The 111964-nt window shown below is 62.6% G+C and carries 115 protein-coding genes, 3 tRNA genes, 1 other RNA gene and 1 riboswitch (2 of these 120 running past the window's edge); of the genes, 65 read left to right on the forward strand and 54 right to left on the reverse strand.

What is annotated here, in order from left to right; all coding sequences use genetic code 11:
* Positions 1 to 297, reverse strand: partial view of an NADH-ubiquinone oxidoreductase-F iron-sulfur binding region domain-containing protein gene (locus LUA85_RS12930; RefSeq protein WP_231470552.1) — the beginning only. The gene continues 1260 nt to the left of window position 1, outside the view; the window shows 297 of its 1557 coding nt (coding positions 1-297); its start codon is at positions 295 to 297; its stop codon lies off the left edge, out of view.
* Positions 294 to 707 carry an NAD(P)H-dependent oxidoreductase subunit E gene (locus LUA85_RS12935; protein WP_231470554.1) on the reverse strand — a complete coding sequence of 138 codons (414 nt, stop codon included), beginning with the start codon at positions 705 to 707 and terminating at the stop codon, positions 294 to 296. The genes LUA85_RS12930 and LUA85_RS12935 overlap by 4 nt, the downstream gene beginning before the upstream one ends.
* Before the next feature lie 260 nt (positions 708 to 967).
* Here LUA85_RS12935 and bioB point away from each other — a divergent pair, with 260 nt between their 5' ends.
* The 3 genes from bioB to bioD are packed head-to-tail and all read left to right on the forward strand — an operon-like array spanning position 968 to position 3833.
* Positions 968 to 2068 carry a biotin synthase BioB gene (bioB, locus tag LUA85_RS12940; protein ID WP_231470556.1) on the forward strand — a complete coding sequence of 367 codons (1101 nt, stop codon included), beginning with the start codon at positions 968 to 970 and terminating at the stop codon, positions 2066 to 2068.
* Positions 2068 to 3216 carry an 8-amino-7-oxononanoate synthase gene (locus LUA85_RS12945; RefSeq protein ID WP_231470558.1) on the forward strand — a complete coding sequence of 383 codons (1149 nt, stop codon included), beginning with the start codon at positions 2068 to 2070 and terminating at the stop codon, positions 3214 to 3216. Before bioB ends, LUA85_RS12945 begins: the two co-directional genes overlap by 1 nt.
* The gene (bioD, locus tag LUA85_RS12950) at positions 3213 to 3833 is read left to right on the forward strand and encodes a dethiobiotin synthase (protein WP_231470560.1); all 621 of its coding nucleotides are present in this window, start codon (positions 3213 to 3215) and stop codon (positions 3831 to 3833) included. Before LUA85_RS12945 ends, bioD begins: the two co-directional genes overlap by 4 nt.
* A gap of 48 nt (positions 3834 to 3881) precedes the next feature.
* On the opposite strand, the gene LUA85_RS12955 is transcribed toward bioD, so the two are convergent.
* The gene (locus tag LUA85_RS12955) at positions 3882 to 4343 is read right to left on the reverse strand and encodes an Lrp/AsnC family transcriptional regulator (RefSeq protein WP_231470562.1); all 462 of its coding nucleotides are present in this window, start codon (positions 4341 to 4343) and stop codon (positions 3882 to 3884) included.
* Between the two features lie 103 nt (positions 4344 to 4446).
* Between LUA85_RS12955 and putA the strand changes: the two genes are divergently transcribed.
* The 3 genes from putA to LUA85_RS12970 all read left to right on the forward strand — a co-directional run bounded on the left by putA (position 4447) and on the right by LUA85_RS12970 (position 9869).
* Positions 4447 to 7890: a bifunctional proline dehydrogenase/L-glutamate gamma-semialdehyde dehydrogenase PutA gene (gene putA, locus LUA85_RS12960; RefSeq protein WP_231470564.1), complete on the forward strand. Its 3444-nt coding sequence runs from the start codon at positions 4447 to 4449 to the stop codon at positions 7888 to 7890.
* Positions 7891 to 7962: 72 nt separating this feature from the next.
* Positions 7963 to 8880: an SDR family oxidoreductase gene (locus LUA85_RS12965; protein WP_231470566.1), complete on the forward strand. Its 918-nt coding sequence runs from the start codon at positions 7963 to 7965 to the stop codon at positions 8878 to 8880.
* A 296-nt stretch (positions 8881 to 9176) separates the two neighbouring features.
* Entirely contained in the window at positions 9177 to 9869 is a 693-nt protein-coding gene (locus LUA85_RS12970) for a hypothetical protein (protein ID WP_231470568.1), read from the forward strand.
* Between the two features lie 33 nt (positions 9870 to 9902).
* Here LUA85_RS12970 and LUA85_RS12975 read toward each other — a convergent pair whose 3' ends face one another.
* The 5 genes from LUA85_RS12975 to LUA85_RS12995 all read right to left on the reverse strand — a co-directional run bounded on the left by LUA85_RS12975 (position 9903) and on the right by LUA85_RS12995 (position 14464).
* Positions 9903 to 10175 carry a PqqD family protein gene (locus tag LUA85_RS12975; protein ID WP_231470570.1) on the reverse strand — a complete coding sequence of 91 codons (273 nt, stop codon included), beginning with the start codon at positions 10173 to 10175 and terminating at the stop codon, positions 9903 to 9905.
* Position 10176: 1 nt separating this feature from the next.
* A complete protein-coding gene (locus tag LUA85_RS12980; protein ID WP_231470571.1) occupies positions 10177 to 11055 on the reverse strand; it encodes a hypothetical protein in 879 nt (292 codons plus the stop codon).
* The gene (locus tag LUA85_RS12985; protein ID WP_371823684.1) at positions 11052 to 12176 is read right to left on the reverse strand and encodes a 50S ribosomal protein L11 methyltransferase; all 1125 of its coding nucleotides are present in this window, start codon (positions 12174 to 12176) and stop codon (positions 11052 to 11054) included. The genes LUA85_RS12980 and LUA85_RS12985 overlap by 4 nt, the downstream gene beginning before the upstream one ends.
* 33 nt (positions 12177 to 12209) lie before the next feature.
* Positions 12210 to 12365, reverse strand: a complete 156-nt coding sequence (locus LUA85_RS12990) for a hypothetical protein (protein WP_231470573.1) — start codon at positions 12363 to 12365, stop codon at positions 12210 to 12212.
* Positions 12366 to 12571: 206 nt separating this feature from the next.
* Positions 12572 to 14464, reverse strand: a complete 1893-nt coding sequence (locus LUA85_RS12995) for an asparagine synthetase B (protein WP_231470575.1) — start codon at positions 14462 to 14464, stop codon at positions 12572 to 12574.
* Between the two features lie 91 nt (positions 14465 to 14555).
* Between LUA85_RS12995 and LUA85_RS21720 the strand changes: the two genes are divergently transcribed.
* The 4 genes from LUA85_RS21720 to LUA85_RS13010 all read left to right on the forward strand — a co-directional run bounded on the left by LUA85_RS21720 (position 14556) and on the right by LUA85_RS13010 (position 18101).
* The gene (locus tag LUA85_RS21720) at positions 14556 to 14984 is read left to right on the forward strand and encodes a hypothetical protein (RefSeq protein WP_371823685.1); all 429 of its coding nucleotides are present in this window, start codon (positions 14556 to 14558) and stop codon (positions 14982 to 14984) included.
* Positions 14971 to 15096 (forward strand): hypothetical protein, encoded by a 126-nt coding sequence (locus LUA85_RS21725; protein ID WP_371823686.1) that lies wholly within the window; start codon positions 14971 to 14973, stop codon positions 15094 to 15096. The genes LUA85_RS21720 and LUA85_RS21725 overlap by 14 nt, the downstream gene beginning before the upstream one ends.
* Positions 15097 to 15140: 44 nt before the next feature.
* Positions 15141 to 16805, forward strand: a complete 1665-nt coding sequence (locus tag LUA85_RS13005) for an ABC transporter ATP-binding protein (protein ID WP_231470576.1) — start codon at positions 15141 to 15143, stop codon at positions 16803 to 16805.
* 93 nt (positions 16806 to 16898) lie between these two features.
* Positions 16899 to 18101 (forward strand): nucleotidyltransferase family protein, encoded by a 1203-nt coding sequence (locus tag LUA85_RS13010; RefSeq protein ID WP_231470578.1) that lies wholly within the window; start codon positions 16899 to 16901, stop codon positions 18099 to 18101.
* A gap of 80 nt (positions 18102 to 18181) precedes the next feature.
* Here the strand turns inward: LUA85_RS13010 and LUA85_RS13015 are convergent.
* Both LUA85_RS13015 and LUA85_RS13020 read right to left on the reverse strand, forming a co-directional pair.
* A tRNA-Leu gene (locus LUA85_RS13015) sits at positions 18182 to 18268 on the reverse strand.
* 130 nt (positions 18269 to 18398) lie between these two features.
* Positions 18399 to 19193 (reverse strand): MJ0042-type zinc finger domain-containing protein, encoded by a 795-nt coding sequence (locus LUA85_RS13020; protein ID WP_231470581.1) that lies wholly within the window; start codon positions 19191 to 19193, stop codon positions 18399 to 18401.
* 148 nt (positions 19194 to 19341) lie between these two features.
* Between LUA85_RS13020 and ftsE the strand changes: the two genes are divergently transcribed.
* The 5 genes from ftsE to LUA85_RS13045 are packed head-to-tail and all read left to right on the forward strand — an operon-like array spanning position 19342 to position 23537.
* Complete coding sequence (ftsE, locus tag LUA85_RS13025) at positions 19342 to 20091, forward strand: cell division ATP-binding protein FtsE (protein ID WP_231470582.1); 750 nt, start codon at positions 19342 to 19344, stop codon at positions 20089 to 20091.
* Complete coding sequence (locus LUA85_RS13030) at positions 20088 to 21023, forward strand: ABC transporter permease (RefSeq protein ID WP_231470584.1); 936 nt, start codon at positions 20088 to 20090, stop codon at positions 21021 to 21023. Before ftsE ends, LUA85_RS13030 begins: the two co-directional genes overlap by 4 nt.
* Positions 21020 to 21568 (forward strand): YdcF family protein, encoded by a 549-nt coding sequence (locus LUA85_RS13035; protein ID WP_231470586.1) that lies wholly within the window; start codon positions 21020 to 21022, stop codon positions 21566 to 21568. Before LUA85_RS13030 ends, LUA85_RS13035 begins: the two co-directional genes overlap by 4 nt.
* Positions 21550 to 22263, forward strand: coding sequence for a 1-acyl-sn-glycerol-3-phosphate acyltransferase (locus LUA85_RS13040; protein WP_231470588.1), 714 nt, complete (start codon positions 21550 to 21552; stop codon positions 22261 to 22263). The genes LUA85_RS13035 and LUA85_RS13040 overlap by 19 nt, the downstream gene beginning before the upstream one ends.
* Before the next feature lie 2 nt (positions 22264 to 22265).
* Positions 22266 to 23537 (forward strand): NRAMP family divalent metal transporter, encoded by a 1272-nt coding sequence (locus LUA85_RS13045; RefSeq protein ID WP_231470590.1) that lies wholly within the window; start codon positions 22266 to 22268, stop codon positions 23535 to 23537.
* 3 nt (positions 23538 to 23540) lie between these two features.
* Here the strand turns inward: LUA85_RS13045 and LUA85_RS13050 are convergent, their stop codons facing one another.
* From LUA85_RS13050 to metA, 15 genes are all read right to left on the reverse strand, one after another.
* A complete protein-coding gene (locus LUA85_RS13050) occupies positions 23541 to 24467 on the reverse strand; it encodes a prephenate/arogenate dehydrogenase family protein (RefSeq protein ID WP_231470592.1) in 927 nt (308 codons plus the stop codon).
* Positions 24464 to 25564 (reverse strand): histidinol-phosphate transaminase, encoded by a 1101-nt coding sequence (locus LUA85_RS13055; RefSeq protein ID WP_231470594.1) that lies wholly within the window; start codon positions 25562 to 25564, stop codon positions 24464 to 24466. The genes LUA85_RS13050 and LUA85_RS13055 overlap by 4 nt, the downstream gene beginning before the upstream one ends.
* A 211-nt stretch (positions 25565 to 25775) precedes the next feature.
* On the reverse strand, positions 25776 to 27194 hold the full coding sequence (locus tag LUA85_RS13060; RefSeq protein WP_231470596.1) for an ammonium transporter: 1419 nt from the start codon (positions 27192 to 27194) through the stop codon (positions 25776 to 25778).
* A 35-nt stretch (positions 27195 to 27229) separates the two neighbouring features.
* Positions 27230 to 27568 (reverse strand): P-II family nitrogen regulator, encoded by a 339-nt coding sequence (locus LUA85_RS13065; protein ID WP_054107869.1) that lies wholly within the window; start codon positions 27566 to 27568, stop codon positions 27230 to 27232.
* 197 nt (positions 27569 to 27765) lie between these two features.
* Positions 27766 to 28479: an endonuclease/exonuclease/phosphatase family protein gene (locus LUA85_RS13070; protein WP_231470605.1), complete on the reverse strand. Its 714-nt coding sequence runs from the start codon at positions 28477 to 28479 to the stop codon at positions 27766 to 27768.
* An 8-nt stretch (positions 28480 to 28487) separates the two neighbouring features.
* Positions 28488 to 29045, reverse strand: coding sequence for a pyridoxamine 5'-phosphate oxidase family protein (locus LUA85_RS13075; RefSeq protein WP_231470607.1), 558 nt, complete (start codon positions 29043 to 29045; stop codon positions 28488 to 28490).
* A complete protein-coding gene (locus LUA85_RS13080; protein ID WP_231470609.1) occupies positions 29045 to 29917 on the reverse strand; it encodes an alpha/beta fold hydrolase in 873 nt (290 codons plus the stop codon). The genes LUA85_RS13075 and LUA85_RS13080 overlap by 1 nt, the downstream gene beginning before the upstream one ends.
* Before the next feature lie 47 nt (positions 29918 to 29964).
* Positions 29965 to 31485, reverse strand: coding sequence for a peptide chain release factor 3 (locus LUA85_RS13085; protein ID WP_231470611.1), 1521 nt, complete (start codon positions 31483 to 31485; stop codon positions 29965 to 29967).
* Between the two features lie 10 nt (positions 31486 to 31495).
* A complete protein-coding gene (locus LUA85_RS13090; protein ID WP_231470619.1) occupies positions 31496 to 32377 on the reverse strand; it encodes an aldose 1-epimerase family protein in 882 nt (293 codons plus the stop codon).
* Complete coding sequence (gene pheT / locus LUA85_RS13095) at positions 32374 to 34776, reverse strand: phenylalanine--tRNA ligase subunit beta (RefSeq protein WP_231470621.1); 2403 nt, start codon at positions 34774 to 34776, stop codon at positions 32374 to 32376. Before pheT ends, LUA85_RS13090 begins: the two co-directional genes overlap by 4 nt.
* Positions 34773 to 35873: a phenylalanine--tRNA ligase subunit alpha gene (gene pheS / locus LUA85_RS13100; protein WP_231470629.1), complete on the reverse strand. Its 1101-nt coding sequence runs from the start codon at positions 35871 to 35873 to the stop codon at positions 34773 to 34775. Before pheS ends, pheT begins: the two co-directional genes overlap by 4 nt.
* A 46-nt stretch (positions 35874 to 35919) precedes the next feature.
* A complete protein-coding gene (locus LUA85_RS13105; RefSeq protein ID WP_231470631.1) occupies positions 35920 to 36759 on the reverse strand; it encodes an AraC family transcriptional regulator in 840 nt (279 codons plus the stop codon).
* 208 nt (positions 36760 to 36967) lie between these two features.
* A complete protein-coding gene (gene rplT / locus LUA85_RS13110) occupies positions 36968 to 37330 on the reverse strand; it encodes a 50S ribosomal protein L20 (RefSeq protein ID WP_231470633.1) in 363 nt (120 codons plus the stop codon).
* 13 nt (positions 37331 to 37343) lie between these two features.
* Positions 37344 to 37547 (reverse strand): 50S ribosomal protein L35, encoded by a 204-nt coding sequence (gene rpmI / locus LUA85_RS13115; protein WP_054107898.1) that lies wholly within the window; start codon positions 37545 to 37547, stop codon positions 37344 to 37346.
* Between the two features lie 126 nt (positions 37548 to 37673).
* Complete coding sequence (gene metA, locus LUA85_RS13120; RefSeq protein ID WP_231470636.1) at positions 37674 to 38579, reverse strand: homoserine O-succinyltransferase; 906 nt, start codon at positions 38577 to 38579, stop codon at positions 37674 to 37676.
* A gap of 59 nt (positions 38580 to 38638) precedes the next feature.
* A riboswitch (SAM-I-IV-variant riboswitch) is annotated at positions 38639 to 38757 on the reverse strand.
* A gap of 130 nt (positions 38758 to 38887) precedes the next feature.
* On the opposite strand from metA, the gene LUA85_RS13125 reads away from it, so the two are divergent.
* Both LUA85_RS13125 and bfr read left to right on the forward strand, forming a co-directional pair.
* Positions 38888 to 39079 (forward strand): bacterioferritin-associated ferredoxin, encoded by a 192-nt coding sequence (locus LUA85_RS13125; protein ID WP_371823687.1) that lies wholly within the window; start codon positions 38888 to 38890, stop codon positions 39077 to 39079.
* A 129-nt stretch (positions 39080 to 39208) separates the two neighbouring features.
* Complete coding sequence (gene bfr / locus LUA85_RS13130; protein ID WP_231470644.1) at positions 39209 to 39688, forward strand: bacterioferritin; 480 nt, start codon at positions 39209 to 39211, stop codon at positions 39686 to 39688.
* A gap of 138 nt (positions 39689 to 39826) precedes the next feature.
* On the opposite strand, the gene LUA85_RS13135 is transcribed toward bfr, so the two are convergent.
* Entirely contained in the window at positions 39827 to 40387 is a 561-nt protein-coding gene (locus tag LUA85_RS13135; protein ID WP_231470646.1) for a YqgE/AlgH family protein, read from the reverse strand.
* 130 nt (positions 40388 to 40517) lie between these two features.
* On the opposite strand from LUA85_RS13135, the gene LUA85_RS13140 reads away from it, so the two are divergent.
* Both LUA85_RS13140 and LUA85_RS13145 read left to right on the forward strand, forming a co-directional pair.
* Positions 40518 to 40706 carry a hypothetical protein gene (locus LUA85_RS13140; protein ID WP_231470648.1) on the forward strand — a complete coding sequence of 63 codons (189 nt, stop codon included), beginning with the start codon at positions 40518 to 40520 and terminating at the stop codon, positions 40704 to 40706.
* Positions 40703 to 41074, forward strand: coding sequence for a carboxymuconolactone decarboxylase family protein (locus tag LUA85_RS13145; protein ID WP_371823688.1), 372 nt, complete (start codon positions 40703 to 40705; stop codon positions 41072 to 41074). Before LUA85_RS13140 ends, LUA85_RS13145 begins: the two co-directional genes overlap by 4 nt.
* A 4-nt stretch (positions 41075 to 41078) precedes the next feature.
* Here LUA85_RS13145 and LUA85_RS13150 read toward each other — a convergent pair whose 3' ends face one another.
* Positions 41079 to 43823, reverse strand: a complete 2745-nt coding sequence (locus LUA85_RS13150; protein WP_231470658.1) for a [protein-PII] uridylyltransferase — start codon at positions 43821 to 43823, stop codon at positions 41079 to 41081.
* Between the two features lie 47 nt (positions 43824 to 43870).
* Positions 43871 to 45583: a class I adenylate-forming enzyme family protein gene (locus LUA85_RS13155; RefSeq protein WP_231470660.1), complete on the reverse strand. Its 1713-nt coding sequence runs from the start codon at positions 45581 to 45583 to the stop codon at positions 43871 to 43873.
* A 159-nt stretch (positions 45584 to 45742) separates the two neighbouring features.
* Here LUA85_RS13155 and lgt point away from each other — a divergent pair, with 159 nt between their 5' ends.
* From lgt to LUA85_RS13180, 5 genes are all read left to right on the forward strand, one after another.
* Complete coding sequence (lgt, locus tag LUA85_RS13160; protein ID WP_371823728.1) at positions 45743 to 46654, forward strand: prolipoprotein diacylglyceryl transferase; 912 nt, start codon at positions 45743 to 45745, stop codon at positions 46652 to 46654.
* Positions 46651 to 47694 carry a class I SAM-dependent methyltransferase gene (locus LUA85_RS13165; protein WP_231470678.1) on the forward strand — a complete coding sequence of 348 codons (1044 nt, stop codon included), beginning with the start codon at positions 46651 to 46653 and terminating at the stop codon, positions 47692 to 47694. Before lgt ends, LUA85_RS13165 begins: the two co-directional genes overlap by 4 nt.
* Positions 47695 to 47976: 282 nt before the next feature.
* Positions 47977 to 48540, forward strand: a complete 564-nt coding sequence (petA, locus tag LUA85_RS13170) for a ubiquinol-cytochrome c reductase iron-sulfur subunit (protein WP_231470680.1) — start codon at positions 47977 to 47979, stop codon at positions 48538 to 48540.
* Between the two features lie 11 nt (positions 48541 to 48551).
* Positions 48552 to 49841, forward strand: coding sequence for a cytochrome b N-terminal domain-containing protein (locus LUA85_RS13175; protein WP_231470682.1), 1290 nt, complete (start codon positions 48552 to 48554; stop codon positions 49839 to 49841).
* A 32-nt stretch (positions 49842 to 49873) separates the two neighbouring features.
* Positions 49874 to 50689 carry a cytochrome c1 gene (locus LUA85_RS13180; RefSeq protein ID WP_231470684.1) on the forward strand — a complete coding sequence of 272 codons (816 nt, stop codon included), beginning with the start codon at positions 49874 to 49876 and terminating at the stop codon, positions 50687 to 50689.
* Positions 50690 to 50976: 287 nt separating this feature from the next.
* Here LUA85_RS13180 and LUA85_RS13185 read toward each other — a convergent pair whose 3' ends face one another.
* On the reverse strand, positions 50977 to 53097 hold the full coding sequence (locus LUA85_RS13185) for an acetate--CoA ligase family protein (RefSeq protein ID WP_231470686.1): 2121 nt from the start codon (positions 53095 to 53097) through the stop codon (positions 50977 to 50979).
* A 122-nt stretch (positions 53098 to 53219) separates the two neighbouring features.
* Entirely contained in the window at positions 53220 to 53510 is a 291-nt protein-coding gene (locus LUA85_RS13190; protein WP_231470688.1) for a DUF2218 domain-containing protein, read from the reverse strand.
* Between the two features lie 141 nt (positions 53511 to 53651).
* Here LUA85_RS13190 and LUA85_RS13195 point away from each other — a divergent pair.
* A tRNA-Gly gene (locus LUA85_RS13195) sits at positions 53652 to 53725 on the forward strand.
* Here LUA85_RS13195 and LUA85_RS13200 read toward each other — a convergent pair.
* Positions 53694 to 54092, reverse strand: coding sequence for a hypothetical protein (locus tag LUA85_RS13200; RefSeq protein WP_231471873.1), 399 nt, complete (start codon positions 54090 to 54092; stop codon positions 53694 to 53696). The two genes, LUA85_RS13195 and LUA85_RS13200, sit on opposite strands and share 32 nt — an antisense overlap.
* Before the next feature lie 250 nt (positions 54093 to 54342).
* On the opposite strand from LUA85_RS13200, the gene LUA85_RS13205 reads away from it, so the two are divergent.
* Positions 54343 to 58209 carry an SIR2 family protein gene (locus LUA85_RS13205; RefSeq protein ID WP_231470690.1) on the forward strand — a complete coding sequence of 1289 codons (3867 nt, stop codon included), beginning with the start codon at positions 54343 to 54345 and terminating at the stop codon, positions 58207 to 58209.
* Between the two features lie 7 nt (positions 58210 to 58216).
* Here LUA85_RS13205 and LUA85_RS13210 read toward each other — a convergent pair whose 3' ends face one another.
* Positions 58217 to 58366: a hypothetical protein gene (locus LUA85_RS13210; protein ID WP_231470692.1), complete on the reverse strand. Its 150-nt coding sequence runs from the start codon at positions 58364 to 58366 to the stop codon at positions 58217 to 58219.
* Between the two features lie 278 nt (positions 58367 to 58644).
* A complete protein-coding gene (locus tag LUA85_RS13215; protein ID WP_231470694.1) occupies positions 58645 to 59283 on the reverse strand; it encodes a TetR/AcrR family transcriptional regulator in 639 nt (212 codons plus the stop codon).
* Positions 59284 to 59424: 141 nt separating this feature from the next.
* On the opposite strand from LUA85_RS13215, the gene LUA85_RS13220 reads away from it, so the two are divergent.
* The 12 genes from LUA85_RS13220 to LUA85_RS13275 all read left to right on the forward strand — a co-directional run bounded on the left by LUA85_RS13220 (position 59425) and on the right by LUA85_RS13275 (position 67909).
* Complete coding sequence (locus LUA85_RS13220) at positions 59425 to 59865, forward strand: nuclear transport factor 2 family protein (protein WP_231470696.1); 441 nt, start codon at positions 59425 to 59427, stop codon at positions 59863 to 59865.
* Between the two features lie 35 nt (positions 59866 to 59900).
* The gene (locus tag LUA85_RS13225) at positions 59901 to 60269 is read left to right on the forward strand and encodes a hypothetical protein (protein ID WP_231470698.1); all 369 of its coding nucleotides are present in this window, start codon (positions 59901 to 59903) and stop codon (positions 60267 to 60269) included.
* Between the two features lie 208 nt (positions 60270 to 60477).
* Positions 60478 to 61224, forward strand: a complete 747-nt coding sequence (locus LUA85_RS13230; RefSeq protein WP_231470700.1) for a glutathione S-transferase N-terminal domain-containing protein — start codon at positions 60478 to 60480, stop codon at positions 61222 to 61224.
* Positions 61225 to 61326: 102 nt separating this feature from the next.
* On the forward strand, positions 61327 to 62562 hold the full coding sequence (locus tag LUA85_RS13235; protein ID WP_231470709.1) for a cytochrome P450: 1236 nt from the start codon (positions 61327 to 61329) through the stop codon (positions 62560 to 62562).
* Positions 62563 to 62581: 19 nt separating this feature from the next.
* The gene (locus LUA85_RS13240) at positions 62582 to 62998 is read left to right on the forward strand and encodes a nuclear transport factor 2 family protein (protein WP_231470711.1); all 417 of its coding nucleotides are present in this window, start codon (positions 62582 to 62584) and stop codon (positions 62996 to 62998) included.
* 35 nt (positions 62999 to 63033) lie between these two features.
* On the forward strand, positions 63034 to 63438 hold the full coding sequence (locus LUA85_RS13245; protein WP_231470713.1) for a nuclear transport factor 2 family protein: 405 nt from the start codon (positions 63034 to 63036) through the stop codon (positions 63436 to 63438).
* Between the two features lie 159 nt (positions 63439 to 63597).
* On the forward strand, positions 63598 to 64041 hold the full coding sequence (locus LUA85_RS13250; RefSeq protein WP_371823729.1) for a Mov34/MPN/PAD-1 family protein: 444 nt from the start codon (positions 63598 to 63600) through the stop codon (positions 64039 to 64041).
* A 156-nt stretch (positions 64042 to 64197) separates the two neighbouring features.
* Positions 64198 to 64839 (forward strand): histidine phosphotransferase family protein, encoded by a 642-nt coding sequence (locus tag LUA85_RS13255; RefSeq protein ID WP_231470715.1) that lies wholly within the window; start codon positions 64198 to 64200, stop codon positions 64837 to 64839.
* Positions 64840 to 64857: 18 nt separating this feature from the next.
* Entirely contained in the window at positions 64858 to 65562 is a 705-nt protein-coding gene (locus LUA85_RS13260) for an N-acetylmuramoyl-L-alanine amidase (RefSeq protein WP_231470717.1), read from the forward strand.
* An 8-nt stretch (positions 65563 to 65570) separates the two neighbouring features.
* Positions 65571 to 65991: RNase P RNA component class A (gene rnpB / locus LUA85_RS13265), an RNA gene on the forward strand.
* A gap of 44 nt (positions 65992 to 66035) precedes the next feature.
* The gene (locus LUA85_RS13270; protein ID WP_231470719.1) at positions 66036 to 66986 is read left to right on the forward strand and encodes a cation diffusion facilitator family transporter; all 951 of its coding nucleotides are present in this window, start codon (positions 66036 to 66038) and stop codon (positions 66984 to 66986) included.
* Positions 66987 to 67333: 347 nt separating this feature from the next.
* Complete coding sequence (locus LUA85_RS13275) at positions 67334 to 67909, forward strand: fasciclin domain-containing protein (RefSeq protein ID WP_371823689.1); 576 nt, start codon at positions 67334 to 67336, stop codon at positions 67907 to 67909.
* A 100-nt stretch (positions 67910 to 68009) separates the two neighbouring features.
* Here LUA85_RS13275 and clpX read toward each other — a convergent pair whose 3' ends face one another.
* Together clpX and clpP are read right to left on the reverse strand one after the other, a co-directional pair.
* Complete coding sequence (gene clpX, locus LUA85_RS13280; RefSeq protein ID WP_231470721.1) at positions 68010 to 69266, reverse strand: ATP-dependent Clp protease ATP-binding subunit ClpX; 1257 nt, start codon at positions 69264 to 69266, stop codon at positions 68010 to 68012.
* A 153-nt stretch (positions 69267 to 69419) separates the two neighbouring features.
* On the reverse strand, positions 69420 to 70127 hold the full coding sequence (clpP, locus tag LUA85_RS13285) for an ATP-dependent Clp endopeptidase proteolytic subunit ClpP (protein WP_305799995.1): 708 nt from the start codon (positions 70125 to 70127) through the stop codon (positions 69420 to 69422).
* A 194-nt stretch (positions 70128 to 70321) separates the two neighbouring features.
* Here clpP and LUA85_RS13290 point away from each other — a divergent pair, with 194 nt between their 5' ends.
* Positions 70322 to 71785 carry an amidase gene (locus tag LUA85_RS13290; RefSeq protein ID WP_231470729.1) on the forward strand — a complete coding sequence of 488 codons (1464 nt, stop codon included), beginning with the start codon at positions 70322 to 70324 and terminating at the stop codon, positions 71783 to 71785.
* A gap of 6 nt (positions 71786 to 71791) precedes the next feature.
* Here the strand turns inward: LUA85_RS13290 and LUA85_RS13295 are convergent, their stop codons facing one another.
* The 3 genes from LUA85_RS13295 to LUA85_RS13305 all read right to left on the reverse strand — a co-directional run bounded on the left by LUA85_RS13295 (position 71792) and on the right by LUA85_RS13305 (position 74448).
* The gene (locus LUA85_RS13295; protein ID WP_231470731.1) at positions 71792 to 72478 is read right to left on the reverse strand and encodes a hypothetical protein; all 687 of its coding nucleotides are present in this window, start codon (positions 72476 to 72478) and stop codon (positions 71792 to 71794) included.
* 234 nt (positions 72479 to 72712) lie between these two features.
* Positions 72713 to 74281 carry a trigger factor gene (gene tig, locus LUA85_RS13300; RefSeq protein WP_231470741.1) on the reverse strand — a complete coding sequence of 523 codons (1569 nt, stop codon included), beginning with the start codon at positions 74279 to 74281 and terminating at the stop codon, positions 72713 to 72715.
* An 82-nt stretch (positions 74282 to 74363) separates the two neighbouring features.
* Positions 74364 to 74448 (reverse strand) — tRNA-Leu (locus LUA85_RS13305).
* A gap of 131 nt (positions 74449 to 74579) precedes the next feature.
* Between LUA85_RS13305 and LUA85_RS13310 the strand changes: the two genes are divergently transcribed.
* Together LUA85_RS13310 and LUA85_RS13315 are read left to right on the forward strand one after the other, a co-directional pair.
* On the forward strand, positions 74580 to 74765 hold the full coding sequence (locus LUA85_RS13310; protein ID WP_231470743.1) for a hypothetical protein: 186 nt from the start codon (positions 74580 to 74582) through the stop codon (positions 74763 to 74765).
* A gap of 181 nt (positions 74766 to 74946) precedes the next feature.
* Positions 74947 to 75543, forward strand: coding sequence for a twin-arginine translocation pathway signal protein (locus LUA85_RS13315; RefSeq protein ID WP_231470745.1), 597 nt, complete (start codon positions 74947 to 74949; stop codon positions 75541 to 75543).
* A gap of 505 nt (positions 75544 to 76048) precedes the next feature.
* On the opposite strand, the gene LUA85_RS13320 is transcribed toward LUA85_RS13315, so the two are convergent.
* Positions 76049 to 76216: a hypothetical protein gene (locus tag LUA85_RS13320; RefSeq protein ID WP_231466483.1), complete on the reverse strand. Its 168-nt coding sequence runs from the start codon at positions 76214 to 76216 to the stop codon at positions 76049 to 76051.
* A gap of 55 nt (positions 76217 to 76271) precedes the next feature.
* Here LUA85_RS13320 and LUA85_RS13325 point away from each other — a divergent pair.
* A protein-coding gene (locus LUA85_RS13325) for an IS5 family transposase (protein WP_231466484.1) occupies positions 76272 to 77038 on the forward strand; the annotation gives its coding sequence in 2 pieces (ribosomal slippage) (positions 76272 to 76584 and positions 76584 to 77038; 768 coding nt in all).
* On the opposite strand, the gene LUA85_RS13330 is transcribed toward LUA85_RS13325, so the two are convergent.
* Complete coding sequence (locus LUA85_RS13330) at positions 76997 to 77248, reverse strand: hypothetical protein (protein ID WP_231470747.1); 252 nt, start codon at positions 77246 to 77248, stop codon at positions 76997 to 76999. The two genes, LUA85_RS13325 and LUA85_RS13330, sit on opposite strands and share 42 nt — an antisense overlap.
* Before the next feature lie 190 nt (positions 77249 to 77438).
* The gene (sppA, locus tag LUA85_RS13335) at positions 77439 to 79313 is read right to left on the reverse strand and encodes a signal peptide peptidase SppA (RefSeq protein WP_231470749.1); all 1875 of its coding nucleotides are present in this window, start codon (positions 79311 to 79313) and stop codon (positions 77439 to 77441) included.
* A gap of 87 nt (positions 79314 to 79400) precedes the next feature.
* Here sppA and LUA85_RS13340 point away from each other — a divergent pair, with 87 nt between their 5' ends.
* Together LUA85_RS13340 and LUA85_RS13345 are read left to right on the forward strand one after the other, a co-directional pair.
* Entirely contained in the window at positions 79401 to 80426 is a 1026-nt protein-coding gene (locus tag LUA85_RS13340) for an aspartate carbamoyltransferase catalytic subunit (RefSeq protein ID WP_231470758.1), read from the forward strand.
* Complete coding sequence (locus LUA85_RS13345) at positions 80423 to 81652, forward strand: dihydroorotase family protein (RefSeq protein WP_231470760.1); 1230 nt, start codon at positions 80423 to 80425, stop codon at positions 81650 to 81652. Before LUA85_RS13340 ends, LUA85_RS13345 begins: the two co-directional genes overlap by 4 nt.
* 66 nt (positions 81653 to 81718) lie before the next feature.
* On the opposite strand, the gene LUA85_RS13350 is transcribed toward LUA85_RS13345, so the two are convergent.
* Genes LUA85_RS13350 through LUA85_RS13360 form a run of 3 tightly spaced genes read right to left on the reverse strand, consistent with a single transcriptional unit; the run spans position 81719 to position 84248 of the window.
* Entirely contained in the window at positions 81719 to 82981 is a 1263-nt protein-coding gene (locus LUA85_RS13350) for an SPOR domain-containing protein (protein ID WP_231470769.1), read from the reverse strand.
* Between the two features lie 21 nt (positions 82982 to 83002).
* Complete coding sequence (locus tag LUA85_RS13355; RefSeq protein WP_231470771.1) at positions 83003 to 83506, reverse strand: hypothetical protein; 504 nt, start codon at positions 83504 to 83506, stop codon at positions 83003 to 83005.
* A gap of 13 nt (positions 83507 to 83519) precedes the next feature.
* Complete coding sequence (locus tag LUA85_RS13360; RefSeq protein ID WP_231471877.1) at positions 83520 to 84248, reverse strand: ParA family protein; 729 nt, start codon at positions 84246 to 84248, stop codon at positions 83520 to 83522.
* 324 nt (positions 84249 to 84572) lie between these two features.
* Here LUA85_RS13360 and LUA85_RS13365 point away from each other — a divergent pair, with 324 nt between their 5' ends.
* Positions 84573 to 85682: an SPOR domain-containing protein gene (locus LUA85_RS13365; protein ID WP_231470776.1), complete on the forward strand. Its 1110-nt coding sequence runs from the start codon at positions 84573 to 84575 to the stop codon at positions 85680 to 85682.
* 4 nt (positions 85683 to 85686) lie between these two features.
* Entirely contained in the window at positions 85687 to 86901 is a 1215-nt protein-coding gene (locus LUA85_RS13370; RefSeq protein ID WP_231470777.1) for a DUF418 domain-containing protein, read from the forward strand.
* Here LUA85_RS13370 and LUA85_RS13375 read toward each other — a convergent pair.
* Positions 86833 to 88053 carry a phosphatidylserine/phosphatidylglycerophosphate/cardiolipin synthase family protein gene (locus LUA85_RS13375; protein ID WP_231470778.1) on the reverse strand — a complete coding sequence of 407 codons (1221 nt, stop codon included), beginning with the start codon at positions 88051 to 88053 and terminating at the stop codon, positions 86833 to 86835. The genes LUA85_RS13370 and LUA85_RS13375 overlap by 69 nt on opposite strands.
* Positions 88054 to 88245: 192 nt before the next feature.
* Between LUA85_RS13375 and LUA85_RS13380 the strand changes: the two genes are divergently transcribed.
* Positions 88246 to 88932: a L,D-transpeptidase family protein gene (locus LUA85_RS13380; RefSeq protein WP_231470779.1), complete on the forward strand. Its 687-nt coding sequence runs from the start codon at positions 88246 to 88248 to the stop codon at positions 88930 to 88932.
* A gap of 139 nt (positions 88933 to 89071) precedes the next feature.
* Here the strand turns inward: LUA85_RS13380 and LUA85_RS13385 are convergent, their stop codons facing one another.
* The 8 genes from LUA85_RS13385 to LUA85_RS13420 all read right to left on the reverse strand — a co-directional run bounded on the left by LUA85_RS13385 (position 89072) and on the right by LUA85_RS13420 (position 95336).
* Complete coding sequence (locus tag LUA85_RS13385; protein ID WP_231470780.1) at positions 89072 to 89806, reverse strand: sigma-70 family RNA polymerase sigma factor; 735 nt, start codon at positions 89804 to 89806, stop codon at positions 89072 to 89074.
* Positions 89803 to 91908 carry a flagellar biosynthesis protein FlhA gene (locus LUA85_RS13390; protein ID WP_231470781.1) on the reverse strand — a complete coding sequence of 702 codons (2106 nt, stop codon included), beginning with the start codon at positions 91906 to 91908 and terminating at the stop codon, positions 89803 to 89805. Before LUA85_RS13390 ends, LUA85_RS13385 begins: the two co-directional genes overlap by 4 nt.
* A gap of 3 nt (positions 91909 to 91911) precedes the next feature.
* Positions 91912 to 92817 carry a lytic transglycosylase domain-containing protein gene (locus LUA85_RS13395; protein ID WP_231470782.1) on the reverse strand — a complete coding sequence of 302 codons (906 nt, stop codon included), beginning with the start codon at positions 92815 to 92817 and terminating at the stop codon, positions 91912 to 91914.
* Positions 92818 to 92886: 69 nt separating this feature from the next.
* Positions 92887 to 93246 carry a flagellar protein FlgN gene (locus tag LUA85_RS13400; RefSeq protein ID WP_231470783.1) on the reverse strand — a complete coding sequence of 120 codons (360 nt, stop codon included), beginning with the start codon at positions 93244 to 93246 and terminating at the stop codon, positions 92887 to 92889.
* Positions 93246 to 93545, reverse strand: a complete 300-nt coding sequence (gene flgM / locus LUA85_RS13405) for a flagellar biosynthesis anti-sigma factor FlgM (RefSeq protein WP_231470784.1) — start codon at positions 93543 to 93545, stop codon at positions 93246 to 93248. The genes LUA85_RS13400 and flgM overlap by 1 nt, the downstream gene beginning before the upstream one ends.
* Before the next feature lie 108 nt (positions 93546 to 93653).
* Positions 93654 to 94166 (reverse strand): flagella basal body P-ring formation protein FlgA, encoded by a 513-nt coding sequence (locus tag LUA85_RS13410; RefSeq protein ID WP_231470785.1) that lies wholly within the window; start codon positions 94164 to 94166, stop codon positions 93654 to 93656.
* Between the two features lie 46 nt (positions 94167 to 94212).
* Positions 94213 to 94662: a hypothetical protein gene (locus tag LUA85_RS13415; RefSeq protein WP_231470786.1), complete on the reverse strand. Its 450-nt coding sequence runs from the start codon at positions 94660 to 94662 to the stop codon at positions 94213 to 94215.
* Complete coding sequence (locus LUA85_RS13420) at positions 94659 to 95336, reverse strand: MotA/TolQ/ExbB proton channel family protein (RefSeq protein ID WP_231470787.1); 678 nt, start codon at positions 95334 to 95336, stop codon at positions 94659 to 94661. Before LUA85_RS13420 ends, LUA85_RS13415 begins: the two co-directional genes overlap by 4 nt.
* A 191-nt stretch (positions 95337 to 95527) precedes the next feature.
* On the opposite strand from LUA85_RS13420, the gene flgB reads away from it, so the two are divergent.
* From flgB to LUA85_RS13490, 14 genes are all read left to right on the forward strand, one after another.
* A complete protein-coding gene (flgB, locus tag LUA85_RS13425) occupies positions 95528 to 95875 on the forward strand; it encodes a flagellar basal body rod protein FlgB (RefSeq protein ID WP_231470788.1) in 348 nt (115 codons plus the stop codon).
* A 3-nt stretch (positions 95876 to 95878) separates the two neighbouring features.
* Positions 95879 to 96289 carry a flagellar basal body rod protein FlgC gene (gene flgC, locus LUA85_RS13430; RefSeq protein ID WP_231470789.1) on the forward strand — a complete coding sequence of 137 codons (411 nt, stop codon included), beginning with the start codon at positions 95879 to 95881 and terminating at the stop codon, positions 96287 to 96289.
* Positions 96289 to 96624: a flagellar hook assembly protein FlgD gene (locus LUA85_RS13435; protein ID WP_231470790.1), complete on the forward strand. Its 336-nt coding sequence runs from the start codon at positions 96289 to 96291 to the stop codon at positions 96622 to 96624. Before flgC ends, LUA85_RS13435 begins: the two co-directional genes overlap by 1 nt.
* Before the next feature lie 36 nt (positions 96625 to 96660).
* Positions 96661 to 97488: a flagellar hook-basal body complex protein gene (locus LUA85_RS13440; protein ID WP_231470791.1), complete on the forward strand. Its 828-nt coding sequence runs from the start codon at positions 96661 to 96663 to the stop codon at positions 97486 to 97488.
* A 23-nt stretch (positions 97489 to 97511) separates the two neighbouring features.
* Complete coding sequence (locus LUA85_RS13445; protein ID WP_231470792.1) at positions 97512 to 98252, forward strand: flagellar basal body rod protein FlgF; 741 nt, start codon at positions 97512 to 97514, stop codon at positions 98250 to 98252.
* Positions 98253 to 98270: 18 nt separating this feature from the next.
* Positions 98271 to 99059, forward strand: coding sequence for a flagellar basal-body rod protein FlgG (gene flgG, locus LUA85_RS13450; RefSeq protein WP_231470793.1), 789 nt, complete (start codon positions 98271 to 98273; stop codon positions 99057 to 99059).
* A gap of 5 nt (positions 99060 to 99064) precedes the next feature.
* Positions 99065 to 99802, forward strand: coding sequence for a flagellar basal body L-ring protein FlgH (locus tag LUA85_RS13455; RefSeq protein WP_231470794.1), 738 nt, complete (start codon positions 99065 to 99067; stop codon positions 99800 to 99802).
* 10 nt (positions 99803 to 99812) lie between these two features.
* Complete coding sequence (locus LUA85_RS13460) at positions 99813 to 100913, forward strand: flagellar basal body P-ring protein FlgI (RefSeq protein WP_231470795.1); 1101 nt, start codon at positions 99813 to 99815, stop codon at positions 100911 to 100913.
* On the forward strand, positions 100913 to 101230 hold the full coding sequence (locus tag LUA85_RS13465) for a rod-binding protein (RefSeq protein WP_231470796.1): 318 nt from the start codon (positions 100913 to 100915) through the stop codon (positions 101228 to 101230). The genes LUA85_RS13460 and LUA85_RS13465 overlap by 1 nt, the downstream gene beginning before the upstream one ends.
* Before the next feature lie 3 nt (positions 101231 to 101233).
* On the forward strand, positions 101234 to 102571 hold the full coding sequence (gene flgK, locus LUA85_RS13470) for a flagellar hook-associated protein FlgK (RefSeq protein WP_231470797.1): 1338 nt from the start codon (positions 101234 to 101236) through the stop codon (positions 102569 to 102571).
* A 6-nt stretch (positions 102572 to 102577) separates the two neighbouring features.
* Positions 102578 to 103495, forward strand: a complete 918-nt coding sequence (locus LUA85_RS13475; RefSeq protein WP_231470798.1) for a flagellar biosynthesis protein FlgL — start codon at positions 102578 to 102580, stop codon at positions 103493 to 103495.
* Positions 103496 to 103526: 31 nt separating this feature from the next.
* Positions 103527 to 104390 (forward strand): flagellar motor stator protein MotA, encoded by an 864-nt coding sequence (gene motA, locus LUA85_RS13480; protein WP_231470799.1) that lies wholly within the window; start codon positions 103527 to 103529, stop codon positions 104388 to 104390.
* A gap of 4 nt (positions 104391 to 104394) precedes the next feature.
* Positions 104395 to 105234 (forward strand): flagellar motor protein MotB, encoded by an 840-nt coding sequence (locus tag LUA85_RS13485; protein ID WP_231470800.1) that lies wholly within the window; start codon positions 104395 to 104397, stop codon positions 105232 to 105234.
* Positions 105235 to 105363: 129 nt separating this feature from the next.
* Entirely contained in the window at positions 105364 to 106764 is a 1401-nt protein-coding gene (locus LUA85_RS13490) for a diguanylate cyclase domain-containing protein (protein WP_231470801.1), read from the forward strand.
* Positions 106765 to 106853: 89 nt separating this feature from the next.
* Here LUA85_RS13490 and LUA85_RS13495 read toward each other — a convergent pair whose 3' ends face one another.
* A complete protein-coding gene (locus tag LUA85_RS13495; protein ID WP_231470802.1) occupies positions 106854 to 107735 on the reverse strand; it encodes a flagellin in 882 nt (293 codons plus the stop codon).
* A 240-nt stretch (positions 107736 to 107975) separates the two neighbouring features.
* Here LUA85_RS13495 and LUA85_RS13500 point away from each other — a divergent pair, with 240 nt between their 5' ends.
* The 4 genes in view from LUA85_RS13500 to fliG are tightly spaced (at most 3 nt apart) and all read left to right on the forward strand, a layout consistent with a single transcriptional unit that may run on beyond the window.
* Positions 107976 to 109247 carry a sigma-54-dependent Fis family transcriptional regulator gene (locus tag LUA85_RS13500; protein ID WP_231470803.1) on the forward strand — a complete coding sequence of 424 codons (1272 nt, stop codon included), beginning with the start codon at positions 107976 to 107978 and terminating at the stop codon, positions 109245 to 109247.
* Complete coding sequence (gene fliE, locus LUA85_RS13505; RefSeq protein ID WP_231470804.1) at positions 109244 to 109612, forward strand: flagellar hook-basal body complex protein FliE; 369 nt, start codon at positions 109244 to 109246, stop codon at positions 109610 to 109612. The genes LUA85_RS13500 and fliE overlap by 4 nt, the downstream gene beginning before the upstream one ends.
* Before the next feature lie 3 nt (positions 109613 to 109615).
* A complete protein-coding gene (gene fliF, locus LUA85_RS13510; protein ID WP_231470805.1) occupies positions 109616 to 111325 on the forward strand; it encodes a flagellar basal-body MS-ring/collar protein FliF in 1710 nt (569 codons plus the stop codon).
* Positions 111322 to 111964, forward strand: partial view of a flagellar motor switch protein FliG gene (gene fliG, locus LUA85_RS13515; protein ID WP_231470806.1) — the 5' portion only. 392 nt of this gene lie beyond the right edge of the window; the window shows 643 of its 1035 coding nt (coding positions 1-643); it begins with the start codon at positions 111322 to 111324; its stop codon lies beyond the right edge, outside the window. The genes fliF and fliG overlap by 4 nt, the downstream gene beginning before the upstream one ends.

Raw genomic sequence — 111964 nt, forward strand, 5'->3', positions numbered from 1 at the left:
GCCCGCCCGCGCAAACGTGAAGCGCTGCTGCCTGGCGATGAACGGGTGATCCTCGATCCGGCCTATGGCCTTGACCGAAGTGCCGCCGAGCACATCGGCGACGTCCGCCGGTTCAAGTGGGCCGAATCCCTGCCCGCCAATCTCCACCAACGGCTCCAGCCAATGCATCCCCCACGATGACACGCGCTCGACCTCGTAGCCAGCCGCCGTGAAAGCATCGGCCACTTCATCGGCACCGCAGGCCAGCGCCAGCGCGTCGTCGCTGATCCGCACCACTTTTGCTGTTTCGGCGGTCATGCCAACTGCTCCACCAGTGCGCCCAGCTTTGCCGCATCGAGCCGAGCATGGACCTTTCCGCCTATCATCGCGTTCGGCCCCACGCTGCACAGGCCAAGGCAATAGACCGCCTCGATCCTCACACGCGGATTATCCGGCAACGCAGCGGCAAGCGCTTCAACGCCACGCGCCTGGCAGGCCTCGGCCCGACACAGCTTGAGCACGGCGTGCGGTTCGGGCACTTCGTGGAAATCATGATAGAAGCTGACCACGCCGTGCACATCGGCGCGGCTCAGGTTCAGGGCGCCCGCAATCGTGCGAATCGCCGGTTCCGATATGTGGCCATATTCCGCCTGCACATCGTGCAGGATGGGCAGCAATGGCCCTTCCCGTCCGGCGTGGGACGCAATGATCTGCTTCAACCTCTCCATGACGCCCAGAATACTCCGATGCTATTTTGTAAGCAACACATACAATCAAGCCCGTCCATCTGTCGATAGCGTCCTGATCCAAAGGGCAGGACAAGACCAGCCCGCAAGCAGCAATATAGCATTTCGCGGGGGCAATGCCGCAGCCATTGCATCGCGTGAAATGCAAAGTGCGAATTTGCAATTTTACGAATTCACTACAGCATGACGGCGAAATTTCGGTTATGGGCCTCGCAAAGACCTGAATCCGAAGGACGCCAGCCGTGCAAGAGACCATGCTCCAGCCGCGAGAATCGACCGTCACCACCGACGCGTTCACCACTGGAGCGTCCGCCCTGCCTGCCTGCCGGAATGACTGGACGCGCGAAGAAATCGCCGCGCTGTTCGATCTGCCGTTCACCGAACTGGTGTTTCGTGCCGCGCAAGTGCACCGCGCGCACCATCGCGCTGGCGAAGTGCAGCTTTGCACCCTGCTCTCGATCAAGACCGGCGGCTGCCCCGAAGATTGCGGCTACTGTTCGCAATCGGTGAAGGCCGACAGCGGCATCGAAGCCACCAAGCTGATGGAAGTGCAGAAAGTTCTGCAATCTGCCGCACAGGCCAAGGACAACGGATCGAAGCGTTTCTGCATGGGTGCAGCATGGCGCAATCCGAAGGACCGCGACATGCCCGCGATCATCGCCATGGTGAAGGGCGTGCGTGAAATGGGCATGGAAACCTGCATGACGCTGGGCATGCTCACCCCGTCGCAGGCCAACCAACTCGCCGAAGCGGGCCTCGATTACTACAACCACAACATCGACACCTCGCCCGAACGCTATGGCGAAGTAATCACCACGCGCACTTTCGCTGACAGGTTGCAAACGCTCGATACGGTGCGCAACGCCGGGATCAACGTATGTTCGGGCGGCATCGTCGGCATGGGCGAAACACGCGCCGATCGCGTCGGCTTCGTCCATGCGCTGGCCACGCTGGAACAGCACCCCGAAAGCGTACCGGTCAACGCGCTGGTCCCGGTCAAGGGCACCGTTCTGGGCAACATGCTGGCCGATACACCGCTCGCCAAGATCGACGATATCGAATTCGTCCGCACCGTGGCCGTGGCGCGCATCACCATGCCGCTGTCTATGGTGCGCCTTTCGGCGGGACGCGAATCCATGAGCGAGGCAACGCAAAGCCTGTGCTTCATGGCAGGCGCGAACTCGATCTTCACCGGCGACAAGCTGCTCACCGCCGCTAATGCCGGAGACGATGCCGACGCGGCAATGTTCGCCCGCCTTGGTCTGAAGCCGATGGAAGGCGATGAACCGCTGCGCGCAATGAAGGCAGCAGTCGGAGGCTGTTCGGGGGGCTGCGCGGCCTGATGGCAGACACTTCAACCCGGACGGGCAATATCTGGAGTACCCACACCGCCGATCTCGCCGCCTTGGGCGAAAAGGCGCGGCTGCGCTCGCTGTCCCCGCGCAGGGGCGTTGACTTTGCTTCGAACGATTACCTTGCGATGTCCACCTCGCCGCGCCTTGCCCGCGCGGTGCGGGATGCCATCGCGCGCGGCGTACCGCTGGGTTCGGGCGGATCGCGGCTGCTGCGCGGCAACGATCCCGAACACGAACTTCTGGAAGAAGAGGCCGCGCGTTTCTTTGGCAGTGAGGCTGCGCTGTTCTTCTCTTCAGGCTACGCCGCCAATGTCGCGCTGCTCTCCACCCTGCCCCAGCGCGGTGACCTTATCGTCTATGACGAACTCGTCCATGCCTCCATGCATGAAGGCCTGCGCCTGACCCGCGCCACCGCCGTCAGCGCCGCGCACAACGATCCGCAAGGCTTCGACGATGCCGCGCGAACGTGGCGCGCCAATGGCAACACAGGCCGCATCTGGCTGGCGTTCGAAACGCTCTATTCGATGGATGGCGATATCGCGCCCGTGGCCGAAATGGCCCGTGTTGCCGAACGCCACGATGCCATCATGCTGATCGACGAAGCCCACGCTACCGGCGTGTTCGGACACGATGGACGCGGCCTTGCCTGCGATCTTGACGGTCGGCCCGATACCGTGGTCCTGCGCACCTGCGGCAAGGCGCTGGGCTGCGAAGGGGCGCTTGTGCTCGGTCCCCGGATTGTCAGGGATTTCCTGGTAAATCGGGGCCGTCCGTTCATCTTCTCAACCGCGCCATCGCCGCTCATCGCCGCCGCCGTGCGCGAAGCCATCTGCATGCTGGCGGATGAACCTGAACGCCGAGAATCGCTCAAGGATCTTGTGATCCATGCCGAAGCCGTGCTAGGTCGCCACGGAGCCATCGCCACCGGATCGCAGATCCTGCCGCTGATCCTGCACGATGATGCCCGCACCATGGCCGTTGCGGCCGCACTTCAGGCCAGGGGCTTCGATGTGCGCGGCATTCGCCCGCCCACCGTCCCTCAGGGCACCAGCCGGTTGCGCATCTCGCTGACGCTCAACACCAGCCGGAGCGATGTCGATGCATTGGGCGCAGCACTGGCGGACGCGCTGGGATGAGCGCCTTCATCGTCACCGGGACGGATACGGGCATCGGCAAGACGATCTTCGCCGCCGCACTTACCGGTGCCTTGACGGCGCACTACTGGAAGCCGGTTCAGGCGGGGCTGGATGATGGCGCAGATCGCGATCATGTCGCGCTGCTTTCCGGCGTTCCGGCCTCGCACATCCTGCCCGAAGCCTATCGCCTCGCCACCCCTTGTTCGCCCCACCGCGCGGCGGAAATCGATGGCGTGGTGATCGATCCTGCGCGCCTTGTCCTGCCCGATGTGCGTCCTCTGGTGGTCGAAGGCGCAGGCGGCGCACTTGTTCCGGTCACGCGCAACACAACCTACGCCGATGTCTTTGCATGGTGGAACCTGCCGGTCATCATTGTGGCGCGAACCGCACTCGGCACGATCAATCATTCGCTTCTCACCATCGAAGCGCTGCGTCATCGCGGCGTATCCGTTCACGGCGTGGCGTTCGTGGGCGATGCCAATGAAGACAGCGAAGCCACGATCTGCACGATGGGAGAGGCACGGCGGCTGGGCCGTCTGCCAATACTGAAAACGCTGGATGCGCGGACACTTGCCGACGCATTCGCCCGGAATTTCCATCTCGAAGATTTCACCTGATCTTTGGCCCGCGCCATTGAGGTACAGGGCACCAAGCCACAGTAGCCCTCACGCCCGATCCTTGATCGGCTCCATCACCACGAAAGTCGACGTGTTCGAAACATGCGGCAGGGTCGAGATCTTTTCGCCCAGCACCATGCGGAAACGGCGGATGTCTGCGGTTCGCACCTTCATCAGATAATCGAAATTGCCAGCGATCATGTGGCATTCCTCGATTTCGGGAATGGCCATGACTCCGCGATTGAATTCGGCGAGCGCCTGTTCGCGCGTGTCGGAAAGTTTCACTTCGGTGAACGCAATGTGGTCCAGCCCCAGACGCGCCATGTCCAGCACGGCGCGAAATCCCTTGATCACGCCATCGTCGATCAGGCGCTTCAAGCGCACCTGACACGGCGTTTTGGACAAGCCGACCTGTTCGGCCAGTTCGGTGACCGGCATCCGCCCGTCTCGCGACAGGAGATCGATAATCTTGCGATCGAACTGGTCAAGTTGCCTGCCTGTTGCATCCATCGACGAATAATAGACTGCATATTTGATAAATTAAAGGCATGTTATCTACCTGTGGCCAACCATAGGTCGGATTGCCGGAATATTTGGTGGTATGTGCTGCCAGATGACCAAGCCCACCCCCTTCGAACACTTCGCGCCAGCGCTTGCCACGCCCACGGCCTTGCGCCGCGCCATTACCGACGCCACGCGCCGTGCCGAACGTGATTGCGTGAAAGCGCTGCTGCCGGAGGCAACGCTGCCGGCAGCGGTCGCTGCTTCGGCGCAGGCGCTCGCCCGCAAACTGGTTGAAACGCTGCGCGAAAAGCCGCGCGGCAATGGCGTGGAACAACTGGTGCAGGAATACGCGCTGTCCACGCAGGAAGGCGTTGCCCTGATGTGCCTTGCCGAAGCGCTGCTGCGCATACCTGACAACGCCACGCGCGACGACCTTATCCGCGACAAGATTGCCGGGGGAAACTGGTTGGCACACCTTGGCGGTGATCGCTCGCTGTTCGTCAACGCCGCCACCTGGGGCTTGGTCGTCACGGGCAAGCTGACCGCAAGTGTGGATGACAGCGGTCTGGGCAATGCGCTCACGCGCCTGCTGGCACGGGCAGGCGAACCCGTAATCCGGCGCGGCGTCGATCTTGCCATGCGGATGATGGGCGAACAGTTCGTCACCGGCGAAACGATTGCCGAAGCGCTGAAGCGGGCGCGCCCGCTGGAAAGGCGCGGCTTCCGCTACAGCTACGACATGCTCGGCGAAGCAGCGATGACCGCACGGGACGCCGACCGTTACTACGCCGATTACGAAACCGCGATCCACGCCATCGGCATGGCGTCGGCAGGGCGCGGCGTCTATGATGGCCCCGGCATCTCGATCAAGCTGTCAGCGCTGCATCCGCGCTACGCCCGCGCGCAGCAGGCGCGCGTGATGGCCGAACTGCTGCCACGCGTGAAGGCGCTGGCGAAACTGGCAATGCGTCATGACATCGGTCTCAATATCGACGCCGAAGAAGCGGATCGCCTGGAACTGTCACTTGACCTTCTCGAAGCCCTTGCGATGGACCCTGAACTGGCAGGCTGGAACGGCCTCGGCTTCGTCGTCCAGGCTTATGGCAAGCGCTGCCCGGCGGTGATCGACTGGATCGTCGATCTCGCCCGCCGCGCTGGCCGCCGGATCATGGTCCGGCTGGTCAAGGGTGCCTACTGGGATGCAGAGATCAAGCGCGCGCAAGTGGACGGCCAGGCCGACTTTCCCGTCTATACCCGCAAGGCGCATACCGATGTCGCCTATATCGCCTGCGCCCGCCGCCTGCTTGCCGCGCGCGATGTTGTGTTTCCCCAGTTCGCCACGCACAATGCGCAAACACTGGCCACGATCTACCGCATGGCCGGACCGGATTTCACCATCGGCAGTTACGAATTCCAGTGCCTCCATGGCATGGGCGAACCGCTCTATGACGAGGTTGTCGGGCCGGACAAGCTGGACCGTCCCTGCCGCATCTATGCCCCGGTGGGCACGCACGAAACGCTGCTCGCCTATCTCGTTCGTCGCCTGCTGGAAAACGGCGCGAACTCATCGTTCGTGAACCGGATCGCCAATCCACAAGTGCCGGTCGAAGATATCATCGCCGACCCGGTGGCGCAGGTCACCGCCGCTGCTGATCCCGGCGCACCCCATCCGCTGATTGCCCTGCCCCGCGCGATCTTCCCCGATCGCCGCAACAGCGCCGGGCCAGACCTTGCCGACGAGGCAACGCTGGGCAGGCTGAGCCAGCGCTTCACCGCCGTTTCAAGGCTGGTCCGCCATGCCGCGCCCACGGCCGAATTGCCCGCTGGCCCTGCGCGTGCCGTCCGCAATCCCGCCAATCATGCCGATATCGTCGGCATGGTCCGCGAGGTGTTGCCAGAAGCTGCGGCCCAGGCCCCGCACATCTCGGCTACCTCGCGCTGGAGCCAGACGCCCGTCGCCACGCGCGCGATCATCCTCGAACGCGCGTCCGATGCGATGCAGGCCGCCTTGCCCGAACTCATCGCGCTGATCGTGCGCGAGGCGGGCAAATCGGTGCCCAACGCCGTGGCCGAAGTGCGTGAAGCCATCGATTTCCTGCGCTATTATGCGTCGCAAGCCCCATTGCTGGCGGGGTCGCTTCCGCTCGGAACCGCGCTATGCATCAGCCCGTGGAACTTCCCGCTGGCGATCTTTACCGGACAGATTGCCGCCGCGCTGATGGCGGGCAATCCCGTGCTGGCAAAACCGGCAGAGGAAACGCCGCTGATCGCATCGGAAGCCGTGCGTATCCTGCACGAAGCGGGCGTACCCGATGACGCCCTCATCCTGCTGCCGGGCGATGGCACGATAGGCGCCAGCCTTGTCGCTGCGCCGGAAGTGTCGGCCGTGCTGTTCACCGGATCGACCGAAGTCGGCCGCCTGATCCAGCGCCAATTGGCAACGCGCCTGTCTGCCCCAGGCCGGCCCGTCCCGCTGATCGCGGAAACCGGCGGGCAGAACGCGATGATCGTCGACAGTTCGGCCCTTGCCGAACAGGTCGTCGCCGACGTGATCGCCTCGGCCTTCGACAGCGCGGGCCAGCGCTGTTCGGCCCTGCGCGTATTGTGCTTGCAGGAAGACGTGGCAGACCACGTGCTCGCAATGCTCAAGGGTGCATTGGCCGAACTCCACATAGGCACTACCGATCGCCTCAGCGCGGACATCGGCCCGGTCATCACTGCCCAGGCGCGGGACGGGATCGAGGCCCACATCGCCGCTCTGGCAGCCAAGGGCTGCCCGGTCCACCGTTTGGCGCTCGGCCCGGAAACCGCTGGCGGCACGTTCGTCGCCCCCACGATCATCGAATTGCCGGACCCCGCGCTGCTCACCCGCGAAGTGTTCGGCCCTGTCCTCCACGTCATCCGTTTTCCGCGGTCAGGCATGGGCGCGATGGTCGATCGGATCAATGCCTGGGGCTATGGCCTGACCTTCGGCCTGCACACCCGGCTGGATGAGACCATCACCCGGATCACTGCGAGGGCCAACGCGGGCAACATCTATGTCAACCGCAACGTGATCGGCGCGGTGGTCGGGGTTCAACCATTCGGCGGCCACGGCCTGTCGGGGACCGGACCCAAGGCGGGCGGCCCGCTCTATCTGCGTCGTCTGGTGGCCAGCGCGCCTTCCGCTCCGGCCCTCGCGCTGGGAGAGCGCGAACTGATCGGGCCGGTGGGTGAGCGCAACATTCATGCACTGCGTCCCGTGGGACGTGTGCTCATCGCCGCGCAGCATCATGAACGCCTCGCTGCGCTGGAATCGCGCGTCAAAAGCCTTGGCGGAATCCCGGTCGTCGCCGATCCCGGCTGGCAAGCCCTTGGGCCGTTTGCGCGCGCCCTCGTCGATGGCGACACCGCCTTCACGCTGGCCATCGCGCAGGCGGTGGCCGCGCTTGATGGCGCAATAGTCCCGGTACTTTGCCCGGCCGACGATGACGCCATGCTGATCGGCGAAGTTTCGCTGTCGATCAACACGACGGCGGCCGGCGGCAACGCCAGCCTGATGGCAATGGCATAACGCCGCTTCTCTTCCTCCAGTTGCCGACACCCTTTGAGATTGTTAGGCTGCCAAACGGAAGAGGAGCCGCACATGACGGACGACAAACGCAATTTCGCTGGAAAGACCGCCTTCATCACCGGGGGAGTCAATGGCATCGGCTTCGGCATTGCCCGCGCCCTTGCCATGGGAGGCATGGATCTCATCCTGACGTACCGCAAGGGACAGGATCGCGATGAAGCGGCGGGGTGGCTGGCCGATCAAGGCCTGCCGCCCGCCCGCTTCGTCCATCTGGACGTAACCGACCGGGATCGTTTCGCGCAGGTGGCGGCCGAAGTCGGCAAGGTTCATGTGCTGGTCAACAACGCCGGCGTCAGCGTGTTCGGGCCGACGGACGAGGCGAGCTATGCCGATTACGACTGGATCATGGGGGTCAACTTCGGCGGCGTGGTCAACGGCCTCGTCTCGTTCCTGCCAGGCATGAAAGCCCACGGGGAGGGAGGCCATGTCGTCAACGTGGCCTCAATGGCGGCATACCTGTCAGGACCGCAGGCGGGCATCTATACCGCCAGCAAGTTCGCGGTGCGCGGGTTGACGGAAAGCCTTCGCTACAATCTGGCGCCCCACGGCATCGGCGTTTCGCTGATGTGCCCCGGCCTTACGCGCACGAACGCCTGGACGAGCGCGCTCAAGCGGCCTGATGGCTTCGGCGATTCCGGTTTCGCTCCGGTCGATGCAGGAGAACTCGAACAATTCGGCACCGCATTTGATTTTGGCATGGACCCGCTGGAAGTGGGCCGGAAAACGCTTGCCGGGATGATAGCCAACAAGGGCCTGATCCTTACGCACGGGGAATTTGCCGAAGATTTCGCCGAAATCTACCAGACTTCGCTCAATGCCCTGCCCCAAGAGGAAATTCCCGAAGGCCGCCTCCACATCGAACGCCTGCGCCGCGCCGGAAACAAAGCGGCATCTCAAGGCAATCTGGTGGGTTTGAACGATCTGACGTGACGCCCTATGAAAACGGGAGCATTGGCTGCTGCTGCCAATGCTCCCGCAATCGGATCATGCGCTTCATCCTGCCCCATTTAACGATACAACGTCGACAAGGTTTCCGGATGAAACGAATATTCGGCCAGAGCGATCGCTGCATATTTGGCGGTGACCATTCCGCTGCGCGATGATAGGCAAAAGTCCGGTTCTGACGGGGTGGGCAATTGTCACAGACACTGGAATGGTACGATTCGATCTGGCTGCGTCGCTATTTTGCGGCGCGGGAGATAATCGCAAAAGCTGCACCATCGCGATTGCCTGAGTTCGAAAATGCCATGGCGGTCTTCCGTACGGATCCGTCCTACGAAGTGCAGCACATCAGAGGCTTTCTCGATGAGCGGGAACTCAAGAACCTGCGCGAGGAAGTCGCTGCGATCCCACGCGAAGCGCTAGAGTTGCACGAGGTCAAGAAATTCGGCCGCCTCATCGTACATGACTGGCCACCGTTCGTCGCGATGCAGGCAAAGCTTGTGGACTTCGTTTCCGAACTGGCCGGGGAACGCGTCGAACCCTGTTACAACTTCCTGTCGCTCTATTCGCGACGCGGCGTCTGCGAACCACACCTCGATACGCCATCAGCCAAGTGGACTTTCGACCTGTGTATTGACCAGAGCGAACCCTGGCCGATCAGTTTCAGTTCCATCATTCCCTGGCCGGAAGATCGCGACGCACTGGTCGAAGACTGGCGCGCGGTGAAGGAAGCCCGCTCCCATTATAAAATCCGCAGCCTATCGCTTGAACCGGGGGAAGCGCTGCTCTTCTCAGGGGCCAGCCAATGGCATTTCCGCGATCCGATTCCAGCCGATGGACGGCGCGCGTTCTGCGACCTGCTGTTCTTCCATTATATCCCTGAAGGCACATCTGAATTGGTACAGCCGCGGAACTGGGCGCGGCTGTTCGATGTTCCAGAACTCGACACGATTCCCGGTATCGAGCTACATGCGTAAACCGATCCGCGCATAGGCGCGGGTGACCTGAATTCAACCGGCCGTAATCAGGCCCTGCTGCGCAAATTGAGCCAGCAATTCCGAAAGGTCGGCGTCCAGCAGTTCGGGTTCTACATCGAACGCCTCAAGCAACTGGTCGCGCGCCTGCATGGGCGAAAGACCGTCTTCGAGCATTTTCCAGAATTGTCCGCCTACGGGATTCAGCCCGAAATAAGTGCCGCTGGCAAGATCGAGCAGCATGGTCTCATCGCCAACTTCACGGGCAACCACGTCTTCCGACAGCGTGAAAGTATCGGTCAGTTTCAAGTCAGGCACCTTTCCTCGTGGCATGCGGAATTGACCTCGCATGCTCTGCAATCGCCTCTATCGTGTTATCCAGCCGAGCGAAATCCCTGGGATAGTCCAAGGCATACATGGGACAGCTTTCCGCAAGCGTGGCCATCAGCCCGAAATGCTTGCGGACCCGGCCCTTGTCCTTGGAATCCAGCAGGAATGAATGTTGCAGCAAGGCATCGATCGCCGCTGCATGGCCCAGCGGCCTGAACACCGGCTCATCGGAAGCCGGCTCTTCCAGCACGTATATCCCGCGCAAGGGCGCGCAATCATCGGCATGCGGCAGAACAGCGCTTGACGGTACGCGGACCTTGGAAACGAGGCCAAGCTCATCGCGATCAGGCATCTCGATACCGAGCACGGCGCATTCGCTGTCAGGCAGAAGGCGGATCGAAGCGAGATAGGGCCTTACCAGAAATTCGCCACCATCGCGTTCCAGCAACAACCCGTCATCGGTCAGAAAGGCATATCCGGCATGGGCCATGGCCGCAGCCATCGTGGATTTGCCGCGTCCGCTCTGGCCGAGGAAGCCATAAGCCCCGCCATCGATGACCACGCAACTGGCGTGAAGCACCGGAACGCCATCATATGTCCACAACAACGGAAGTATCTGGTTTGAAAAAATATTATCGCAATAATCGTCAGGTACATCGGGCGCCGGGATGCAGGTTACCTGCCTTGCGGGAAGATCGATGATGTAATCGCCGCAATCGACGAACCGCACGTAGAACCCATCGGCGGCGCGATGGAACATCGTCGAAACGTCACCATCGTACGAACGCCAGACATCGAACGGCTCGTCAGCAAGAGGCTCCTGCTCCTGCGCCGGACGCCACACGAGCGTATAGGTCATGACGAAACCCTGGCCAGCTCATCCCTTACGAACCGCGAGATTTCCTGCGGACTCGGAAACAGGTCCGGGTGATCGCGCAGCACGGCCTGTTCGATCTCCTCGCCGGTCATCGCCTCATCGATATAACCGAGCACGATCCGCAAGGCATGGCCGCGCTCATTCAACTTGCGCGACGATACGCTGGGCTTCATGCGTTCGCTGATCGACATGGGCATGCTGGCCCAGTTCGAATACTTCTGCAGCTTGCCGGTTGCCGGATCACGCACCGACCAGGCCATGATCGAATTCTGGTGGCCGACGCGGACAGACACTTCAACCCTGTCGCCCGCCGAAACGGCAAGTGGCTGGTCGAAGCCGAGAAACACCTGGTATCGCCGGATCTTGTCGCGCGCGAGTGGCGAATTCGTCATGGTGATGCCGCCGCCAAGATCGCAATCGAACCAGCCACCGATGCCATCGAGAACACCGGAATCCTCGGCAGTAAGGCTTGCGCTGAACGCCAGCGTTTCGGCCACGTCCTCGCCCAGTTCGACGCCGCCCGCAAGAACGGGTTCGGTGACGATTTCGGTGGGTGCATATTCCACGGGGTGCTTGGTGCTGACCGCGTAGCTGCGCAGCCAACGATATTCGTCAGGAACCTCAGGCGTTCCCCAGGCATCAAGCAGGCTGCGACTGGAGGGCGAACGTACGCCTGCGAGATAAAGGCGGAGGCGTTCCGGGATCATGCGGCCACCCGGCTTCAGCAACCGGCGGCGGGCATCTGCCATGAGATTGAGAATACCGTAATCTATGCCGAAATATCCGACATGATCGCAGATTAGAACGTCGACCTTTTCCGGCAGTTCTGCCCGGAAGGTCTGTTCATTGATGCATGTATAGCGATCGCCAAATCCGGCGCGCCGGGCCGATTCGGCCGCAATGTCCACTGCATCGGTGCCATCGATGCCCCAGGCCTTACCGGCCCCGGCCTTCAGACACATCATGCCCAAGATGCCAAAACCGCATCCCAGGTCAGCAACGACATCACCGGGAGAAACAACTTGGTCGATGGCGCGGGCGTATCTGGACAGCCTGCGCACATCGACCAAGTAACCCCGGTGTTCAGAAAGTGTATCTGACACCTGTCAACCCAACAGCAATCGGGTTTCTGGCGATTATACGCCCATCATGTTCAGGAGGCCCATGGCGTCCGAACCAGCCGACGACATGCCGCCGGTGAGTTCACGAACCGAACCGTACACCATCAGGGTCGGACGAGCGTAAGCAGCGCGAGCAGTGGTCTTGCGAGCGTTCTTGTTGAGTTCGGTCATGTCCAGTCTCCAGTTCACAATAGATCGAAAGCAAGCTCGGATGATCTGAATCGGTTTTGGTTCATTTCAGAATCGCGCCTTCTTAACCTTGACACTAAGTGATTTGCAGGTTCGCAGCAAGTCACATTTTGCATTGCACAATATTTTGGCCGTGCACTTTCCATTCGCAACAGGTGTTTTTCATAACTTTAGTTATATATCCAGATTTAAGCGATTTCTTCCATATTTTTAAGAACATACCATCCATAGATGCGCCACAGTTCCCAGATGCCTTCGCCCGTCTCTTCGTAATTTTTATATAACTTTAGTAAACCATCTTTGCATACTTCTGGTCTATTCTCATCGGGTATTGTTTGGAGGAATAGCGAAGCGAGCGGTTGCAGCTGGCGATCAAACGTAAAGCTGAACTCCGCTTTACTGCGTCGATTCAAGACGGATTCGGGCAAATCGTGCCGCAAAGCCCCTAAATGTATGCGTTTGCCGTAGCCATCGAAGAAGCGCATTTGTTCGGGCAGGCCGAAGATGAACTCGATATAGCGCCGACTGTACATCGGAGTGCGAAGTTCGATGCCGAGCCGCGCCACCAGTCTGGCGGAAAGATCGCGCAGGAATTCGAAGAACGGGTTTTGCAGTTCCCGCCACAGCCTCCGTCGTACCGGATGGCGGATTTTCCAGTTCTGGTCCTGCTGGTGCGCAACTTCGCGTTTTTCAGCCAGCCGTTCGAGAATCGCCCGCGAGGCCCAGTGCGGTCCATTGCCGAGGTGTTCGCCCCAAGGCTGGCGATGCCTGCGCAAATGGCGCATCGCCCCGTCGAAAGCCATCGGCGCCATGGGCCGGAATCCATAGCGGAACAGGCGCTCTCCTGCATACTTCCATCCGTTGCGCCGCTTCATGTGCCGCAATTCGCGCACCACCCCGCCAAGATTGCCCTCAAGCAGCATTTCATTGAGCACGAACGCCGACCCACCCACGAATTCGTCACCACCCTCGCCATCGAGCAGCACCCTGCAGCCATGCTGGCGCACCATCTCCACTTCGGCAAACATCGACTGGCTGTTGGGGAAGTACGGCATGTCGCACTCCACTTCGATCTGCCGGGCGAACCACGAAAGATCAGGCACGGTGCGCGGCGTTTCGTGGATCGGTACGCCAAGAAAACGGCCGACGTCGCGGGCATATTCGATTTCGTCCGACTTGTCCCCCGGCACCCCTGAAAGGGTGAAGCCCAGCGCATCAGGTGCGGGCAGGCGGTCACCCTCCTTCAACCGCCGGGCGAGCGCGAAAATAGCGGACGAATCGTGCCCCCCGCTCACTTCACAGGCCACCGGAACCTGACTGCGGGACGCCCGTCGCACACTGTCGAGCAGTACCTCGCGATAATGCTCGTAATACTCTTCTTCGCGCTTGTAGCGGATCGAGGTTTCCAGCGGTGGCGTCCAGTACCGCCGAACCTTGGGTCCATTGCCGTCAACACGCAGGATGGACGCCAGCGGCAGGCGCATCACTCCGGTCCAGACCGTTTCGTCGAGCGAATAGAACTCGCTCGCCAACTGCTCGGCCATCTGGTCGGGATTGAGTTTCCTTGCAAAATCCCCCGCCGCCAGCACGGCCGCAATGTCAGACGCCACTACCAGACGCCGACCGTCCCAGTGATAGTGGAACGGCCGCATGCTGACGTGGTCCTTGGCGCAGAACACCGTGTTGGTCCGGCCATCGCGAATCACGAAGGCAAACTCGCCCTCGATGCGGATCGCACAATCTTCACCCCACGTTTCATAGGCATGGAGGATCAGTTCGGCGTCGGACCGATTGCGCAACCGGGCCTTGCGCTCAAGCAACTGTTCGCGCAACTCGTCGGGATTGGCCAGCCAGCCGTCCATCGCGATAACCAGTCCGCCATCGCTGCTGACCAGCGGCTGACTGGCTTCCAGCGATTCCGCCGTGGTGTGGAACATGCAGTGCCCCAGGGCGAAGGTCTTGCCGATCTCGTGACGGATCCCGTCGTGAGCGCGGAAGTCCATCGCTGCGGTCATCCGGTGGATCGCCGCTTCATCTACAGGCTGATTGTCGAAACGTACGATCGCTGCAAACCCGCTCAAATCCGTGCTCCGTATGGCGTTGCAATGGTTACGGGGATTGATTCGTCCCGCCTGTGCTACTAGCAATGGCGCTGCACCCAAGCGAACGGCAATGACCCCTCCTCCGCCAATACAGAATGCAGCGCCCGATGTCGCGCAGGAGATACCGTTCCATCGGCCGGTCCAGGCAAAGGTGCCGATGCTGCGCGCGCTTCGTGAATTTCCCCGCCTGATCCGCCTTGGTCCGCGCGGGTTGAGCGACATGGTCATTGCGGCCTGGGAACTGGCCGTGGCCCATCGCACACTGCGCAGGCATCCGGTCAGTACGCTTGGCCTGCTGCAAAGCAACCGGGCAGAAAGCGCCGGAGACGACCTCACCGCGCAGCAACGCCAGCGCATCGCCCGCATCACTTATGCCTTCGATGTGGTTCCGCCGCGCGTTCCCTTCCGCTCCGATTGCCTGGTGCAATGTCTTGCCGGCCGACGCTGGCTGGCGCCATGGCATTGCCACACGCATCGCCATCGGCGTGAAGCGCGATGAACACGGCGCCCTGCTCGCTCATGCCTGGCTCTGCGCCAACGAGATCGTGGTCACCGGCGGCGATGTTTCCGATTTCGAGGAATTCCGCACACCGCGAAGGAATTTGCCCTGAACCGTGCCATCGGAATCATTGCCAGCCATTTCGACCGGCGACAGGTGGCGGCACTTGTCGCACTCTCGCTCGGCTCTGCGGCAACCGAAGGCATCGGGCTGATCCTGCTGGTGCCGATCCTGGCGGTGCTGAGCAACAATGCCGTGTTGCCGGGAGCGCTTGGCAGGTTTGCCACCATGCTGGGCGGACAGCACTCGCTGGGCCTTCTGTTGCTGGCCTTCGTCGCGCTCGTATTCCTGCGCGCCCTGCTCAACTTCTATCGCGCATTGCTGGCGCTCACCGTGCAGCGCAAGCTTATCGACGGGTTGCGCCTGCGCGCATGGCATGCCCTGCTGCATTGCGATTGGCGGGTCCTTTCGGGCATGCGGCAGAGCGACAACGCCAGCCTGCTGATCACCACGATCGATCGCGTCGGCGTCGGGGTTGACCGTGCCTTGTCAGGTGGCGTCGTGATCATCACGCTGATCGGCATCGGCGGCGCGGCGCTGGCCATATCGCCAGGGATGACCATCGGCGCGCTGATCGGCGGGGGCCTCGTCCTGTTTGCCTTCCGCCGCCTGCGCCAGCGCGCCCGCGCGCTCGGCGGCGAACTCGACGGTGTCTACGAACGGCTCTATGCCGAACTGGGCGAAGGGCTGGGCGCGCTGCGGGTGATCAAGAGCTTCGGGGCCGAAGCTGCCACTGAACAGCGCTTGCGCAACGAACTGGCATCGCTGCACACGGCAGAGCGGACCTATGTGCGCGACAATGGGCTTGGCCAGCTTGCGTTGCAGGCCGGCAGCGCTGCATTGCTGGCGCTGGTGGTGTGGGTAGCGCTACAGTTCTGGCAGGCCGATCTGGTCGTGCTCCTGCCAATGATCGCGCTGTTCGCGCGCGGCTTCCCGTTGCTGATGGCCCTTCAGGGCTGCATGCAGGACCTCGCCTATGCCCGCCCGGCCGTAGAGACAGCCGTATCGCTGATCGAACGCGCCGAGTCCGAGCGCGAGCCGGACCTGCCGCTCGATGCGGAAGTCCCGACGCCGGTGCGCTCGATCGGCCTGCGCGGCGTATCGATCACTTACGCAGGCCGCACCACGCCGGCGCTGGATAACGTCACCCTTGACCTGCCGGTGCGCCGCATCACCGCGCTGCTCGGACCGTCAGGCGCCGGCAAGAGCACCCTGGCAGACGTGATCGGCGGGTTGCTGATGCCGGATTCGGGCGAATTGCTGATCGATGGCCAACCGCTCGATTTCGGGCTGCGCCGCGCGTGGCGCACCCGCGTCACCTATGTCCAGCAGGTGCCGATCCTGTTCACCGGCACGGTGCGCGACAATCTGCTGTGGGCGCAGCCCCATGCCGACGATGCCGCGCTCTATGCAGCGCTGGCCGATGCGTCAGCCGATTTTGTCGAGCGCCTGCCCGAACGACTGGACACGCTCGTCGGCGAAAACGGCCACCAGTTTTCGGGCGGAGAACGCCAGCGCCTCATCCTCGCCCGCGCGATGATGCGCGTCCCGCAATTGCTGATCCTCGATGAAGCCGCCAATGCGCTGGACCCTGCCAACGACCGGGCCATCGCCGAGGCGGTGATGCGGTTGCGGGACCGTTGCGCCGTCCTGGTCATCGCGCACGGCGGGGCGCTCGAAAACATTGCCGATCATACCGTGCGAATAGTGCAGGGCCGCATAGTACCGTACCGAATTGACAGTCCCGAACGCCACACCTAGTGCAGTAACGAAAGATATTTCGCCGTCTCGGCAAATATCCCGGCCGCCCCATGCCGATCCGGCAGACCGTGCGTCAGGAGCTGACAAAGCCGAATGCGACCAGAGACCGTACTCCTGCGCATAAGTGCTTGTCCCGATGGCAATTTCAAGGCTGACCTCGATAGCCTTGATACACCCGGTTGGGAAACCCTGCTCGACATGTCGTCAAGGATGCGCACCTTGCCACTGGTCGAACAGGCGATCATTCGCGCAGGCCTGCAAGGCCGGATACCCGCATCTTGCGCCCAAAGCATGGAAGAACAGCAGCGCTGGCAAACCATGTCCGCTTTCGGCAATCAGGTTGCCTTGACGCAGGTCTTCGATTTCCTGTCCCGTCATGGCATTCACCCTGTAGCCCTCAAGGGTGTGCGGCTGGCCCACCTCGATTACCCGGATTCGCGGCTGCGGCCGATGCGCGACATCGATCTGCTGGTGCCGCCCCAAGACGCTGAAAGGGCGCAGCAACTGCTGATCGATTCTGGCGACTATGAAGTCGCCGAATGGACAGACCTGTACGGCATCGACTACGGCCACCAACTGCCCGATCTGCTCGATACGCGGCGCGGCGTCTCACTGGAAATCCACCATCGCCTGAATGCACGGGGCTGGGCGCAGGAGCCGATGCTGGTCCGCATGGTCCACGCCGAAGCACAGGACATGGTGCTGTCGGGCAAGACCATCCGGGTTCCCTCGATCCACGCCAACTTTCTCCATCTGATCGAACATGCAACACTGCACCATGCGTTCGAGAACGGTCCCCTGACCCTGGCTGACCTGCATTACACCGCGGTGTCCAGCCAGATCGACTGGCCGCTGCTGGTAACGCAGGCAGAGGAAATGGGTGTGCTGCGATCACTGCAACTGGTCGCCGCACTGGCCCGCCGCCACGGTGCCACATGGGTGCCAGAAATCATCGACACGTCGGGCGCCGAACTCGCGCACCATGTGGACGTGGCTGAAGAAGCCATCCTGCGCGATGAGGATTCAGCAGAACACCACGCCTTCCTGCGCAACCTCAGCATGCGCAAGGGCCAGCAGCCCGGCTGGCTCGCCGCCGCGCGCGCCGCGCTCACCCCCAATCCCGTAAGTCTTGGCAGCATGCTGCGGCTGAGCGAGAACAATCCCCTGCGGTGGGTGGCCTATCCCGCCTGGCTGGCAACGCGCGCCACGAAATATCTGGCCGCGCGGCGAGTAAACGCGATTGCCGGCAACACGGCAAAAGAAGTCGCCATGTTGAAATGGTTGCACAAAAGCTGATTTGATTGCGGCTACCGGGATGTTTCGTCCCGCCTCTCAGACCAATCAGGCAGGGCCTTCTGCCGATCGGGTACAGGAGATGGTGCGGTCGAGAAGACTCGAACTTCCACGGGCTTTCGCCCACAACGACCTCAACGTTGCGCGTCTACCAATTCCGCCACGACCGCATAATCATACAGGGTGCCGAACCGAAGATTGGCTCCCTGTGGGGGGTAGGAGCGCGCCACTAGCAAACAGGTTTGCACCGCGCAACAACCATCGGAACTTTTTTATGCGCGCATCGGGATAAGTCGAGGATCAGTCAGGTTTCCAGCCGATCTCGGCAACCTTCGCGCTCTTGGGCACATCGGTGACTGCTGCGTTTACCGTAACGCTCTCGCCCGGCGCAAGTTCGTCCTGCGGGGGCGGCACTTCCCAGGTCTTCACCACCTTGTCGCGCGAATCGCGCAAAACGATGAGGATTTCCGGGATCGCGCGCACATCCTTGCCAACGTTCGTCACCGTACCGCTTGCGCCGAAATATTCAGTGCCGTTGGGTAACTGCCTGCGATCCTGCTTTTCGGGCGGGAAGGACAGTTCGAGATCCGGCCGGTCAGCACCGAATGTCTGCGTGGCGCCGGGCAACCACTGCGGAATCCCGAAATACCAGGCTGCGGCACCCAATCCGGCAATCGATATCGCAAAGGCCACCGCCGCAAGCGTCCACATTTTTGCAGGATTGCGGCGTGGACGGAACGGAGGCTCGTGATCGAAAGGCGAATGGCCATCGTCGGCGGCGATTTCCACAGCCCTGGGCAATGGACGTGGCACGGGTGGAGGCGTCGGCGGCTCATCAGCGGCCGGCCGGAACGGCAAATCCGGCTCCGCTGCATGGACCGGTGCAGTCGGCGCCGGAGTGGGTGCCGGTGCGGCCGAAGGCACCTCGGCCACAGGCTCGGCAGGTGCGACAGGCATCGGTCGCTCGGCCATTTCCGGGCCATTCTGGAACCAGGAATGACGGCACTTGGCGCAACGCACGGTACGGCCGTCCACGCCGATTGCGGTGTCGGGAACGACATAGCGCGTCGAACAGGCGGGGCACGCAATGATCATCACGAGGGTAAAGCATGGCCTTGCGCCAAGAAACAATAGCAACAGCCACCAAGAAACGCTCTGATGGCCTTTTTTCCACATGGATTGCCGCGTATAGCCGTTTCAGCGTAACCGAATGCGCGCAACAACCGGAAATAGTCTCCACCTCATGAACCAGCCAGATGACGCGGAGATTGTCCATTTCGACAATGTCGGCCTGCGCTATGGCACGGGCAAGGAAGTGCTGACTGACGTCAGTTTCACATTGTATTCCGGGCGATTCTACTTCCTCACCGGGGCATCGGGCGCGGGCAAGACCAGCCTGCTCAAGCTGCTCTACCTTTCGCAGCGCCCATCGCGCGGGCTGATCCGCATGTTCGGCACCGACGCCATAACCCTGCCGCGCGAACGCCTGCCCGGCTTTCGCCGCCGCCTCGGCGTCGTGTTCCAGGATTTCCGTCTCGTCCAGCACCTCTCTGCGTTCGACAACGTGGCCCTGCCCCTGCGCGTTGCCGGTGTGCCCGAACGCGACATTTTCCGCCCGGTGACCGATATGCTCGAATGGGTCGGCCTGGGTGATCGCAGCCATGCCCGGCCCGCAACGCTTTCTGGCGGAGAGCAGCAGCGCGTCGCCATTGCGCGCGCCGTGATCGGTCGCCCCGACATGCTGATCGCCGACGAGCCGACGGGTAACGTCGACCCTGACATGGCGGTAAAGCTGCTGCGCCTGTTCGAGGCGCTCAACCGTCTTGGCACAACCGTCGTCGTCGCCACGCACGATATTCACCTGATCCAGAAGATGCCCGAATCGCTTATCATGCGGCTCGACCGGGGCCGCTTGTCCGATCCCACCGGCGCGCTGCGCTATCCTCCGCGCCGCGCCCCGTCGCCGCCGCGCCCCGAAGCGCTCGGCGCATGAACGTGCTGCCCGCCGTGGTCCAGGCATTTCGCGGCGAATGGCGTGAACGCGCCAGCGCGGAAAGCCGCCTTCTGCCGCAGGGCAAGTTGTCCGGCCCGATGCCTTGGGTCATTGCGATCATGATCGGCCTGACCGTCGTCGCCACCGCCAGCGGGCTTGCCCTGCGCAACACCGCCAGCGTCGCCAGCGCCGATGTGGCGGGCGGTGTTACCGTGCAGATCGTGCACGGCGCCCCGCGTGAGCGGGACCGCCAGGCACGGGCCGCACTCGATGCGATCAAGAGCGCGCCCGGCGTCGCTTCTGCCCGACTGGTCCCCCAGGCCGAACTCGATGCGCTGGTCGAACCATGGCTCGGCACCAGCGCGGGCGACGATATCAACGCCCTGCCCGTGCCCGCGCTGATCGACGTACGCCTTTCGGGCAGCGCCAGCGAAGCGCACCTCGCCGCCTTGCGTGACCGCCTCAAAGCGCCTGCCCCCGCCGCGCGGATCGATGCGCAGGCAAGCTGGCTGGCCCCGGTGTTCGAGGCCATCGGCGGCCTGCAATGGCTGGCGGGCGGGTTGATCGCCCTGCTGGCCTTCGCCACGGTCGCCACGGTGCTGCTCGCATCGCGCAATGCGCTGATCAATCACCGCACCACGATAGAGATCGTCCACATGCTCGGCGGCACGGACACGCAGATCGCGCGGATATTCCAGCGGTCGATGGCGGTCGATGCGGCGGCAGGCGGCATCGGCGGGCTGATGCTCGGCCTTGTCGCAACGCTGCTGCTTGGGCGGCAATTCGCCGCACTGGGATCAGGGATGATGACATCTGTCGGGCTGGAGTGGATCGATTGGCTGGCGATCTGCTGCATTCCGCTGGCAGGCGTACTGCTGGCGGTACTGACCGCGCGGTTCACCGTCCTCAGCGCACTCAGGCGGATGCTGTGACAAGTCGCGGCATCTTCCGACGGCTGTTCTCGCTGCTCCTGCTCGCCTGGGCGCTTGGCTTCATCTGGTTCGCCACGTTCCTGCCGCGGCCCGCCAACGAACCGATCAAGACCGATGGCATTGTCGCGCTGACCGGCGGCGGCGGGCGCATACCCCACGCCTTGCGCCTGCTTGAGCGGGGCGCGGCAAAACGGCTGCTCGTATCTGGAGTCGACCGCGAAGTGCGTCCGCGCGAATTCGCCGTGGAATACCAGGTTCCGGCAGAGCTGATGGCATGCTGCATCGTGCTCGGCTATGACGCCGTCGATACCCGCACCAACGCCATCGAGGCGGTCCGCTGGATGAAGGAGAACCGCATCACCTCGGTCCGCGTGGTCACCACGGACTGGCACATGCGCCGCGCCATCTTCGATCTTGCCGATGAAGCGCCCCAAGGCATCGTCATTATCGAGGACGCCGTCGTTTCACGCCCCAGCTTCCGCATCCTGTTCCTTGAATACAACAAGCTGGTCGCACGGCTGCTGGCATGGACGATAGGCTGGTAATGATCCGCAATCTGACTTCCGTTGTGCGCAGCATCGTGTTCTACGGCGTGTTCTACACCGGCTCGGTGCCCTATGTTCTCGCCGCGCTGGCGCTCAGGAACCTGTCGGTGCCGAAATTCCGCTGGGTCGTACGCCAATGGAGCCACTGGCATCGCCTGTGCTGCCGATGGATTCTCGGCATCAAGGTGGAACTTGAGCGCCCCGTGTTCCGCTCAGGGGTGCTTTACGCGGTCAAGCACGAAGCGTTTTTCGAAGCCATTGACATGCCGTGGCTGTTCCTCAACCCGGTGGTCTTCGCCAAGGCCGAACTGCTGCGCATTCCCGGCTGGGGACCGGCGGGGGCGCGCTTCGGGCTGATCGGGGTGGATCGCGATGGCGGGGCGCGGGCCTTGCGCGCAATGCTGACAGAGGCCCGGCAGCGCATCGCCGAAGGCCGGCCGCTGGTGATATTCCCCGAAGGCACCCGCATTCCCCACGGTGAGCGCCGCGAACTGCAATCGGGCTTTGCGGGGATCTACAAGCTGCTCGGCCTGCCGGTCATCCCGGTCGCGGTCAATACAGGCCCGCTCTATCACCGCCGCTGGAAGCAGCCGGGCACCGTGCGCTATCGCTTTGGCGAAGAGATTCCGCCCGGCCTCCCGCGCGAGGACATCGAAGCCCGCGTCGAAGCTGCCATCAACGCGCTGAACGACTGAAAATGGCCACGGAACCGGAAATCGGAACGAGCGAACCCCGCTCGCTCCTCACCGTGCTCGGCCCCGGCCTTGTCACCGGCGCGGCGGATGACGATCCATCGGGCATCGGCACCTACAGCCAGGTCGGCGCGCAGTTCGGCTATGGCATGGCGTGGACGATGCTGTTCGGGTTTCCGCTGCTCGCCTCGATCCAGGCGATCTGCGCCCGCATCGGCGCCACCACCGGGCGCGGCATCGCGCACAACCTGCGCCGCCACTATCACCCGGCCCTGTTGCGCACGATGGTCATGCTGCTGCTGATCGCCAACGTCATCAACCTGGGGGCCGATCTTGGCGCGATGGGCGCGGCATTGGCGCTGCTGGTGCCCGGCCCGGCGCTGGCCTTCACCGTGATGTTCGGCATCGTCAGCGTCACTGCCGAAGTGTTCATCGCCTACACTCGCTATGCCCGCATCCTCAAATGGACCACGCTGTCGCTGTTCTCCTATGTCGCCGTGGTGTTCGTTGCCGGGGTTGACTGGGGCGCGGCCCTGCGCGGCATCGTCATCCCGTCCTTCGCGTTCGACAAGGACCACACGATGGCGCTGGTCGCCGTGTTCGGCACCACCATCAGCCCCTACCTGTTCTTCTGGCAGGCCGGGCAGGAGGTGGAGGAACAGCACCGCCGCCACACCAAGCCGCTGTGCATCGCGCCGCGCACCGCAGGGCCGGAACTCAGGCGGATCCGCACCGATACGCTGGTCGGCATGGGCTTTTCGCACCTCACCGCCCTGTTCATCATCATCGCCACCGCCGCCACGCTCCATGCCCATGGCGTTAATGACGTGACCTCGGCAGCGCAGGCGGCAGAGGCGCTCCGCCCCATCGCGGGCAATCTCGCCTTTGCGCTGTTCGCGGTCGGCATCATCGGCACCGGCCTGCTCGCCGTGCCGGTTCTGGCAGGCTCGGCGGCCTATGCCGTCAGCGAAACCTTCCGCTGGACCGAGGGCCTTGATCGCAAACCGCGCGAGGCCAAGGCCTTCTACGGCGTGATTGCCGTGGCAACGCTCGGCGGCGTCGCGCTCAACTTCACCGGGATCGATCCGATGCGCGCGCTCTATTGGGCCGCCGTCGTCAACGGACTTCTCGCCCCGCCACTGATGGTCGTCACAATGATGATCGCGCGCAACCCGCGCATCATGGGCCGCCTCACCATCCCGCCCCGCCTCGCCTTCGGCGGCTGGCTCTCCACCGCCGTCATGTGGGCGATTGCGCTGCTGTTCCTGTTCGGCTGACGCTCAGCCCTTGCCGCTGTGATCGGCCCGGCCAAAGTCCGGCCGCGCATCGTCCTGGCCCATTTCGATGATGCCGCGGCGGATCGCGCGGGTGCGGGTGAACTGGTCGAACAGCGTATCGCCATCGCCCTTGCGGATGGCCTTCTGCAATTCCGTCAGATCTTCGGTAAAGCGCTGGAGCATTTCCAGCACCGCCTCACGGTTCGAAAGGAATACGTCGCGCCACATCGTCGGGTCGGACGCGGCGATGCGGGTGAAATCGCGGAAGCCGCCTGCGGAATACTTGATCACCTCGCTCTGGGTGACCTGTTCGAGGTCCGAAGCGGTGCCGACGATGGTATAGGCGATCAGGTGCGGCAGGTGGCTGGTCACGGCCAGAACCTTGTCGTGGTGATCGGCGTCCATCGTCTCGACCCGCGCGCCCAGCGCTTCCCAGAACGCCACCAGTTGCGCCACCTTGGCCGGGGCCGCATTCTCAGGCGGGGTGACAATGCACCAGCGATTGACGAACAGCGTGGCGAAACCTGCGTCTGGCCCGCTCCGTTCGGTCCCCGCCACCGGGTGCGCCGGGATTACGTGATGGCCGGGCAGCGCCTCGGCCAATGCGCGGGCGACCGAACCCTTGGACGATCCGACATCGCTGATCACCGCATCGGCGGAAATGCCGGGAGCCAGCGCCACCGCCGCCGCGCCCATCGCGCCCACCGGAACGCACAGCACCACCAGATCGGACCCCAGCGCCGCGCTTGCCGCATCATCGGCAATCCCATGCGCAAGGCCCAGCGCGCGCGCCTTTGCGCGAACATCGGGGTCGGCGTCATACCCCACCACGCGAACGCCCGGCATGTATGCCTGCACCGCATGGCCGATCGAGCCGCCCAACAGGCCCAGCCCGACAATCGTCACTTGAGCGAAAGGTGCGCCGCTCACTTGGCCGCCTCGCACATGGAGCGGATCGCGACAGCAATCTCGTCCATCTGTTCGGGTGTGCCGATGGTGATGCGCAGTCCCTGTGGCAAGCCCTGCCCCGGCAGCCAGCGCGTGATATAGCCGTGGTCCATCAGGCCAAGGTAAACCGCTTCGGCGGTCAGCTTGCCCTCGAACAGGATCAGCACGAAATTGGCCTGGCTCGGCAACGGCCTCACGCCGTGGTTGCCCAGCGCCTCCAGTTTCTCGACGAACCGCGCCCGCTCCTGCGCATTGTGGCGGCGCGATGCTTCGACGAACGCCTGATCGCGCACCGCCGCAAGGCCGGTCGCCTGCCCGCTCAACGAGATGTTGAACGGCCCGCGAATGCGGTTGATCATGTCCACCACATCGGCATGGCCCGTGCCCCAGCCGATCCGCTCACCCGCAAGGCCATAGATCTTCGAGAACGTGCGCGTGACCAGCACGTTGGCCGCACTTGCCGCCAGTTCCAACGCGCCATCGTCATGCTCAGGATCGAGATACTCGGCATAGGCGCCATCGAGCACCAGCAGAATGTCAGGCCGCAGCCCTGCATGCAGCCGTGCTATTTCCGCACGAGGCAACCAGCTTCCGGTCGGATTGTTCGGATTGGCAAGGAACACCACCCGCGTCCGGTCGGTCACGCAGGCCAGCAGCGCGTCCACATCGGTGCCGTAATCGGCATCGGGCGCAATCACCGGCACCGCGCCGCAGCGCCGCGCGGCAATATCGTAGACCGAAAAACCATAGCGCACGTAAAGCACTTCATCGCCCGGCCCGGCATAGGCCTGCGCGGCAAGGTTCAGCAGTTCGTCGGACCCTGTGCCCATCACGATCCGCGCAGGTTCGATCCCGTGAACCTGCCCAATCGCACGGCGCAGTTCGACGCTGTCAGGATCGGGATAGCGCGCCGGATCGCCAAGATGCTGCCGCGCGTCCAGTGCCGCAGCGCTGCTGCCCAGGGGATTTTCGTTGGCGGAAAGCTTGGTCAGCACCTTGCCGTCGGTCCCGGTCGATTTGCCGGGAACGTAGGCATGAATGCCAAGGATCCAGTCCTTTGGTTGCGGTGAATCTGCCATGGGCCGCGCCTTAGGCTTTGCGCGCCTTTGCGGCAAGCCGACCGCCCGTCATGCACAAAAAAAGGGCCGGAAGCGGGCTAGCGCTTCCGGCCTTAGTCTGTTCGCAGGAGGAACATGGTTTGGCGGAGAGGGAGATGAGAGGGAGAGGATCTGTTTTCCCCCACTCCGCCAATTCGGTTGAACTTAGTAGTTGCCCGTCGGCATCAGCCGATCAGTAGTTGTAAGCGCGTTCGCCGTGCTCGGAGATGTCGAGGCCTTCGCGTTCCGATTCTTCCGACGGACGCAGACCCAGGGTCTTGTCGACAATGAAGAAGAGGATCGCGGAACCAACGCCGGAGAATACCACGGTGAACAGGACCGCCTTGATCTGCGTCATCACCTGGGTGCCGATGCTGTAGCTGTCAGCGTCGAACCCGGCAGGGAACACCGTGTAGTCGAACACGCCCTGGCCGCCGAGTGACGGAGCCGCGACGATGCCGGTGGCAATGGCGCCGACGATACCGCCGATGCCGTGTACGCCGAACACGTCGAGCGTATCGTCATACTTCAGCTTGTTCTTCACGGTGCTGACGAAGAGGTAGCAGATCGGCGAAACGACGAGGCCGAGAACGATCGAGGTCATCGGAGCGCCAAGGCCCGAAGCCGGAGTGATCGCGACGAGACCGGCGACGGCACCGGTTGCAGCGCCCAGCATCGAAGGCTTGCCGTGGTGAAGCTGTTCGACGATCGCCCATGAGACGGCCGCGGCAGCAGTGGCAACGAAGGTATTGATGAAGGCAACTGCGGTCACGCCGTTGGCTTCAAGGTTGGAACCGGCGTTGAAGCCGAACCAGCCCACCCACAGCAGCGAGGCGCCGATCATGGTCATGGTCAGCGAGTGCGGCGGCGTGGCTTCCTTGCCAAAGCCGATGCGCTTGCCGATCATCACGCAGCCAACGAGGCCTGCGATACCGGCGTTGATGTGCACCACGGTGCCGCCAGCGAAATCGAGTGCGCCCATGGCCCACAGGTAACCTGCGTCGGTCGGAGCGTCGGGCAGGAAGTCCGGGCCAGCCCAGTACCATACCATGTGCGCCATCGGGAAGTAGATGCAGGTCAGCCACAGGACGGTAAACACCATGAGCGAGCTGAACTTCACGCGTTCCGCAAAGGCACCCACGATCAACGCCGGAGTGATGCAGGCGAAGGTCATCTGGAAGATGACGAACGCATATTCGGGAATGTAGACGTTGTTCGAGAAGGTCGCCGCATAGGTCGTGGCATCCACGCCCATCAGGAAGATCTTCGAGAAGCCGCCGACAAACGGACCGCCGCTGGTGAAGGCCATCGAATAGCCCCAGCTAACCCAGACGAGTGCCGCGACCGAAACGATCATGAACACCTGCATCAGCACGCTGAGCATGTTCTTGGTGCGGACAAGACCGCCATAGAAAAGTGCGAGAGCAGGAATACTCATCATCAGGACAAGGACCGAGCTGACCAGCATCCAAGTCGTGTCAGCCTTGTCGACCATGCCGGCCATCTGTTCAACGGTTGGCGCCTTGATCGGCCCATCCTGCGCAAAAGCGGCCGAAGCGGCGAAGAGCGAAGCGCCCGTTCCCGCCAAGCCACCGATCATCTTACGGATCATGTTGGTTCCCCTAAGGTCGGAAATGGAAAGCCCGCTCAAAGCGCGGTGTCCCCGGTTTCGCCGGTACGGATGCGGGTCGCCGACGCGAGGTCGAGAACGAACACCTTGCCGTCGCCAATCGCTTCAGTGCTGGCTGCCTGCTGGATCGTTTCCACGATCTGCGGCGCAAGATCATCGCTGGCAGCGATTTCGATCTTCACCTTTGGAAGCATATTGGTGGAGTATTCAGCGCCGCGGTAAATTTCAGTCTGGCCTTTCTGCCGACCAAAACCCTTCACCTCCGACACCGTCATCCCAGCAACGCCCAGCGCCGACAGTGCTTCACGCACTTCGTCGAGCTTGAACGGCTTGATGATGGCGATGATGAACTTCATTCATGCCCCCTTTCATGACCCTTCGCACCGGGCGACCTGCCGGCGGAATGAGTTAAGCAAGAGGCATGCCAAACACGCACTTTTACGGATTCAGTCGTTTACGGGAACAAAACTGCCCGGCTGGCGGTTATTCGCGCTCGAATCTTGTGCAAAATATCACATGTGCCCAATTTTTAGGCAGTTTTGCATGCCTCAATTCAGGGCAGACGCAATTCGGCCCATACCGGCAAGTGATCGGATCCCACTGCTGCCAGCGCGCTGTGATGAACCCCTGAACCTTCCACTTCCAGCCCTTCGCTCACCACGATCCGGTCCAGTTGCGCCAGCGGCCTGCGCGAAGGAAAGCTGCGTCCGGGGGCAAGCACCCGCAAGGGCGTACGAAAGGCGGCCAATGCTCCGCCTTTGGCCGACCATTCATTCAGGTCGCCCATCATCACGGCATGTCCCTGCTCACCATGCCCCGCGATATGTGCGCAAACTGTCTCAACCTGCGCCCGCCGCCGCAGGCCCGACAGATCAAGGTGCATCCCGATCACCCGCAGCACCTGCCCGCCCACGCGCAGGCTGACACAGACCGCCCCGCGCGGCTCGATCGTCGGCAAGGGCACGGCGCAGGCCTCGATCACTTCGATATCGCGGCGTACCAGCAGAGCGTTGCCGTGCCAGCCCATGCTCGCCGCCGTTCGTGCCGCATCGTAATGGCCCGGCTCGATCACCCGCCACGGGCTGTGATCGTCAAGCGCAGCGCGCGGAATCACCGCCTCGCGCAGGCCGTAGCGACGGTCAGCCTCCTGCAAGGCTATCACATCGGCATCAATCTCGCGCAGCACCGTGAGAATGCGTTCGGGATCGCAGCGGCGGTCAAGCCCCACGCCCTTGTGAATGTTGTAACTGGCGACCTTGAGCTTCACGACGGCAATCAGGTACCACCGAAGTAGCGGTCCGTCGGGCGCACCGGCAATCCATCGATGCTCTGCGTACGCCCCGCGACCTTGGCCTGCCACGCTGCCGGGTCGGCCTGGGCATGGGCTTTCAGCAAGGTCTGGCGTTCTTGCTCGACCGTCATCACCGGCACACCCCAGCCGCAACTGGTCTGCACCGTTTCCACGGCAATATCGAATATCTGCCGTGTTCCGGGCAGGATGGTGAAATGGGCGGCCAGTTCCTCCCACGCATCGTCCGCCGGAAGAACCGGCTTTCCAGTCCCGTACAAGCGCAGGATCAGCGCAGGCTGCTGGAAATTGCACATCATCACCGTGATGCGCCCATCGGCCAGCAAATGCGCGTGCGTTTCATTGCCGGACCCGGCAAGGTCGAGATAGGCAACCCGGTTCGGCCCCAGGATACGGAAGCTGTCATAACCCTTGGGCGAAAGATTGATCCGGCCCGCCTCTGCCGCCGTCGCCACGAAATAGACCGATTGGCGTCCGATCATGGCCTGATGTGCGGGCGTTATATGATCGGAAAAGTCAGCCATCAGAGGAATTCCTTCAACGTCTTCACGAACCTGTCGAACTGGTCATGATGCAACCAGTGCCCCGCATCCTTGAACTCGATCACTTCGGCGCTGTTGAAATACTTGATTCGCCCGTCCGTTTCCGGGTTTTCAACCCACGAATCCGCGCCATTCAACAGCAGTGTGGGGCACGTGATCGCGCCCCACAACTGCTGAACGTATTCCGGCGATATGTCATAAGGCGCCGCATCGACGTTCAGGTGCGGATCGAATTTCCAGCTGAACGTGCCGTCCTCGTTGCGGTTGATGCCGTGCAGCGTCAAATGGCGCGCCTGATCGTCGGTAAGGTAGGGATTCTCGCCTTTCATGCGGGCATAGGCATCGGCCAGCGAGGGATAGCGGCGTGGCAAGCGCCCCGCGGCCTTGCGCTTTTCGCCGATGAAATCCCGCACCCGGCGGGCAAACGGCACGTCCTTGATCAGAGCTTCATGCGCCGTTGTGGGAAAAATGCCCTCAATCGCCACCAGCTTGCGCACGTTTTCGGGAAACAGCCCCGCATAGCGCAGGCTGACATTGGCTCCCCAGGAATGCGAAACAATCGTGACGGGGGCCAGATCAAGCTGATGAATCAGTTGCGCCACGTCATAAACAAGGTCCATCGTCCGGTAATTGCCATCCTCGGTCCACTGGCTGTCGCCATGGCCGCGGTGATCCATGGCGATGATGTGCCAGTCCTCGCGCAGGGCTTCGGCGGTCCAGTCCCATGATCGACAGTGGTCGCGCCCGCCATGGATCAACAGCAGCGGCGGCTTGTCGGCGTTGCCCCAGTCCACATAGTGGAGGCGCAGGCGCTGCGAGATGAACGTGTTCGATGTGGGACCGAGAAGTTGCATGGCACGCTACCTGCGCCGGATGCCCCCCGGTTTCAACCCCCTCGAACTTACCTTTCCTTGGTTGCAGAGAAAACCAGTTCGGGATTGCGTTCCTGCTGGTAGTTCACGTCCCACGATGATCGCGCCATGAATACCGGGTCGCCATCGCGGTCCTTGGCCAGGTTCGACATGTTGAAATCGGCAAACGATTTCAATGCTGTGTCGCTCCCCTTCAGCCAGCGCGCGGTATCGAACGGCGATGCTTCAAGCCCCGCCTCGACCTTGTATTCCGCCTCCAGCCGCGAAATCAGCACGTCCAACTGCAACTGCCCGACCACGCCAACGATCCACTGTGAACCAATCTCCGGGTAGAACACCTGGATCACGCCTTCTTCGGAAAGGTCATCCAATGCCTTGCGCAATTGCTTGGTCTTGGTCGGATCTTTCAACTGAACGCGCCGCAGGATTTCCGGCGCAAAGTTGGGAAGGCCGGTAAAGCGGACGTCGTTGCGTTCCGAAAGCGTATCGCCCACGCGCAAGGTGCCGTGGTTGGGAATGCCGATGATGTCGCCCGCCTCGGCGGTGTCGGCAATCTCGCGGTCCTGCGCAAAGAACAGGATCGGCGAATGCACCGCAATCGGCTTGCCCAGCCCGGAAGGCGTCAGCTTCATCCCGCGCCGGAACGTGCCCGAAACCATCCGCATGAACGCAATCCGGTCGCGGTGCTGCGGGTCCATGTTGGCCTGCACCTTGAAGATGAACCCGGTCACGTCCGGGCGTTCGGGATCGATCACGCCCTGATTCGACGATTGCGGACGCGGCGGCGGCGCGAACTTCGCAATCGCCTCGATCAGATCGATCACGCCGAAATTCTTCAGCGCCGATCCGAAATAGACCGGCGTCAGGTCGCCATTGCGATAGGCGTCCATGTCAAATTCGGGATAGCCCGCGCGGGCCAGTTCGATTTCCTCGGCAATGTCTGCGGGAATATCGACAGCAGGCTCTACTTTGCCCAGAAACTCGCGGCTATCGCCTTCTGGCCGCGCAATCGTTTCGTCGGCAAAGCTCATCACGCCCTGGAACACACCGCCCATTCCGATGGGCCACGACATCGGCACCACATCCAGCGCCAGCGCGTCGGCCACTTCGTCGAGCGTCTCGAACACGCTGCGGCCCTCACGGTCCACCTTGTTCACGAATGTGATGATCGGCACCGAACGCAAGCGGCACACCTCGAACAGTTTGCGCGTCTGCGGTTCGATGCCCTTGGCGGCGTCAATCACCATGATCGCCGAATCGACCGCGGTGAGCGTGCGATAGGTATCTTCGGAAAAGTCTTCGTGGCCCGGTGTATCGAGAAGGTTGAAGACGATGCCATCCTTCTGGAACGTCATCACCGATGACGTGACCGAAATCCCGCGCTGCTGCTCGATCTTCATCCAATCAGACCGCGCCCGTCGCGCAGCCCCGCGCGCCTTGACCTCACCCGCAAGATGGATCGCGCCGCCCTGAAGCAGCAGCTTCTCGGTCAGCGTGGTCTTACCGGCGTCGGGGTGGGAAATGATGGCGAAGGTGCGGCGATTGGACATGGATGCGCCCCTAGCGGGGGCGAACCGCCACGTCCATGCGGAAGCTGCGGGTTGCGCCGGGTTCGAGCAGGACCACGCCCGGCTTTTCGCGAAAATCGCCATCAAAGCCTTCGGGGTCGGCATGGCCAGCCCAAGGCTCGATGCAGATGTAGCGCGCGCCCGGCACCTGCCACAGGCCCAGCGAGGGTGTGTCTGGAAAGGCAATGTCGAGCCACGCCCCGCCGTCCGCTCCGTAGGACAGCTCGCGGCTCGCCAGATCGTCCCAGATCACTGCATCAGCCCTGAACAGATCTTCGTTGAGCGGCAGAACTTTGCTACGGACCGGGGTCTGCTCGCTTGCCGGGAGCAACAAGCCCGCCCCGGCGCTGACGCGGCGGATGTCCTGCGGTTCGGGATGCTCGAACACCAGCTTGTGCGCTGCCTTATCCGCCCCGCCCGGCAAAGGCCACACGAAGGCCGGATGATAGCCAAAGCTGAACGGCAGAGTTTCACCGTTGGGATTGGAGACGGTCGCCTCCATCGCCAGCGTCATCCCGTCCAACCGAAACGCCATCTCCAGCACAAAGCCGAACGGATAGACGGCGCGCGTATCGGGCGAATCCGTCAGCCGGAACCGCGCCGACGTTGCATCCACCTGCACGGGCGCAAACATGCTGCGCCGGGCAAAGCCATGGCGCGGCAAGGTATATTCGCGCCCATCCAGCCGCAACACGTCACCATTCAGCGAGCCGACAATCGGGAACAGCAGCGGTGCATGCCCGCCCCAGAACGCCGGATCGGCATCCGTCATGTATTCGCGATCCTGCGCATCCGTCACAGACCACAGCTCGGCCCCAAGCGGGTTGATCCGCGCGGTCAGTTCGCCGTTGGTGATCTCGATCAGGTTGGTCATCCGCGCAACTGTGCACCCTGCTTGGCCGCCGCTGCAACCACCTTGTCGGCAATCGCCTTCAGCGCGGCCTCGTCATAGGACTTCTCGACCGGTTGCAGCGTTACCTCGATGGCCAGCGACTTCTGCCCCTCAGGCACACCGGCGCCCCGGAAATCGTCGAACACGCGCGCGGCCACGATATTGGCCTTGTCCGCACCTTTGACCGAGCGCAGCAGGTCACCCGCCGCCACATCGGCGGAAACAAGGAAAGCAAAGTCGCGCGTCACAGCCTGCAACGGCGGCGGCGCAAAGTGCGGACGCGCAAAGCTGCCTGCGCCCTTCTTCGCCGGAATCCGGTCAAGGAACAGTTCGGCCACGACAACCGGGCCATCAATGTCGAAAGCCTTGGCGGTTGCCGGATGCAGCACTCCAAAGCGGGCCAGCACCGTCTTTGGCCCCAGCCGCAAAGTGGCAGACTGGCCCGGATGGAACTGCGCTCCCACCTCGCCCATCACTTGCAGGCTATCTACCGGCGCACCAGCTTCGGTCAGCAGCGCCAGCGCCTCGGCCTTCGCGTCGAACGCATTGAAGGCTTGCGCCTTGCCGGTGGCCCAACCGCGCGAGGCCTTGTCGCCTGCCAGCACCACGCCAAGGCTCAGCTTCTCGTCGCTCGCGCCATTGGCCCCGCGCAGATAGCGCCGCCCGATCTCGAACAGCCGCACCGATGATGCGCCGCGATCAAGGTTGCGCTTCACCGCCGCAAGCAATCCTGGCAGCAGCGAAGCCCGCATGACCTTGAGGTCTTCGGAAATCGGATTGGCGAGCGTCCACAGCGCTTCACCCTCGGCGAAGTGCGCGGCTTCCGCCTCAGGCAGGAACGACCACGTTATCGCCTCATGCAAACCCCGCGCAGCCGCTGCACGGCGCACACGGCGCTCCAGCATCTGCGCCGCCGTTGCGGTCGGCTTGGCCACACCATCTGCGCGTGGCAGCGGCGTGGATGGCACCGCGTCCAGCCCGTGCACGCGGATCACTTCCTCGACGATATCGGGCGCGCCATCGACATCGGGCCGCCATGTCGGCACGGTCACATTCCAGCTTTTGGCCAAATCATCCGCAACATCAAAGCCGAGCGCTGCCAGAATGCGCTTCTGCTCCGCATCGGCCACGTCAATCCCGCCCAGCCGCCCGGCCAGCGCCGGATCATAGGCCACGCTTTTGCGCGTTACCGGAGGCTCGCCCGCGCGCACGACTTCCGACGCCTCGCCGCCGCAAATCTCAAGGATCAGGGCCGTCAGCAGATCCATGCCGGTATCGAGGAACGCCGGGTCAACCCCGCGCTCGAACCGTCCGCGCGCATCCGATGCCAGCGCCAGTGCCTGTCCGGTCCGCGCAATCGACGGCGGATCGAAATAGGCCACTTCCAGCAGCACGTCGGTCGTCTCGTCGTCGCAGCCCGAATGCTCGCCGCCCATGATCCCGGCAATGTCGTGTACGCCTGAATCATCGGCGATCACCGTCATGAACGGTTCAAGCGCATATTCCTTGCCGTTGAGCGCCGTGACCTTTTCGCCCGCCGCAGCCTTGCGCGCCACGACCGCGCCGGACAGCTTGGCCAGGTCATAGGCATGCGCCGGGCGGCCATAGCCAAGCATCACGAAGTTCGTGATATCCACCAATGCCGAAATCGGGCGCTGCCCCGCAGACTTCAGGAAATCCTGCATCCACTTCGGGCTAGGCCCGTTCTTCACGCCGCGAATAACGCGGCCATGGAATGCCGGGCAACCATCGGCATCATCCGTGCGCACTTCCACCGGGCATGGGAAGCTGCCGGCCACAGGCGCCGCGTCAACCGGCTTCAACACGCCAAGGCCAGCCGCCGCCAGATCGCGCGCAATGCCGTAAACGCCCATGCAATCGGGCCGGTTCGGCGTGATCGCCACGTCGAACACCGGATCGGACCCGATGTAGTCGGCAAAGCTCTGTCCCACCGGCGCGTCTTCAGGCAGTTCAATGATGCCGTCATTATCTTCGCCCAGGCAAAGCTCACGCGTCGAACACATCATGCCGCTGGATTCGACCCCGCGAATGGCGGAATTGCGCAGCACCATGCCATTGGCCGGAACCACCGCGCCAGCCAAGCCCAGTACACCGACCAGCCCTGCCCGCGCATTGGGCGCGCCGCACACCACCTGCAACGGCGCAGCCTCACCCACATCGACAGACAGCACCTGCAACTTGTCGGCCTGCGGATGCTTGTCCGCGCTCAGCACACGCGCCACACGGAACTGCGTCAGCGCGGCAGAGGCATCCTCGACGCCTTCGATTTCCAGACCCAGCGAGGTCAGCTTTTCAGCGATGGTGCGCGCGTCGGCCTTGGTATCGAGGACCGACTGCAACCACGAGAGCGAAAACTTCACGAACGTACTCCAACACCGCCGGAAAGGGTCGGCACGTCCAGCGCGCCGAAACCATAGTGGCCCAGCCACCGCGCATCGCCATCGAAGAAGGCGCGCAGATCGTCGAGGCCGTATTTCAGCATCGCCAGCCGGTCGACGCCGGTGCCGAAGGCAAAGCCCTGCCATTCATCGGGATCAAGCCCGCCGAACGCGATGACCTTGCGGTTGACCATGCCGGAGCCGAGAACCTCCATCCAGCCGCCGTCAGCCGCATCGCCGCTGCCGCCAACCACGCGCTTGCCGTTTATCAGCGTATAGCCAACGTCCACTTCAACCGACGGTTCGGTGAACGGGAAGTAGCTGGGGCGCAGACGCAGCACGATGTCCTCACGCTCGAAGAACGCTTTGAGGAATGTCTCAAGCGTCCATTTCAGATGGCCAAGGTGAATGCCCTTGTCGATCACCAGACCTTCGATCTGGTGGAACATCGGCGTATGCGTTGCGTCCGAATCCGAACGATAAACCCGGCCCGGCGCGATGATCCGCAAAGGCGCGCCTTCTTTCAGCATCGTGCGGATCTGCACCGGCGAAGTGTGCGTGCGCAGCAACATCGAGCGGCCTTCTGCGTCCTTGTCCGGGAAATAGAACGTATCGTGCATCGCCCGCGCCGGATGGGTTTCGGGCATGTTGAGCGCGGTGAAGTTGTGCCAATCGTCCTCGATCTCCGGCCCGCTGGCCACGGCAAAGCCCATATCGGCAAAGATTTCGGCAAGTTCGTCCATCACCTGGCTAACCGGATGGATCGAACCTTTGGGCATTTCCGGCGCAGGCAGGGACAGATCGACCGTCTCCGCCGCCAGTCGCGCTTCCAAAGCCGCGCCTTCCAGCACCGCCTTGCGTGACGCCAGCGCCGAAGTCACGGCCTCGCGCACGGCCTGGATTTTCGGGCCTTCGCTGGTGCGCTGTTCAGGCGTCATCCCGCCCAGGGACTTGAGGAGCGCGCTCACCCATCCCTGTTTGCCCAGCGCCGCCACGCGGATCGCTTCTACCGCATCGGGCGTGGCTGCATCGGCAATGGCGCCAAGGGTTTCTGCCTGCTTTTGATCGAGCTGTTCCATGCGCGAAGCCGCTAGCGGCAAATGCGACAAAATCAAAGTGGGGAGTTCACCCGGCAGCCGGTGCGTGAAGCGCCTGAACAGCGCTGCCCATGAATTCCTGGCGCGCCCGCATCACCGCTTCCAGCACCGGCTTGGGCCGCGCGGCATATTCGCTTGGGCTGGTGCCCATAAAGCGGTGAAAGTCGCGCACGAACTGCGCCTGATCGTGATAATGGCTGTCGATCGCCCCGATCCAGTGCAGCGACGGATCGAGCATGTATTGCACCAGACTGCGCATGAAGCGCTGGCGGCGCAGCAGCAAGCGTGGCGTGAAGCCGAAATGCTTGCGGCAGATGCGTTCAAGGGTGTGTGCCGGAAGCCGCGACGCTTCGGCCATTTCCGCTACGCTGGAAACGTCAGGCTCGATCAATGCGGCATGGCAGGCCAAAATCCGCGGATCGTCTTCCCGATTATCGCGCGAGAGTGCCCGCACAAAGAATGCCATGATCCGCTCAAGCTCGGCCATCTCATCCGTACCATCGCCGAACACGCAATCGGATAACTCTCTGAACAAGGAGAGGAAGGGGTGGTCATCAACCGAATATATCCGGTCTGCATGAAAGTTGGCAGGGACGTTCACGAACCGCGCCCAGCCGAGCGGCAGGATGCCGATGCCCCATATGCGGGTCGTTCCCACGGTGAAACGCAATGTGGTGCTGGTCGGCCCGGTTACATTGGCGCGAACGCCGCCGGACTGGGGCAGCCCGGCCAATTGCGAATCAGGCAAGTCACCCTGATAAGCCCTGAAATTTGCCCATTCAGGATGCAGATAATCGGTCACGCGGCCTGCCGCGTCCCCGGTCACATCCAGTTCGGTCAGGTAGAATGTTGTAAAATAACGATTCAATGGCTCTGGGGGTCGATGAAATCGAACCCGGACCGTACAGTCCACCGACAAGATTGCGCACCCCTGTTTTATAGCCGGACCTGTTTGGATTTCATTCAGGCCCGGCAGTTGCGCAAAGTGCAGGGCGCAGACGCGGTGCGCAACGAAAAAGAGGGGGCAAGCTCTTGCCGAGCCTGCCCCCTCTTCCTGTGTACTGCGATCGACGGGATCAGGCGGCCGGAAGGGCTGCCTTGGCCTGTGCGATAACCGCGGTGAAGATGGCACCTTCGTTCATGGCGAGGTCGGCCATCGTCTTGCGGTCCAGTTCAAGCCCGGCCAGCTTGGTGCCGTGGATGAACTGCGAATAGGTGAGGCCTTCTTCGCGGACAGCAGCATTAATGCGCTGAATCCACAAGGCGCGGAAGCTGCGCTTCTTTACCTTGCGATCGCGATAGGCATATTGCCCGGCCTTTTCAACGGCCTGGCGGGCGACGCGGATGGTGTTCTTGCGACGGCCACGATAGCCCTTCGCCTGATCCAGAATCCGCTTGTGCTTTGCACGTGTGGTTACACCACGCTTGATACGGCTCATAAGTCAGCGCTCCTCAGTTCAGCCCGTAGGGCGCCCACTTCTTGATCGTCCGCGCATCGGCATCGGAGATCACGTCAGTGCCGCGGTTCTGGCGGATGTACTTGGCGTTATGGCTCATCAGGCGGTGGCGCTTGCCAGCCACACCGTGCTTCACCTTGCCGGTGGCGGTGAGCTTGAAGCGCTTTTTCACGCCGCTCTTCGTCTTCATCTTGGGCATTTTCGTCTCCTGATTACGACGCGTCCGATCCGCCTTGGCAGCCCTTGTGGCCAGGCCGATCATCGAATCCGTGTCGGTTGAACGGGGGCCGTTAGGTGAAGCGCGGCCCAAAGGCAAGCAGAGTCATCATGTTCCGATGTCCGCCAGATCGAATGCGGTGGTCTGATAAGCCTCGTTGATCCAGTTGCCGAACAGCAGATGGCCGTGCCCGCGCCAGGTGTTGGCGGGCTGGGCCTGTGGATCGTCGCCCGGAAAATAGTGGCGCGGCAGATAACCCGCCTCGTCGCGCGCATATTCGCCCGCCAGCGTCAGCGTGTCATATTCCAGGTGATTGAACATGTGCAGCGTACGCTGCGCCGGATCATCGATCAGGCACAGGCCGGTTTCCGGGCTTTCCGCCAGCACACTCAGGCCCCGGCCTTCGGGCAGGTCCTCGCGGCGCACTTCGCTCCAGCGCGAAACGGGTACATCGAACACATCAGGCAATCCGCGCATCCACGGATTGGCGGGTGCCCGGTTCAGGTGCCGGAACACACCCGATGCCTTGGTCGGCAATTCGTGCTTTTCCACGCCATGGAAGTGGTGCAGCGCTGCCATCGCGCCCCAGCACACGGTCAGCGTACGGTGAACGTGCGTCTGCGACCAATCGAGGATACGGCGCAATTCGTCCCAGTAGGTCACGTCCTCGAACGCCATTGTCTCGACAGGCGCGCCGGTGACGATCAGGCCGTCGAACTTCTCGACCTTCACATCTTCCCACGGGCGATAGAACGAGGCGATGTGTCCGGCGGACGTGGTCTTGCTGACGTGATCGGAAATCCGCACCAGTTCGAGATCGACCTGCAACGGTGTTGCCCCCAGCAACCGGGCGATCTGCGTTTCGGTGGTGATCTTGTCTGGCATCAGGTTGAGCAGCGCGATGCGGATCGGCCGGATATCCTGCCGCGCGGCTTCGGTTTCGCTCATCACGATCACGCCCTCGGCTTCCAGCGTACGGCGGGCGGGGAGATTGTCGGCAATCCTGATTGGCACTCTGCGCGTCTTTCTCTTGTGATCTGGCTCTTATGATCTGGCCAGGAAGACGCTCGCGCCTGTGTCCGTTTCGTTGCCCGATCGGCCACATCCTTGTTCCAGTCACCTGGTTCAAGCACCACCTTGCCCGGAACGGCAGGTTGGCGTTGGAGCGTCACCCCAACTCTCGATGTAAGAAGCAATCTAGGGGGGATCGGGCCGCGATGCAACAGGCCGAACGAGGCTGACGCATCACCAGTTATGAAATGCTCCCTTGATATTGCGAACGCATCGCATTAGTAGTGCGAATCACTGGCAACAAGCCTTGGATGGAATCGACGGCAATGTTCATCTGCATCTGCAATGCCATTCGCGAAAAAGACATCCGCGCCACCGCGCGCTGCCATGCGGGCACTGCCGAAGACGTTTATGGTCGGCTGGGTTTCAAGCCGCAGTGCCGCCAGTGCCTCGAAGATGCCGAAGACGTGATTGCCGACGAGCGCGCCTGCTCTTTCGCCTGACCGACCCGCAGACGCCGACCTTTTTCCCGTCACGGAACACCCCTTGGCCGGTGCGAGTCGTTCGCGCTTGGCCCTGCCGTTTCCTGCGCGTAGAATCCTGAAAACCATTTCCGAAAAAGGATCCGCGCCATGAAGGGCGACGCCACGGTCATCGAATTCCTCAACAAGGCCCTGCTCAACGAGCTGACCGCAATCAACCAGTACTGGCTGCACTATCGCATGCTCGCCAACTGGGGCGTGAAAAAACTGGCGGAATACGAACGCCACGAATCGATCGACGAGATGAAGCATGCCGACCTTCTGGCCGATCGCATCCTGTTCCTTGATGGCCTGCCCAACTTCCAGGCGCTTGGCCGCTTGCGCGTCGGCGAAAATGTCGAGGAAATCCTCAAGGCCGACCTTGCGCTCGAAATGGACGCCCTCCCGCTGCTGCGCGATGCCATCGCCCATTGCGAAACCGTGCGCGATTATGTCAGCCGCGACTTGTTCCAGAAAATCCTCGAAAGCGAGGAAGAGCATGTCGACGTGATCGAAAAGCAGTTCGACATGATCAAGCGCATGGGGCTGGAAAACTATATCCAGCTCAACAGCGAAGCAGCAGAGGCCTGAATCGGAATGACTTTCATTTGAATCGTCATTGCGAAGGGCAAAGCCCTGCGGCAATCCAGAGTTCCACGTACCGCCTTGGATTGCCGCGCTTCGCTCGCAATGACGAAATGCGTTGGGCCAATGTCGTCAGCTGATGCTTCACGCGCTGCCGGTCTGACCAACAAGGTGCGAGGGGTCGATCCCCTCGCGCTTCCAGGCGGTAGTCCAGCGGCGGCCCGTAGGCGTGTCAAACAGCACATCGGGACGCCCTTGCGCCGCATACCAGCCATGGCGGCGCATCTCACCTTCAAGCTGCCCTGCGCCCCACCCGGCATAGCCCAGCGCTATCAGGAACTTCGATGGCCCGCGCCCTTCGGCAATGGCGCGCAGCACGTCGAGCGATGCGGATAGCTGGCACAGCGGGTTGACCGCAACACTGCCTTCCCCGCCCCAGTCATCGGAATGAAGCACGAAACCGCGGGCCGTTTCCACCGGCCCGCCGTTCAGCACAGGCACATCGGGCGCCACGCCCGGATCAATGCCGATGTCCTCCAGCAATCCGTGGAAGGTGATGCCATCGCGCACCTGCCCCACGCCGATGCCCAGCGCGCCGTGTTCGTCATGGACACACATCGCGATCACCGCGTGGTCGAACCGCGGATCACCCATTCCGGGCATGGCCAGCAGGAACCGGCCGCCAAGATATTCTGCTTCGCTCATCATGGTAAAAGATAGGCGCGAACTGTCGGGGTTGCGAGTCTGCGGCGGTCATTTGATTCACGTCAATTTATATTATGGTTATCTAATTTACAGCATTGCCAGGCCCGCCGGTTCGCCAAGGACAACCTTTATGTTTCGCATGATGATGATCCTGCATTCGGTGATTGCCACCACGTTGATGGGCATGGCCATCACAGCCGTTCTGGCCGCCGGGATGGTCGGGATCCGGCCAATCGTGATGGCTGCGGCTGTCGGCTTTGCACTTTCGATCCCCGCAAGCTGGCTGGTTGCCCGCCAGATCACTAAACTCAAGACATGAAGGCTGATGCCATGAACAAGGACTGGCCGCAGATGGCCCGCGACCTTACAGGCGCGATCAAGGAAGTGCGTCTTGGCTCGCCAGACGTAATGAAGGCATTCTCGGCAATGGCACAGGCTGCCACCAGGCCCGGTGCGCTGGACGCCAGAACGAAGGAGCTTGTTGCGCTGGCCATTGCCGTGGCCATCCGCTGCGATGGCTGTATCGCATTCCATGCAAAGGCCGCGCTTGAACAAGGCGCCTCGCGCGATGAAGTGATGGAAACCATGGGCATGGCGCTGTACATGGGTGCCGGGCCAAGCCTGATGTATGCCGCGCAAGCGGTCGAAGCCTATGATCAGTTCGCCGCCGCGAACGGCTCAGGGTGAGCGATCAGGCGGCCACTTTGACCTTGCGCTCTTCCGCCGCCTCCAGCAGCTTTTTCTCGATGGCCTTCATGCGCGCTTCGTTGTCGATCTTTTCGCCCAGCACATCGGTGACATAGAACGTATCAACCGCGCGTTCGCCGTAAGTGGCGATGTGGGCCGAATGGACCACAAGCCGCGCCTCGAACAGCGTCCGTGCCAGCGTGCTGAGCAGGGCAGGCCGGTCGCGCGCGCCCACTTCGATCACGGTGAAGCGGTTCGAGGCCTTGTTGTCGAAAATCACGATCGGGCGCACGTCAAACGCATCGGCGCGCGGGCGGGCCAGCGGACGCGCCGCCAGTTGCGGCAGCAGTTTCACGCGGTTGGCCAGCGCATCGGCAATCGCGTTCTTGAGCCGCGCGATCTGGCTGGCTTCGTTGAGCGGGCGCCCCAGCGGGTCCTGCACCAGGAAGTTGTCGACTGCGGTGCCATTGCGCGCGGTGTGGATGCGCGCATCGATGATGTTGCCGCCGGCCAGGTGAATGCCCCCTGCAATGCGGTAGAACAGGCCCGGATGGTCCGCCGCCAGCACAGTGACCAGCGTGGCCCCGCGGGCCGGATACCAGTGCGCTTCAACTGACAGCGGTTCGCCCAGCGCGGTGTCCATCTGTTGCAGGTTCAGCGCGATGATGTCTTCGGGTTCGGCGATCCAGTAGGCATCGCCCAGTTGCTTGCCAACCGTGCCGATCAGCGCGTCCCGTTCCTTGAGCAGCGCGCCCACTGCCTGCTTCTTGGCGATGATGCGTTCGGCGCGGCCGTGCGTCTTGTGGCCCAGCCGCAGCATTTCCTCGGCCGAGACGAACAGATCGCCAAGCAACTGGCGCTTCCATGAATTCCACACCCCCGGCCCCACCGCGCGGATATCCACCACGGTCAGGATCAACAGCAGGCGCAGGCGTTCCTGGCTTTGCACCGTGTTCACGAAATCGGCGATGGTCTTGTAATCGGCAAGGTCGCGCTTGAATGCGGTGGCGCTCATCAGCAGGTGCCAGCGGACCAGCCAGGCCACGAGTTCCGTTTCCGCCGCTGACATGCCCAGCCGCGGGCAGAGTTTCATCGCCACTTCCGCGCCCAGGACAGAATGATCGCCGCGCCGCCCCTTGGCGATATCGTGCAGCAGCGTTGCCATGTAGAGCACCCGGCGCGAGGCCACCTTGGACACGACTTCGCTGGCAAGCGGATGCTCCAGTTTGGCCTCGCCCTTCTCGATCAACGCCAGCAGCCCGATCGCGCGGATCGTGTGTTCGTCCACCGTATAGTGGTGGTACATGTCGAACTGCATCTGCGCGATCACGCGACCGAAATCGGGCACGAACCGTCCGAACACGCCCGCCTCGTTCATCCAGCGCAGCACCGTTTCGGGATCGTTGCGGCTGGTCAGCACGTCCATGAACAGCGCGTTCGCCCGCGCGTCCCTGCGCACTGCGGCATCGATCAGCACGGCATCGCGCCGGGCGATCCGCATCGCTTCGGGATGAATGTCGACCTGCTCGGCGGCGGCCACGGCGAACAGTTCGACCAGCCGGACCGGGTCTTCGCGAAAAGTTTCGTCCGAGGGCACGGCCAGCTTGCCGCCATCGATCAGGAACGGTCCCACCTTCTTGCGCCGCCGCTTGCGCAAGGCGGCAAAGAACCCGCGCTTCTGCCCGGCAAACTGGCCGTCCAGTTGCGCCAGGAACACCCCGGTCAGCGATCCCACCTGCTTTGCCTGCAGGAAGAAGTATTGCATGAACCGTTCGACCGCGCTCTTTCCAGGGCGATCGGCAAAGTTCATGCGCGTGGCAACTTCGCGCTGGAGATCGAAGGTCAGCCGGTCCTCTGCGCGGTTGGTGATCGTGTGCAGGTGGCAGCGCACCGCCCAGAAGAAGTTCTCGGCGCGGCGAAACGCGCGATACTCTTCGGCTGTCAGCAGGCCCACATCGACCAGTTCCGAAGCATCGCGAACCTTGTGGATATACTTGCCGATCCAATAGAGCGCGTGGAGATCGCGCAGGCCCCCCTTGCCTTCCTTGACATTGGGTTCGACCACATAGCGGCTGTCGCCCAGCTTCTTGTGGCGCTCGTTGCGCTCCTCCAGCTTTTCGGCAACGAACTGCTTTTCCGTGCCCGTCACGACCTCGGCCCAGAACCGGCGCGAGGCTTCGTCATACAATTCACGGTCGCCCCAGACATAGCGCCCTTCGAGCAGCGCTGTGCGGATCGTCAGATCGCTCCGGGCCATGCGGACCACTTCGTCGAGCGAGCGGCTCGACTGGCCCACTTTAAGGCCAAGGTCCCACATGTAGTAAAGCATCGCCTCGATGACCTGCTCGCACCATGATGTCGGCCTGGTCGGTGTGACGAAGGCTATGTCCACGTCGGAATGCGGCGCCATTTCCCCGCGCCCGTAACCGCCCACGGCCAGCACGGCGATGCGTTCGCCAGTGGAACGATTGCTGGCACGATAGACCCGTCCGACGATGTGATCGTAGATCACCCGCACCAGTTGATCGACGAGGAATGCCTGCGCCTGCGCGGAATCTGTCCCCGCCGATGGCTTGGCCTCCAGCCGTCGCGCGATTTCGGTACGCCCGGATTCGAGCGCACCGCGCAGCAGGTCCACCACCGCAGGCCGCGATTTATCGCCCTGTTCGGCAAAGACCGATGCGATGGCATCGGCGAGCGCACGGCGATCGACAATGGCGCGCTGGTTGGCAATCCGGGGAAGCATCATGCCTCCCCTTTAGACTCTCCGGCGTTACCGTCCAACACCAAGTAGGATCAGGCGGATTGCGTGGCCAGCCATTGGCGGGTGTAAAGATCGCGCAATGCCCGCTTGTCCACCTTTTCCGTGCCAAGCCTCGGCAAAGGTTGATGAACTTCCCACATGCGAACCGGTATCTTGAAAGGCGCGACATGCACCTGAAGGAATGCCATCAGTTCCTCCTCGCTGGCAGAGCAACCTTCCTTGGCAAGGTACACCGCCGCCGGCACTTCACCGAACCGTTCATCGGGAAGACCGAACACGCTCACTTCGGCGATGCAGGGATGCGCGTGAATCGCGCTTTCCACTTCGATGCAGCTGATGTTCTCACCGCCCCGGATGATGATGTCCTTCTTGCGATCGACAATGAAGAGGTATCCTTCAGGGTCAAGATAGCCAAGGTCGCCGGAGCGGAAGTAGCCATCCTCGGTAACCGCCTCACGCGTGGCCTTCTCGTCACCCCAGTAGCCGATGAAATTGGTGATCGACCGGATCGAAACTTCGCCGGTCTCGCCTTGTGGCAGCGGCTTGCCGGCATCGTCCAGGATGGCCAGGTCCACCAGCGGGCGCGATGCGGTGCCGGTGCTGCCGGGCTTGGCCAGATAATTCTCGTTCAGGTTGCCGCAGCCCACCGCATTGGTTTCGGTCAGCCCATAGCCCAGCAGCGGAAACGCATGGGGCAGTGCCTTGCGGATGCGATCGACATGCTCGACCGGGCGCGGTGCGCCGCCTGCGGCGAAGGAAACGCATGTCGAAAGGTCGAACCTGTCGCGGTCAGGGTGAGTGGCAATCTCAAAGCTCATCAAAGGTACGCCGACGAAATACGTCGCCTTCTCGCGCTCGATCAGCGTCATGGCCTCGACCGCGTCCCACTTTGCCATCATCACCAGCTTGCGGCCAATGGCGAAGGATTGCAGCAGGACGTTGACCTCCCCAGTAACATGAAACAGCGGCAGGCTGACCAGCGTGGTCGGCTGCGTGCCCGCCGGCGGCCCATTCCCCTGCGCGGTCATGATCGCCAGTACGCCTGCGGTCTGGACCACGAAACTCATCGCGCCCTGCACCACACTGCGATGATCGGACAAAGCGCCCTTTGCGACACCAGTGGAGCCGGATGTGAACAATACCGTTGCCAGATCGTCGCCGGTCAGGTCGGGCAGGATCGTGGCCATGCCACCGCCCTGCGCCAGCAGCGCGGCAAGCCCCTGCTCGTACCCGCAATCGTGATGGATCGTCAGCACGGTTGCACGATGGGCATGACCTTCAATGCGCTTTGCCCGCGACACATCGGCAATCACATACCGGCAATCGACCAGATCGATGCCGTCTGCCAGTTCCTCACCCTGCCACCAGCCGTTCAGCAGCGTCACACATCCGCCCGCCATCAGCACCGCCATGTAGGCAACCACCCAATTCGACGAATTGCGCGCGGCGATGCCGATACGATCCCCCTTCTGCACGCCCAGTCCTTCGACCAGCCCGCCCGCAACGTGGCGCGCGGCCTTGTAGATTTCGGCGAAGGTCAGGCGCACGTCACCTTCAACGATGAACGTCTTGTCAGCATGAGTCGCGCAGAAATAGGCAAAATAGGCAGGCAGGTGTGGCGGTGCAGCCGCGATCATCGGCACGTCGCGCCCGAACCGCTTTATCGGAACCGTTTGGAACATTGCGCCCTCTGCCGTCAGCGCATCGAACGTGCGGTCCATGGCATGGTCCAGTTGGGTCTTCATGACGTCCTTTCATTCTCCCGGCCCGCGCGCAGCTTTGCATCTGCGCTTTTTCGGGTTTGCTTACGGCCTTGGCCCTGTGCCAATACGATACCGCAAAGGGCACGTTTGACAGCATGGAAACGGGTCCATTCATAAGTTTTTTAGGGAGTTCGCCTCTTGCTGTCACTACTGTCAACAGCAACGGCGCTTGCCGTAGCGTCTGCGTCCGACACCGCGGTTTCCGGGCCTTTGCGCTGGGTGGATCTGGGCGTGTCGCCGATCGCGCTGGACCTCGGCTTCTTCGCCCTGAAATGGTATTCGCTCGCGTATCTGGCCGGAATCATCCTGGGATACTGGCACTTGTCCAAGATGGTCCGCCAGCCCGGATCACCTATGGCACAACGCCACGCCGACGATCTTTTCTTCTATGCCACGCTCGGCATCATCCTTGGCGGAAGGCTTGGCTATGCCATGTTCTATGCGCCGGAACTGCTGACGGAACCGCAGAACCTGCTCAAGCTGTGGGAAGGCGGGATGAGCTTCCATGGCGGCCTCATCGGCGTGGTTCTGGCCATCGCATGGGTTTCATGGCGGGCCGGGCTGAACTTCGTGCGCGTGTGTGATTATATCGCGGTCTGCGTACCCTTCGGCCTGCTGTTCGGCCGCCTGGCCAATTTCATGAACGGTGAACTGTGGGGGCGCGAGGCCGGGCCGGGCGTGGCATGGGCGATGGTGTTCCCCGGTGGTGGGCCGATCGCGCGCCACCCCAGCCAGCTCTACGAAGCGGCGCTCGAAGGCCTTTTGCTGATGATCGTTCTGCTTGCGCTGTTCTGGAAAACCAGGGCGCGCTGGCGCACCGGGCTGCTCGTCGGCACCTTCACGCTCGGTTATGCCCTCGCCCGCTTCACGGTAGAATTCTTTCGCGAACCCGATGCGCAATTGCAGGACTTCGCCCGGCAGACCGGCCTTTCGATGGGCCAGTGGCTGACCGTGCCGATGATGGCGGTGGGCCTGTTCTTCCTGATTCGCGCGCTGATCGGCAAGCCGCTGTCCGCCGCCGCAGGGACCACGCCCGGAACGCCTGCTGCGTGAACTCCCCACTGCTCGATACCTTCAAGCGACTGATCGCCAACACCGGACCGATCAGCATCGCGCACTACATGGCCGAATCGAACGCGCGCTACTATTCCAGCCGCGATCCCTTCGGCGTGGGCGGCGATTTCATCACCGCGCCGGAAATCAGCCAGATGTTCGGCGAACTGATCGGCCTGTGGCTGGCCGACATCTGGATTCGCGCGGGCCGCCCCGAACCTGTCCATTATGTCGAACTCGGCCCTGGACGCGGCACCCTGGCGCGCGATGCACTGGGCGCGGCAAAGCGCTATGGCCTTGTCCCGAAAACGCATTTCGTCGAAACCAGCACTGCGCTCAAATCGCTGCAACTGCAATTGCACCCTCAGGCATTGTGGCATGCAGACCTTTCGACCTTGCCCACCGATGGCGCGTTGCTGATCGTCGCCAACGAATTTCTCGATGCCCTGCCCGTTCGCCAACTCGTCCGCATGGCCACCGGCTGGCGCGAACGCATGGTCGGGCTGGATGAGGGGCGCCTTGTCCCCATCGCAGGCACGCAGCCGATGGACACAGTGGTCCCGCCAGCGCTGCGCGATGCTGCAGAAGGCACCATCCTCGAAACGTCGCCGGCCTCCGCCGCCGTGCTTTATGAAGTCGCCGGAAGGCTCGAAAGCCAGGGCGGTGCCGCCCTGTTCATCGACTATGGCCACGACGAGCCACGCTTCGGCTCATCGCTTCAGGCCGTGCGCGATCATCGCAAAGTCGATGTCTTCGCCAGCCCCGGCGAGGCTGACCTGACGGCCCATGTGGATTTTTCGGCGCTTGCATCCATTGCCCGGTCGCGGGGGGTGCGCTGGCTCGGTACGGTAGAGCAAGGACGCTGGCTTCGCGCTCTGGGCATCGAAGCGCGGGCTGATGCGCTCGCCGCTTTTTCGCCGGGCCATGCCGCCGCAATCCACGCCGCGCGCGAACGGTTGACCGGCGAAGGCCAGATGGGCGCGCTGTTCAAGGTCATGGGACTCGCAGCGCCGACATGGCCCGATGGCGCCGGATTCTAGCGAATCCCCCCTGCGCGGCATTCCACCTGTCATTACTGTACAAAGCGGCGGGAATCCGCGCGGTTTGCCACACCAAAATGCCTGTTGGCAAACCCGGCCCTTTGCGTCTATCAGGCGCGCCAAGTGGGGGCTGGGGCTGCGCATTCGCGTGTGCCCGGCTCCCGTGCGGATCGGGCGTCCCCAAGGGGCATTTTCCTTAAGGGGTTTTCCTTTTTCGCATGAAAGAGGCAAGTTGGACCGTGTGCGATCCGCGCGCGCGGCGGCAGCAGGCAGGGAATTTCAATGGCTGATGAGGCGAGCATCGACACTCCGGGCGTAACCGGAGAGGGCGTGCGCCGACGCGATTTCATCAATATCGCGGCGGTGAGTTTTGCGGGTGTGGGCGGTGCTGCCGTTATCCTCCCGCTGGTTAGTCAGATGGCGCCTTCGGCGGACGTGCTGGCGCAAAGCTCGACGGAGATCGACATTTCGGCGATCCAGACGGGCCAGGCGATCAAGGCCGTGTTCCGCAAGCAGCCGGTGTTCATCCGCAACCTGACCCCGGAAGAAATCGCGTCGGCCGACAAGGTCGATGCAGCATCGCTGCGCGATCCGCAGACGCTGGAAGAACGCACCAAGGAAGGCAAGACCAACTGGCTCATCACCATGGGCGTCTGCACCCACCTCGGCTGTGTGCCGTTGGGCGCTGGCGAAGGTGAAGTGAAGGGCGAGTTCGGCGGTTACTTCTGCCCCTGCCATGGTTCGCACTACGATACCGCAGCGCGCATCCGCAAAGGCCCGGCCCCCAAGAACCTTGAGGTGCCCGAATATTCATTCATCTCCGACACTGTCGTGAAGATCGGCTGAGGACAGGACTCATGAGCTTTCCCTGGGCGAACGAATACAAGCCGGCCTTTGGCCTGACGCAGTGGCTGGACGAAAAGCTGCCGCTGCCGCGCTTCGTATATAACGCGGTCGGCGCCGGTTACCCGGTGCCCCGCAACCTCAACTACATGTGGAACTTCGGCGTTCTTGCCGGTTTCTGCCTGGTTCTCCAGATCGTCACCGGCGTCATCCTTGCGATGCACTATGCCGCAAACGCTGGCGTGGCATTCGATTCGGTCGAACACATCATGCGCGACGTGAACTGGGGCTGGATGATGCGCTATGCGCACGCCAACGGTGCCTCGGCGTTCTTCGTCGTCGTTTACCTGCACATCTTCCGCGGCTTCTTCTATTCGTCGTACAAGGCCCCGCGCGAGATGATCTGGCTGCTCGGCGTCGTGATCTTCCTGCTGATGATGGCCACCGCCTTCATGGGCTATGTGCTGCCGTGGGGCCAGATGTCGTTCTGGGGTGCCAAGGTCATCACCGGCCTGTTCGGCGCGATCCCGGTTGTCGGCGAACCGATCCAGATCTGGCTGCTCGGCGGTTTTGCCCCCGATAACGCCTCGCTGAACCGCTTCTTCTCGCTCCACTTCCTGCTGCCCTTCGTGATTGCCGGTGTCATCATCCTGCACATCTGGGCGCTGCACATCCCTGGTTCGTCCAACCCGACCGGCGTTGAAGTGAAGACCGAAAGCGATACTGTTCCGTTCCATCCGTACTACACGGCAAAGGACGGCTTCGGCCTTGGCATCTTCCTGCTGATCTACTGCGCGATCCTGTTCTTCGCACCGAACGCGCTGGGCCACCCGGACAACTACATCCCGGCCAATCCGCTGTCGACGCCAGCGCACATCGTTCCTGAATGGTATTTCTATCCATTCTACGCGATCCTGCGCGCCTTCACGTATGACTTCTTCTTCATCCCGGCCAAGCTGATGGGCGTACTCGCCATGTTCGGCTCGATCCTGGTTTGGTTCTTCCTGCCCTGGCTGGATACCTCGCCGGTCCGTTCGGGCCACTACCGTCCGCTGTTCCGCAAGTTCTTCTGGTTCGGTCTGATCCCGACCATGGCAGTCTTGTTCTACTGCGGCGGCGCACCGGCTGCAGAACCATACGTGATGATCAGCCAGATTGCTGCCGTCTACTACTTCGCGCACTTCCTCATCATTCTCCCGCTCGTTTCCTCGATCGAAAAGCCGGAACCACTTCCGTTCTCGATCACCGAATCCGTGCTGGGCAAGGATGAGAGCGCAGTGCTCAACGCCAACCCTGCTGCCTGAGCGCACACGAAGCGTAAGAGAAAGAGAACCCCATGGTCCGTCTTTTTGGCCCCCTGGTAGGCCTGTTCTTCGCCGTCGCGCTGCTCTGGTCGTTCGGCAACGGCGCCTACACCGCGATTACGGAACCCGCTGCCGCCACGGCAGAGCACGAGTTCCATCTCCTCCCCAAGAAGGTACACTTCGCCAGCGATGGTGCCTTCGGCAAGTTTGACAAGGCGCAGCTTCAGCGCGGCTTCCAAGTCTACAAGGAAGTCTGCGCCACCTGCCACTCGCTCAAGCACGTCGCTTTCCGCGATCTGGCCGCCCTCGGCTACTCGGAAGCCGAAGTAAAGGCGATTGCCAAGCAGTGGGGCACCAAGCAGCCAACCTTCGATCCGAAGAGCGGCGAACGGGCCGAGCGTGACAACATCGCATCGGACTATATCCCGATGGTGTATTACGCAGGCCAGGGCAGCCCGCCCGACCTGTCGCTGATCACCAAGGCGCGTCACGATGGCGGAGCTTACGTTGCCTCGCTGCTGACCGGCTATCAGGACCAGCCGGCCGAACTTCTCAAGAAGTTCCCGGACGCCAAGACGCCCGATGGCCTCTACTACAATCCCTACTTTGCCAACCTGAACCTCTCCATGCCCGCACCGCTGACCGGTGAAGGCCAGGTGACCTATTCGGATGGCACGAAGGCCACGGTTGACCAAATGTCGCAGGATGTTTCTGCGTTCCTCATCTGGACCGCAGAACCGAAGCTGGACAAGCGCAAGCAGACCGGCTGGGCTGTCCTCGGCTTCCTTCTGGCAGCCACGGTCCTCGCCTACCTCGCAAAGAAGAACATCTGGGCCGACAAGCACTGATCGTTCTGCATACCGCGAAACGACCAAAGGCCACCGGAAACGGTGGCCTTTTTCGTTGGCGGTCATGCTGCTTGCTGAAGCGTCTCGTCATTGCGAGGAGGCGGAGCCGACGAAGCAATCCAGAGCCACTACACACCGCTCTGGATTGCTTCTCCCCGCTGCGCGAGGCTGCAACGACGAAACCAGGGCGTGTGTCTGCAAACGGCATGACCGCCAACGAAAAAAGGCGGCCCCCGCGGACCGCCCCCATTCACAATCCCGCAACGATGCGGGCTACAACGCCAAGATCACTCCACCAGCATCAGCGCATCCAGCGCCACCACGCCCTCGCCCACCGGATGCAGGATCACAGGGTTAAGATCGATCTCGCGGATCGAAGGCTCCGCCCGCAGCACTTGCCCGACCTTGACGATCAGCTTCGCCAGCGCGGCCACATCCAGCGCGGGCGATCCGCGATAGCCGGAGAGCAGAGCTGCGCTCTTCAGCTTCATCAGTTCGGCCACAACCGCGTCCTCGGTCAGGTCCGCCGTCAGCAACCGCACGTCCTGCAGGATTTCCGCGGTCACCCCGCCAAAGCCCGCCAGCACCACCGGACCCCATTCGGGATCGTTCTTCGCGCCGACGATCATTTCCATACCGCGCTTTCCCATCGCCTCGATCAGCACGCCATCCAGCGCGATCTCCGTTGAGTAAGCCGCGACGTTATCGAAAATCCGGCGCCACGCGGCGCGCACGGCAGCGCCATCGGCCAGGTTCAGGATCACCCCGCCCGCGTCGCTTTTGTGGCTCAACGCAGGCGCCTGCGCCTTCATCGCCACGGGATAACCCACCGCATCGGCAACTGCCACCGCATCGTCAGCGCTTGCCGCAAAACCGCCCTTGGGGAACGAAAGGCCAATCGGTCCCAGCAGTTCCTTCGATTTGTATTCGGGAATGACGCCCGAAACCATGACCAACCCGGCCAGTGGCGTTGGCGGCAGGTCATTGATCGACACATCCTGTGCCGCCCAGTGCGTCAACCGCGTCACCGCGCGCAATGCGCGTTCGGTGGTCGGGAACCACGGTACGCCCGCCGCCCGCAGCGCGGCAATGCGCTCGACGGGAACTTCGGCACCTTCATCCAGCCCGGCGAAGATCACCGGCTTGGTCAGCAGCTTGCCCTCAACCGCCGCCAGCACCGCCGGAAACTTGATCGCACACGTGATAGCCTCGGCCTGGATAATGCCAACGAACACCGTGCCTACCCGATCATCCGCCAGCAGCGCCTCTACACACCGCGTATAGATCGCAGGTTCGGAAAGGCCCTGCGCGGTGATGTCGAGCGGGTTGGACACCGGCACGAACGGGGGCAACGCGGCGCGTAGCAGTGGTGAATCCTCATCGTGCAGGTCGGCCAGCGGCAGGTCCAGTTCTTCCGCCAGATCGAGCGTCAGCGCCTTGAATGCGCCGGATTCGCCCAGCACGGCTGTCTGGCCCGAAGGCAGCGCAGCGCAGCGCACCGCGATTTCGGCGATGTCACCCAGTTCTTCCAATGTCTCGGCAAAGATCACGCCCGCCCGCGAGACCATCGCCCGCATCAGCTTGTAATCGCCCGCCATCGCGCCGGTATGCGTTGCTGCGGATTCGCGGGCCGCGCTTGACTTGCCCGGATGCAGCAGGACCACCGGTTTGCCCGCCGCCTTCGCGCGCCGTGCCGCCGCCAGAAACGCCTGCGGCTTGCGGAATTGCTCCACGATCATGGCGATCACATGCGTGTCAGGCTGGTCGACCATCCAGTCAACGTAGTCCTCGACCCCGCTGGCCGCCTCGTTCCCCGTAGAAACCGAATAGGAAACACCCGCATCGCGCGCCAGCAGCATGGTGCCGAGCACCGCCGCCATGGCGCCCGATTGCGAAACGATACCGATCGCGCGCTTGCCCGCTGATGGTACAGCATTGGTTTCCACGAATGTTAGCGGAATGCGGTCAACGTAATTGACCAGGCCAAGGCAGTTCGGCCCTTCGACCACCATGCCAGCCTCGCCCGCGATCCGCGCAATCTCGCGCTGTTCGGCCAGGCCTTCCTCGCCGCCTTCGGCAAAACCTGCCGAGAAGATCACCACACCGCCGCATTTGCGCGCAGCAAGGCTCTTCACCGCATCCAGCACCCCTGCGCGCGGGATAGCCAGGACGGCCACGTCCACACCTTCGGGCAGGGCCTCGACCGATTGGTAGCAGCGCTTGCCCATGATCTCTTCGCGCCTGGGGTTCACCGGATAGATGGCACCCGCATAACCGTTGCGGTCGAGATTGGTCAGCAGCGTCGCGCCCAGCGCGCCCGGCTTGTCCGATGCGCCAACCACGGCGACCGACTTCGGGCGCAGGAAACGATCGAGCGCAGCATGGGACAGACTCGTTTCAACAGCCATTTGCATCCTCCGATTTCGCTATGTCTTATAACAATTATCGGAGGAAGGACAAGTAGCCGCATGGCGCCTGAACGGCGCGCTTGCAGGATCGCGTCAAGCTGTCGGGCCGTCAGGGCTGGCCGTCAGGTCACCGGCTTCCAGTCGAACGTCAGTTCGCCTTCGCGGAACGCAAAGCGATTGATGTGATCGGCGACCACCATCTGCATCCGATCAAGATCGCCATCCCCCTCCAAGCGGCAAGTGACGCTCAACGCATCGTCGGTTGCGACCAATTCCAATGGCCCGAACGGCAGCGCCACACGGCCCTGGCGGGAATCGAATGTCGCCTCGAACTTGTGCCCCCAGTGCTTGCACAATTGCTGAAGGTAACGGCTGGCGCTGGCGGTGCTGACGATGGCTCGGCTTGCAGGCATGGAAAGGTCTTTCAGATCATCGATTGCTATATCAAAGATATATCTTTCATCGAAAAAGTCAACCTGCCCCCTCGCATGGAAGGTTGACGAACCGCCGCCGACCATGGCAAGCGCCTCCTCGTTAGGCCTTAACCGGCCCATGCGGGTATAGCATAGTGGTAATGCACTAGCCTTCCAAGCTAGCTAGGCGGGTTCGATTCCCGCTACCCGCTCCAACTCCCTGTAGATTGCTATCCGCCCACGACTGGGCATTCCCCTACAAACCCATGATATTCCTAGGCTTATCAGCCGGTGGAGTTCACCCCCGTCAGCGCACAGCCATGTAGCGCTGGGGGCACAATTGAGGGGCATTTCATCTCGGCGCATCCCCATGCCCCCACCTTTCGGGGCATGTCGGTCAAGAGCGAGGCAACCGTGCCGCTTAAGCGCCCCGCCGCTCCCTCCTGTGACCGCCCAGTCGGGATTATAAGTGCCCAGCGGTGTGTCGATCTTGAAGCCTGCGGGCAGCTTGGCGAACAGGCCAACCTGTTCTGCCCTGTCGAGCGCCTCCCCAATCGGTTGCTCGATAGTCTTGGAGTCCACGCGGATATCCGAAACCTGAATTGTGGCTGAGGCCAGTCTCGTAAAAGCGTGGATCAATCCCTGCAACCCGAAGCTCAAAGCCGATGTTCCGCAAACTATTATCGAGATCGAGCAGAGCTGTGCGTAGATTGTGCTGATCCGGCCTTGATCAATTCATGCCACCTAGAAATAACTAAGACTGGGGAATCGAAGCAGCCCTGAGCGCGGTAATTGGAGGACTTCTGTGGAGCGAGCGTATCTAGGTCGTCATTTGTTCGACGGTGCGAGGCTTCGCCGCCGCGCCCTTGATGAATTCGCTGCAGCTGTCCGTACCGGTCGTCTGATCGCCTTTGTCGGCTCCTATATGACGCAGCCGATGGGTTATGACAGTTGGAGCGATTTTCTCGACAACTACGCCAAGCATGCGGAAGATCTCGGCAAGAGTGGCGACCCCGCCCGTACGCGTCACGCCCTAAAAGCAATCGAAGCGATCCGCGCGAAACTTGACGTCAGCAACGATGCAGCACTGACTGGCCTCAGCGTGATTGAATACGCTCTGGCTTATGCGAGCGACCGCGAAGGAAATCTGCTGGAGAAGCTCCAAGAGCGGGGCGCCGCGGAGTTCCACCTCCCGCCTTTCCCACCGGACCAGCGCACCAACGTTCAGCGCCTGCTCGAAGATCTCACGATCGATCGCATCATCACACTGAATTATGATTGCGAGTTTGAGTGGGAGTTAATGACGAGCTTTGGCGACAAAAAGGCGGCCGGTGGGCAGGGGCGCTATCGCTGGAGACAATTCGATAAACTTCTCAAGGATCGCGTGATCGCGCGCGATGAGTGCGGCTCCCTGAGCCGTATTCTGCCGAACGGGAAGAGCGTCGTAAGCGACCTGTTCTCGCGCGGACGCACCGACCGCCTGATCGATTTTGCCGTCGGATCACCGGACTACGAGGCACATATCCTACATCTGCATGGGCGCGCCACGGATCCAAAATCTATGGTCGTTAGCCAGAGGGACTATAATAATCAGTATCGCCGAAGCGGTGTCGCCAAATTGCCGTTCGAGCACGCCCTGCGCATCCTGTTTGCCGGTAATCCAATACTGTTCGTGGGTGTAGGCATGAACGAGGGCGACGTCACGGCGACACTCGAGCAGTTTGTCAGCGACAATCCCAATCGACGAACTTCGCCGGTTTTTATCCTCTGGAATGGGCCCGAAGATGATGCGAACCGAGATGCACAGCGCTTTCGCTGGCTTCACCGGTTCGGAGCACTGGTCCTGTTCGACGACGAGTTGACGGCCGATGCGGAAACTGTTCGGGCATCATCTCCAACGGAACGGCTCGCAAACTCGATCACTAACGCCGCGAGAGAAGCCGCGAACCGCAGCATTCCGTTCGAATGGAAGTTCGATGATTTCCGCAACGTCGCTGTCAAACTTGCTAGCCCGGGCGGGCACAATGGTGATCACTTTGACATCTGGCCGACTCCGCCTGAATTCGACACCATCGCCGAAGATGATGAGGCCCGTACATACGTTAGTGGCAGCGGGACCATTCGCCTCTTCATCGGCGAGCCAGGTTCCGGAAAAGGCGGGCTGTCGAAACGCTTGCGGCAGGCTTGGCATGACCAAGATAAGGAAGGCAACAGGCGATCATGCATTATCAATGCGAGCTTCACATTTGAGACGGACAGTGTGTTCAGCTTACTCACAGGCTTGGCGGATGGTCTGCCCGCGTTCTGCGAAAAGCGGTCGCGGCCCGCTTCGCTGAAATCCTATTTGGCCAATGGTGATACGCAACAACTTCTATTGGTTATCAATGGCTTGGAGCGATTTCTCTCGCCGCGGGGGTCTCCCCTAAGCAGCGAACTAGACTCGCTGCTGAGAGGTCTCATTGATTTTTCATTGACCGGTCGGCCGGATGCGTCTGACGCAGAGCATGAGGCGGGCACTTCGGAAGCCACGGCGGTTACGATGCATCGAATGCCACTGCCTATCACGATCTACGTGCTGGGAACGGAACGCGTGCGACGGTATTTCAACGCGCTGACTGATCGCATTGTTCCTCTGATCATTGATAGCAACGGTGGGCGCGGTGTCGAGCTGCCGCTGCCGAAGGATGGGGCCCGCTCGGTCTATTTCAATCAGATATCCAAAGCGTTTGCAGACCGCGGTTGCGACGATCCTAAACTGCCAACAGGGCAACTGGCCCGTGTGCGGGAAAAGGTGGCGGGAGACCGTGCTGGGCTACGGCGAAGTTTCCTGTCGACTTTCCTTCAGTCATCCGCGCTTCATGCAGCAGGGGTGAAGAGCCCCGATCTGTGCCTCGATATTCTGACTCTTATGGCGACAATTGGCCAGCCGATTGAGACGGTGGTTCTGATCCATTGCCCTCGTATTCGCAACAGGATCGAACTCATGCGCAATGCTGATAAGAAGCTCGATAGAAGGGTACTCATAGCTGATGCAGTAGCTGACCTAGTAGCTCTCAAGCTCCTGATACCAACGACGGCGTTTCCCGGCGTTCCCCAATCATGGTCAAGATATGGGCTCCACCGTGCAGTGCTGACCGAGATCCGCGATCGGCTGAGTGTACCGCTAACAGACGCACAGCTTTCCGCCGGCTTCAATGTCTCGATGTTCGTGGCGCTGCCGGCTGACGGCTACAGTCCGGAACGCGAAATCCACGAGGAACTCGGGACGCTGGTGGATTGGTTAACCGGCGCATATAGGGACCAACCGCTTGCGGGATATGACAAGGTGGAAACTTCCGAAAAGGCGCCTGAGTGGGACGCGGCGACGAGATCGAAGATACGTCGGATCATGACCCATCGCAGCCTGGGAGATAGCGAGCCCGATTTGGCTCGCGCGTGGCCGCACGTCTCGGCGTGCCTGCGTGCGGCTCTAGCCCTGTTGCGGAGCTATTATTCGACTTCGACGCTGCTGATGGTTGATCCCAGCAACGGTGTGCCCCGTCCGGATGAGGATGGTCCGCTCACGCAGCATTCCGACAGATTAGATCGCATATTGCGCGCGGCCACCGAAAACGCGCTGGCCAGACGTCAGGCAGCGGATGCGCTGGCTGCGATAGGTGCCGAGGCCTGGCTTGGACCTGCGCCTTATTATTCAGATGACTTAATTTGGCTCCACAATGAACGCGGCGTCATCAAGCTTGCACAAGGCGACCTTTACGAGGCGCGCCTTGCCTTCAATCAGGCGCTCGAACTCAACGAAAACTTTGTCGAATTTGGCGAGCGGGGCCAGAATTGGCGTCGGATCATGTTAAATCAAGTTCACGTCGATATCGAACGAGCCTGGCTTGATAGGGCCGAGAAGAAGATGAACCAGATCGATGATGCGATCCAACAAATGATGAACAAGCCAATAAGCGACATCCGGGAAGCCGTGATCGACAGTTACGGGCAAGGTCCCGCTCGTGAACTTCATGCTGCCGATCCTTATCTTGAACAGGATATCGTCGTGAGTGTGGCGCTCATGTACGGCTATCGTGGCCTGATCCTGCACATCCAAGGCCAGCTTCAGGCAGCGTACGCTTTTCTCGAACTCGCCACAACGATCCTCGACAATATCGGCGAAATCCGAGCCTACGCCGTTTTCCAGCGTCACCTGACTTCTCTTCTTGCTGCATTGGGCGAAGATGACAAGGCAACGTTGGCGATGAAGATGACGGTATCGTCGGGCGAGGCAACCAAACAATCCGACATTGCTCATCACGCCCGCATCACGGATGCGGCCCGTCGTTTTAAAGCCGCCGACGTAGAGCGGCGTGGGGCAATAGTGCGGCAGTTGCGGAGCGCGCTGAGCTATGCCGAAGCCGGTGACATGCATCGGGTGCGGATTGAGGCGGGGCTCAACCTTGCCCGGCTCCGGTTTGAAAGTGGGGATTATGATGTGGCGCTGGAGCATGCCGCGGACGCTATGGCCACTGCTTCGCGGTACGGTCTAAATCTACGCAAAATTACTTTGCGAATTTTGGTCGGTCAGATCCTGATCAGCCGTGGCGATCCCGTGTCCGGGCGAGCGCTGGTTGAAAAAGCGATCAAGAACGCAGGGCGGGTCGGCTATCAACAGGCTGTCGAGGCGGCCGAGCGCGTGCTTGTTGCGGCTGGTTGATAAACGGTCACGCCGGTAGCAAGACCGTGCGCGGCCCCATCTTGCTGTCGCGCAGCAGCAGTCGATCGAACGCACCAGAATTCAGCCCGCAGTCGAGCAGCTTCTGTTCGATCACCTGATCGGAACTTGGCGGATATCCGGATGGCAAGTCGATCACTTGCGAACCTGCGGTAATACCAAATGTGGCATTTCCAATGTCATACGACTACTTTCTTCGGAGCAGGCAACAGCGTCTCCGGCCCGACTTCATCCTTCGAAAGCTGCGTATGATCTGACAGCACGCCCGTGAATGCCAGCCACCTTCTTTCGGCCTAAGCCTTGCGGCTTTCACCTTTACGTCACGCCGCAGGTGAAGGCTCTGGCGGCTGGGCGTTCTCGACGCGATTATTCGCACAGCGCACGATCTCTGTGTCGTCGCCATCAGAATTTAAGTTCCTAAGCGGTATTGGTCAGCGCGCGCATTATGAAGCTTACGGCAAAATCAGCCCATGCGCGCGCATGGGGAGAGGGACGGGAATCATGCCCCGCTCCCAGCAAATCCAGCATCGCCGATTGTCCCAGGGACAGACTGATGGCCGCCATGAGCAATTCGCGGGATTCGATCGTTGCAGTGAAATGCCCTGATGATCTGCCACGCATGAGGGCGGATTCGATGATTTGTTCAAGCCTTGCGTGATAGCTTGCGATCCGGTTCCGACTGGATATCTGGGCGCCGTCCTGGATGATCTGGTCAGCGATGAAGCGCGCGCCGTAGGTTTCGTTCTCAAGAAAGATGCCACGCACTATGAACTCGATGGCGTCGGGCGGAGACATGGCATCGAAGTCCACGTCGCGAACGAAGCCTGAGCTTTCATCGGCCAGCGAAGTCAGCGCTTCCGCGTACAGGTTTTCCTTGTTCTGAAAGTAGTGGAAGACCAGTTGTTGGCTGACACCCGCGATCCTGGCAATTTCATCAACCCGGCCGCCTCCCAGCCCGTGTCGCGCGAACTCCTGCTTTGCAGCCTCGATGATCCGCGCGGGCGCAGGTGTTCGCGCCTTCGTGGAAGCACCCGATCTGGCAGATTTTTCAGTCATCGGACCCGTGCCCAAGTCATGGCTTTGTCCCGCGATCCTGCCCGCATTTGAGTCGGACTCCAACGTTCGCACTCGTCATCTCATCCTCGCGCCTATAGCACCTCGATGTGAGCCGGACAGCGGACAAATCGGGAGAGTGTGATGGATGAAACCGGCAATTCGAGCAAAGAGGCCATTAGCGAGGAGACACGCAAGGTCGCTCTGGCGCTGTTCGAAGGAATGGAGAGCGTCGAAGCGATGGACGCCTTGTTGGCACCCGATGCCGAATGGTGGGGGATCGGTGTAGGCAATCTTGATCGCTCGATCTTTGTGCCGGTGCATAAGCCTTATGTCGATCGGCCGGAGCCGACCTATCGACGCACAAAGTTGCTGGGCCTGATCGTCGATGGGGAACGCGCCGCGATCGAAATGGAATGGGAGATCAGCTGGCCTGACGTCACCTACCATCAATTTTACCATCATGTTCTGATCGTGCAGGATGGCAAGATCCAATCGATGCGAATGTATTTGGACCCCAATGAAGGGGCCAAGCTGTTCGGATCCGCGGATGAGACGCGGGCTATGTCGGAAGCTGATGCGTGAGCGCGATGTCGGCATATCAAGGGAGTGGCGTTGCAATGACAGTACCTACCGAGAAGGAAATCCACGCATTCCTGCACGAGCATATCCGCCTCTGGAATGCTGGTGATCGTGCTGGCTTCGAGAGCCTCTATCGGCGCTACGGCGAAAAGAGCCTGAGCATCGAATATGTCGGTCACCCTGTCGGGGACGGCTGGGAAGCATTCAACCAGCTGTGGGACGGCTACAACGGCAAATTCCGGGTAGAGATTTCGGAAGTTCTGGTAAATGGGCATGAAGGCGCCTGCCATTACGAGAACGTCCTGGTGGAGTCCGGTATCTCCAGCCCCAGTTTGGAGCTTTACGTGTTCGGCGATGGTACGCTGAGCATCCGCTACTTCCACAAGAAAGAACAACTGGACGGTTAACGCCGACCAGTCCGCCGAAAGAGCGGTTGCTGAACGAGGGGATTGCCATGCTTGTTCCGCCATTGCGCATCTGCGGATGCGCAATGGGGGCGCCTGCGCTCGCGACATCTGCAACTGTGCAGGTTCCGACCTTGCACGTCGGCGGGCCCCCCGCAGCTATGGCCTGACCGCGCTATCGCTTCCAACACCCCGCGAACGGGAGGCTGCAATGATCGATGTCTACGTTACGAGTTCGGGCGGATCGCCCAACGTGTACAAGATACTTCTGCTTCTGGAGGAGATTGGCTTCCCCTATCGCCTCCATCCCGTCGATGTGGCGCGTGGGGAACAGTTCGAGCCTGACTTCCTGAAAATCGGACCTAACAACAAGGTCCCGGTCATCGTGGATCAGGCTCCGACGGACGGTGGACAGCCCATCCCGGTTTTCGAATCCGCAGCCATCATGATCTATCTTGCGGATAAAGCGGGCGCGTTTCTTCCTGCGGTTGAAGATGTTCGGGCACGCAGCGCAGTGATTGGCTGGCTGGTCTGGCAGGTCGCCAATCTTGGCCCCTACATGGGCCAGATGTTTCATTTCAAGGTCTATGCCCCCGAAAAGCTGCCATATGCGATCGAACGCTATTCCAACGAGGTGGGGCGGCTCTATGGCGTGATGGAGCGTCGGCTGTCCGAACAGCCCTGGCTTGGATCGGATGCCTACTCGATAGCGGATATGGCGGCATTCGCCGCAACATCAGAGTGGCGGCGCACCGGCCACGATTCAACCAAATTTCCACGTTTGCTTGAATGGCGCGATCGCATCGAAGCGCGTCGCGCCTATGTTCGGGCCTATGCCGAAAAGGATTACGGCAAAGCTGAAATTGGCGCTGCTTCGTTGTTTGAAGAGACCACCTGGGCGCGCCTTTTTCGCCAGAATGAAGATACGATCGCGCAATATCAGGCCGGCAAGGCCTGAGACATCGCGTCCATATACACGGAGGTCGACGTTGCAACGGCTGGAAAACAAGGTGGCAATCATCGCCGGTGGAGCGACAGGGATCGTCGAAGAGGCACGGGCATGACAGCCGTCCCCGAACTCCATGGGCTGGATATCTCTCGCCTGCGCGATATCGATCTGTTCGCACCGTCGCTGAAATCCGATCCTCTCCCGGCTTTCAGGGAATGGGTACGATACGAACCGTTTTATGCCATCATCGCCGGTGCTCCGGCGGCTGTGGTCACACGATATCACGATGTTGCAGCGGCGTTTTCGGATCATGAGAAGCTCAGCAGCGAAAAACCCCGGTTGGCGGGCTGGGAAAGGCTCGACTATTTCAACGGCGAACTCAACATCGCCTTCAGCGATCCGCCCGTCCACACCCGCCTTCGCAAGACGCTGGCTTCACCGCTGCTTCCCAGCGCGGTCAGGCCACTGACGGCTGCCATTCAACACATCGTGTCGAGCCTTCTGGACCGAGTGGAGGGCGACACGATGGAGGTCATGTCCCAGCTGGCGCTGCCTGCCGCCCGCAACGTCATGCTGGGAGCGTTGCTTGGTCTGCCGGAAGCCGACTTCGATATATTCATCACTTTGACCCATGAGATGTTCAGCTTGGGCGATCAGCCGGAGGGCGCGGGTCACCCACCGAGCTACGAGGCCGCTTGGGCATCCGCGCGTCACTACATCGATGCGGTGATCGATCGCGAACAGGCGGCGCCGACTGACGGCGTGATCGGCCAACTGGCGCGGGCATATCGCGATGGCACGTTGAGCCGCGGCGAAATGGTTGCACAGATGATCACGCTATACGCGGGTGGCACTTCGCCAATAGCGACGTTGATCGGTTCTGCTCTGCTGATGCTTGCACGCCATCCCGAACAACTCGCTCTCTTGCGCGCCGAACCTCATCGGATGGAGGCGACGATCGATGAAGTCCTACGCTATCACTCCCCTGGCCTGTTCAACTTCCGCTTCGCCAGAGAAGACTTCGACTTGAACGGCCTTTTCGTCCCTGCCGGCATGCCGGTTTATATGGTCGGTCACGCCGCGAATTTCGATCCCGATATCTACGATGATCCATTTGCTTTCGATATCGCGAGAGAGCGCAAGCCGCTGCTCGTCTTTGGCCGCGGGATTCATTTCTGCATCGGGTTCCACGTGGCCAGGCTGGTAACCCGCACGGTTCTGGAAGCTACGCTGGAGCGGTTCCCGCAGATCGTGCTGGCCGACGCGGAAATCGAATATACCGGCAATCCGCAAGAACGGGCACCCGTCGCGGTGAGACTGCAAGTTGCTCGCTCGATATCTGTATGATCTCGATGAAGGATCTCCCATGAACTTTTCCCCGGCAGATGCGCTCGAAATCTACAATGTGCTGGGAAAATACGGCAACCTCATTGATTTCGAGGAATGGCATCGCATCCCGGAAGTATTTGCGCCCGACGCCATTTTCGACGTTACGGCGACTGGGTATCCGGCGATGATCGGGCTTGCCGAAATCATGGAGAAGATGCCCCGCTTTGCCGGAGAGGCGAGGTATTTCCATCTTCATATGACGACCAGCCCGGTCATTGAGAGTATGTCTGCGGATGCAGCACATGTAAGGAGCAGGGTTCTGGCAATCCATCTCGACAGATGTGTCGATTCAGGGGTTTATGACGATCATTTCGTTCGCAGCCCGGCTGGATGGCGAATAGAACGACGGACCACGATTCCCATGAAGGTTCCCGTTCCCGCCCCCGTCACATAGATGAGAGGCGCCATTTTTACTATCGGGGGCGATCGATGGACCAAAATGTCGAGAAATTGCGCGCAATCGCCTGCGAGGCGATGATCGCCTTGGCGGAAGGCCGTTTTGACGAAGCCGATTTGCTGTTCCATGCCGACGCGGAGTGGTGGATCATCGGCCAGGGGACACTATCCCACGCCAGGGTTCGTGCCTTGGCTGAACAGACCGAGGGCGAACTGGTCAAGCGCGAGCTCAAGATCACAGGCACGATTGCCGAGGGCAACAAAGTCGCCGTGGAGGCCCGCGGGGCTATGGCATTCGCAGATGGAACTGCGTACGAGAATACCTATCATCATGCGATCACGTTCATGGGTGAACAGATCATCTCGGTTCGCGAATATTTCGATACCCATTATGTCCGGCAGGTGTTCGGAGGCGACACTTACGAGATCACGCCCTGACCGGTGCCTGATGACCCATGCTTGATCCAGCCGGACGTGAACGCGATAAACATTCTGTATCGGGACGTGATATCTCTGCCCGCACATCACGCATGAGGCATTGCGGTTCATGGGAAAGCGCGATCAGTACAGAAATTTACCATCCCGGCGGTGCAGGACATGATTCCCGGCAAGCTGGAATCTGGTCCGGCGGCGTTCGACAGCGCGGCTCTCGCGATCAACCGAGATGCCGTCACCGGCATGCTTGCTGCCGCGCGTGAGGCCGCGCCCGACGAAGCCTGCGGCCTGTTGCTAGGCGAAGGCTCCCACATCAACACAGCCGTCCCCACCGCCAACGTCGCCGCCGATCCTGCCCGCCACTTCGAGATCGACCCTGCCGCGCTGGTTGCCGCGCACCGCGCGGCGCGCGATGGTTCCGGCGCGCAAGTGCTGGGCTATTTCCATTCGCACCCCAACGGCCTCGCCCGCCCTTCTGCCACTGACATGCAATGCGCCGCGCGGGACGGGCGGATATGGGCGATAATTGCTGACAGCGCGATTACGTGTTGGTCCGATGGGCCGGACGGCTTCGAACCGCTTTCCTATGCGGTCACGGGCGGCTAAGGCTGGCCTTCGAAAGATGAGAGAGATGCCAGTCCCTGTTCCCGGAACACGCCCTTCCTTCAAGGATTGCGTGTTCATCGGATCAGGGCGTGGCACCGCCTCCTGTACACCGTAACCCGCGTAACGTTATTCAGGCAAAGGGATAGATTCCTGAACATGACCGCTTCCCCCATCGACCTTGCCAGCCTGCTCTGTTCGCGCCTGTGCCATGATCTGCTCAGCCCGGTAGGCGCTCTTTCCAACGGACTGGAACTCCTCGCGGAGGAGAAAGACCCGGAAATGCGCCAGCGCTGCTTCGAACTGCTGGAACAAAGCGCCAAGGCATCGGCCGACAAGCTCAAGTTCTTCCGCCTCGCCTTTGGCGCTGCGGGCGGTTTTGGCGATTCCGTTTCGGTCAATGAAGCGCGCGCTCTGGTCGATGCATTGGTCGGCGCGAACAACCGCGTTTCAGTCAACTGGATGTTCGGCGTCGATTCGCTGCCCAAGCCAGCGGTCAAGACGCTGCTCAACCTCGCCCTGATCGGCCTTGATGCGCTGGTGCGCGGCGGTACGCTCGATATCGGCGCGGAAGTCAGAGATGGCACGACTGAAATCGTCGTGCGCGCCGCTGGTCAGCGCATCGCCTTCGATCCGACCATCGGCCAGGCGCTGGAAGGCACACTGCCCGCCAGCGATCTGTCCAGTCGCACTGCGCCCGCTGCAATGGTCCAGCAACTTGTCTCGGCGACGGGCGGCACGGTCCAGGTCCACGTCACGGCGGAAAGCCTGGTCATGGGCGCGGTTCTCCCCTCGGCTTAAGGGAGCTCGCCCAGCCTCATGCGCCGCTGGCTTGTCCATCGCGAGGTGCCCTCGCCCAACTGGAACGAGCGCAGGCTTCCGGTGTCGATGGTCGTGCTGCACTACACCGGGATGGAAACAGCACAGGCCGCGCTCGATCGGCTCTGCGATCCGGCGGCGGAAGTCTCTGCGCACTACCTGATCGACGAAGATGGCACGGTCACCGGGCTGGTCGATGAAAGCAAGCGGGCGTGGCATGCCGGGCGCGGAAGCTGGCGCGGGATAACCGACGTCAATTCCGCCAGTGTTGGCATCGAACTCGTCAATCCGGGCCACGAATTCGGCTACCGCCCCTTCACCGACGAACAGATCGAGGCACTGCTGCCGCTGCTGGCGGACATCGTGAAGCGGCACAATATTCCGCGCGCCAACGTCGTCGGCCATTCCGATATCGCGCCCGCCCGCAAGGACGATCCCGGCGAACTGTTTCCATGGGAAGTCCTGGCCCGCCACCGTCTGTGCCTGCCCACGCCCAAGCTCAAGATGCGCCTGATCTATGACAACGAAGGCGCGTTCTTTCTGGCGCTTGAACGCTTCGGTTATGATATTTCCGACCAGAAGGCCGCCGTCCGCGCTTTTCAGCGGCGCTGGCGGCCCCACCGGATCGATGGCGAAGTGGACGGACAGATCGGGGCATTGCTTTTCGAACTGCTGTTGGAACGCGATCTGGGTCATGCTAGGTGACCCCCGTGCCAGGGGGCCGGGCAGCCGCGTCAGGAGCAATCCTGCCGAGGAAAGTCCGGGCTCCACGAAACAAGGGTGGCGGGTAACGCCCGCCGGGCTGGGGATTAACGTCCCCGGTCAAGGGAAAGTGCCACAGAGAGCAGACCGCTAATCCCGGATCACAAATCCGGGACAGCAAGGGTGAAAGGGTGCGGCAAGAGCGCACCGCGCGACCGGCAACGGAAGCGGCATGGCAAACCCCACCCGGAGCAAGATCGAATAGGGACTGCGCGCCTTTCGGGGCAGGCTTGTTTCGGGCCAGCAGTCCGGGTTGATTGCTTGAGCGTTCCGGCAACGGTCCGCCTAGAGGAATGGCTGCCAGTGCCGATACGGTCCACTTGTGGGATACCGTCGGCGCTACAGAACCCGGCTTACAGGCCCCCTGGCGCTTCAAAGACGTTTCCTGTTCCGCCGGGAGGCGTTAGGGACAAGGCATGTCCGGCGGTCACCACCATCACAGTCACGATCATGCACATGGGCATGCCCACGGGCATGGCCATTCCCACGCGTCAGCCAGCTTCGGCCGCGCCTTCGCGGTAGGCATCGGGCTGAACCTTGCGTTCGTGGTCATAGAAGCGGTCTACGGCGTGATTGCAGGCTCCATGGCACTGGTGGCCGATGCCGGGCACAACCTGTCCGATGTGCTCGGCCTCGTCATCGCGTGGATCGCCAGTGTGCTTGCCGCGCGACCGCCGTCTGCCCGGTTCACCTATGGCTTCAAGTCCAGTTCGATCCTTGCCGCGCTGGGCAATGCCGCATTCCTGCTGGTGGCGCTAGGCGCGATCCTAGTTGAAACGATCCGCCGCCTGATCGATCCCGAACCCGTCGCGGGCGGGCCAGTGATGATCGTCGCCGCGATCGGCATCGTGATCAACACCGCCACCGCGCTCATGTTCATGCGCGGACGGCATCACGATATCAACATACGCGGGGCCTACCTGCACATGGCGGCAGACGCGGCGGTTTCAGCAGGCGTGGTCGTGGCGGGCCTGCTGATCACGCTGACGGGGGCGCAGTGGATCGATCCCGTCACCAGCCTCGTCATCGTCGGGATCATCGCGGTGGGCACATGGGGCCTGCTGAAGGATTCGCTTAAGATGAGCCTGCTCGGCGTTCCTGCGGGGATCGATGAACGCAAGGTGCGCCAGTTCCTCACAGGCCTGAATGGAGTCGAGGCGGTTCACGACCTGCACATCTGGCCGATGAGCACGACCGAGACGGCCCTCACCGCCCATCTTGTCATGCCCGGCGGCCACCCCGGCGACGGCTTCCTGCACCACCTTGCGCATGAACTTGAGCACGATTTCGGGATCGGCCACGCCACCGTTCAGGTCGAGACGCTGGTCGGCCACGAATGCACATTGGTGAACGATCACACGGTATGACCTGATCTTGCGGGCATTGGCCCAAAGGACATGGTGCGATGCCCGGTCATGAGGTTCATTCCCGGTGCCGGAGATATTCACACCGGCGCGGATGCACCCCTTCGCCTCGGTTGCTCCCATGCCGCTGCGACAATCTCGTTCCCTTCGATCGCAAGGCAATACCTCGCGGCGCGCTGCTTCCATTGCAGCGCGCCGTTCTTTGATTTTTGCCTATCGATCAAGACCCTGCCCCAAGGGCCATGTCGTTTTCGCAATCCATCGGCACCATCTCACGCAGCGGACGGGGCACCCCGGTTGCCCCAATGACGCGCACCGGGCCCACTCAATTTTTCGAGCAAGGAACACCGATGACACGCAAATTTCTGATCGCCGCACTCGCTGCAACCGTCGCCACAGCGATCCCTGCCTTCACCACGCCCGCAATGGCATCGCATCACAACGAAAAAGTCATGGTCGGCGGCGCTGAAATGCTGCCCAGCCGCACCATCGTCGAAAATGCCGTGAACTCCGCCGATCACACCACGCTGGTCGCTGCGGTGAAGGCCGCGGGCCTGGTCGATACGCTGAACAGCGCTGGCCCTTTCACCGTGTTCGCACCAACCAACGCCGCCTTCGCCAAACTGCCAGCAGGCACTGTCGACACGCTGCTCAAGCCCGAAAACAAGGCCACCCTTGCCAAGATCCTGACCTATCATGTCGTTGCCGGAAAGGTGACTGCCGCTGACGTCGTTGCGCTCATCAAGGCCGGTGGCGGCATGGCAAAGATCACCACCGTTTCCGGCGACACGCTCACCGCATCGCTGATGGGCAAGACCGTTATGCTGACCGATGAGAAGGGTGGCGTTGCCCATGTTACGCAGGCCGATGTGATGCAGAAGAACGGCGTGATCCACGTGACCGATTCGGTCTCTATCCCTAACTGAGCTATCGCGCCGCTTCGGGTCGCACCTCAGGCGCAAAACAGAAAGGGCGGGTGCCTTGCAGCACCCGCCCTTCTAATGTGTCAGGCTCCAGCGGAGACGTTCAGGCCGCCTCTTCCTTGCCCTTGAGAACGCGGACCGGGTCCTTGCGGCCTTCAACGACGTCCTTATCGACGACGATTTCGGCAATATCGGTTTCGGTCGGCACGTCGAACATCGTATCGAGCAGCAGGCCTTCGACGATGGAGCGAAGGCCACGCGCGCCGGTCTTGCGCGCAATGGCCTTCTTGGCGATGGCTTCAAGCGCATCGTCGGTGAAGGTCAGCGCCACGTCTTCCAGCTCGAACAGCTTGGCGTACTGCTTGATCAGCGCATTCTTGGGTTCGCGCAGGATCTTGACCAGAGCCTCGATGTCGAGGTCTTCCAGCGTCGCGATCACGGGCAGACGGCCGACGAATTCGGGGATAAGGCCGAACTTGAGCAGATCCTCAGGCTCCGCCTTTTGCAGCAGTTCGCCGATCTTGCGCTTTTCAGGATCGGCAACGTGTGCACCGAAACCGATCGAGCGCTTTTGCAGGCGGTCGGAGATGATCTTGTCGAGGCCCGCAAACGCGCCGCCACAGATGAACAGGATGTTCGTCGTATCCACTTGCAGGAACTCCTGCTGCGGATGCTTGCGGCCACCCTGCGGCGGGACGGAGGCCGTGGTGCCTTCCATCAGCTTGAGCAGGGCCTGCTGTACGCCTTCGCCCGAAACGTCGCGCGTGATCGAAGGATTTTCGGCCTTGCGGCTGATCTTGTCGATCTCGTCGATATAGACGATCCCGGCCTGCGCCTTTTCGACGTTGTAATCCGACGCCTGGAGCAGCTTGAGGATGATGTTCTCCACATCCTCGCCCACATAACCGGCTTCGGTCAGCGTGGTGGCATCGGCCATGGTGAAGGGCACGTCGAACGTCTTGGCAAGCGTCTGCGCCAGCAGCGTCTTGCCCGAACCGGTGGGGCCGACGAGCAGGATGTTCGACTTCGAAAGCTCGACCTCGCCGCCCTTGCCGCTGTGCTTCAGCCGCTTGTAGTGATTGTGCACGGCAACCGACAACACGCGCTTGGCGCGGTCCTGTCCGATCACGTAATCGTTCAGAGTCTCGAAGATGTCGCGCGGGGTTGGTACACCGCCATCCTTCTTGCCAGCGATGCCGGCCTTGGTCTCTTCGCGGATGATGTCGTTGCACAGTTCGACGCATTCATCGCAGATGAACACGGTCGGCCCGGCAATGAGCTTGCGCACTTCGTGCTGCGACTTCCCGCAGAAGCTGCAGTAGAGGGTGCTCTTGGTATCCGATCCGGAAAGCTTGGTCATTCGTCCATCCCAGGCGCCTCTCCACGAGAGGCGGGTCCGTTTATCCTACTACCACAAGGGCATTAATCAACCGGACTCGAAAACAGGTAACATGTTCTTATCCCCGCGCGCCTTTCGCTGGGCTTAAGGCGCGCGGGAAAAGACACCGCAAAATCAGGCAGGCGCGCCGCCAGAACCTTCGGTTTCACCTACGGAATCGGTGGCAGGGCGCGATTCGAACACCTTGTCGACAATGCCGAACTTCAACGCTTCCTCGGCTTCGAGGAAAGTATCGCGGTCCATCGCCTTCTCGATTTCGTCGAGCGTACGGCCGGTGAACTTCACATAAAGATCGTTCATGCGCTTGCGGATTCGCAGGATTTCGCGGGCCTGAATCTCGATGTCCGATGCCATGCCGCGCGCGCCACCCGAAGGCTGGTGCACCATGATTCGCGCATTGGGCAGCGCGATACGCATGCCGGGTTCGCCAGCTGCCAGCAGGAACGATCCCATCGATGCGGCCTGCCCGATGCACACGGTCGAAACGCGCGGACGGATGTACTGCATCGTGTCATAGATCGCGAGACCCGCCGTGACGACGCCGCCTGGCGAGTTGATGTACATCGAGATGTCCTTCGAAGGGTTTTCCGATTCGAGGAACAGCAACTGGGCGATGATCACCGAGGCCATGTGGTCCTCGACTTCGCCCGTCACGAAGATAATGCGTTCGCGCAGCAGGCGCGAATAGATATCGAAGCTGCGTTCGCCACGGCTCGATTGCTCGACCACGACCGGAATCAGGGCACCGGTTACGGGATCGTGGTTGAACTTGCCCTGGGCTCCGTAAACACTGGCGCTCGAAGCGCCGAACAGGTCGAGCATGGGAATCCTCATCTGGTTAGACCTCGCTATGTCGCGTGCCACGGCGCGATGTTCAAGGGCGTTAACCGCAAATCCGCGCAAACCCGTGGATTGACGCAAATTGCGCACACAAAGGTGTTGCGGCGCTACTGTGGTGCTTGCACTCAGCGATACAGGGGCAGCGGATGCATGCGTTGGCAACGGGAGGGAGCGACATGAAAAATTCCGCGGTGATTCTGGCACTTATGGCCGGACTGGCGGCCCTTCCAGCGCAGGCCCAATCCGTTTCCGATTACCTGGCCCGGATCGCCGCACTCGATGATTCGGGGCCGATGCTGAATGCCGTGCTGGCGATCAACCCCGATGCGGTGAAGGAAGAAACGGCGAGCAGATCGATCAAAGGGCCGCTGTCGGGCAAGGCCGTGCTGGTGAAGGACAATATCGAAGCAGCCGGTCCGCTGGCCACCACCGCCGGAAGCCTTGCCCTGAAGGACAACGTCACCGGGCGAAATGCCCCGCTGGTGGCGGGCCTGCGCAAGGCGGGAGTGGTCATCCTTGGCAAGACCAACCTTTCCGAATGGGCGAATATCCGTTCGTCTTCATCGTCCAGCGGGTGGAGCGCGGTGGGTGGACAGACGAAAAACCCCCATGCGATCGATCGCAGTCCGTGCGGATCGTCGTCCGGCAGTGGTGCAGCGGTGGCAGCCGGGCTTGCCTGGGCAGCCATCGGCACCGAAACCAACGGCTCGATCTCGTGCCCGGCTTCGGTCAACGGCATCGTCGGATTCAAGCCCACCGTCGGCATGGTCAGCCGCACCCGCATCGTGCCGATCAGCCACAGTCAGGATACCGCCGGGCCAATGACCACGAGCGTTGCCGATGCTGCGCTGCTGATGAACGCCATTGCCGGAACCGATCCATCCGATCCCGCAACGGCTGAGGGGGACAAGCGCAAGGTCGATTTCACCGCCGGTCTCGCCAAAGCCAGCCTCAAAGGTGTGCGGCTGGGCGTGATGCGCAAGCAGGCGGGCAGCCATGCGGCTCTGCTGGCCCTGTTCGAAAGGGCGCTGGCCGATCTCAAGGCCGCCGGCGCCGAACTGGTCGACATCGATTTTGAACCCGCGCCCGAAGCGGGACGCGAGGAATTCACGGTGCTGCTTTACGAACTGCGCGAGGACATGGGTGCTTATCTGCGCTCACTGCCCGGCACAGCCAAACCGCGCTCGCTGGCCGATCTGATCGCGTTCAACAGGGCCACCCCGGAGGAACTGCGCTGGTTCGGGCAGGACATCTTCGAACTGGCCGAAACGACGACCGACAAGGCCGCCTACGAAGCCGCCCGCGCCAGTTCGCTCAAGCGCGCCGGGGCCGATGGCATCGACCGCCTGCTGCGCGAAAACCGCGTCAGCATGCTGATCGCGCCGACTGACGGCCCGGCCTGGCCGATCGACCCGGTGCTGGTCGATCACTTCAGCAGCGTTGGCGCGGGCGGTCTTGCCGCGGTCGCGGGCTATCCTCACCTCACCGTGCCGATGGGCGCGGTCGAAGGTCTGCCGATCGGCCTGTCGTTCATCGGCGCCAAGTGGACCGACGCGCAGATCCTCACCGCAGGCGCTGCCTACGAACGCGCACGGACAGTGGCAGTGCCGGTGCCCGGCTTCAAACGCTGGGGCGAGTAACTGCAGCTAATCCACACGCGCAACTTCGCGCAGGGCCGCCAGCGCTTCGGTCTGCGATTGCAGGGCGCGATGGCGGGCATTGGCGCGGGCGATGCGCGTTCTGGCGTCGGCTTTGCGCCCCCCGCCATGGAAGCGCGCCAGCCAGGTCCGTGCCTCGCGCAGCCAGTGCCCTATCCTGTCGAATACTGCGCCGCTGCCCGCAACCGCCAAAGCGCGCGAACGCGGGATCGGCGCAATCGAATCCGTGGCATACGGCTGGGAAACTACGGGCGAAACCACCGTGGGGTCCTCCACGGCAAGGGGTTTCATGGCGAGCGCACGGTCGAGCAGATCTTCGGTCATCATCGCAACGAGTGCTTCCTGCGTTGGGGGTTGCCCGGTCGGGACCGGCGTCTTTGCTGGCTTGCCCGCGGGGGATCGGACCTTGCGGCTTGCTCCCGCGCGAGGCTTGCGCGCCTTGGGAGCAGCGGACTTGCGGCGGTTGGCCGGTTTTGCCGCCGCAGGCGGCACATCCGGCCACGGAATGGTGGTGATCGATGCACCGCGCGGTGGCGGAACGATCAAGCCCGCCGGAAACGCTGGCGGATTGCCCGTCCGCAGCAGGAATGCCGGTTCCGCCTTGGCGCGACTGCGCCCTCGCTTCTTGCCGTGGTGGCGCGGTTTGGAGGCGACGCGATTGCGGACGGTGTGCATGGCAGTTCCCTTGAAGAGAGGGTTCTTGCCGATGGATTCTGACACAACACGATTCGATCGCGAATCGCCAACCTGATCGGGTTCGGACCGACCGGAGCAATCCTCAACAACTTACGAATTCATACGGCGCACAAACACGTAATCCGACGCCCAAAACGGCAACGGCCCGGCATGCCGAAGCACACCGGGCCGACCGATATCCCGCCCCGTCAGGCAGGATCAATCCGAAATGGTTCAGCCTTCGACCTTCTTCTTGGCCGGGGCCTTCTTCTTGGGAGCAGGCGCTTCCTCGTCGGCCATGTCAGCCGCAGGAGCATCCTCAGCCGCAGCCTTCTTCTTCGGAGCAGCCTTCCTGGGCTTTTCCTCAGTCGTGGCTTCAGCAGCAGGAGCATCCTCGGCAGGGGCTTCGTCAGCAGCCGCCTTCTTCTTCGATGCGGCCTTCTTCGCAGGCTTGGCTTCGGTGGCAGCAGCGCCATCCTCGGCTTCGATCGCGGCCTGCAGTTCTTCCTTGGTCACTTCGCGTTCGGTAACTTCGGCCTTGTCGAACAGGAAATCGACAACCTTGTCTTCATAAAGCGGGGCGCGCAGCTGGGCTGCGGCCAGCGGTTCCGAACGCACGTATTCGGCAAAGCGCTGGCGGTCTTCCTCGCGGTACTGCTGCTGCGCCTGACGGATCAGCATTTCCATTTCCTGCGCGGTTACCTGAACGCCATTGGCCTGGCCGATTTCCGACAGGAGCAGGCCCAGACGCACACGGCGCTCGGCAATCTTGCGGTAATCGTCCTTCTCGGCTTCGATTTCCTTCAGCGCATCCTCAGGGTTTTCTTCGCCCTGGGCTTCCTGCTGAAGCTGCTGCCAGATCTGTTCGAATTCGGCTTCCACCATCGAAGGCGGAACGGCAAAATCGTGACCCGCGGCAAGCTGATCGAGCAGCGCGCGCTTCATCTGGGTACGGGTAAGGCCCGCCGTTTCCTGCTCAAGCTGGCCGCGCAGAAGCCCGCGCAGCTGCTCGATGCTTTCAAGGCCGAGCATCTTGGCGAATTCGTCATTGGCTTCGAATTCGCCTGCAACCTTCACCGCCTTCACGGTGATGTCGAAGGTGGCGTCCTTGCCCTTGAGGTTTTCGGCCGGGTAATCTTCGGGGAAGGTCACGGTGATGACCTTTTCGTCGCCCACCTTCACGCCGACAAGCTGTTCCTCGAAGCCGGGGATGAAGCGGCCAGCGCCCAGTTCCAGCGGGGTGTCTTCCGCCGCGCCACCATCAAAAGGCACACCATCGACCTTGCCGAGGAAATCGATGATGATCTGGTCGCCGTCCTTTGCCACCGCGCCTTCTTCGGCATCGGTGTAGGACTTCTGGCCTTGCGCGATGCGGCCAATCGCTTCGTCAACCTGCTCGTCGGTGACGGGCACGGTCAGCTTTTCCAGCTTCAGACCTTCGAGCGACGGTGTTTCGACCACCGGCAGCACTTCCAGCTCAACCGTCAGCTCGGCATCCTTGCCAACATCATAGCCTTCACCCAGCGCAACCGCAGGCTGCATGGCAGGGCGCAGCTTGTGGTCGGCAACCAGCTTGTCCATCGCATCGCGAATGGATGTCTGGAGCGCTTCCTGGTGAAGCTGCGCGCCGTGCATCTTGCGCACGAGGTTGGCGGGCACCTTGCCGGGGCGGAAGCCGGGCATCTTGATCTGCGGCGCGATCTTCTTGACCTCACCATCGACCCGCGCGGCGATATCGCCCGCAGGGATGGTCACGGTATAGGCGCGCTTCAGGCCCTCGTTGGTGGTTTCGACGATCTGCATCCTGATCCAACCTTCATCTATGTCACGCGCGCCCCCAACAGAATCGGCGCGGCAAAAGCTGTTCGGACGCCGGCGCGCGGTCTGGTGCGGGCGAAGGGACTCGAACCCCCACATCTTGCGATGGCAGGACCTAAACCTGCTGCGTCTACCAGTTCCGCCACGCCCGCATCCGGCGAAAAGCGAGCGGTGCCCCTATCGCAGTGGCCAACAAAGGGCAAGCGCCTTGGATTTACCTTGTGGAACCTGACGCAACAAGCGCACGTTCAACCCCAAAACCCCGCTCTTAAGGACCCGCGCGATGGCCACCAACCCAGAAATCCCCCAGCCCGACCGAATCGAACCCCAATCGCCACCGGAGGCCCCGCCGGTGACCCAACCCGACGAAGTGCCCCCGGTAATCCAGCCCGATGAAACGCCGGTGGTGGAACCCGATACGGTAGAACCCGGCAGCCCGCCAGAAGTCGTGCCGCCAACGCCGGATTGAATCGCATAGGCCAGCCGATGGCGAGCCTTCCGAACGCTCCCTCCCCAAAATATCGTCGCCCGGACCCGATCCGGGGTGAGGCTCGCTTTTCTCGTTACGCGAGACAAATCCTCCTCTTGCATCAAAGGTTTTGGCGGTCCTCAAATCACCCGTTACGCTTCACCCCAAGGAGCAAAACGCCATGAATTTGAGGATCACCGCCGCTCTCGCAACGATCACGCTGGCAATGGTCAGCCCGGCAGTCACATCGGCAGCAACCGATGCCGCACCCGCCGTGGCCCCAAAATCGCCGTGGATCGCCGCCGATTTCAAGGTGCCGGTGCTGGTGGAAACACCGACCTTCAAGGTCGTGCCGCTCAGCCCCGCCCTGGCGAAGGTGGATTTCGATGCTTACATGTCATCCATAGACCACCTGCAAAAGACATTCACGCGCAGCACCGCCTGGCCCCACGCGGGCATCACCGATGCCGACGCCGTGCTCGATATGGAAACCGAACAGGCCCGCTTCACCAAACGCGAATCCTTCGCCTACGCCGTCCTCACACCCGATGGCCTGCGCGAACGCGGTTGCATCTATGTCTACCCCAGCCCGCTCAAAGGCTACGACGCCATGGTCCGCATCTGGGTGACCAAGGCCGAACACGACGCAGGCTTCGACGCCGAACTTTACGCATGGGCCACCAACTGGCTGAAAACGGACTGGCCGTTCGCGAAAGTGGCCTATCCGGGACGCGCGATTGCGTGGGGTGAATGGGATGGGTTGGTTGCGGGGAAGTAGGTCGCAGGTTTTACTGGAGATGGGGCAAGAATGGCTGCTTATCAGCTCAGGCCCGCTAGAACGGTATGTCGTCTTCTAGAGTGCCACCAAACCCTCCTACCGATGATGACGCATTAGGTCGTGTTGGAGGCGCGGGCAACATTTGGGTTGGCGCACCGAGGCGCTCACGCTCTTGATCCTCGGCAACCTTATCCTGGCCGATCCATTTCAGAATCGTGCCAACAGTTTGATAGGCATTCGGCGCGTCAGCCAAAGTAGAGGTTACTCCTTGAATGCTGGCAAGGAAAGCTGTCGCCACTAAAGCAACGTCTGCATAGTTTAGTCGAGGGCGATTCAGCTCGACGGAAAAGTTATCTAACTGGGCGATTAGCTTAGTTCTTCGCTTCGCAGGCATATCCGAGTGTTCTATAAGCCCTCTCAAAATGGAAAGCTGCCCTTCGATTTTGGCCTTCGTTGCCGATGCTAGCTGAACTGAATGGGTGCTTGAAACTAGGCCGTGAACCCATTAACGCGACGGTGTCTGAGCCTTCTTGATCTGTCGCACCGCCCAGATGACAATCGGAATTGTCAGAATCAGGAACACGATAAGTCGGGTGTTCCACTGCTCACCGCTGAAGAATGCGATCAAGGCAGCGGCAAAGAAGAATAGCGTCCAAGACATCCAGGGCTTCATAGGGTTCATCGTAACACGCCTTTCCTTGTTGAGCGAAAGCTGATTCAGGGACTGGATGAGCCGATATGACCTGACCGATTTCGAGTGGCGTGTGATCGAACCAATGTTGCCCAACAAGCCTAGAGGCGTGCCACGTGTCGATGACCGGCGTGTGCTGAATGGCATCTTCTGGGTGCTGCGGTCAGGGGCGCCGTGGCGAGACTTGCCGGAACGCTATGGCCCGCGCACAACCTGCTACAATCGCTTCGTGCGATGGCGAAAAGCCGGTGTGTGGGATCGAATGATGGACGCCATCACCGCCGCCCATGATGGCGATATCCAGATGATCGACAGCACTTCCATCCGGGCGCACCAACAGGCTGCGACGGCAAAAAGGGGGATCGAGATCATTGTCTCGGTCGCTCCCGAGGCGGGCTCACCACCAAAATCCACGCGGTCGTCGATGGGCAAGGCCTCCCGATCCGGCTCAGCCTGACTGCCGGGCAAAGCCACGACGGGCAAGCGGCTGACGATCTACTCAATCACGTTGGCGCCGGAACAATCGTGCTGGCAGACAAGGCGTATGACGCCGATCGTATCCGAGCGTCTCTCCGCGAAAAGGGATCGTTTGCCAACATTCCGCCCAAGGCAAACCGGAAGTCGAAACCGTACTTCAGCACATGGCTGTACCGCGAGCGGAACCTGATCGAACGCTATTTCTCCAAATTGAAGCACTTCCGCAGAGTAGCTACCCGCTACGACAAGTTGGCCGAAAACTTTCTGGCCATGGTCCAACTCGCCTCAATGCGCCTGTGGCTGCGCGTTTATGAGTCTACGGCCTAATCCCTGATTGAGCATTACCCCAGCAATGACACGCTGAACATTTAGGGAAAAAGCTTGGTATTCCTCCCACTCATGACGAAAGTCGCCGTCGGGATAGCTTACACCCGGAATGCCAAGTGCACTGGCCATTGCGATCATCAATGTAGTGTATTGAGTTCGAAGCTCAGTTGCCAAGTCGCCTGACTGCACGTTGTCCATGATCTCGTTCATTCGACGTCGAGCAGTCTGCTCCAGAAAAGCGAACTTACGGTGAGGTTCGTTCGGTGCGCGCTCGTAGTCATCTAATTCCAGTAGCGAGTAGTTCATTGCAGGACTCGGTTACAGTCACGACGCGGGTGTGTCAGTCTGTCGGTTTGCGCAGGTCATAGCAACAATATTAGAAAATTTCTTGGGACTACCCCTACCCAAACAACCGCGCCAGCATCTGCATCACGCCAGGCCTCTCGCCCGCACCCCGCGGCGCAGCGCGATCATCGCCCACGCACTCCAGGCAATAGGCCCGCATCCCCCCGCCGCCAACCAACCGGCTGACGTCCGCCTCGATCCGCGCCAGCAAGCCCTGTTGCCGCGCGGCCAGCATCCCGGCGAGGTCCTGCGCGCCCGCACCGCGCGCCTCACCCGTTTCCATCTGTTGCAGGAACTGCACGAACGGGCTGGAATCGCTCTGGATATAGGCGGCGTGCCACTCGGTCGCACCCGCCTTCTTGGCGGCCCAGGCCACGGCATCGTCCACCCCGCCGAATTCATCCACAAGGCCAAGCTGGCGCGCGGTGCCACCGTCCCAGATGCGGCCTTGGCCGATCTTGTCGATATCCGCGCTGGTCTTGCCGCGCGATTTGGCGACGAGCGTCAGGAACCGACCATAGGTCTGTTCGACCTGGCCTTGCAGCAGCGCGGCGACTTGCGGGGTCAGGCCGCCGATCAGGTCCGGCTGGCCCGATAGCGGCGTGGTGCGCACCTGTTCGGTGGTCACGCCATATTCGGGCAACGTCGATTCAAAGCTGGGGAACACCGCGAACACGCCGATGGAGCCGGTAATCGTACTGGGTTCGGCAAATATCCGCTGCGCCGGGGTGGATACCCAATACCCCCCGCTCGCCGCCACGCCGCCCATCGACACCGCCACGGGCAGCCCCTTGGCGCGCACCCGTTCCACCGCCGCGCGGATGCGTTCGGATGCCATGACCGAACCGCCCGGCGAATCGACGCGCAGCACCAGCGCCGCGTAATCGTCGCTCTTGGTCACGCCGTCGATCAGGTCGGCAATCCTGTCCCCGCCCGCCGTGCCCGGCCCGGCATCGCCATCGACGATTTCGCCCGCAACGGTGACGACCGCCACCGCCTTGCCCGATGTCGGCACAGGCTTGTCCGCCAGATAAACGGCAAGTTCGGTGCCCTTGAACGACCCCAACGCGCCCTGATCGTCCGCGCCCACGATCTCCGCCACGCGCTGCCCGAAGGCCACCCGATCGCCCACCCGGTCGATCATGCCCGATTTCACCGCTGCCTGCGCGGCATCGCCCCCGGCATCGGCCACCCATCTGGCGGGATCGGTGATCGCCAGCGTGTAATCGGCCTTGGGCCGCGCGCGCTTCACGTCGTCCTGCCAGTTCTGCCACACCGATTGCATCACGGCATTCAGCGCGTCGCGCGCCTCTGGCGAGGATTCGCTGCGGATATAGGGTTCGACCGCGCTCTTGTACGTGCCCACCTTGAACACATTGGCCTTGACCTTCAGCTTGTCGAGCAGACCCTTGTAGAACAGCATAGTGCCGCCCGGCCCGCTGATCGCCACGCCGCCCAGCGGATCGATCCACGCTTCGCTGGAATGCGCGGCAAGCTGGATCGCATCGTCGGTATAGATCAGCGCGCGCACCAGCACCGGCTTCTTTGCCGCGCGCACTTTATCCATCGCTGCGCCCACATTGGCGATCTGTACGCCAGATCCGCCGCCAAACGCTTCCAGATCAAGCACGACCGCCTTGATCCGAGTGTCGGTCGCCGCCGATTCGATGGCGCGCACCAGATCGCGCTCGACATATTCGGGCTGCGGCGCTTCGCCAGAAAGCAGCAGGGTGGAGGGCGAAACCTCAGAAGCTTCCTCAACAATGCTCCCTTCCAGCGCGAGGTACAGCGCGCCTTCGCGGACCATGCCAGGGCTGGGCCGCGATGCCAGCGCCGCATAAAGCGCAGCGAAGAACAGCAGCAGAAACAACAGGACAAGGCCATCCTTGATGGCGACGAGGATCTTCCAGACCGAACGGGCAAAGCTCATGGATGCGACTCTATTGTGGACACCCCGGCAATGCCAGCGGGAAACCGCTTGAGCGCAAAGGCCCTGCCCACTAGGGAACTGGTTTCAATGCAAAGCACCAACCTTCCCGCAGCGGGCCGCTATCCAGCGGGCGGCCTCGCCTACCCGCACCGTGACTTGACCGGCATCGGCCAGCTTGCCCGGCATGAGATCCTCTATCTGCTTGATGAGGCGGAACAATGGGTCGATCTCAACCGGCAGAGCCAGAAGAAGACCGATCTTCTGAACGGGTTGACCATCATCAATGCCTTCTTCGAAAATTCCACCCGCACGCTGCTGTCTTTCGAGATCGCGGGCAAACGGCTGGGCGCAGACGTGGTCAACATGCATGCCGCCACCAGCAGCGTGAAGAAGGGCGAAACCCTGATCGACACCGCGATGACGCTCAATGCCATGCGCGCCGATGCGATCGTGATCCGCCACGCCAGTTCGGGCGCAGTGCGGCTGATCGCGGAAAAGGTGGACTGCCCGGTCCTGAACGCGGGCGACGGGCAGCACGAACACCCCACACAGGCGCTGCTTGATGCGCTGACCATGCGTCATGCGCTGAAACTTCCGATCGGGGCCGATCTCAACGGGCTGAAAGTCACCATCTGCGGCGATATCCTGCACAGCCGCGTCGCGCGCTCGAACATCCTCAGCCTGACCGCCCTGGGCGCCGACGTGCGCGTCTGCGCGCCGCCTGCGTTGATGCCGGACGAGGTCGAGGCGATGGGCGTGACCCCGTTCCACGATTTCGACGCCGCGCTGAAAGGCGCGAACGTGGTGATGATGCTGCGGCTCCAGCAGGAACGCATGAGCGGGCAGTTCATCCCCTCCCCGCGCGAATACCGGCACTTGTACGGTCTTACCCCCGAACGGCTGGCGCGGGCGGAACCCGATGCCTTCGTGATGCACCCCGGCCCGATGAACCGGGGGATCGAGATCGATTCGACCGTAGCCGATCATCCCACGCGCAGCCTGATCACCGCGCAAGTTGAAATGGGCGTGGCGATCCGCATGGCCTGTCTTGAAGTGCTGACCCGGCGGACGCGAAACGTGCCCGGCTGGGATGCAGTGGGAGCAGCGGCATGATCGCGCGGCCCCTGACCATCACCGGCGGCAAGCTGGTTCTCGCCACCGGAGAACCACAGCAGGGCGCGGTGCGCTGCGAGGACGGTCGCATCGTGGCGCTGGGCGATATTGCCGCCCACGAAGGCGATGAAGTGTTCGACGCCAAGGGCGCGCTGGTCGCACCGGGCCTTGTTGACCTTGGCGTGTTCGCTATAGACAAGCCCGCGTTCCATTTCGGCGGGATTACCCGCGCCGCATTGATGCCCGATCAAGGCCCGCCGCTCGATCATCCGGCGCGCGTCCGCTTCGCCGCCCAATCGGGCAAGCCGGACTTGTGGGTCCACCCCCTTGCCGCTGCCACGCGCGGGCTGGAAGGCAACGAACTCGCCGAACTGGCGCTGATGCGCGATGCAGGCGCAAAGGCCGTGGCCACGGGGCGCGCATGGATCAGCGATTCGGGCGTCATGCTCCGCCTGCTGCGCTATTGCGCGATGCTGGGTCTGGTCGTCGTCACCCACGCAGAGGACGCCGCGATTACGGGCAAGGCCGTGGCGACTGCTGGCGAAGTGGCGACCCGGCTCGGCCTGCCCTCCGCCCCCGCCGAAGCCGAAGCGCTGGCCGTGGCGCGCGACATTGCGCTGGCCGAACTATCCGGCGCGCATGTCCATTTTCGCCAGGTGACCACTGCCCGCGCGCTCGATCTGGTGCGCGCCGCCAAGGCGCGCGGCATCCGCATAACCGCAGGCGTAACGCCCGCCCACTTCATCCTGTCAGACCTGGAACTGGTCGGCTTCCGCACGTTTTGCCGGATGTCGCCGCCGCTGCGTCGCGATTCGGATCGCAAGGCCGTGATCGCCGCGATTGCCGATGGTACGATTGATGTCATCTCCTCCGGCCACGATCCGCGCGGGCCTGAAGACAAGCGCCTGCCCTTTGCCGATGCCGAACCCGGCATGGCAGGCGCCGAAACGCTGCTGCCGCTGACGCTTACGCTGGTGCGCGATGGCGATATATCGATGGCGCGCGCGTTCGAACTGCTCGGCGCCAATCCGGCAAAGCTGCTGGGCGTGGCGGCAGGGAAGCTCGAAGTCGGCGCAGAGGCAGACTTTGCGATTATCGACCCCGTGCGGCCATGGGTCGTCAATTCCGACAAGATGGCGGCAGCGGCAGGCAACACCCCGTTCGATCGCCGTCCGGTGGAAGGCCGCGTCACCGCGCTGTTCAAGGGCGGTAACCGGGTCGATTGATACGGAAAGGGCGCGGGCACCTTCCGGTCCCCGCGCCCATCTGCTCCCGAAACCGGGTAATCCGTATCAGCGCTTGGCCATGCGCGTTTCCACCGCGCGCTGGCCCGGCAAGGCTCCTCCGGTCCCGCGCAGCACAAGGCAATCCCCGCCCCGCGCCTTGACCGAACCACACAGCGAACTGGCCGAGGCAAGCCCCGCAAAGCCCGCAGCGCGCACACGCCACAAGGTGCGGCCATTGATGGTGACCCTGGTCGTGACATTGCGGTAGCCCGCCAGTGCAGGATTACGCGCGGTAAAGTGCCGCCACGCGCGGCGCGCGCCTTCGGCGGTGGCAAATGCGCCCAACTGCACCTGATGCGTGCTATGGCCGTTGACGGCGGCAACGGGCGCAACGGCCTTTGCCACCTGAACCGGGCGAGCCGGGGCCGATGGCGGCAGATCGATCATCGCCAGTTGCCCCTCGCGCGGCAAAGACGATGCATCGGCTACCGATGGCGCAGGCGCAGCCGGCTGGTCGAGCGGTGCAAGCTCAGCCACGGCGGCCTCAGCCAGCGGCTCGGCCCGCTTTGCCGCTTCGGCGGAAAGCTGTTCGGTCGCGGGGAAATTGGCAAGCGCCAGGGCGGTCGGCTGTCCGGCATCGACACGCAGCGGCACCGAGAGCAACCCGGCCACGCGTTCGCGAGTCAACTCACGCTGGCCCATCATCGCCCACATTTCCATGCGACCGCCCACTTCGGCTGCGGGCAGATCCTGCGACGCCATTGCGCGCGCTTCGCGCCACTGCCCGGCAAGAGCATATGCCAGCGCCAGATTCTGGCGCACCTTCACGGTATTCTCGCCACCGCGAATGGCATCGGACAGCACGGCAACGCCCTGGCCGGTCTGCCCCGCCAGCGCCAGCGCCAGGCCATAATCGGCCGGTTCGAGGCTGTCGCGATAGGAATTGAGCGTGTCGACCGCCTGCGGATAAAGCCCCAGCGCAATATCTGCCAGCGCGAGACTCAGCGCCGTGCGGCTGCTGTCCTCGCCCAGTTCCATCGCCTCGTCATAGGCCTGTCGCGCGGATTCAAAGCGTCCGGCCTTGAGATAGGCGCTGCCCAGCAGCACCCGGTAGGCCGGATTGCGCGGATCGGCCAGCACGGCCTTTTCGGCGCTGTCCACCGCCACCTTGGGATTTCCCTTGGCCAGCGCCGCTTCGGCCGAGGACGCGAACTTGTCAGGGCGGATCGTGCCGGTGGCGCATCCCGTCAGAACACCGGCGGCAAGCGCCGAAGAGACGATCAACCGCGCGGTGCGGTTAGGGACGAAGGCGGAGAAAAGGCGGCTCATTCTCAGGTTTCCTTCGGGCAATCAGTTGCGCGTCGCGCGTCTGGCAAGGGTTTCGACCGCAGGTTGATCGGCAAGAAATCGGTCAAGCGCCTCGATCAGCACTGACTGGGCGCTGCGCGATTCCAGCGTACAGGCAAGACGCAGACGCAAATGGCGATACTGGTCCAGCCGCAGCGTGAACGCGGCCTTGCGGCCTTCGGCCAAAGCCGAGCGCACCTGCTTGCCGCCCTTCATGCGCCGCGTTGTCGCGATCGGAGGCATTTCAGCCACCGCTGCGGCCAGCGCTTCAAGCTGCTGGACGATAACCGGAAGGTCGTCGGAACGGGCATGGCCGGGACGGGTAGCCTCGCCCATGTCGTTCCAGCCCAGATCGTCCGATACGGGCGCGGCTTCGTCCATGCCCGCCAGAAGGCGGGCTTGTTCTTCGGCGCTCAACACCAGTTGCGGGCGCATCGCCGGGCGCGCGGCGCCCTTGCGGGCCAGCAGTCCCGATGACAGCGAGGCGAGGGGCTTGGCGGCGCTCATCAAACCGCCTCCATCAAGAACCGGCAACGCGGCGGCCGAAGCCACCCATCGGCCGCTGCATCCCGCCAGCCATGGGCATCGCGGATGCCTGCTGCGGCACGGCAAACACCGTGCGGCGGAAATTCTTTTCCAGCCGTTCCGATACGTAAGTCCACAGCGCGGTCACTTCCGCGGCAGATTTGCCGTTCGGATCGCACTCCATCACCGTGCGGCCATCGATCATCGATGCGGCAAAATCGGTGCGCTGATGCAGGGTGACCGGCGCCACCGTGCCATGCTGCGACAATGCCACCGCGGCTTCAGACGTGATCCGCGCCTTGGGTGTGGCCGCGTTGACCACGAAGATCAGTGGCTTGCCTGCGCGGTCGCAAAGATCGACGGTTGCACCAACCGCGCGCAGATCGTGCGGGCTGGGCCGCGTCGGCACCACGATCAGTTCGGCGACCGAGATCACCGACTGGATCGCCATGGTAATTGCAGGCGGCGTGTCGATCACGGCCAGCTTGAAGCCCTGCTGCCGCAGGATCGCCAGATCGCTGGCCAGCCGCGCAACCGTGGTCTGGGCAAAGGCCGGGAATTCGGCCTCGCGTTCGTTCCACCAATCGGACAGCGAGCCTTGCGGATCGATATCGATCAGGACAACGGGTCCCGCGCCCGCCCGCTGGGCCTGGACGGCCAGGTGCCCGGACAAGGTCGTCTTGCCCGATCCACCCTTCTGTGATGCCAATGCCAGTACGCGCAAAGCCAAACCCCCGTCAAAATCGCGAACTCTTGAGTATGGATTCGCAGAATGGGTTGAAATTTTGGTTAAGATGATTGCACGATTGCGTTCAGCATTGCTCCCACACCGCCGCAAATGGTGCTGCCAATCCTGCAAAATCAGCGCTAAGACTTCGCTAACGCCTCGTTGACTATATCCCGCACACAGCAAAGGCCGGGCGGCATGACCGGGCCAGCAAGGGTTGCAACCTGAACCGCTTGAAGTCTCGCAGCAGGAACGGACGTTCACATCATGTCACCTCGGCAAATCATGTCACCTCGGCAAATCATGTCACCTCGGCAAATCATGTCACTTTCCCGAATCACCGCACCGTGGAAGCTCGCGGCCCTATCCACGGCAGCGCTGGCACTGGCCACCTCGCCCGCGCTGGCTGACGTGAAGGCCGGCGTCGATGCGTGGTCGCGCGGGGAACACGCGGTGGCGGTCAAGGAATGGCTCGGCCCTGCGGCCAAGGGCGATCCCGATGCGCAGTTCAACATGGGCCAGGCCTACAAGCTGGGCAAAGGCGTTCCGCAAGACAGCAAGCGCGCAGAGGCATGGTATCGCAAGGCGGCCGAAAACGGCCATATCAAGGCCGCCGATACGCTTGGCCTGCTGATGTTCCAGGATGGCCGCAAGACAGACGCGGTGCCGTTCCTTCAGGCCTCTGCCGAACGCGGCGATCCGCGCGCGCAATACATCATGGGCATTGCCCACTTCAACGGCGATGTCGTGGGCAAGGACTGGGTGCGCGCCTATGCGCTGATGAGTCGCTCCGCTTCCGCTGGACTGGAGCAGGCCGTGCGCGGTCTTGCCACGATGGACGGGGTTATCCCGCTCGAACAGCGGCAGTTGGGTGTTTCACTGGCCGGAGAGCTTGAACAGAAGGCGCAGGCCAATCGCGCGCAGCAATTCGCCGCCGCCGATCTGGGCGTCAAACCCGCGCCTACCGCGCCCCTGCGCACCGCGCAGGCCGGAACTGCGCTCGAACGGACCGAACTGCCGCCGTCCACCCCCGCGCCATCGGGTCCGGTCACTGCCGGGGCAGATTTTGCCAATCCGGTAGTGATTTCAACGCCGAAGCGGATTGTCGGTGCCGCCTCCGTGCCACCAAAGCCTGTCAAAAGCACCACCCCACCTCCCGTGGCAAAACCTGCCGCTGCGCCGAAACCCGCCCCCGCCGCAAAAGGCAACTGGCGTATCCAGCTTGGCGCGTTCGGCGTGAAAGCCAATGCCGACGGGCTATGGGCCAAAGTGCGCAATCGCCCCGAAATCGCAGGCCATGGCCGGATCGATCTCGCTTCGGGCAGTGTCACGCGCCTGCTGGCTGGTGGCTATGCTGGACAAACCGAAGCAGCCAAAGCTTGTGCCGCGCTCAAGTCTGGCGGGTTCACCTGCCTGGTGATACAGCCGTGATGGCTTGGCTACCGAACATCCCCATTCCCGCATAGAAGCGCTTGATTTCCTGCGCGGCATCGCCGTGCTGGGCATTCTTGCAATCAATATCACCGGCATGTGGGGACCATCGCTCGCTACCTTTTCGCCCGCGATCCCCCGTCTCGAACCCGGTGGCGCTGCATGGTTCGGCTTTGCCTTCGTGGTCTTCGAAGGGAAGATGCGGGCACTTTTCAGCCTGCTGTTCGGGGCGAGCATGGTGTTGTTCGCCGATGCGGCAGAGCGCCGGGGCGCCGATCCCGACATCGCGCAGTTGCGCCGCCTCATCTGGCTGGCGCTGTTCGGCTACCTCCATTTCGCGCTGCTGTGGTGGGGCGATATCCTGTTCACTTACGCACTGTGCGGCCTCGGCGCGCTGGCGCTGCGTCACTTGTCCCCGCTCCGTCAGGTGGCCATCGCGCTGCCGTTCTATATCCTTTCGCAAACCATCGAGGCGCTGCTAGATCTGCCGGGGATCTTTACCGAACAGGCAGTTCTGGCAGGCACGGCTGCGCCTGCGGATGTCACCGAACAAGCACAAATGATGCTGCGCATCGGCGCATCCGTCGCCCACGATGTTGCAGTGCTTCAGGCCGGTTTCTTCGAGGCCGTTCGCCTGAAACTTGCCCATTCGCCGCTGCAACCGCTCACCGTTACCCTGTCCACTTTCACCGAAACCGTGCCGTTGATGCTGGTGGGCATGGCCGCGTTGCGCAGCGGCTTTGCCACCACATGGTCGCGTCTTACGCTTGCGACCATCGCGCTGTGCGGAATCCTGCTCGGCGGCATACCGACGGTGCTGGCGTTGCAATGGCTGTCCTCCCACGGGTGGCCTCCGCGCGCGATGTTTGCCGCCATCGAACACGGCATGGCCCTGCCTCACCTGCTGATGGCGGCGGGATATGCCGCCGCGCTCGTGCTGGCCTTCCCGCAGCTGCGCGCCACCACGATCGGACGCGCGCTGACGGCAGCGGGGCGCTGCGCGTTCACCAATTATCTTGGCACCAGCGCCCTGATGGGCGCGATCTTCTGTGGCTGGGGTCTGGGTCTTGGCCCGGAAGTGCCGCGAGCATGGCTCCCCGCCTTCGTCCTGCTCGGCTGGGCCGCCATGCTCGCCTGGCCGCAGTGGTGGCTATCGCGTTTCCGGCAAGGGCCGCTGGAAGGCCTGTGGCGCAGGCTTGCCCTGCCCACCATCGGTTAGCCCCGGCGCAGGCTTGCCCTGCCTGCGCGGATTTAGCGCGGCCCAATCCATCGCGCGCACCGGCCCATGGCTCAGTCGCGCCAGCGTCCGGTCTGCCAGTTCCAGCATCGCCCGCGCCCGCCACTGCCGCCACGCCGGAATGCACAGGTCATCCGCTGCAAAAGAACTTTCGCGCGCAGGTCCCAGCAACCGCGCTTCGAAATCCGCGATCAGCGCCGGGTTGCGCACCACCGCCACGATATCGCTGCTGGTGCGGTGCGATGCGAAGTTGAAGTTGCTCGATCCCAGCACCAGCGCCTCACCATCGATCAACATGGCCTTGGCATGGGTCATCTCCGGCAATAGCCGCAAGGCGATTCCCGCAGGCTGCGCCACGCCCGCCAGATAATCGCGGATCACCGGCTTGTTGTTGGGCGCCGGGCTGTAAATGGTCACGTGCGCCCCACCTCGCGCGGCTTGCGCCATTGCGCCCACGAACGGCATGGTCGGATAAGCGCTGACCATCTCCACCGATGCCCGTGCGTTCGCCACCAGATCGATCAACGGCTGCATCATCCGGTCATTGGTATCGCCATCAAGGCAGATCAGTTGCAGATCACCGAAGGTGGCGCTCACGCCGCGCGGGGTTCCGACCCAGTCGTTGTCGAAATCACCGAGCAGGAAATCGGCAACTTCGGCATCCTCGATCCGCAGCATCAGATCGTGCCATGCGAAGTTGTGATCGGAAAAGTTGATCCCGCCGATGTGCGCCACATCGTCCATCACCAGCAATTTCTTGTGATTGCGCAAAGGATAGCGCAGTGGACGGCCCAGCACCGGATTTGTCACGCGCACCGGCACGCCCGCTGCGTTCATCTGATCGAACATCGCCAGCGTCGCGCGCGCTTCGGCGATCACTTCGGCGGGACGGAACGGCAGGGGCAGCATCGTGTCGTTGATCACGTTGCGGCTGTAATCGTCCACCAGCACACGGCGTATAGCAGCTGGCGATGCAAGGATCGCCTCGGCCACGCCCATGCCCGCAGTATCGGCCTCGAATGTCATCGCCTGGATCGCCACGCGGTGTCTTGCCGCCGCCAGATCGAGTTCGGCCTGATTCCAGAATGCGCTCGAACCGACCAGCAGCCGGTAGCGATCGTCTTTTGCACCCATGTATTTCTCCCGGCCAAGCCATTGGCACGAAAGCCTTTGCCTGTCGATGCATCCGCGCGCGCTCCAGCTCCGTTAACCACATTTGAAAAGGATTGCCGGACCCCGCGTCCCGGTGCGGGACGGCCTTTTCTGGAGACTCGCAACCCCGCGCGTTAACGCCTAATTGTTAAGGCGAAAGGAGCGACACGGGCCATGACGAAGCAAGCAACCATCTGGAGCAAGCGCTGGGTGCGCCTGCCGCTCGGCTTCGTCGCAACCTCGCTCGCCTCGCTGCTGGCATTCCACGCCGGGCAGGACATCGCCGAAGTCGCATTCGGCAATGGCACCGCCGAAGCCGCGCCAATGATCGCCGCCGCGCCGAAGCCTGCGGTCGCTGCACTCGCCGCAAAACCCGTCGACAGCCCGTTCGTGGTCAAATCGATCCTGCCGATCAATGAACCGATCAAGTTCGGCAAGTTCTACTGGGATGAAACCCGCGCCCCTGCCACCGGCCCGCTGGTGGTGACGGTGGACCTCACCGCCCGCGTGATCAGCGTGTTCCGCGACGGCCATGAAATCGGTGCCGCAGCGATCCTCAAGGGCTATGGCGAAAAACCCACCCCTACCGGCGTGTTCCCGATCACGCAGAAGGACGCCGATCACGTCTCGAACATCTATGATGCGCCCATGCCGCACATGATGCGCCTGACCAACGATGGCGTTTCGATTCACGGCAGCAAGGTGGAAAAGGGCTATGCCACCAACGGTTGCATCGGCGTACCCGATGATTTCGCCGCCAACCTGTTCAAGCTGGCCAAACTGGGTGACAAGGTCATCATCACCGACGGGAAGAAAATGACCCTCGGCGATCCGATCCTTGCGGGCGAACACGCGCTGTAGGGCGTTGCGCGCTCGGTCATAAAACCAGATCCGCACCATTCGTCATTGCGAGCGTAGCAAAGCAACCCAGAGCGTCACAGCGCATGACTCTGGATTGCTTCGCTACGCTCGCAACGACGCAATTTGTGGGTCAGGATTATCAGATCACCTCATATCCCTCGCCCAGCGCGGCCTTGAGCTTGTCCAGCGCCTGCGCTTTCAACTGGTGCACACGCGGAATGCTCACGCCCAGCACTTCGGCGATTTCGGCAAGGTTCAGTTCCTCGACGAAATAGAGCTGGATGATCATCTGCAACCGTTCGGGCAATTCGCCGATGGCTTCAGCCACCGCCTCGCGCATTTCCTGATCGGCCAGCATGGCAAAACTATCGGGCCGATCATCGGCAAACGCCGAATTGCTGTCGGAATAGGCATCGTCGATATGCTCGAACCGCAAGGGTTCATCGGCGGCGCGCTGATCGGCAAGCTGATTTTCGGTCAGCCCCATCGCCGCGGCCAGTTCCGCCTCGCTCGGCGGATGGCCAAGTTCGGTCGATAGCGCCGCCATCTTCTCGCGCAGCGCGCGCCGCCGCTCGGTGGCAGACCGGGAAAGCGGCGTCGATCGGCGCACCAGATCGACCATCGCCCCGCGCACCCGCAGCTTGGCATAAGCGGCAAAGCCGTCCTCCGTCGGGCCGGAATGGCGCTGCGAACATTCGGTCAGCGCCACCAGCCCCGCCTGGATCAGGTCTTCCATTTCCATTCCGGCGCGCCCGGAACCGTGGACGTGCCACGCCAGACGCTTCACCATCGGCAGGAACCGTCTGATGCGGTCGGCCGCTTCGTCCTTGGTATAGGCCTGTGCGGCTGCAAATCCGCGCGGATCGTGTTTCATGCGGCAATTCCCTCAGGCTGCGGCATCGCTTCGCTCTCTTGTTGGGGCGCATCGCCGCCGATGACCGAGATCACCTCGATGGGCTGCGATGGCGGAAGTTCGGAAATCGACAGGACAAGGCACTGCGGCGCGCGCAGGCGGAGCAGCGCGGCCAGCGGGCGTCGCGCGCGCGGCTGCACGATCAGGGCAATCGGCGGCGCAGCAGGGCCGCGTTCGGAAATGATCGCAGAGACGCGCTCGCCAATCCCGCGCGCCAGATCCGGTTCGATCACCGGCTGGCCCGTTGCGGGATCGTGCATTCCCGCCACGATCATCTGTTCAAGTCCTGCTTCCAGCGTGACTACGGGCAGGCGGTCGTCAGGCGCGCAAATCCGCCCCACCACCATCTCGCCCAGCGCCGCGCGGAGCAGGTCCACCAGCCGGTCATGATCGGTCGTCTGTTGCAGCGCCTGGCTCAGCGCCGAAAGGATCGGCAGCGGATGCGCGATAGACAGGCCATCGTCGAGCAACGCGTGGAACAGTCGCGTCAGCGCGCCCAGAGACATCGGCGCCGGATGGATCGTCTCGACCAGCCCGACAGAGCGCTCCTTCACGCCTTCGAGGATCGCCTTCACCTCGTCCGGCCCAAGCAGTGCCGATGGCCGGTCACCCAGCACCTGATTGAGGTGCGTGGCGATGACCGTGCTGGCATCCACCGTCAGGAATCCTTCGGCAATCGCCAGATCGCGCTGTGCCGGGTCGATCCAGATGGCGGGACAGCCAAAGCTGGGGTCGCGGGTCTTCTCGCCGCGCAGGCCATGGTCGGCATTGGCCTCGCCCGCATCGATTGCCAGGACCTTTTCGGGCCGCATTTCGGCCACGCCAATGGGCACCCCGCCCAGCAGGATGCGATAGGCGTTGGGACCAAGGTCCAGCGAATCGCGCACCCGGAACTGCGGCACGATGAAGCCGAACGTCTGGCTCAACTGCTTGCGCACGCCGGTGATCCGCGCCACCAGCGGCGATCCGCGCCGTTCGTCCACCAGATGGATCAGGCCATAGCCCATTTCCACGGTGACCAGCGTGTGATCGCTGACGTCCTCCAGCGTGATCCGCGCCGGATCGATTGCCGCCGCTTCTGGAATCACCACCGGCACGGGCCGATCAGCGCGCTTCTTCAATGACCACCACAGCCAGCCCGAAAGCGCGGCAGCTGGCAGGAACACGATCTGCGGCATCGCCGGAATCATTCCCACCGCGCCCATCACCACGGTGACGGGTAGCCAGATCGCGGGATTGGCAAACTGTCCGCCAATCTGCCCCGCCAGATCGCGGCTGTCCGAAACGCGCGTCACGATCACCGCGGCGGCGATGGACAGCAACAGCGAAGGCACTTGCGCTACCAGCGCATCGCCCACCGCCAGCGTGATGTAGAACTGCGCCGCTTCGGCAGCGCTGAGGCCATGGGTAATCATGCCCAGGCAGAACCCGGCGATGATGTTTACGCCCAGGATCAGCAATGCGGCAATCGCATCGCCCTTCACGAACTTGGACGAGCCATCCATCGAACCGTAGAAATCGGCCTCGGTCGCCACTTCGCGGCGGCGCGCCTTGGCTTCGTCTGCGGTCATGATCCCGGCGGCAAGATCGGCGTCGATCGCCATCTGCTTGCCCGGCAGGGCGTCCAGCGTGAACCGCGCGGAAACTTCCGAAACGCGGCCCGCGCCTTTGGTCACCACGATCATGTTGATGATCATCAGGATCATGAACACGAACAGGCCGACCGCAAAGTTGCCGCCGATCAGGAATTCGCCGAACGCCTCGATCACGTGGCCCGCCGCCGCGCCGCCTTCGTGCCCGTTGACCAGCACGATGCGCGTGGAGGCCACGTTCAGCGCCAGGCGCAACAGCGTGGCGAACAACAGCACCGATGGGAACGACGAGAAATCGAGCGGCTTTTCCGCATTCATCGCCGCCATCAGGATCGCCACCGACAGCGCGATGTTGACGACGAAGAACACGTCGAGCATCACCGCCGGAATCGGCACGACCATCAGCACGATCAGCGTCAGCACACCTGACGGCAAGGCAAAGGCGGCGGGTGAGCCAAAGCGCTTGAACATCGCCTAAAGCCCCAGCGCCGAAAGGCGGCCATAGGCCTGGCGTACATGCGAGGGGGCCGATCCGCCATCGTTCAGGGAAAACGTCTGGCGCAATGTATCGGCCATCGAGGCGCTTGCCGCCGGCACCGGATCGCCGGTGCTTGCCGCTGCGCCCTGAAATTCGCGCGCGATGGGTCCGCCTGTGAATTGCGCTTGCGCCGTTGCCGGGGTCACGCCCATCGACGCGGCCCATTGCAGCGCTTCATCGCCGCCGGTGCCATCCGATGCCCCCGCCATCCGCGCGCGGATCACGCCCATCACATCGCTGACGGAACGCGCAACCCCGCCCGCGCCATAGAAGGTAGACCGATTGGCCGCTGCTGCTGCGGGAAGAATGCCCGCCGCGCTTTGCGATGGATCGCTGTTCAGCGCACCCAGAAACTTGGCCGCACCCTCTGCGCCAAAGAAATGCGCCAGATACAGTTCGGCATGATCGGGCTGGCGTCCCAGTGCGCCAGTCAGATAGGCGCTGTTATCGTTGGCGAGTTCGCCCGCCATCAGCGATGCCACTTGCGGATCGAACCGCATGGCCAGCAATTGCGCGCGGGCCGCAGGATCGCGCACCGATCCGCCTTCGATCATCGCGCTGGCCCAACCAAGGCCGTGCGCCTCACCATGCTTGTCCAGTGTGCGCAGCCACGTATCGCCGGTGAACTGGTAAAGTCCGCTGGCACTCGATGTGCGGGCGCGGGCGGTCGGATCAAGGCTCGATTCCAGTTTGGCCTGCGCCATCAGGAAGCCGAAGTCGACGCCGGTCGCCTGCGCCGCCCCGGCAATCGCCGAACGGACTGTACCGGAACGCACAGATGCCCCGGATGCCGCAGGGGCAGCCGGAGCATTCGGAAAACCTGAAACGTCGTAGGAACTCACGCCTGATCCCTTCCCGCCACATCACAGCAGCGTCACGGAAGGTGTTCAGCAAACCTCGTGCCAAACGGCTCAGGCGCTCCGCAAACGGTGGACCTGTGCGCCCGCGCGATAGAGCGGCGACGTGCCGGTGAGCGCATCCAGCCGCGATGAAACATTGGCCGCAATCAGGTTGCGCACCCGGCGGTTCGCCTCGTTCAGGCGGCGCGCGGCGTCCAGCAGCCCACGGCATTCCTCGTCCACCGCGGCATCGCTGACATCGGCCAGCGTACCGCACAACTCGGCCTTGTTCGAAGCGCAGCCCATGATCAGGTCAAGGTCCAGCCCGGCAAGCGCATGCCGTTCCTCCTGCAGCACGGCAAGCATCTGCCGAAGCGTATCGCGCAGGGGCGATGTGATTTCAGAAGGACGAGCTGTGGTGTTCGTGGTCATCAGGAGGCGGTCCTCAGCAGCATTCCGGCAGCGATCATGGCATCGGCGATACGCGCCGGAACCAGCGGGTAATTGCCCTTTTCGATGGCCTGGCGGATGTCCTTCACCCGTTCGATATCGACCGGCGCGGCACTTCCCGCATCAAGCGCGGAAGAGCGCTGGATCCGGGCTGCGGCACCGGTATCGCTGACCGCAGGTGTCTGCGGATCGGCGGCTACAGGGGCCGGTCTGGTGGTGGTTGCAGTTTTGACCTGCACCGGCCCAACCGGGCGCGATCCTCCGATTTCAAATGGCGACATGGTGACGCTCCTAGCGTTTCATGCATCCAAGAACGGCGGTCTGAAGGCGCCTTTAAGGGCCAATACGGAAAAATTTTGCCGGTTTGCGAAAAGAACCGGCAACCAGCCTCAATCGATCGGCACCACGACCAGTCCGGGACGCGCGATCTGCGCCCGGATCGGCGTGGCCCTGGCGCTGGTGCGTACGCGGATCCACGCGCCGACCGGCCCTGCCTCCATCGCCTCACCCGATTGGGAAACCGAAAAGCCCTCACCCGAAACGGCGATGGTCACCGCCTCGCCGCGCGCGACCGCCGGAGGGGTGGGAGCGGCAGCGCCTTGCCGCGTATTGCCGGAAACGGCAACGAACAACCGCCAGCCCCCGGCATCGGGGCATTGCACCAGCACATTGTCCTGACGCGCACCATACCATGATAGCGCCAGCGGTGAGCGGCACGGGGCCAGCCGCATCCGCCGGTCGACCGGCAGGTTCGCCCCGCCGGGAACGCCGATGCCTGCCCCGGTAAAGGCCGCAACCGCCGCATCTATCGCCACAAGGTCGTGGAACGCGGCGTTCTGTGCGGCGGCAGCCGGCGCCAGCACCATGGCAGCAAGCGAGGCAATGCAGGGGGAAATCTTCATCGAGGAATGTCCGGCAAATGGCTTCAGGATGCCGCTATCTCCGCAATCATCGTGCCAAAGGGGTTGTCGCTGACGCAGGCACCGCCAGCCCTTCGGCGGAATAGATCAGCGACACACTGGCCCCTGCCCGTGTTCCCGGCTCCACCAGAATGCGCGCGGCACCAGCCCTTGCCCCGCCCGCTGCGGCCAGCTGCATCGCCTGCGCCACCGCCGCCTCGCGCTCATCTCCAGTGAAGCGCACCACGATCTGCACTTCCAGCCGCGCGTCTGTTGCTTCGCGCGAGAGCCACTGCGCAAGCGGCGGCGCGTCGGTTCCGGCACTCCAGACCGCCACCGGCTCACTGGCAAGGGCGGCTGCAATTGGTGGAAGCGTTGGCTGCGGTGCAACCTTCGGCGCGCTGCTGGCCTGGGCCAGCGCCGAAGCGGTCACCAGGAACAGGATCAGGGAAAGATCCGCCAGCGCATATTGCCAGCCCGTTCCGGCCCGGACGATCATACCGGCACACGTTCGCGCGGGATGGCTTGCGGGCGCAGGGCGTGGACGCGCACAGGCATCGCGGTTTCAAGCTGGGCAGTCAGCCAGTCGATCACTTCCTGCCGCGCCTGCTCCTCGGCCTGCGCGTGGCGCTCGACCATGCGGGCCAGCGGGGCAATCACCAGATTGGCCAGCAGCAGTCCGTAAAGCGTGGTCATCACCGCCATCGAGATTGCGCCGTTCAGCGCGCTCCCATCAAGGCCGGTGGTCGGAAGGCTGCTCAGCGATACCAGTGTGCCGACCATCCCGAACACCGGGCCAAGCTCGGCAGCCTGAGCCAAAGTTCGCACCGCCGTATTCGCGGCGGCCATGCGCTGCCGGCGATAAGCGTTGTGGCGGGCGATCAGCGGATCGAGCGAGCGTTCGCGGATCAGCGCATCTGTACCCTCGTCGAACTCGCGGTCACCAGTGGCGCGCGGGGTCACGCGCAGTACGCCATCGCGGCGGATCGCGGTGACCTGTCCCGCAAGGTCGGCCTTGGCCTGATCGGCGCTGAAGCGCGGTTGGAGCAAATGTCCCAGCGCATTGCCGGTTACCGCCAGTTCGCGCCAGCCCGCGCGCAGTACGGTGGCAAGCGCCGTCCCGCCCAGCACGATAGAGGCCGAGATACCGTCGATCAGGTGGGGCAATTCCATGGAACGCGAGTCTCCTCAAAGGCAAAGAACGGCAGGCGGCAGGCAATTTTCAGCCCCCACGCCTGCAATTTGCCGCCCTCCGGCAAGAGTTTGCCGCTCAGCGCCCTTCCCGCCGCGCGAAACCCCGCAATCGCGCAACTGGCACAGGCCTTGCTGAAACATCGGCAACACCAACCCCAAGGCAACTGACGATGGCTGAGTCCCTGTTCGGCATTCATGGCAAGGCGCTGGAACTGCGCTCGCAGCGCATGGGCCTGCTCACGTCCAATATCGCGAACGCGGCAACGCCCGGCTACAAGGCCAGGGACATCGATTTCGCCGCCGCGCTGAAAGCCCGCACAAGTGGCGCCAGCGCTGATCAGGCGATGGCGACGGCCACGCGTTATCGCGTCCCGGTCATGCCCAGCCTCGATGGCAACACCGTCGAAATGGCGACCGAGCAGACCGCCTTTGCCGAAAACGCGGTGGGATATTCCGCAACGCTCAATTTCCTGCGCGGCCGGGTCGAAACGATCACCCGCGCGATCAAGGGCGAATAAGCGATGCCGACGAACGCCCCGCTCAATCTGTTCCAGGTCACTGGCCGGGCCATGTCCGCCCAGCTTGTCCGCATGAACGCGGCAGCATCGAACCTTGCCAACGCGGGAACGGTCACCACCACCGAGGCCGAAGCCTATCGCCCGCTGCGCCCGGTCTTTGCCGAACAGCTCGATCAGGCGAACGGCCTGTCAACCGTCCGCGTCGCCGCCGTCCAGCGGTCTGACGCAACGCCGATCCGCCAGCACGATCCCGGCCATCCGCTGGCCGACGAGAACGGCGATGTCTGGACCGCCCCGGTCGATGAAAACGCCGAGATGGTCGAGATGCTCGAAAGCTCGCGCCAGTACCAGAATGTGGTCGAGGCGATGCAGACCGCAAAACAGCTCATGCTTGAAACGATGAGGATGAAATAATGTCGATCGCTTCCGTAACCGCAACCACCGGCGTCAATGGCGCGCAAACTTCCTCCAGCGTCGGACAAGGCTGGGGCGGCATGGGCGCTGAAGATTTCGTCAAGTTGCTGACCACGCAATTGCAGAATCAGGACCCGACCGAGCCGGTCGACAATTCGCAGATGCTCGCCCAGCTCGCGCAGTTTTCCTCGCTGTCGGCCCAGAACGATATGAACGAAACGCTCGGCACGATTGCGGCTCAGGGCGACACCCTCGCGCAGATTTCGGCCAAGCTCGACACGCTCAACACAACCGTTGCGGGTCTGACCGCAGGCAGTGCCACCACCACCGCCTGATCCCCCGCCTACCACCGTCCCAGCAGGAGACTTCCCATGTCCTTCTACACTTCCCTGAACGGCCTCAAGAACGCCCAGACCGACCTTGGCGTGATCAGCCACAACATCGCCAACGCCGAAACCACGGGCTTCAAGAAGAGCCGCACCGAATTTGCCGACATCGTCGTCGGCAGCGCCTTCACCAACCCCAAGCTGGTCGTCGGCATTGGCGCGGCTGTGGAATCGATCAGCCAGAACTTCGCGCTCGGTCCCATCGAACAGACCGGTTCGGCGCTCGATCTGGCGATCAACGGTGATGGCTTCTTCACCACCAAGAACGTGGTAACCGGCCAGACCCTTTTCACGCGCAATGGCAGCCTGACCGTGGACGGCGCAGGCTTCATCTCTGACGGATCGGGCAATCGCCTGCAGGCCTTCCCCACCGATACCACCGGCACGATCACATCGACCACGCCCGCCGATGCGGTGATCCCCGCCAGCAACGGCAATGATGCCAATGGCAATCCCATTGAATTTGCAGGCATTACCGTGGGTGACGATGGCGCGATCACCGCGTCCTATGCCGATGGATCAAACGTCATCATCGGCAAGGTCGCGCTCGCCAGCTTCATCGCGCCGCAGGGCCTCAAGCAGGTGGGTTCGTCCAACTGGGTGACGACCGGCATTTCGGGCGCTGCGAATTATGGCCAGCCGAGCACCGGCCAGTACGGATCGCTGCTGTCAGGCGCGCTCGAACGCTCGAACGTGGATATTGCCGAGGAACTGGTCAGCCTGATCACCGCCCAGCGCAATTTTCAGGCGAACGCCAAGGCGATCGATACCGCCACGCAGATCTCGCAGACCGTGATCCAGCTACAAAGCTAACCCTTTGATCTGAAAGCCTTGCCATGGACCGCCTGATCTACACCGCCTATTCCGGGATGACCGGATCGACCGTGCGCCAGCGCGTGATCGCCAGCAACATGGCCAACGCCCAGACCATCGGCTTTCGCGCCGAGATGCTGACGACCACGCCGATGACGCTGAAAGGCCCCAGCCTTGAAGCGCGCGCGATGACCGATGGCGAAGTGCGCGGCGCATCGATGGCGCAGGGCGCGCTGATCGAAACGGGCAAGCCGCTCGACGTGGCGCTGTCGGGCGACACGATGCTGTCGGTCCAGGCCGAGGACGGCAGCGAGGTCTATACCCGGCGCGGCGATCTTTCGGTCAGCGCAGGCGGTGTGTTGCAGAACGGCGATGGCCGCCCGGTCATTGGCGAAGGCGGGCCGATCACGGTGCCGCTGGGATCAAGGGTCACGATTTCCGCCGATGGCGGCGTGAACGTGGCCAACCCAGAAACGCCCGACCAGCCGCCGCAGAATATCGGCCGGATCAAGATTGCCTCCACTACCGGCAGCCAGATCGACAAAGGTCTCGACGGGCTGTTCCGCGTCAACGGCGGTGGCGTTCTCCCGCAGGACGAGGAGGCGCGGCTGATGGTCGGCAGCCTTGAACAGTCGAACGTCGATCCCACCCGCATCCTTGTCGAGATGGTCGAGGCGCAGCGCCTGTTCGATATCCGCACCAAGGTCGTCAGCCAGGCGCGCGAGGTGGATGAATCCAGCGCCGCGCTGATGCGCATTTCCTGAACCTAGAGGACAGACCCCATGCCAAGCTCAGCCCTTCACGTCGCCCGCACCGGGCTTGAGGCGCAGGACACGCGGATGCGCGTGATCGCCAACAACCTTGCCAATATCGGCACCACCGGCTTCAAACGCGACCGCGCCAACTTTGCCACGCTCGCCTATCAGGACGCGCGCGTGGCGGGGCAGCAGTCTTCCACCGAAACCGCCTATGCCACCGGGCTGAACCTCGGCACCGGCGTTTCGCTTCAGGCCACCACGCGGATCGACACGCAGGGCACCCTCCAGACCACCGGCAATGCACTGGATCTGGCGCTGGATGGCGAAGGCTATTTTCAGGTGACGATGCCCGGCGGCCAGTTGGGCTATACCCGCGCGGGCAACTTCAGCCGTTCGGCAGAAGGAACGCTGGTGACGGCGCAGGGCTATGCGCTGAATCCCGCGATCACCATCCCCGAAGGCGCCAGCGCGATCACGATTTCGCAGGATGGCACGGTTTCGGCCACGGTTGCGGGCAATACCGAGCCGACCGAACTGGGCCAGGTCACCATCGCCAGCTTCGCCAATCCCGGCGGCCTGCGGTCGATGGGCGACAACTTCCTTCAGGAAACCGCCGCATCTGGCGCGGCGCAGGTCGGCATCGCGGGCGATCAGGGACGCGGCCATATCCAGCAGGGCTATCTCGAAGCCTCGAACGTCAACGTCGTCGAGGAACTGGTCGACATGATCGAGGCGCAGCGCGCCTACGAGATCAATTCCAAGATGATCTCGGCGGTCGACGAAATGCTCCAGAACGCCAACCAGACACTGTGATGGCCATGAACACACCCTTCGAACGTCATTTTGCAGGCGGAACCGTTGCCCCACGTCGCCGCAGCAGCGCAATCGGCGCACTGCTGGCAGGGACGCTGGCCACCGCTGCCGTCGTGTTCCTTACCGATCCCGCCAGCGCCGCGCGGCCCAAACCGGGCTTCGAACCGGCGCTACCCCAGGCACAAGCTGCGGTCGCCACGCCGCCCACCGCAGGTTCGATCTTCAACGCCAGCACCGGATACGCGGGGCTGGTCGAAGGCCGCCGCGCAAGATCGGTGGGTGATCCGCTGACGGTCGTCCTGATCGAAAACTTCACCTCGGCCAAGACTGCCGGGGCCAAGACCCAGAAGTCGGGACAGTTCTCGGTCACCCCGCCCACCGCAGGACCGCTGAAGTTCCTGAACCCCAATGCCCTTAATGCTTCGGGCGGTTCGTCGTTCAATGGTCAGGGTAACGCCTCGCAGACGAGCACGCTCGCCGGTGAGGTCGGGGTGACCATCGCAGAAGTGCGGGCGAACGGCACGGCGCTTGTCCGGGGGGAGAAGCGCATGATGTTGAGCCAGGGTCAGGAATGGGTGCAGTTTTCAGGGATCGTGCGCCTTGGCGACATCGACCCGGAAAACCGCATCCTTTCCACCCAGATCGCGGATGCGCGCGTCGAATACACCGGCAACGGGTCGGTCGGCCGCGCCAGCCGCGAGGGCTGGCTGAGCAAGTTCTTCAACGCGATTTCGCCCTTTTGAGGCTTTGACAATGCTGGTTCGGTTCATCCTTCCCCTGATCGTCGCCATGGCCGCGCTCACCCCCGCGCCCGCCATGGCTGAGCGGGTACGCGATCTGGGCGAATTCCAGGGCGTACGCGCCAATCAGCTCACCGGCTACGGCATCGTCGTGGGCCTTGCAGGCACGGGCGATGACAACCTCGAATACCTGACGCAGGCGATGAAAGGCACCGCAGGGCGGCTTGGCGTACAACTGCCCGCAGGTGTTTCGCCGGGGCTGAAGAACGCCGCCGCCGTGGTGATCACGGCAGAGCTTCCCGCCTTTGCCAAACCCGGCCAGCGCATCGATGTGACGGTATCGACCATTGGCAAGGCCAAGTCGCTGCGCGGCGGTGCGCTGATCATGGCCCCGCTGGTGGGCGCGGACGGACAGATATACGCCATGGCACAGGGCAATCTTGCCGTCGGCGGCCTTGGCATCACCGCGCGCGACGGATCGCAACTGACCGTGAACGTACCCACCGTGGGCCGCATTGCCGAAGGGGCGAGCGTGGAGCGCGCGGTATCATCGGGCTTTGACAGCGGCGAAGTGCTGCGCTGGAACCTGTTCGAGGCCGATTTCCTGACCGCCCAGCGCGTGCGCGATGCGATCAACGCCCGCTTTCCCCAAGCCGCCACCATCGAGGACGGCATCACCCTTGCGCTGCGCTTGCCCGCAGGCGCGGATTCGCGCGCCACGGCGATGGCGTCGATCGAGATGCTCGACATCACCCCTGCGGAAACCGCAGCGCGGGTGATCGTCAACAGCCGTACCGGCACCGTGGTCATCAACAGCGCGGTGCGTCTTTCGCCCGCCGCGATCAGCCACGGCAGGCTGGTGGTCAAGATCGACGAGAAAAACCAGGTTTCGCAGCCCAACGCGCTTGCGCGCGGGCAGACAGCGGTGACCCCTGCCAGCGAGATCGACGTGCAGGAAAAGGAAGCCAAGGTTGCGCTGTTCAAGCCCGGCGCTTCGCTGTCCTCGCTGGTCGATGCGCTGAACACGCTGGGCACCAGCCCATCCGATCTTGTGGCCATCCTTGAAGCGTTGAAGCAGGCGGGCGCGCTCAAAGCCGAAATGGTAGTGATCTGATGGACGTTTCAGCCACTCCCGCCGCCACAGCGCTCACCCTCGGCCCGAAAGTACCGAGCGACCGCGAGAAGCTGACGGCGGCGGCCAAGCAGTTCGAGGCGATCTTCGTCCGGCAGATGCTGGCAAGCGCGCGCGCGACAAGCTTTGGCAAGGATGGCCTGTTTGGCCAGATGGACCAGACTTTCGTGCAGATGCGCGACGATCGCTTTGCCGAAATCGCATCGCAGACCGGCGCACTGGGCCTTGCCAAGCAGATCGAGAACCATCTGGCCGCGCTGCTTCCCGCAGACGCGGCAAAGACGCAAGGGGCCAAGTAAGCCATGGCTTCGGACCTGCTCTCGATTGGCCGCAGCGGCGCGCTGGCCGCCCGCATCGGGCTGGACGTTACCGCCCAGAACATCGCCAATGCCTCGTCCGAAGGCTACGTCCGGCGCTCGGCCAAGATGGCCGAAGTAGCGTCGAGCGGCGGCGCCTATCGCATTGGCGACCTTTCGCTTTCGGGCGTAAGGCTCGATTCCATCACGCGCAATGCCGATGCCTTCCGCCAGGCCGAAGTGCGCCGCACCGGATCGGATGTGGCGCGCGGCACCGCCGAGGCGGCGGGGCTTGCCAACATCGAATCCGCTATCGAGCAATCGGGCGTCTACGATGCCATCGTCGGTTTGGAATCCGCGCTCCAGCAATTGACGCAGGACCCTGTCGATACAAGCCTGCGCGCATCGGTGATCGAAAAGGCGCGGACCATGGTCGGCACGTTCCAGATCGCCGCGCAGGAACTGGACGCGGCGGGCGAAGGGCTGCAATTCCTTGCCACCGACGGCGTGACGCAAGTCAACCGCATCGCCGGCGAACTGGCGCGGACCAACACGCGGCTTAGCCGTGCATCGGACGCCAGCAGCGACAAGACCGCGCTGCTCGACCAGCGCGACAAGTTGCTCCAGCAGCTGAGCGAATACGGCAATATCGGCACGACCTTTGCCACAGACGGCACCGTGGCGGTCAAACTGGGCGGCACCACCGGGCGCGATCTGGTGACCGGCGGCAATGCCCTGACCGTGGGCATGACCACCGCTGGCGATGGCACGGTGTCTTTCGACGTGGGCGGCGCGGGCCTGACGCTTTCGGGCGGATCGCTGGCCGGGCAGCAACTGGCGCTGGGCAAGCTGGCGCAACTGAAGCTCGACGTGGATGGTCTTGCCGAAGATATCGTCGATACCTTCAATGCCGCGCAATTGACCGGCGACGATCTGGACGGCGATCCGGGCGCGGCGATCTTTTCCGGCAGCACCGCCGCCACAATGACGCTGGCAGTGTCCGACGTGCGCAAGCTGGCGACCGCGCCGCTGAACGGCACCATCGGCAGCCGCGATGCGAGCAACCTTTCCGCGATCCGGCTTGCCGTCTCCACGCTGAACCCGGCGGACGGGATGGACCAGATCCTGTTGGACGTTTCGGGCACCCTTGCCGGGCGCAACGTGACGCTCGGCGCGTTGCAGACCATTGCCGATACCGCGCAAGTGGCGCTTTCGGCGCAATCGGGCGTCGATCTCGATGCCGAGGCGGTCAACCTCGTGCGCTATCAGCAGGCATTCCAGGCATCGGGCAAGGTCATGCAGGTAGCCTCTGACATTTTCGACACCCTGTTGGGGATTGGATAAACCGCCATGAGCACGATCTACGGCACATCGACCAGCGCCTTCTACGAACGCTCGCTGATGGATCTGACCGCCTTGCGCAAGCAGGCGGAGGAGACGCAGGCCGAGATGTCGACGGGCGAGCGCCTGCAGCGATCGTCCGACGATCCCGTGGCGGCATCGCGCCTGCGTCGGCTCGCGCGCGCGGAATCGTTCGACCAGATCGACGAGGCCGCCGCCAACCGCGCGACCGCCGACCTGACGCTGACCGATGGCGCGCTGACGCAGTTCGCCAACTTCGTGACGCGGATGCAGGAACTGGCGACGCAGGCCGCATCATCCACGCTGAGCGACAGCCAGCGCGCCGGGATCGGGCAGGAAGTGGCGCAGATTCGCGAGAATCTCGTGGCGCTGGCCAACACGCGCGACGGATCGGGCCGGGCGCTGTTCGGCGGCGAGAGTTCGGGCGATGCCTATTCGCTGACCGCAGGCGTTGCGCAATACGATGGCACTGCCACGGCGGGCCTTGTCGCATTGGGTGACGGGCAGACCGTGGCGCGCGGGGTGACCGGGCCGGAATTCCTTGAGTTCACATCGGGCGGCGCATCGTTCGACCTGCTCGCCGTTGCCAAGGATCTTGCCGAAGCCCTGCAATCGGGCACCGGCGGCGCGAGCGCGGCCAATGCAGCGCTGAGTGTGCTGAGCGACGGGCTGGAATCGATCACCACCGCGCAGACGGTGATCGGATCGCGCCTCAACTGGATCGATCTCAACACCGAACGGCGCACCAGCCTTTCGGAACTGCGCACGGTGGAACAGACCGAAATCGGCGGGAACGACCTGACCGAATCCATCGCGCGGTTGCAGAACACGATGCTCGTGCTCGAAGCCAGTCAGGCGAGCTTTTCGCGGCTTGCCAACCTTTCGCTGTTTGACGTGCTCAATTGAGCAGCGCCTTGCCAGACCGGGATAATTTTCCATGTTCGTGATCGTCGGCCTTGTCATCCTCCTTGCCATGGTGTTCGGCGGCTTTGCCATCACCGGCGGCGATCTTGGCCCGGTGCTGCACGCGCTGCCGCACGAAATGCTGATTATCGGCGGGGCTGCGGTGGGCGCGATCATCACCGGCAATTCGATGCACGAACTGAAAGGCATCGGCGGCGGCTTTGCCAAGACCTTCAAAGGGCCAAAGCACAACAAGCAGGATCACGTCGATGCGATCGTGCTGTGCACCAAGCTGATGAAGATCCTGCGCAGCGATGGCCCGGTGGCGCTGGAAAGCCACGTCACCGATCCCAAGAATTCGCCGATCTTTGCCGAATACCCCCGCCTGCTGGGCAACAAGGCGCTGGTTTCGCTGATCTGCGATACGCTGACGCTGATCGTGGTATCATCGGGCACGCTTGAGGTTCACGCGGTGGAAGACGTGATGGACCATGCGATGAAAACGCATTTTCACGAGGAAACCGAAGCGCAGCACGCGATTCAAGGCCTTGCCGACGCGCTCCCCGCACTGGGCATCGTTGCCGCCGTGCTGGGCGTGGTCAAGACCATGGGTTCCATCGACAAGCCCCCGGCGATTCTGGGCGGGATGATCGGTTCGGCGCTGGTGGGCACGTTCCTCGGCATTCTGCTGGCCTATGGCATCGTCGCGCCCATCGCGGGGCGGCTCAAGCAGGTGCTCGATCAGGACGAGATGATCTTTCAGGCTGTCAAGCAGGTGATCATCGCCAGCCTGCACGGCTGGCCGCAGCCGCTGGTCGTGGAAAGCGCGCGGTCCGGCCTTGGCCATGCGTTCCGCCCCGGCCTGTCGGAACTGCTAGACGCACTGCGCGGGCGCTGATCCGATGGCCAAGGCACCCGCCAAGGGCAAGAACGAGCCGCCCCGCCCGATCATCGTCAAGAAGATCACCATGGTCGCCGCCGGTCATCACGGCGGCGCATGGAAGGTAGCCTATGCCGACTTCGTGACCGCGATGATGGCGTTCTTCCTGCTGATGTGGCTGCTGGGCGCGACGACCGAAAAGCAGCGCAAGGGCATTGCCGACTACTTCACGCCGACACTGGTGAAAATGCGCCAGGGCAGCGCGGGCGGCTATGGCGTACTCGGCGGATCGTCGCTGACCGACGCGGACGATTACCCGCATCGCGCAGGGCAAACCGGCAACAAGACAATCACGATCCCGCGCGATGCCAGTGGCGGCGCAAAGGAAGGCGGCAGCAAGGTCAAGCGCACACAAGTGATGAAGGAGAAGCTGGCGCAGAAGCTGGCGGCTTCGGAAAAACTGCGCAAACTGGCGCGGCAGGTGCGGATGATGGAGACGAGCGAAGGTATCCGCATCGATCTGGTGGACGACGCCGAATTCTCGATGTTCCTGCTCGGCACCACGGTACTGACCCCGGACGCGGCCGAACTCTTGCGCGCGGTCGGGCAAGTGGTGGCGCCCGGCGCCGGTCAGTTCACCGTGCGCGGACACACCGATTCCCTGCCTTGGAAATCGGGCGTGGCCAACAACTGGTCGCTATCGGCAGGCCGCGCCGAATCCACCCGCCAGGCGCTGATGCGCCAGGGCATCGCCGAAAGCCGCTTCCGCCGCATCGAAGGCGTGGCCGACCGCGAGCCGCTGATCGAGAAAAACCCCGCCGATCCGCGCAACCGGCGCATGTCGATTTTGATGACGGGGTGAGTTGAGCAATCAGCCAGCTCAACTCAGCTTGTTTTCTCAAGGAAACACCGACACTTGGCTGCATCCTTTAGAAAGCGTTAACGGCTTTGGGCGATCACTCTCATCTCCTCGTCTTCCAGGAGATCGCGCGTGTCGCCGCTTCACGAATTGCTGCAGTCAAAAGATCAGGGACTGATCGATCTGGTACAGGCCGGGTCTGCGCTGTTCGATTGCCCCGTGGCCCTTGTCAGCGTACTGGAAGACCGGCGACAGAATTTTATCGCCTGCACCGGCCTTGCAGTTTCCGAAACCCCCATCGAACAATCGTTCTGCCGCTTCGCTGTGGAGCAGGACAGCCTGCTGGTGGTGCCCGATGCGCGCGCCGACAGCCGCTTTCATGATAACCCGCTGGTAACGGGCGATCCGCATATCCGCTTTTATGCAGGCGCGCCGATCCGCCTGAAGCGGCACCCCAATGCACCGGAACTGGGCATCGGGGCCTTCTGCATCATTGATTCCACGCCCAGACGGTTTTCCGCTGCCGACAGCGCGCGGCTGGTATCGTTTGCGCGTGGCGCCGAGGCGATGCTGCAACTGAAGGTAGCCAGCCTCGCTCTGGCCGAAGACGCCGTGCTGCTGAAAAACCTGCTGGCCGACAAGGAACGCGCGCAACTTCAGTTTCGTCAGGCGGAGCGCCTGACCGCGATCGGTTCGTGGCGGCTGGATCTGGGCAGCAACCGGGTCGTGTGGTCAGAAGGTGCGGACGACATCCACGAGGTGCCGCTAAGCCGCACCGAGACACTGGCAGACGCACTGGCTCATTACCCCCCGGCTTCGCGCGAAGAAATGGAACGTGCCCTCCAATCCACGATCGGGCACGCAACCGCTTACGACCTCGAACTGGATTTCATTTCCACAAATGGCACGCACAAGCGGCTGCGCGCGATTGGCGAGCCGGAACTTCAGGACGGCAGGGTGACCGGCGTGATCGGGGTTTTTCAGGATGTGACGGAGCGGCACCGCTCGATCGTCGAACTCGACAAGCGCGCCAACACCGATGAAGTCACGCTGATTGCCAGCCGGCACAAGTTCGTCGCCACCGTGGATTCCTGCGTCGATCGGGCGAAGATCTCGCGCGAAAGGCTAGCGCTGATGCTGATCGACCTTGATCACTTCAAGCAGGTCAACGACACGCTGGGCCATGCCGCTGGTGACGATGTGTTACGTGCCGTGGCGAATGTCCTGCTTTCCGGGTGGTTGAAGGGATCGTTGGCGGCCCGGCTGGGGGGCGACGAATTCGCGCTGGTCATCACCGATCAGGACCTGATCGAACGCTTGCCGGACATTGCAGAGCGGCTGTGTTCGACGCTACGGTTCCAGCGGACATCGCCGGAGGGCGAATTCACGGTTTCGGCCACTATCGGATGTTCGGAGTTGATCGATGGTGCCGACACGCGCCACGATCTGCTGCAACGTGCCGACCGCGCGCTGTACCGCGCCAAGGCGCAGGAAAGAGGCACCTACTGCCTGGACCTGACGCCGGTCAACTGAGCTGCCAGAACGAAAAGGCCCGGCGACCCATCGGGCCGCCGGGCTGGTGACGCGCGCCTGGTGGAGGCAGGCGGTTGTCGGTTCCGGTCTTAGCGCAGCAGCGACAGGACGTTCTGCTGGCTCTGGTTGGCCTGTGCGATCATCGCCGTCGATGCCTGCGACAGGATCTGGGCCTTGGCCATTGCCGTGGTTTCCGACGAATAGTCGGTATCTTCGATGCGGCTGCGGGCGTCAGACAGGTTGGTGATGTTGTCGTTCAGGTTGTTGACTGCCGATTCAAGGCGGTTCTGGCCAGCACCGAGCGTCGCACGGGTCGAGCTGACGTTGGCCAGAGCCGAGTCCACGTTATCGATGGTGGTCGATGCCGCCGCCGCATCCGATACATCGAGCGCCTGGGTGGTCGAGGCCGGATCGTAAGCCACGTCTGTACCGCCGAAAATCTTGGTGCCGTCGAACGCCTTGCTGACGATGGTGACCGTATCGGTCGTGTTGGCGCCGGTTTGAATGTCGAACGTGGCATCGTCCGAACCATCGGCGGCGGGGGCCGCACCGACCACTGCGAACACGTTGTTGCCGTTGAACTTGGTGTTGGTCAGCACGTCAGAGATTTGCGCGTTGAGGTTGGCAACTTCCGACTGCATCGCATCACGGTCAGTCTGCTGGTACGTGGCCGACTTCGACTGCACGGCCAGTTCACGAACGCGCTGCAGCATGTTGCTGACTTCGTTCAGTGCACCTTCCGCCGTCTGTGCAAGGCTGATGCCGTCGTTGGCGTTGCGGACGCCCTGGCTCATGCCCTTGATCTGCGAGGTCATCGTCGTGGCAATGGCAAGGCCTGCCGCGTCGTCCTTGGCGCTGTTGATGCGCTTGCCGGTCGACAGGCGTTCCATCGCCATGCCGAGCATCTTGTTAGCCGAGTTGGACGAATTGGTCGCCTTGATCGCGCTGATATTGGTGTTGATTACCGCCATGATTCCAGTCTCCGGTTGGGTGATGTCGTTCCCGAATGGACTGCCGGATCACATTGGATGAACGCGGCTGTCAGGACAAAGACCGGCAAACCCCCGCCGCAATTAAGCCCGCCCCCGGCAAAAGACTGCCGCACATAAGTATTGGCCCTAGGGGTTTCCCGCCCCCTTAAAGTTTCAACCTGTTTGTCGGTTACGCGCGAAACAAGAGCCTCGGATTTGATGGTTAACAGGGGTCTTGAAATGATTCGCGATTGCGGGGCACTTCGCTTCACGGATGCGGCGGCAAAAGCACATGCAGCGCTGGTACAGCGCGCGGCGGCGGTGCTTTCAAGCTATGGCGCGGACGGCGAAGTGATGCTGGCGGACGCTTTCGAGGGCGTCGGCACCGATCCACGGCGGATGAGCTTACTGCTTGAACGGTCACCGACACCCGCCCTGCAACGTACGCCCGGCAGCCGCCAGACCATACTGCGCTATGCCGATGGTGCGGGCGAAGCCGCGCTTGCCGCGCTGCTGGCATCGGCCGCCCGCCCCGGCGCGCCGATTGCCGCAGACCCTGAAAGCCTTTCCATCCTGGCGCTGGCAGAGCGCATTGCCGCCAGTGACATCCCCGTGCTGATCAACGGCCCCACCGGCACCGGCAAGGAAGTGCTGAGCCGGTTCATCCACGAACGATCATCGCGCAAGGACAAGCCGTTCATTGCGATCAACTGCGCAGCCATGCCCGAAGCGATGCTGGAGGCGCTGCTGTTCGGCCACCAGAAGGGCGCATTCACCGGAGCCAATGCCGCCAGCGAAGGTTTCTTCCGTGCCGCAAATGGCGGCACCTTGTTGCTCGACGAAATTGCCGAGATGCCGCTGACGCTGCAAGCCAAGCTGCTGCGCGCGCTGCAGGAAGGCGAAGTGGTGCCGCTGGGCGCAACCCAGCCGATCAAGGTGGACGTGCGCGTGATCGCCTGCGCCAACCGCGATTTGCCGCTGGAAGTGGAAGAAGGACGCTTCCGCGCCGACTTGTTCTATCGCCTCAACGTGTTTCCCCTTGCCCTGCGTCCACTGAACGAGCGGCCTGACGATATTGCCCCGCTCGCCTTTGCCATGGTGCTGCGGCACAGCAGGCAGGCCCCGTGGATTGCGGATGAGACGCTGGCGCTGCTGGCTGCGCATTCGTGGCCGGGCAACGTGCGCGAACTGGAGAACGTGATCCGCCGCGCGCTGGTGCTGGCGGGCGATGCGCCGGTGATCGGTCCTGAACATATCGTATTCGACCGCACGGCCCGTCTGATTTCGGAGCCTGTGCAAGCGGCGTCAACCGTAGCAGACGGCAAGCTTTCGAACATCGTGCAGATTTCGGAAAGCCGCGCGATCCTGGCAACGCTTGATGCCTGCAACGGCAGCCGGGTTGCCGCCGCCCGCCAGCTTGGCATATCCGAGCGTACGCTGCGCTATCGCCTCGCCAGTTTCCGTGAGGCAGGTATTGAAGTCAACGGCCGGGCTGTGGGTGCCCGGCGATGAGCGGCATATCCGGCATCGGCGGGCGCGCTTCCGGCATCCAGGACATCATGGCCTTGCGCCAGCAGATCATGGAGCGATCGCAACTGCTCCAGCAGGTCAAGACGCCTGACGCCACGCAGGGGACGACAGCAACCGGCGGGGCGGGCAGCAGCTTCACCGACACGCTGAAAGGTGCGCTCGAAAACGTCAACGCCACCCAGCAGAAATCCAGCGCCATCACCGAAGCCTATGAAAAGGGCGAAGTGGTCGATGTCGCCAAGGTGATGCTGGCGCGGCAGGAGGCGGGTGTCGCCTTCGAAGCCACGTTGCAAGTGCGCAACAAGCTGCTGAACGCCTATCAAGACATCATGCGGATGGGAGTCTGATAAATGGCTGACACCGATCCCTCTTCGCCCTCAGGCTTTGGCGCGCTGACCGACCCTGCCGGCGGCAGCATCGGGATGCGCGCAAAGACGTTTCTTGGCCAACCTGCCGTGCGCCGCACTTTGCCGTGGTTTGCGGGCGTTTCCGCTGCGGGCCTGACCGGGGTGCTGTGGATGGCCATGGCCCCTGCCCCGCAGCGCATGCTTTACAGCCAGTTGTCTGACAGCGAACGCGGCGAAGTGGTCGCCAGCCTCGACAAGGCGGCGATCCCCTATACCATCGACAACGCGACCGGCGCGGTCAGCGTGGGCGAAGACGATCTCTACCGGGCGCGCATGGCCGCCGCCGCCGATGGCGCAGTGGCGACGCCTGAAACCGGCACGCAGATGCTCGACAAGTTGCCGATGGGCGCAAGCCGCGGCCTTGAAGGGCAGCGCCTGCAAGCCGCGCGCGAGCGGGAACTTGAACTGACCGTGATGGAAATCAACGGGGTGGAGGGCGTCCGCGTCCATCTGGCCGAGCCGGAAAAATCGGTGTTCGTGCGCGAAAATGTCGCGCCGACGGCATCGGTGATGGTCAAACTGGCGCGCGGACGGCAATTGTCGGAAAGCCAGGTCCGCGCTATCACCAACCTTGTCGCCGGTTCAGTGCCGGGTCTGTCCATCGACGCTGTGCGCGTGGTCGATCAGCATGGACGGCTGCTGTCAGAAGCCAACGGTGTTGATGGTGATCGGCTGGAATTGCAGCAGCGCATGGAAGAAAAGCTGCGCCTGCAAGTGTCGCAATTGCTGACGCCGATGCTGGGCGATGGCAATTTCTCTTCCGAAATCCAGGTCGATCTAGACATGGATCAGGTGACTTCGGCGCGCGAAAGCTATGACAAGCAGGGCGTCGTGCGTTCCGAAACGCAAAGCGCCTCGCAACAGGCGAATGCGGCCCCCGCGCAGGGCGTACCGGGGGTGACGGCCAATACGCCGCCGCCGGCCACCACCGCACAGGCAGGCGCGCCGCTGGGCACACCCCCAGCCGCCGGAGCGCCGGGCGCCAATGGTGAATCGAGTTCCACCAAGACCTATGAATTGGGCCGCGAGGTTGCCGTTTCGAACCAGACGCCGGGCAAGATCAAACGCCTGTCGGTCGCCGTCGCGCTGAGTGCCGAGACGATGGCAAAGGCCAAGCCCGCAGATATCGAGGCGATCAAGCAACTGGTCAGCGCCGCCGTGGGCGCAGACCCGGCGCGCGGCGATCAGGTGGCAGTGCAGGTCCGCGCGTTCAAGCCGGTGGAGGTCGAACCCGCACCGTTCTGGGAAACGCCGTGGTTCGCCACGATCCTGCGCAATGCCGTGGCGCTGATTGCGGTGCTGCTGGTGCTGCTGCTGGGTGTGCGCCCGCTGATCAAGGCGCTGAAGCGCGATCCGGCGGTTGCCGATGAAGCCAAGCCTTCGAAAAAACGCAAGAAAGGTGAAGCCGCCGAGGATGATGACGCCGGTGACGAAGACGCGGATGCCGAAGCGCCCGAACCGATTACCGCCGATGAAATGGCCGAAGCTTTGCAGCCCGCGCAGAATGCCGAGACTGGCAAGGTCGATCCCGAAGCGCTGGCGCGGCAGGTGAGCCTTGCCCAGCGGCTTGTCGTCGAAAAGCCCGATAATGCGCTCGTCGCGCTGAAGCAGATGCTCAACACCCCTGAAGAGGAAAAGGAGGCCGCAGCATGAGCGAAGTTGCCTTTGCAAATTTGGCCGAAGCCCCGATCATTTCCGATCCCGAACGCGCCGCTGTGATGGTGATGCTGCTGGAAGACGATCAGGCCGCGCAGATCCTTGCCCAGCTTGAACCCGCCGAACTGCGGCTGTTGGGCGAGAAGATGTGCGCGCTGGGCGAAATCGGCCCGGTTGCCATCGCGCAGGCCATCGCGGGGTTTGTCGAGAAGACAGAGCGGCTGGGCCTGATTGCGCATGATCGCGTCGGGCAGGTGCGCTCTTTGATGACGCGCGCGGTGGGGGAGGTGAAGGCCGACAGCCTGATGCAGCGCATCGTGCCTGACGATCCGTCACGAACCCCCACCATCGAACTCGCGCGGTGGCTTACCCCGCAAGTGATCGTACCGCTGATCCGCGACGAACATCCGCAGGCGATTGCCGTGCTGCTGGTGCAACTCGATCCCGAAGTAGCCGCAGCGGTGCTGCATGCCCTGCCCGACGAAAACCAGAGCCAGGTGGTGCATCGCATCGCCACGCTGGGGCCGGTTGCGGCAGAGGCGATTGCGATGCTGGAAGAAATCCTCAACCGACGCATCGGCGAATGCCACGGGCAGGCGGCGCTTGCCATGGGCGGCCCGCGCGAAGCGGCGGACA

This window comes from Novosphingobium sp. CECT 9465, from assembly GCF_920987055.1.
Taxonomy (GTDB): domain Bacteria; phylum Pseudomonadota; class Alphaproteobacteria; order Sphingomonadales; family Sphingomonadaceae; genus Novosphingobium.

Excerpts from the sequence above, each read along its gene's own strand:
- pheS (WP_231470629.1), bottom strand. The coding sequence starts at position 35,873 with ATGGAACAGCTCGATCAAAAGCAGGCAGAAACCCTTGGCGCCATTGCC.
- LUA85_RS13220 (WP_231470696.1), top strand. The coding sequence starts at position 59,425 with ATGGATGAAACCGGCAATTCGAGCAAAGAGGCCATTAGCGAGGAGACA.
- tig (WP_231470741.1), bottom strand. The coding sequence starts at position 74,281 with ATGCAGATCGTCGAAACCACCAACGAGGGCCTGAAGCGCGCCTATACC.
- LUA85_RS13045 (WP_231470590.1), top strand. The coding sequence starts at position 22,266 with ATGGCCACGGAACCGGAAATCGGAACGAGCGAACCCCGCTCGCTCCTC.
- LUA85_RS13255 (WP_231470715.1), top strand. The coding sequence starts at position 64,198 with ATGACCGCTTCCCCCATCGACCTTGCCAGCCTGCTCTGTTCGCGCCTG.
- LUA85_RS13415 (WP_231470786.1), bottom strand. The coding sequence starts at position 94,662 with ATGATCGTCCGGGCCGGAACGGGCTGGCAATATGCGCTGGCGGATCTT.
- motA (WP_231470799.1), top strand. The coding sequence starts at position 103,527 with ATGTTCGTGATCGTCGGCCTTGTCATCCTCCTTGCCATGGTGTTCGGC.
- fliF (WP_231470805.1), top strand. The coding sequence starts at position 109,616 with ATGGCTGACACCGATCCCTCTTCGCCCTCAGGCTTTGGCGCGCTGACC.
- LUA85_RS13435 (WP_231470790.1), top strand. The coding sequence starts at position 96,289 with ATGTCGATCGCTTCCGTAACCGCAACCACCGGCGTCAATGGCGCGCAA.
- LUA85_RS13350 (WP_231470769.1), bottom strand. The coding sequence starts at position 82,981 with ATGAGCCGCCTTTTCTCCGCCTTCGTCCCTAACCGCACCGCGCGGTTG.
- LUA85_RS13125 (WP_371823687.1), top strand. The coding sequence starts at position 38,888 with ATGGAATCGACGGCAATGTTCATCTGCATCTGCAATGCCATTCGCGAA.
- putA (WP_231470564.1), top strand. The coding sequence starts at position 4,447 with ATGACCAAGCCCACCCCCTTCGAACACTTCGCGCCAGCGCTTGCCACG.
- LUA85_RS13230 (WP_231470700.1), top strand. The coding sequence starts at position 60,478 with ATGATCGATGTCTACGTTACGAGTTCGGGCGGATCGCCCAACGTGTAC.
- LUA85_RS13475 (WP_231470798.1), top strand. The coding sequence starts at position 102,578 with ATGAGCACGATCTACGGCACATCGACCAGCGCCTTCTACGAACGCTCG.
- LUA85_RS13455 (WP_231470794.1), top strand. The coding sequence starts at position 99,065 with ATGAACACACCCTTCGAACGTCATTTTGCAGGCGGAACCGTTGCCCCA.
- LUA85_RS13355 (WP_231470771.1), bottom strand. The coding sequence starts at position 83,506 with ATGAGCGCCGCCAAGCCCCTCGCCTCGCTGTCATCGGGACTGCTGGCC.
- LUA85_RS13485 (WP_231470800.1), top strand. The coding sequence starts at position 104,395 with ATGGCCAAGGCACCCGCCAAGGGCAAGAACGAGCCGCCCCGCCCGATC.
- LUA85_RS13090 (WP_231470619.1), bottom strand. The coding sequence starts at position 32,377 with ATGACCAACCTGATCGAGATCACCAACGGCGAACTGACCGCGCGGATC.
- LUA85_RS13440 (WP_231470791.1), top strand. The coding sequence starts at position 96,661 with ATGTCCTTCTACACTTCCCTGAACGGCCTCAAGAACGCCCAGACCGAC.
- rpmI (WP_054107898.1), bottom strand. The coding sequence starts at position 37,547 with ATGCCCAAGATGAAGACGAAGAGCGGCGTGAAAAAGCGCTTCAAGCTC.
- LUA85_RS13295 (WP_231470731.1), bottom strand. The coding sequence starts at position 72,478 with ATGCACACCGTCCGCAATCGCGTCGCCTCCAAACCGCGCCACCACGGC.
- petA (WP_231470680.1), top strand. The coding sequence starts at position 47,977 with ATGGCTGATGAGGCGAGCATCGACACTCCGGGCGTAACCGGAGAGGGC.
- sppA (WP_231470749.1), bottom strand. The coding sequence starts at position 79,313 with ATGAGCTTTGCCCGTTCGGTCTGGAAGATCCTCGTCGCCATCAAGGAT.
- LUA85_RS13345 (WP_231470760.1), top strand. The coding sequence starts at position 80,423 with ATGATCGCGCGGCCCCTGACCATCACCGGCGGCAAGCTGGTTCTCGCC.
- LUA85_RS13235 (WP_231470709.1), top strand. The coding sequence starts at position 61,327 with ATGACAGCCGTCCCCGAACTCCATGGGCTGGATATCTCTCGCCTGCGC.
- LUA85_RS13240 (WP_231470711.1), top strand. The coding sequence starts at position 62,582 with ATGAACTTTTCCCCGGCAGATGCGCTCGAAATCTACAATGTGCTGGGA.
- LUA85_RS13180 (WP_231470684.1), top strand. The coding sequence starts at position 49,874 with ATGGTCCGTCTTTTTGGCCCCCTGGTAGGCCTGTTCTTCGCCGTCGCG.
- flgG (WP_231470793.1), top strand. The coding sequence starts at position 98,271 with ATGCCAAGCTCAGCCCTTCACGTCGCCCGCACCGGGCTTGAGGCGCAG.
- LUA85_RS13150 (WP_231470658.1), bottom strand. The coding sequence starts at position 43,823 with ATGATGCTTCCCCGGATTGCCAACCAGCGCGCCATTGTCGATCGCCGT.
- LUA85_RS13400 (WP_231470783.1), bottom strand. The coding sequence starts at position 93,246 with ATGACCACGAACACCACAGCTCGTCCTTCTGAAATCACATCGCCCCTG.
- LUA85_RS13330 (WP_231470747.1), bottom strand. The coding sequence starts at position 77,248 with ATGAACGAGATCATGGACAACGTGCAGTCAGGCGACTTGGCAACTGAG.
- LUA85_RS13290 (WP_231470729.1), top strand. The coding sequence starts at position 70,322 with ATGAAAAATTCCGCGGTGATTCTGGCACTTATGGCCGGACTGGCGGCC.
- rplT (WP_231470633.1), bottom strand. The coding sequence starts at position 37,330 with ATGAGCCGTATCAAGCGTGGTGTAACCACACGTGCAAAGCACAAGCGG.
- LUA85_RS12955 (WP_231470562.1), bottom strand. The coding sequence starts at position 4,343 with ATGGATGCAACAGGCAGGCAACTTGACCAGTTCGATCGCAAGATTATC.
- LUA85_RS13060 (WP_231470596.1), bottom strand. The coding sequence starts at position 27,194 with ATGATCCGTAAGATGATCGGTGGCTTGGCGGGAACGGGCGCTTCGCTC.
- LUA85_RS13010 (WP_231470578.1), top strand. The coding sequence starts at position 16,899 with ATGCGACCAGAGACCGTACTCCTGCGCATAAGTGCTTGTCCCGATGGC.
- LUA85_RS12965 (WP_231470566.1), top strand. The coding sequence starts at position 7,963 with ATGACGGACGACAAACGCAATTTCGCTGGAAAGACCGCCTTCATCACC.
- LUA85_RS13020 (WP_231470581.1), bottom strand. The coding sequence starts at position 19,193 with ATGATCATTGCGTGCCCCGCCTGTTCGACGCGCTATGTCGTTCCCGAC.
- LUA85_RS12990 (WP_231470573.1), bottom strand. The coding sequence starts at position 12,365 with ATGACCGAACTCAACAAGAACGCTCGCAAGACCACTGCTCGCGCTGCT.
- fliE (WP_231470804.1), top strand. The coding sequence starts at position 109,244 with ATGAGCGGCATATCCGGCATCGGCGGGCGCGCTTCCGGCATCCAGGAC.
- LUA85_RS13500 (WP_231470803.1), top strand. The coding sequence starts at position 107,976 with ATGATTCGCGATTGCGGGGCACTTCGCTTCACGGATGCGGCGGCAAAA.
- LUA85_RS13175 (WP_231470682.1), top strand. The coding sequence starts at position 48,552 with ATGAGCTTTCCCTGGGCGAACGAATACAAGCCGGCCTTTGGCCTGACG.
- LUA85_RS13080 (WP_231470609.1), bottom strand. The coding sequence starts at position 29,917 with ATGCAACTTCTCGGTCCCACATCGAACACGTTCATCTCGCAGCGCCTG.
- LUA85_RS12945 (WP_231470558.1), top strand. The coding sequence starts at position 2,068 with ATGGCAGACACTTCAACCCGGACGGGCAATATCTGGAGTACCCACACC.
- LUA85_RS13410 (WP_231470785.1), bottom strand. The coding sequence starts at position 94,166 with ATGAAGATTTCCCCCTGCATTGCCTCGCTTGCTGCCATGGTGCTGGCG.
- clpX (WP_231470721.1), bottom strand. The coding sequence starts at position 69,266 with ATGACCAAGCTTTCCGGATCGGATACCAAGAGCACCCTCTACTGCAGC.
- LUA85_RS13495 (WP_231470802.1), bottom strand. The coding sequence starts at position 107,735 with ATGGCGGTAATCAACACCAATATCAGCGCGATCAAGGCGACCAATTCG.
- bioD (WP_231470560.1), top strand. The coding sequence starts at position 3,213 with ATGAGCGCCTTCATCGTCACCGGGACGGATACGGGCATCGGCAAGACG.
- LUA85_RS13245 (WP_231470713.1), top strand. The coding sequence starts at position 63,034 with ATGGACCAAAATGTCGAGAAATTGCGCGCAATCGCCTGCGAGGCGATG.
- LUA85_RS13380 (WP_231470779.1), top strand. The coding sequence starts at position 88,246 with ATGACGAAGCAAGCAACCATCTGGAGCAAGCGCTGGGTGCGCCTGCCG.
- LUA85_RS13140 (WP_231470648.1), top strand. The coding sequence starts at position 40,518 with ATGTTTCGCATGATGATGATCCTGCATTCGGTGATTGCCACCACGTTG.
- LUA85_RS13145 (WP_371823688.1), top strand. The coding sequence starts at position 40,703 with ATGAAGGCTGATGCCATGAACAAGGACTGGCCGCAGATGGCCCGCGAC.
- LUA85_RS13310 (WP_231470743.1), top strand. The coding sequence starts at position 74,580 with ATGGCCACCAACCCAGAAATCCCCCAGCCCGACCGAATCGAACCCCAA.
- LUA85_RS13040 (WP_231470588.1), top strand. The coding sequence starts at position 21,550 with ATGGACGATAGGCTGGTAATGATCCGCAATCTGACTTCCGTTGTGCGC.
- LUA85_RS13135 (WP_231470646.1), bottom strand. The coding sequence starts at position 40,387 with ATGAGCGAAGCAGAATATCTTGGCGGCCGGTTCCTGCTGGCCATGCCC.
- flgM (WP_231470784.1), bottom strand. The coding sequence starts at position 93,545 with ATGTCGCCATTTGAAATCGGAGGATCGCGCCCGGTTGGGCCGGTGCAG.
- LUA85_RS13055 (WP_231470594.1), bottom strand. The coding sequence starts at position 25,564 with ATGGCAGATTCACCGCAACCAAAGGACTGGATCCTTGGCATTCATGCC.
- LUA85_RS13085 (WP_231470611.1), bottom strand. The coding sequence starts at position 31,485 with ATGTCCAATCGCCGCACCTTCGCCATCATTTCCCACCCCGACGCCGGT.
- LUA85_RS13190 (WP_231470688.1), bottom strand. The coding sequence starts at position 53,510 with ATGCCTGCAAGCCGAGCCATCGTCAGCACCGCCAGCGCCAGCCGTTAC.
- LUA85_RS13155 (WP_231470660.1), bottom strand. The coding sequence starts at position 45,583 with ATGAAGACCCAACTGGACCATGCCATGGACCGCACGTTCGATGCGCTG.
- LUA85_RS13320 (WP_231466483.1), bottom strand. The coding sequence starts at position 76,216 with ATGAAGCCCTGGATGTCTTGGACGCTATTCTTCTTTGCCGCTGCCTTG.
- flgK (WP_231470797.1), top strand. The coding sequence starts at position 101,234 with ATGGCTTCGGACCTGCTCTCGATTGGCCGCAGCGGCGCGCTGGCCGCC.
- flgC (WP_231470789.1), top strand. The coding sequence starts at position 95,879 with ATGCCGACGAACGCCCCGCTCAATCTGTTCCAGGTCACTGGCCGGGCC.
- LUA85_RS12980 (WP_231470571.1), bottom strand. The coding sequence starts at position 11,055 with ATGACCTATACGCTCGTGTGGCGTCCGGCGCAGGAGCAGGAGCCTCTT.
- LUA85_RS13275 (WP_371823689.1), top strand. The coding sequence starts at position 67,334 with ATGACACGCAAATTTCTGATCGCCGCACTCGCTGCAACCGTCGCCACA.
- LUA85_RS13185 (WP_231470686.1), bottom strand. The coding sequence starts at position 53,097 with ATGGCTGTTGAAACGAGTCTGTCCCATGCTGCGCTCGATCGTTTCCTG.
- LUA85_RS12935 (WP_231470554.1), bottom strand. The coding sequence starts at position 707 with ATGGAGAGGTTGAAGCAGATCATTGCGTCCCACGCCGGACGGGAAGGG.
- LUA85_RS13445 (WP_231470792.1), top strand. The coding sequence starts at position 97,512 with ATGGACCGCCTGATCTACACCGCCTATTCCGGGATGACCGGATCGACC.
- LUA85_RS13315 (WP_231470745.1), top strand. The coding sequence starts at position 74,947 with ATGAATTTGAGGATCACCGCCGCTCTCGCAACGATCACGCTGGCAATG.
- LUA85_RS13225 (WP_231470698.1), top strand. The coding sequence starts at position 59,901 with ATGACAGTACCTACCGAGAAGGAAATCCACGCATTCCTGCACGAGCAT.
- LUA85_RS13420 (WP_231470787.1), bottom strand. The coding sequence starts at position 95,336 with ATGGAATTGCCCCACCTGATCGACGGTATCTCGGCCTCTATCGTGCTG.
- LUA85_RS13260 (WP_231470717.1), top strand. The coding sequence starts at position 64,858 with ATGCGCCGCTGGCTTGTCCATCGCGAGGTGCCCTCGCCCAACTGGAAC.
- LUA85_RS13075 (WP_231470607.1), bottom strand. The coding sequence starts at position 29,045 with ATGGCTGACTTTTCCGATCATATAACGCCCGCACATCAGGCCATGATC.
- LUA85_RS13340 (WP_231470758.1), top strand. The coding sequence starts at position 79,401 with ATGCAAAGCACCAACCTTCCCGCAGCGGGCCGCTATCCAGCGGGCGGC.
- LUA85_RS13385 (WP_231470780.1), bottom strand. The coding sequence starts at position 89,806 with ATGAAACACGATCCGCGCGGATTTGCAGCCGCACAGGCCTATACCAAG.
- bfr (WP_231470644.1), top strand. The coding sequence starts at position 39,209 with ATGAAGGGCGACGCCACGGTCATCGAATTCCTCAACAAGGCCCTGCTC.
- LUA85_RS13215 (WP_231470694.1), bottom strand. The coding sequence starts at position 59,283 with ATGACTGAAAAATCTGCCAGATCGGGTGCTTCCACGAAGGCGCGAACA.
- LUA85_RS13030 (WP_231470584.1), top strand. The coding sequence starts at position 20,088 with ATGAACGTGCTGCCCGCCGTGGTCCAGGCATTTCGCGGCGAATGGCGT.
- LUA85_RS13270 (WP_231470719.1), top strand. The coding sequence starts at position 66,036 with ATGTCCGGCGGTCACCACCATCACAGTCACGATCATGCACATGGGCAT.
- LUA85_RS13465 (WP_231470796.1), top strand. The coding sequence starts at position 100,913 with ATGGACGTTTCAGCCACTCCCGCCGCCACAGCGCTCACCCTCGGCCCG.
- LUA85_RS13250 (WP_371823729.1), top strand. The coding sequence starts at position 63,598 with ATGATTCCCGGCAAGCTGGAATCTGGTCCGGCGGCGTTCGACAGCGCG.
- flgB (WP_231470788.1), top strand. The coding sequence starts at position 95,528 with ATGGCTGAGTCCCTGTTCGGCATTCATGGCAAGGCGCTGGAACTGCGC.
- clpP (WP_305799995.1), bottom strand. The coding sequence starts at position 70,127 with ATGCTCGACCTGTTCGGCGCTTCGAGCGCCAGTGTTTACGGAGCCCAG.
- LUA85_RS13065 (WP_054107869.1), bottom strand. The coding sequence starts at position 27,568 with ATGAAGTTCATCATCGCCATCATCAAGCCGTTCAAGCTCGACGAAGTG.
- LUA85_RS13460 (WP_231470795.1), top strand. The coding sequence starts at position 99,813 with ATGCTGGTTCGGTTCATCCTTCCCCTGATCGTCGCCATGGCCGCGCTC.
- LUA85_RS13365 (WP_231470776.1), top strand. The coding sequence starts at position 84,573 with ATGTCACTTTCCCGAATCACCGCACCGTGGAAGCTCGCGGCCCTATCC.
- LUA85_RS13390 (WP_231470781.1), bottom strand. The coding sequence starts at position 91,908 with ATGTTCAAGCGCTTTGGCTCACCCGCCGCCTTTGCCTTGCCGTCAGGT.
- ftsE (WP_231470582.1), top strand. The coding sequence starts at position 19,342 with ATGAACCAGCCAGATGACGCGGAGATTGTCCATTTCGACAATGTCGGC.
- LUA85_RS13375 (WP_231470778.1), bottom strand. The coding sequence starts at position 88,053 with ATGGGTGCAAAAGACGATCGCTACCGGCTGCTGGTCGGTTCGAGCGCA.
- LUA85_RS21720 (WP_371823685.1), top strand. The coding sequence starts at position 14,556 with ATGACCCCTCCTCCGCCAATACAGAATGCAGCGCCCGATGTCGCGCAG.